This is a genomic window from Nonomuraea sp. NPDC003707, from assembly GCF_053587055.1.
On sequence record NZ_JBSFNK010000016.1, the window covers coordinates 61,211 to 176,553 of the forward strand.

Annotated in this window: 93 protein-coding genes and 3 pseudogenes (1 of these 96 cut by a window edge); 45 read left to right on the forward strand and 51 right to left on the reverse strand. The window is 71.6% G+C overall.

All coding sequences use genetic code 11. The features are described 5' to 3' along the window. Positions 1-285 precede the first annotated feature (285 nt). The 10 genes from ACWDRB_RS35375 to ACWDRB_RS35420 all read right to left on the reverse strand — a co-directional run bounded on the left by ACWDRB_RS35375 (position 286) and on the right by ACWDRB_RS35420 (position 15,286). A complete protein-coding gene (locus ACWDRB_RS35375) occupies positions 286-1,494 on the reverse strand; it encodes a GGDEF domain-containing protein (protein ID WP_449901118.1) in 1,209 nt (402 codons plus the stop codon). Positions 1,495-2,723: 1,229 nt separating this feature from the next. Further along, positions 2,724-3,521: a single-stranded DNA-binding protein gene (locus ACWDRB_RS35380; RefSeq protein ID WP_449901120.1), complete on the reverse strand. Its 798-nt coding sequence runs from the start codon at positions 3,519-3,521 to the stop codon at positions 2,724-2,726. An 891-nt stretch (positions 3,522-4,412) separates the two neighbouring features. Further along, entirely contained in the window at positions 4,413-6,035 is a 1,623-nt protein-coding gene (locus ACWDRB_RS35385; protein ID WP_350731613.1) for a YfjP family GTPase, read from the reverse strand. Further along, positions 6,032-8,323 (reverse strand): dynamin family protein, encoded by a 2,292-nt coding sequence (locus ACWDRB_RS35390; RefSeq protein WP_449901122.1) that lies wholly within the window; start codon positions 8,321-8,323, stop codon positions 6,032-6,034. Before ACWDRB_RS35390 ends, ACWDRB_RS35385 begins: the two co-directional genes overlap by 4 nt. Positions 8,324-8,598: 275 nt before the next feature. After that, the gene (gene cobA, locus ACWDRB_RS35395; RefSeq protein ID WP_350731616.1) at positions 8,599-9,831 is read right to left on the reverse strand and encodes a uroporphyrinogen-III C-methyltransferase; all 1,233 of its coding nucleotides are present in this window, start codon (positions 9,829-9,831) and stop codon (positions 8,599-8,601) included. Positions 9,832-9,912: 81 nt separating this feature from the next. Continuing rightward, the gene (gene speB / locus ACWDRB_RS35400) at positions 9,913-10,926 is read right to left on the reverse strand and encodes an agmatinase (RefSeq protein WP_397367403.1); all 1,014 of its coding nucleotides are present in this window, start codon (positions 10,924-10,926) and stop codon (positions 9,913-9,915) included. A gap of 24 nt (positions 10,927-10,950) precedes the next feature. Continuing rightward, positions 10,951-12,021 (reverse strand): nicotinate-nucleotide--dimethylbenzimidazole phosphoribosyltransferase, encoded by a 1,071-nt coding sequence (gene cobT, locus ACWDRB_RS35405; protein ID WP_350731620.1) that lies wholly within the window; start codon positions 12,019-12,021, stop codon positions 10,951-10,953. Positions 12,022-12,034: 13 nt separating this feature from the next. Then, on the reverse strand, positions 12,035-12,880 hold the full coding sequence (locus tag ACWDRB_RS35410; protein WP_449901127.1) for a sirohydrochlorin chelatase: 846 nt from the start codon (positions 12,878-12,880) through the stop codon (positions 12,035-12,037). A 70-nt stretch (positions 12,881-12,950) separates the two neighbouring features. Then, a complete protein-coding gene (gene cbiE / locus ACWDRB_RS35415) occupies positions 12,951-14,126 on the reverse strand; it encodes a precorrin-6y C5,15-methyltransferase (decarboxylating) subunit CbiE (RefSeq protein WP_350731892.1) in 1,176 nt (391 codons plus the stop codon). A gap of 80 nt (positions 14,127-14,206) precedes the next feature. Further along, positions 14,207-15,286: a GNAT family N-acetyltransferase gene (locus ACWDRB_RS35420; protein WP_397367400.1), complete on the reverse strand. Its 1,080-nt coding sequence runs from the start codon at positions 15,284-15,286 to the stop codon at positions 14,207-14,209. A 91-nt stretch (positions 15,287-15,377) separates the two neighbouring features. On the opposite strand from ACWDRB_RS35420, the gene ACWDRB_RS35425 reads away from it, so the two are divergent. Next, on the forward strand, positions 15,378-16,394 hold the full coding sequence (locus tag ACWDRB_RS35425; RefSeq protein WP_449901131.1) for a baeRF2 domain-containing protein: 1,017 nt from the start codon (positions 15,378-15,380) through the stop codon (positions 16,392-16,394). Here ACWDRB_RS35425 and ACWDRB_RS35430 read toward each other — a convergent pair. Genes ACWDRB_RS35430 through ACWDRB_RS35440 form a run of 3 tightly spaced genes read right to left on the reverse strand, consistent with a single transcriptional unit; the run spans position 16,384 to position 19,062 of the window. Then, complete coding sequence (locus tag ACWDRB_RS35430; RefSeq protein ID WP_449901134.1) at positions 16,384-16,956, reverse strand: LutC/YkgG family protein; 573 nt, start codon at positions 16,954-16,956, stop codon at positions 16,384-16,386. The two genes, ACWDRB_RS35425 and ACWDRB_RS35430, sit on opposite strands and share 11 nt — an antisense overlap. Continuing rightward, positions 16,943-18,334, reverse strand: a complete 1,392-nt coding sequence (locus ACWDRB_RS35435) for a lactate utilization protein B (protein ID WP_449901136.1) — start codon at positions 18,332-18,334, stop codon at positions 16,943-16,945. Before ACWDRB_RS35435 ends, ACWDRB_RS35430 begins: the two co-directional genes overlap by 14 nt. Beyond that, positions 18,331-19,062: a (Fe-S)-binding protein gene (locus ACWDRB_RS35440; protein ID WP_449901138.1), complete on the reverse strand. Its 732-nt coding sequence runs from the start codon at positions 19,060-19,062 to the stop codon at positions 18,331-18,333. Before ACWDRB_RS35440 ends, ACWDRB_RS35435 begins: the two co-directional genes overlap by 4 nt. 84 nt (positions 19,063-19,146) lie before the next feature. Here ACWDRB_RS35440 and ACWDRB_RS35445 point away from each other — a divergent pair, with 84 nt between their 5' ends. Next, entirely contained in the window at positions 19,147-19,848 is a 702-nt protein-coding gene (locus ACWDRB_RS35445; protein WP_397367395.1) for a FadR/GntR family transcriptional regulator, read from the forward strand. Here ACWDRB_RS35445 and ACWDRB_RS35450 read toward each other — a convergent pair. Continuing rightward, complete coding sequence (locus ACWDRB_RS35450; protein WP_449901142.1) at positions 19,842-21,248, reverse strand: sulfatase family protein; 1,407 nt, start codon at positions 21,246-21,248, stop codon at positions 19,842-19,844. The two genes, ACWDRB_RS35445 and ACWDRB_RS35450, sit on opposite strands and share 7 nt — an antisense overlap. A gap of 106 nt (positions 21,249-21,354) precedes the next feature. On the opposite strand from ACWDRB_RS35450, the gene ACWDRB_RS35455 reads away from it, so the two are divergent. After that, positions 21,355-22,356, forward strand: a complete 1,002-nt coding sequence (locus ACWDRB_RS35455; RefSeq protein WP_350731637.1) for an LLM class F420-dependent oxidoreductase — start codon at positions 21,355-21,357, stop codon at positions 22,354-22,356. 13 nt (positions 22,357-22,369) lie between these two features. On the opposite strand, the gene ACWDRB_RS35460 is transcribed toward ACWDRB_RS35455, so the two are convergent. Together ACWDRB_RS35460 and ACWDRB_RS35465 are read right to left on the reverse strand one after the other, a co-directional pair. After that, positions 22,370-23,095, reverse strand: a complete 726-nt coding sequence (locus ACWDRB_RS35460) for a DUF4328 domain-containing protein (protein ID WP_449901145.1) — start codon at positions 23,093-23,095, stop codon at positions 22,370-22,372. A 46-nt stretch (positions 23,096-23,141) separates the two neighbouring features. Continuing rightward, positions 23,142-23,789 carry a response regulator gene (locus tag ACWDRB_RS35465; RefSeq protein WP_192786983.1) on the reverse strand — a complete coding sequence of 216 codons (648 nt, stop codon included), beginning with the start codon at positions 23,787-23,789 and terminating at the stop codon, positions 23,142-23,144. Between the two features lie 92 nt (positions 23,790-23,881). Between ACWDRB_RS35465 and ACWDRB_RS35470 the strand changes: the two genes are divergently transcribed. Both ACWDRB_RS35470 and ACWDRB_RS35475 read left to right on the forward strand, forming a co-directional pair. Next, a complete protein-coding gene (locus tag ACWDRB_RS35470) occupies positions 23,882-24,562 on the forward strand; it encodes an ABC transporter ATP-binding protein (RefSeq protein WP_449901148.1) in 681 nt (226 codons plus the stop codon). Next, positions 24,559-26,505 (forward strand): FtsX-like permease family protein, encoded by a 1,947-nt coding sequence (locus tag ACWDRB_RS35475; RefSeq protein ID WP_449901151.1) that lies wholly within the window; start codon positions 24,559-24,561, stop codon positions 26,503-26,505. The genes ACWDRB_RS35470 and ACWDRB_RS35475 overlap by 4 nt, the downstream gene beginning before the upstream one ends. A gap of 47 nt (positions 26,506-26,552) precedes the next feature. Here ACWDRB_RS35475 and ACWDRB_RS35480 read toward each other — a convergent pair whose 3' ends face one another. The 3 genes from ACWDRB_RS35480 to ACWDRB_RS35490 form a co-directional block, all read right to left on the reverse strand. Beyond that, on the reverse strand, positions 26,553-30,212 hold the full coding sequence (locus ACWDRB_RS35480; protein ID WP_449901153.1) for a DNA polymerase III subunit alpha: 3,660 nt from the start codon (positions 30,210-30,212) through the stop codon (positions 26,553-26,555). Beyond that, a complete protein-coding gene (locus ACWDRB_RS35485; protein ID WP_185067348.1) occupies positions 30,212-30,478 on the reverse strand; it encodes a DUF6504 family protein in 267 nt (88 codons plus the stop codon). The genes ACWDRB_RS35480 and ACWDRB_RS35485 overlap by 1 nt, the downstream gene beginning before the upstream one ends. 79 nt (positions 30,479-30,557) lie before the next feature. Then, complete coding sequence (locus ACWDRB_RS35490; protein ID WP_449901155.1) at positions 30,558-31,304, reverse strand: GntR family transcriptional regulator; 747 nt, start codon at positions 31,302-31,304, stop codon at positions 30,558-30,560. A 110-nt stretch (positions 31,305-31,414) separates the two neighbouring features. On the opposite strand from ACWDRB_RS35490, the gene ACWDRB_RS35495 reads away from it, so the two are divergent. From ACWDRB_RS35495 to ACWDRB_RS35515, 5 genes are read left to right on the forward strand one after another with little or no spacing between them, the layout of a single operon-like run. Next, positions 31,415-32,569 (forward strand): ABC transporter substrate-binding protein, encoded by a 1,155-nt coding sequence (locus ACWDRB_RS35495; protein ID WP_449901157.1) that lies wholly within the window; start codon positions 31,415-31,417, stop codon positions 32,567-32,569. Continuing rightward, the gene (locus ACWDRB_RS35500; protein WP_350731649.1) at positions 32,566-33,390 is read left to right on the forward strand and encodes an ABC transporter permease; all 825 of its coding nucleotides are present in this window, start codon (positions 32,566-32,568) and stop codon (positions 33,388-33,390) included. Before ACWDRB_RS35495 ends, ACWDRB_RS35500 begins: the two co-directional genes overlap by 4 nt. Next, the gene (locus ACWDRB_RS35505) at positions 33,378-34,220 is read left to right on the forward strand and encodes an ABC transporter permease (RefSeq protein ID WP_449901160.1); all 843 of its coding nucleotides are present in this window, start codon (positions 33,378-33,380) and stop codon (positions 34,218-34,220) included. The genes ACWDRB_RS35500 and ACWDRB_RS35505 overlap by 13 nt, the downstream gene beginning before the upstream one ends. After that, positions 34,217-35,290: an ABC transporter ATP-binding protein gene (locus ACWDRB_RS35510; RefSeq protein ID WP_449901162.1), complete on the forward strand. Its 1,074-nt coding sequence runs from the start codon at positions 34,217-34,219 to the stop codon at positions 35,288-35,290. Before ACWDRB_RS35505 ends, ACWDRB_RS35510 begins: the two co-directional genes overlap by 4 nt. Continuing rightward, positions 35,280-35,987: an HAD family hydrolase gene (locus ACWDRB_RS35515; protein WP_449901165.1), complete on the forward strand. Its 708-nt coding sequence runs from the start codon at positions 35,280-35,282 to the stop codon at positions 35,985-35,987. The genes ACWDRB_RS35510 and ACWDRB_RS35515 overlap by 11 nt, the downstream gene beginning before the upstream one ends. Positions 35,988-36,458: 471 nt before the next feature. Here the strand turns inward: ACWDRB_RS35515 and ACWDRB_RS35520 are convergent, their stop codons facing one another. Then, the gene (locus tag ACWDRB_RS35520; protein WP_449901166.1) at positions 36,459-37,346 is read right to left on the reverse strand and encodes a Vgb family protein; all 888 of its coding nucleotides are present in this window, start codon (positions 37,344-37,346) and stop codon (positions 36,459-36,461) included. Positions 37,347-37,378: 32 nt separating this feature from the next. Further along, positions 37,379-39,283 carry an ATP-binding cassette domain-containing protein gene (locus ACWDRB_RS35525; RefSeq protein WP_449901170.1) on the reverse strand — a complete coding sequence of 635 codons (1,905 nt, stop codon included), beginning with the start codon at positions 39,281-39,283 and terminating at the stop codon, positions 37,379-37,381. A 136-nt stretch (positions 39,284-39,419) separates the two neighbouring features. Between ACWDRB_RS35525 and ACWDRB_RS35530 the strand changes: the two genes are divergently transcribed. Then, on the forward strand, positions 39,420-40,007 hold the full coding sequence (locus ACWDRB_RS35530) for a TetR/AcrR family transcriptional regulator (RefSeq protein WP_449901173.1): 588 nt from the start codon (positions 39,420-39,422) through the stop codon (positions 40,005-40,007). A gap of 143 nt (positions 40,008-40,150) precedes the next feature. Here the strand turns inward: ACWDRB_RS35530 and ACWDRB_RS35535 are convergent, their stop codons facing one another. After that, positions 40,151-41,776: a serine/threonine-protein kinase gene (locus tag ACWDRB_RS35535; RefSeq protein WP_449901177.1), complete on the reverse strand. Its 1,626-nt coding sequence runs from the start codon at positions 41,774-41,776 to the stop codon at positions 40,151-40,153. Positions 41,777-41,898: 122 nt separating this feature from the next. Between ACWDRB_RS35535 and ACWDRB_RS35540 the strand changes: the two genes are divergently transcribed. Continuing rightward, the gene (locus ACWDRB_RS35540; RefSeq protein ID WP_449901180.1) at positions 41,899-42,846 is read left to right on the forward strand and encodes a quinone oxidoreductase family protein; all 948 of its coding nucleotides are present in this window, start codon (positions 41,899-41,901) and stop codon (positions 42,844-42,846) included. A 4-nt stretch (positions 42,847-42,850) separates the two neighbouring features. Beyond that, entirely contained in the window at positions 42,851-43,465 is a 615-nt protein-coding gene (locus ACWDRB_RS35545) for a LysE family translocator (RefSeq protein WP_355373738.1), read from the forward strand. Here the strand turns inward: ACWDRB_RS35545 and ACWDRB_RS35550 are convergent. From ACWDRB_RS35550 to ACWDRB_RS35560, 3 genes are read right to left on the reverse strand one after another with little or no spacing between them, the layout of a single operon-like run. Further along, positions 43,455-44,498 carry a PucR family transcriptional regulator gene (locus tag ACWDRB_RS35550; protein ID WP_449901182.1) on the reverse strand — a complete coding sequence of 348 codons (1,044 nt, stop codon included), beginning with the start codon at positions 44,496-44,498 and terminating at the stop codon, positions 43,455-43,457. The genes ACWDRB_RS35545 and ACWDRB_RS35550 overlap by 11 nt on opposite strands. After that, the gene (locus tag ACWDRB_RS35555) at positions 44,498-45,289 is read right to left on the reverse strand and encodes an ABC transporter permease subunit (RefSeq protein ID WP_449901184.1); all 792 of its coding nucleotides are present in this window, start codon (positions 45,287-45,289) and stop codon (positions 44,498-44,500) included. The genes ACWDRB_RS35550 and ACWDRB_RS35555 overlap by 1 nt, the downstream gene beginning before the upstream one ends. Beyond that, positions 45,279-46,178 carry an ABC transporter ATP-binding protein gene (locus ACWDRB_RS35560; RefSeq protein ID WP_355200136.1) on the reverse strand — a complete coding sequence of 300 codons (900 nt, stop codon included), beginning with the start codon at positions 46,176-46,178 and terminating at the stop codon, positions 45,279-45,281. Before ACWDRB_RS35560 ends, ACWDRB_RS35555 begins: the two co-directional genes overlap by 11 nt. Positions 46,179-46,278: 100 nt before the next feature. On the opposite strand from ACWDRB_RS35560, the gene ACWDRB_RS35565 reads away from it, so the two are divergent. After that, positions 46,279-47,091, forward strand: coding sequence for a patatin-like phospholipase family protein (locus ACWDRB_RS35565; RefSeq protein WP_350731671.1), 813 nt, complete (start codon positions 46,279-46,281; stop codon positions 47,089-47,091). Between the two features lie 27 nt (positions 47,092-47,118). After that, positions 47,119-48,141, forward strand: a complete 1,023-nt coding sequence (locus ACWDRB_RS35570; RefSeq protein WP_449901187.1) for a 1-acyl-sn-glycerol-3-phosphate acyltransferase — start codon at positions 47,119-47,121, stop codon at positions 48,139-48,141. A gap of 22 nt (positions 48,142-48,163) precedes the next feature. On the opposite strand, the gene ACWDRB_RS35575 is transcribed toward ACWDRB_RS35570, so the two are convergent. Beyond that, positions 48,164-49,654 (reverse strand): cobyric acid synthase, encoded by a 1,491-nt coding sequence (locus tag ACWDRB_RS35575; RefSeq protein WP_449901189.1) that lies wholly within the window; start codon positions 49,652-49,654, stop codon positions 48,164-48,166. Positions 49,655-49,689: 35 nt separating this feature from the next. Between ACWDRB_RS35575 and ACWDRB_RS35580 the strand changes: the two genes are divergently transcribed. Further along, positions 49,690-50,499, forward strand: coding sequence for an MBL fold metallo-hydrolase (locus ACWDRB_RS35580; protein ID WP_449901191.1), 810 nt, complete (start codon positions 49,690-49,692; stop codon positions 50,497-50,499). Positions 50,500-50,507: 8 nt separating this feature from the next. On the opposite strand, the gene ACWDRB_RS35585 is transcribed toward ACWDRB_RS35580, so the two are convergent. The 3 genes and pseudogenes from ACWDRB_RS35585 to ACWDRB_RS35595 form a co-directional block, all read right to left on the reverse strand. Next, positions 50,508-50,744 (reverse strand): antitoxin, encoded by a 237-nt coding sequence (locus tag ACWDRB_RS35585; protein ID WP_350731678.1) that lies wholly within the window; start codon positions 50,742-50,744, stop codon positions 50,508-50,510. A 56-nt stretch (positions 50,745-50,800) separates the two neighbouring features. Continuing rightward, the gene (locus ACWDRB_RS35590) at positions 50,801-51,532 is read right to left on the reverse strand and encodes an ABC transporter permease (RefSeq protein ID WP_449901194.1); all 732 of its coding nucleotides are present in this window, start codon (positions 51,530-51,532) and stop codon (positions 50,801-50,803) included. A 56-nt stretch (positions 51,533-51,588) separates the two neighbouring features. Next, positions 51,589-52,233, reverse strand: a pseudogene (locus ACWDRB_RS35595) (ABC transporter ATP-binding protein); the annotation flags it as partial. Between the two features lie 87 nt (positions 52,234-52,320). On the opposite strand from ACWDRB_RS35595, the gene ACWDRB_RS35600 reads away from it, so the two are divergent. From ACWDRB_RS35600 to ACWDRB_RS35610, 3 genes are read left to right on the forward strand one after another with little or no spacing between them, the layout of a single operon-like run. Continuing rightward, positions 52,321-53,424: a sensor histidine kinase gene (locus ACWDRB_RS35600; protein ID WP_449901197.1), complete on the forward strand. Its 1,104-nt coding sequence runs from the start codon at positions 52,321-52,323 to the stop codon at positions 53,422-53,424. After that, positions 53,421-54,050 carry a response regulator gene (locus ACWDRB_RS35605; protein WP_449901199.1) on the forward strand — a complete coding sequence of 210 codons (630 nt, stop codon included), beginning with the start codon at positions 53,421-53,423 and terminating at the stop codon, positions 54,048-54,050. The genes ACWDRB_RS35600 and ACWDRB_RS35605 overlap by 4 nt, the downstream gene beginning before the upstream one ends. Positions 54,051-54,093: 43 nt before the next feature. Next, positions 54,094-55,218 (forward strand): acyltransferase family protein, encoded by a 1,125-nt coding sequence (locus ACWDRB_RS35610; RefSeq protein ID WP_449901201.1) that lies wholly within the window; start codon positions 54,094-54,096, stop codon positions 55,216-55,218. Between the two features lie 6 nt (positions 55,219-55,224). Here the strand turns inward: ACWDRB_RS35610 and ACWDRB_RS35615 are convergent, their stop codons facing one another. From ACWDRB_RS35615 to ACWDRB_RS35625, 3 genes are all read right to left on the reverse strand, one after another. Next, positions 55,225-56,028, reverse strand: coding sequence for an SAM-dependent methyltransferase (locus ACWDRB_RS35615; protein ID WP_449901203.1), 804 nt, complete (start codon positions 56,026-56,028; stop codon positions 55,225-55,227). A 119-nt stretch (positions 56,029-56,147) separates the two neighbouring features. Continuing rightward, positions 56,148-56,621, reverse strand: a complete 474-nt coding sequence (locus ACWDRB_RS35620) for a hypothetical protein (protein ID WP_350731685.1) — start codon at positions 56,619-56,621, stop codon at positions 56,148-56,150. A gap of 71 nt (positions 56,622-56,692) precedes the next feature. Beyond that, a complete protein-coding gene (locus ACWDRB_RS35625) occupies positions 56,693-57,574 on the reverse strand; it encodes an LLM class F420-dependent oxidoreductase (RefSeq protein WP_449901206.1) in 882 nt (293 codons plus the stop codon). 354 nt (positions 57,575-57,928) lie between these two features. Here ACWDRB_RS35625 and ACWDRB_RS35630 point away from each other — a divergent pair, with 354 nt between their 5' ends. The 7 genes from ACWDRB_RS35630 (at position 57,929) to ACWDRB_RS35660 (ending at position 66,900) form a co-directional block, all read left to right on the forward strand. Beyond that, positions 57,929-59,878: a S8 family peptidase gene (locus ACWDRB_RS35630; protein ID WP_449901209.1), complete on the forward strand. Its 1,950-nt coding sequence runs from the start codon at positions 57,929-57,931 to the stop codon at positions 59,876-59,878. Positions 59,879-60,124: 246 nt separating this feature from the next. Next, positions 60,125-61,405: an ABC transporter substrate-binding protein gene (locus ACWDRB_RS35635; protein ID WP_449901211.1), complete on the forward strand. Its 1,281-nt coding sequence runs from the start codon at positions 60,125-60,127 to the stop codon at positions 61,403-61,405. After that, entirely contained in the window at positions 61,402-62,358 is a 957-nt protein-coding gene (locus tag ACWDRB_RS35640) for a carbohydrate ABC transporter permease (protein WP_397367368.1), read from the forward strand. Before ACWDRB_RS35635 ends, ACWDRB_RS35640 begins: the two co-directional genes overlap by 4 nt. Next, positions 62,348-63,211, forward strand: a complete 864-nt coding sequence (locus tag ACWDRB_RS35645; protein ID WP_397367367.1) for an ABC transporter permease subunit — start codon at positions 62,348-62,350, stop codon at positions 63,209-63,211. Before ACWDRB_RS35640 ends, ACWDRB_RS35645 begins: the two co-directional genes overlap by 11 nt. Before the next feature lie 13 nt (positions 63,212-63,224). Next, positions 63,225-64,634: a Gfo/Idh/MocA family protein gene (locus tag ACWDRB_RS35650; RefSeq protein WP_449901213.1), complete on the forward strand. Its 1,410-nt coding sequence runs from the start codon at positions 63,225-63,227 to the stop codon at positions 64,632-64,634. A gap of 179 nt (positions 64,635-64,813) precedes the next feature. Next, the gene (locus tag ACWDRB_RS35655; protein WP_449901215.1) at positions 64,814-65,659 is read left to right on the forward strand and encodes a DUF6807 domain-containing protein; all 846 of its coding nucleotides are present in this window, start codon (positions 64,814-64,816) and stop codon (positions 65,657-65,659) included. Next, on the forward strand, positions 65,656-66,900 hold the full coding sequence (locus ACWDRB_RS35660) for an ROK family protein (RefSeq protein ID WP_449901217.1): 1,245 nt from the start codon (positions 65,656-65,658) through the stop codon (positions 66,898-66,900). Before ACWDRB_RS35655 ends, ACWDRB_RS35660 begins: the two co-directional genes overlap by 4 nt. A gap of 38 nt (positions 66,901-66,938) precedes the next feature. On the opposite strand, the gene ACWDRB_RS35665 is transcribed toward ACWDRB_RS35660, so the two are convergent. From ACWDRB_RS35665 to ACWDRB_RS35680, 4 genes are all read right to left on the reverse strand, one after another. Further along, on the reverse strand, positions 66,939-68,132 hold the full coding sequence (locus ACWDRB_RS35665; RefSeq protein ID WP_397367364.1) for an esterase-like activity of phytase family protein: 1,194 nt from the start codon (positions 68,130-68,132) through the stop codon (positions 66,939-66,941). 75 nt (positions 68,133-68,207) lie between these two features. After that, positions 68,208-68,555, reverse strand: a complete 348-nt coding sequence (locus ACWDRB_RS35670; RefSeq protein WP_449901219.1) for a DUF1330 domain-containing protein — start codon at positions 68,553-68,555, stop codon at positions 68,208-68,210. A gap of 104 nt (positions 68,556-68,659) precedes the next feature. Next, positions 68,660-69,808, reverse strand: a complete 1,149-nt coding sequence (locus ACWDRB_RS35675; protein WP_449901222.1) for a HupE/UreJ family protein — start codon at positions 69,806-69,808, stop codon at positions 68,660-68,662. A gap of 56 nt (positions 69,809-69,864) precedes the next feature. Further along, entirely contained in the window at positions 69,865-73,830 is a 3,966-nt protein-coding gene (locus tag ACWDRB_RS35680) for a metallophosphoesterase (protein ID WP_449901225.1), read from the reverse strand. A 239-nt stretch (positions 73,831-74,069) separates the two neighbouring features. On the opposite strand from ACWDRB_RS35680, the pseudogene ACWDRB_RS35685 reads away from it, so the two are divergent. After that, positions 74,070-74,921: pseudogene (locus tag ACWDRB_RS35685) on the forward strand (RNA polymerase sigma-70 factor); the annotation flags it as partial. Between the two features lie 18 nt (positions 74,922-74,939). On the opposite strand, the gene ACWDRB_RS35690 reads toward ACWDRB_RS35685, so the two are convergent. Together ACWDRB_RS35690 and ACWDRB_RS35695 are read right to left on the reverse strand one after the other, a co-directional pair. Further along, positions 74,940-76,178 carry a YbfB/YjiJ family MFS transporter gene (locus ACWDRB_RS35690; protein ID WP_449901227.1) on the reverse strand — a complete coding sequence of 413 codons (1,239 nt, stop codon included), beginning with the start codon at positions 76,176-76,178 and terminating at the stop codon, positions 74,940-74,942. A gap of 52 nt (positions 76,179-76,230) precedes the next feature. Then, a complete protein-coding gene (locus ACWDRB_RS35695) occupies positions 76,231-76,938 on the reverse strand; it encodes an SDR family NAD(P)-dependent oxidoreductase (RefSeq protein WP_449901229.1) in 708 nt (235 codons plus the stop codon). 187 nt (positions 76,939-77,125) lie between these two features. Between ACWDRB_RS35695 and ACWDRB_RS35700 the strand changes: the two genes are divergently transcribed. Next, a complete protein-coding gene (locus tag ACWDRB_RS35700; RefSeq protein WP_449901232.1) occupies positions 77,126-78,046 on the forward strand; it encodes a LysR family transcriptional regulator in 921 nt (306 codons plus the stop codon). An 89-nt stretch (positions 78,047-78,135) separates the two neighbouring features. Here the strand turns inward: ACWDRB_RS35700 and ACWDRB_RS35705 are convergent. After that, a pseudogene (locus ACWDRB_RS35705) lies at positions 78,136-78,540 on the reverse strand (DinB family protein); the annotation flags it as partial. A 28-nt stretch (positions 78,541-78,568) separates the two neighbouring features. Continuing rightward, entirely contained in the window at positions 78,569-79,435 is an 867-nt protein-coding gene (locus ACWDRB_RS35710; RefSeq protein WP_449901234.1) for a hypothetical protein, read from the reverse strand. 139 nt (positions 79,436-79,574) lie between these two features. Here ACWDRB_RS35710 and ACWDRB_RS35715 point away from each other — a divergent pair, with 139 nt between their 5' ends. The 5 genes from ACWDRB_RS35715 to ACWDRB_RS35735 all read left to right on the forward strand — a co-directional run bounded on the left by ACWDRB_RS35715 (position 79,575) and on the right by ACWDRB_RS35735 (position 86,133). Then, positions 79,575-80,942 carry a sensor histidine kinase gene (locus ACWDRB_RS35715; RefSeq protein WP_449901236.1) on the forward strand — a complete coding sequence of 456 codons (1,368 nt, stop codon included), beginning with the start codon at positions 79,575-79,577 and terminating at the stop codon, positions 80,940-80,942. 132 nt (positions 80,943-81,074) lie between these two features. Continuing rightward, the gene (locus ACWDRB_RS35720; protein WP_449901239.1) at positions 81,075-82,976 is read left to right on the forward strand and encodes a trypsin-like peptidase domain-containing protein; all 1,902 of its coding nucleotides are present in this window, start codon (positions 81,075-81,077) and stop codon (positions 82,974-82,976) included. Between the two features lie 85 nt (positions 82,977-83,061). Continuing rightward, positions 83,062-83,367, forward strand: coding sequence for a substrate-binding domain-containing protein (locus tag ACWDRB_RS35725; protein ID WP_449901442.1), 306 nt, complete (start codon positions 83,062-83,064; stop codon positions 83,365-83,367). 86 nt (positions 83,368-83,453) lie between these two features. Continuing rightward, entirely contained in the window at positions 83,454-84,620 is a 1,167-nt protein-coding gene (locus tag ACWDRB_RS35730; protein WP_449901241.1) for an acyl-CoA dehydrogenase family protein, read from the forward strand. Positions 84,621-84,687: 67 nt separating this feature from the next. After that, the gene (locus tag ACWDRB_RS35735; RefSeq protein WP_449901243.1) at positions 84,688-86,133 is read left to right on the forward strand and encodes an OmpA family protein; all 1,446 of its coding nucleotides are present in this window, start codon (positions 84,688-84,690) and stop codon (positions 86,131-86,133) included. A gap of 93 nt (positions 86,134-86,226) precedes the next feature. On the opposite strand, the gene ACWDRB_RS35740 is transcribed toward ACWDRB_RS35735, so the two are convergent. Then, positions 86,227-89,391, reverse strand: a complete 3,165-nt coding sequence (locus tag ACWDRB_RS35740) for an AfsR/SARP family transcriptional regulator (RefSeq protein ID WP_449901246.1) — start codon at positions 89,389-89,391, stop codon at positions 86,227-86,229. A gap of 75 nt (positions 89,392-89,466) precedes the next feature. Between ACWDRB_RS35740 and ACWDRB_RS35745 the strand changes: the two genes are divergently transcribed. Beyond that, the gene (locus ACWDRB_RS35745; protein ID WP_449901248.1) at positions 89,467-90,831 is read left to right on the forward strand and encodes an FAD-binding oxidoreductase; all 1,365 of its coding nucleotides are present in this window, start codon (positions 89,467-89,469) and stop codon (positions 90,829-90,831) included. A gap of 43 nt (positions 90,832-90,874) precedes the next feature. Here ACWDRB_RS35745 and ACWDRB_RS35750 read toward each other — a convergent pair whose 3' ends face one another. Beyond that, positions 90,875-91,435 (reverse strand): GNAT family N-acetyltransferase, encoded by a 561-nt coding sequence (locus ACWDRB_RS35750; RefSeq protein ID WP_449901251.1) that lies wholly within the window; start codon positions 91,433-91,435, stop codon positions 90,875-90,877. Between the two features lie 157 nt (positions 91,436-91,592). Between ACWDRB_RS35750 and ACWDRB_RS35755 the strand changes: the two genes are divergently transcribed. Both ACWDRB_RS35755 and ACWDRB_RS35760 read left to right on the forward strand, forming a co-directional pair. After that, positions 91,593-92,090: a hypothetical protein gene (locus tag ACWDRB_RS35755; RefSeq protein WP_449901255.1), complete on the forward strand. Its 498-nt coding sequence runs from the start codon at positions 91,593-91,595 to the stop codon at positions 92,088-92,090. Between the two features lie 152 nt (positions 92,091-92,242). Next, positions 92,243-96,967 carry a GH92 family glycosyl hydrolase gene (locus ACWDRB_RS35760; protein ID WP_449901258.1) on the forward strand — a complete coding sequence of 1,575 codons (4,725 nt, stop codon included), beginning with the start codon at positions 92,243-92,245 and terminating at the stop codon, positions 96,965-96,967. Here the strand turns inward: ACWDRB_RS35760 and ACWDRB_RS35765 are convergent. Together ACWDRB_RS35765 and ACWDRB_RS35770 are read right to left on the reverse strand one after the other, a co-directional pair. Further along, positions 96,964-98,067 carry a hypothetical protein gene (locus ACWDRB_RS35765; RefSeq protein ID WP_449901260.1) on the reverse strand — a complete coding sequence of 368 codons (1,104 nt, stop codon included), beginning with the start codon at positions 98,065-98,067 and terminating at the stop codon, positions 96,964-96,966. The genes ACWDRB_RS35760 and ACWDRB_RS35765 overlap by 4 nt on opposite strands. A 63-nt stretch (positions 98,068-98,130) precedes the next feature. Further along, positions 98,131-98,706: a TetR/AcrR family transcriptional regulator gene (locus ACWDRB_RS35770; protein WP_449901262.1), complete on the reverse strand. Its 576-nt coding sequence runs from the start codon at positions 98,704-98,706 to the stop codon at positions 98,131-98,133. Between the two features lie 97 nt (positions 98,707-98,803). Here ACWDRB_RS35770 and ACWDRB_RS35775 point away from each other — a divergent pair, with 97 nt between their 5' ends. Further along, entirely contained in the window at positions 98,804-99,910 is a 1,107-nt protein-coding gene (locus tag ACWDRB_RS35775) for an FAD-dependent monooxygenase (protein ID WP_449901264.1), read from the forward strand. A gap of 9 nt (positions 99,911-99,919) precedes the next feature. Here ACWDRB_RS35775 and ACWDRB_RS35780 read toward each other — a convergent pair whose 3' ends face one another. Beyond that, positions 99,920-100,378, reverse strand: coding sequence for a MarR family winged helix-turn-helix transcriptional regulator (locus tag ACWDRB_RS35780; RefSeq protein ID WP_449901266.1), 459 nt, complete (start codon positions 100,376-100,378; stop codon positions 99,920-99,922). 57 nt (positions 100,379-100,435) lie between these two features. Between ACWDRB_RS35780 and ACWDRB_RS35785 the strand changes: the two genes are divergently transcribed. Next, entirely contained in the window at positions 100,436-101,218 is a 783-nt protein-coding gene (locus ACWDRB_RS35785; protein ID WP_449901267.1) for an alpha/beta fold hydrolase, read from the forward strand. Positions 101,219-101,242: 24 nt separating this feature from the next. Here ACWDRB_RS35785 and ACWDRB_RS35790 read toward each other — a convergent pair whose 3' ends face one another. From ACWDRB_RS35790 to ACWDRB_RS35800, 3 genes are read right to left on the reverse strand one after another with little or no spacing between them, the layout of a single operon-like run. Then, positions 101,243-101,848, reverse strand: a complete 606-nt coding sequence (locus tag ACWDRB_RS35790; protein WP_449901444.1) for a response regulator transcription factor — start codon at positions 101,846-101,848, stop codon at positions 101,243-101,245. 60 nt (positions 101,849-101,908) lie between these two features. Beyond that, positions 101,909-103,387 (reverse strand): pyridoxal phosphate-dependent decarboxylase family protein, encoded by a 1,479-nt coding sequence (locus ACWDRB_RS35795; RefSeq protein WP_449901269.1) that lies wholly within the window; start codon positions 103,385-103,387, stop codon positions 101,909-101,911. A gap of 60 nt (positions 103,388-103,447) precedes the next feature. Continuing rightward, on the reverse strand, positions 103,448-105,379 hold the full coding sequence (locus ACWDRB_RS35800) for a sensor histidine kinase (RefSeq protein WP_449901271.1): 1,932 nt from the start codon (positions 105,377-105,379) through the stop codon (positions 103,448-103,450). A gap of 151 nt (positions 105,380-105,530) precedes the next feature. On the opposite strand from ACWDRB_RS35800, the gene ACWDRB_RS35805 reads away from it, so the two are divergent. Continuing rightward, entirely contained in the window at positions 105,531-106,223 is a 693-nt protein-coding gene (locus ACWDRB_RS35805) for a DUF1579 family protein (RefSeq protein WP_449901273.1), read from the forward strand. On the opposite strand, the gene ACWDRB_RS35810 is transcribed toward ACWDRB_RS35805, so the two are convergent. Next, positions 106,220-107,362: a hypothetical protein gene (locus ACWDRB_RS35810; protein ID WP_449901275.1), complete on the reverse strand. Its 1,143-nt coding sequence runs from the start codon at positions 107,360-107,362 to the stop codon at positions 106,220-106,222. The genes ACWDRB_RS35805 and ACWDRB_RS35810 overlap by 4 nt on opposite strands. 204 nt (positions 107,363-107,566) lie before the next feature. Here ACWDRB_RS35810 and ACWDRB_RS35815 point away from each other — a divergent pair, with 204 nt between their 5' ends. The 4 genes from ACWDRB_RS35815 to ACWDRB_RS35830 are packed head-to-tail and all read left to right on the forward strand — an operon-like array spanning position 107,567 to position 112,256. Next, positions 107,567-108,280: a helix-turn-helix transcriptional regulator gene (locus tag ACWDRB_RS35815; RefSeq protein WP_449901278.1), complete on the forward strand. Its 714-nt coding sequence runs from the start codon at positions 107,567-107,569 to the stop codon at positions 108,278-108,280. 42 nt (positions 108,281-108,322) lie between these two features. Next, the gene (locus ACWDRB_RS35820; protein WP_449901280.1) at positions 108,323-109,342 is read left to right on the forward strand and encodes an aminotransferase class V-fold PLP-dependent enzyme; all 1,020 of its coding nucleotides are present in this window, start codon (positions 108,323-108,325) and stop codon (positions 109,340-109,342) included. An 11-nt stretch (positions 109,343-109,353) separates the two neighbouring features. Then, positions 109,354-110,706, forward strand: coding sequence for a S10 family serine carboxypeptidase-like protein (locus tag ACWDRB_RS35825; RefSeq protein ID WP_449901283.1), 1,353 nt, complete (start codon positions 109,354-109,356; stop codon positions 110,704-110,706). After that, on the forward strand, positions 110,703-112,256 hold the full coding sequence (locus ACWDRB_RS35830; protein ID WP_449901285.1) for a hypothetical protein: 1,554 nt from the start codon (positions 110,703-110,705) through the stop codon (positions 112,254-112,256). The genes ACWDRB_RS35825 and ACWDRB_RS35830 overlap by 4 nt, the downstream gene beginning before the upstream one ends. Here ACWDRB_RS35830 and ACWDRB_RS35835 read toward each other — a convergent pair. Together ACWDRB_RS35835 and ACWDRB_RS35840 are read right to left on the reverse strand one after the other, a co-directional pair. Next, on the reverse strand, positions 112,235-112,984 hold the full coding sequence (locus ACWDRB_RS35835; RefSeq protein ID WP_449901287.1) for a tyrosine-protein phosphatase: 750 nt from the start codon (positions 112,982-112,984) through the stop codon (positions 112,235-112,237). The two genes, ACWDRB_RS35830 and ACWDRB_RS35835, sit on opposite strands and share 22 nt — an antisense overlap. Positions 112,985-112,993: 9 nt before the next feature. Further along, positions 112,994-113,854 carry a polysaccharide deacetylase family protein gene (locus ACWDRB_RS35840; protein ID WP_449901290.1) on the reverse strand — a complete coding sequence of 287 codons (861 nt, stop codon included), beginning with the start codon at positions 113,852-113,854 and terminating at the stop codon, positions 112,994-112,996. 90 nt (positions 113,855-113,944) lie between these two features. On the opposite strand from ACWDRB_RS35840, the gene ACWDRB_RS35845 reads away from it, so the two are divergent. Both ACWDRB_RS35845 and ACWDRB_RS35850 read left to right on the forward strand, forming a co-directional pair. Next, the gene (locus ACWDRB_RS35845; protein ID WP_449901292.1) at positions 113,945-115,018 is read left to right on the forward strand and encodes an AraC family transcriptional regulator ligand-binding domain-containing protein; all 1,074 of its coding nucleotides are present in this window, start codon (positions 113,945-113,947) and stop codon (positions 115,016-115,018) included. A 148-nt stretch (positions 115,019-115,166) separates the two neighbouring features. Next, on the forward strand, positions 115,167-115,343 hold the beginning of the coding sequence (locus ACWDRB_RS35850; RefSeq protein WP_449901294.1) for a hypothetical protein. It continues 873 nt past the right edge of the window; 177 of the gene's 1,050 nt are visible here — the first part of the coding sequence; its start codon is at positions 115,167-115,169; its stop codon lies beyond the right edge, outside the window.

Consider the following 115,343-nt stretch of genomic DNA (forward strand, 5'->3'; position numbering starts at 1 on the left):
GACCGCCGAACCAGCACCGCACGCCAGAACCAGCAGCCCACCCAGTGGGACGGACGGGACCGCCGAACCAGCACCGCACGCCAGAACCAGCAGCCCACCCAGTGGGACGGACGGGACCGCCGAACCAGCACCGCACGCCAGAACCAGCAGCCAACCCAGTGGGACGGACGGGACCGCCGAACCGGCATCCCAAGCGGAGCCGGCAGCCCACCCAGTGGGGCGGATGGGGCCGCCGAACCGGCATCCCAAGCGGAGCCGGCGGCCAACCCAGTGGGGCTCAGTAGGTCAGGAGTTGTGATCGTCGCTGGGGAGGGAACGTGGAGGAGGGGGTGATTGGACGACGGGAATGCAGACACGGTCCCGCCCCAGCTCCTTCGCCCGGTAAAGCGCCAGGTCAGCGGCCGCCAGCAGGTCGATCAGGTCGTCCCCGTGCACGCTCATCAACGCGACCCCCGTCGAAATGGTCACCCTGACGAGGGCGTCGTCGACGGGGATGGCCATGTGGCCGATGCGGGTGCGGAGGCGTTCGGCCACCTGGCGGGCCTCGTGGATGTCGGCGCCAGGCAGGAGGACCACGAACTCCTCGCCCCCGAACCGCCCCACAACGTCGTAGTCCCGCAGCTGGCTGCGCAACGTGGACGCCACCCCCACCAACACCTGATCGCCGACCAGATGTCCGTAGGCGTCGTTGACCCGTTTGAAGTGATCGATGTCGATGATCAGGAGCGCCAGGGTTTCGCCCGTCCGGCGGGCCCGGACGATTTCGGTGTCGGCCTCGCGCTGCCAGGCGGCGGCGTTCAGCAGGCCTGTCTTGGCGTCTGTACGGGCTGCGGCCTGGAGCTGGGCGTGGAGGAGGCTGCGCTGCAACAGCACCACCGGCGGCAGCGTCAGGATCAGCAGGGCCAGGTTGAGTCCGCAGCAGATCGAGACCGTCACGCCCAGGCAGAGCTCGACGATGTCCAGCAGCACGCTCTCCCTGTCCCACAGGACCTCCCGCCACGGCATGTCGGGGTCTGCGGTGTGGGCGGCGATGGCGATGAGAGCGATGTTGAGCAGGGAGAAGAGCACAGCCGCCCCGACCGCGCAGAGGATCGGCGGTCCGCTCCCGAGCGACAGCACCCACGGGTCCTCGATCACCCAGTGGAACGTGACGGACGCCGCGCACCCGGCCAGACCGATGGCGGCCGCGCTGAACACCCGTCGGTAGAGAACGGTCGCGCGCACGCGTACCTGGAGCAGAATCTGCAGGACGATCGGCGCGAAAATGGCGTAAAGCGGCGGCAGGAGCAGCGCAACCGGCAGCCACCACGCCGACAGCAGGTCTCGCGAGACGCCGGCGGGCATGCCCAGCCGCCGACTGGCCTCGATGCAGACCGCGCCGCACGCCATGAGAGCACTGAACGTGACCAGGTCCCACCATTGGAAGGCGGTGGTCACCGCGAACACCATGATCGCGGCAAGGTCGAGAGCGACGATCGCACACAAATAGATCACGAGCGGGCGACGTTGCCCGAGCAACGGCCAGCGGCCGGCCAAAGTTGACACACCGTCGCGAGAACCGATCGAGGCGTGACTGGTCGCCGCCATCTCGTCTCCTCCCTAACTAACGATGTGTAACACAATAATTGCGGAGTGTGCGATGTGCGATGGGAACGGATACGTTGGCACTGACTACACACACCTGCTCATGCCGCGAGTGGGTCGTGTTGGACAGCCGTGCCGGAAAGGAGCAGCCATGGTGCGGGGCGTGACCTGGACCTGACAGATGCTCTAGCCATCTGCCGCGGACAACACACCATCGGCCGCCCTCGGGGGTGCCAGTCAAACGGGCCACGGCCGGTGCCCCCTCCCCCCTCCTTCCCCTCCACCTCAGCTTCCCCCTATACCTCAAACCTCAGCTTCCCCCTCCACCTCAGCTTCCTCCTACACCTCAGCTTTCCCCTTCGCCTCCCTTCACCTTCCCCTTCGCCTCAGTTTTCCCTTTGACCACGCCCTTCCCTACACCTCAGGCTTCGCCTACTCCCTCTTCTCTCGCCTGACTCTCCAGTGCCCTTCCCCGTTGCATTTCTCGCTCCGATAACCGCGTCCCGGTTTTCTCCTGTCGCGGCCATGGCCTCGGCATATGCCAAGGCGCTGTCCTTCTCCGGTTACTGCCGTCGCAACTCACTCGCGAAGGCTTTCCCTCTGTCGCTGCAGCCGCCACTCCGCTCACTAGGAATCGCCCCCTAAGGCTTCTGTCGCAGCAGCTCCACTCGCGAGGACGCCTCCTGCCGCAGCTCCGCTCACGAAGACCTCGTCTTCTGCGGTTGCTGCCTCGTAGCTCGTCTCCGGATTCTCCAGTCGCGCCATCCCTTCGAGAAGCCCTCGCCTTCCGCTCCCCCTTTCTGAGGACCGGCTGCCTCGATGCTGTCCGTTCGAGGGGCCTTTTCCCTTCCGCCTTCCCTTCCGCGCCTGCGCTCGATGGCGCTGGTGCTGCGGCGTCTTGCGGTCCCGGCCGTGGCGTCCGCATGTGCAAAGGGAAGCGCCGCGTTGGCCGGTCAGCGTCCGCCCCTCAGGTGTGAAGGGCACCGGTGGGCGCCGCAAACCGTCGACCTCACCGCCGAGTCCGCCCCCCTGAGCGTGAGGGACACCGGTGGCACCGCAGACGGTCGGCTTCTCAGTTGGGTTCGCCCCTTTGGGCGTGTGGGGCACCGGTTGGCCGAGCGGTGCCCCTTCGTGTGCTCCTACGCCGCGGCTCGTTCCTCCATCACGGGCTCTTCGGCGTCGCCGTCTTCCTCGTCGACGCCCACCTTGCTCGTCGTCTCGTCGGTCTCGGGGCCCAGGAAGCGGACCGTGTGGTCTCCCGGGCTCGGGGTGCGCCTCTTGCCGCTCGCCTCCCCTACGGAGCGCATGATGTTGTCCTCACCCTCTGAGGAGTCTGCGGTGCTGGCGGCTTCTCCTGATCGCAGGGTGTCGGCCTCGGACTCCTGGGTGTGTGCCGCGTCGTCCGATCCCGAGGGGCTGGGGAAATCGCGGTCGGTGCTCAGGGCGTGGAAGGGGTTGGGTTCGAGCGTGGAGCCGGAGCGGGGGAGGTTTCGGAAGCTGCGGGTGCCCATGGCCCAGTCGCGCGTCTCCTCGTCCAGGCGGTCGCGCATCTCCCTGCTCATCGAGGTGATTCCGGAACGGTCCGGCTTGGCGAAGACGCCGGTGCCCCAGCGCAGGTCGTGCCCGACCGCGCTGGCCTCTATCTCGGGCACGAAGCGGCGGTCACCTTCCGGGCCGAACTCGCGGATGCGCAGCTTGCCGGAGACCACCACAGGGTGTCCCGCCCGGATGGAGGAGGCGACGTTGTCGCCCAAGGTACGCCAGCAACGGACCGTGAAACACACCCTGTCGCCGTCCACCCATTGCCCCGCCTTCTTGTCGAAGTAGCGGTGTGAGGAGAACACCTTCAGCGAGGTGACCTTGCTGCCGTCATCGAAGCTGTACTGCCTCGGCTCTGCTGCGACGTTGCCGGTGAGTGTGATGTAAATGTCGTTCATCCCGTGCCTCCCATGCGGCGGGCCGGCTGCCCGCGATCTGGGATCAGGGTGCCGGGGATGGGCTTGGGCACGAGCTCTGGAACGGGGTTCTGTGGATGAGCAGGGCCGTATGGGGTTGAGCCTGTGGATGAGAGGACTGTTGGCGGTGAGGCCTCTGTCGGGGCAATGGGGCTTTTGCGCGAGGGGAGGCTGTTGGTGGTTATCTGCCGTGGGGAAGCTGCTTACGGTGGAGGTGTCAGCCCGCCCGACCTACGGCGATGCTAAGGGCCTGTCGGCGTATCGAGCCGTTGCGTGCCGGCACAAATGACCGTGGGACGCGGGCCATCTGACCGAAGCTCGAAGGTGCCGGTTAACGGTGCTCAAAGGTGCCGGTTGGCGGTGCTCGCAGCTGCATCTGACCACAGCGAGCGGGCGCAAAAGGCCGTAGGACGGGCGCAGGCACGGCCAGCCATCGCAGGCGAGCGTCGAAGATCAGGGCTGTGGCTGGCGAGCGCATCCGGCTACAGCGCGTAAGCGCCGAGGGGCCATGACTCGCCGACGCATCTGGCCGCAGCACGCAAGCCCGAACGCGGCTGTGGGACGGGGCTTTAAACGGGCATAGCACGGGGACCCGAACGGCCGCCGCACGCGACCCAGAACAGCCGTAGGGCACGGGCCCGAATCGCCATAGGACTCGGGCCTCAACGGGCGTAGCACGCGGGCTCGAACGACCGTGGGACACGACCCCGAACGGCCGTGGGACGCGGTCTCGAACGGCCGTAACACGCGGCTCCGAATGGCCGTGGAGCGCGTCCGGATGGCCGTGGGACGTGGGTCCGGATGGTCATAGGACGGGAGCGGGGCGGGCCCTGGCCGGTGGAGGTGTGGAAGGTGTGTTGGGGCGGGGGAGGGTCAGGGGGACAGGTCGCGTAGGGCTGTGTAGAAGGCGTGGTGGCGGGTCAGTTCGCGTTCGACCGGCTCCACGACCATCGTGGTCGACACGGCGGCCACGCGGCGGCGCATCTCGCGCTCCAGACGCTCCCGCTCCCGCGAAGCCCCCAGTTCCACGAAGTTGCGGGAGGCGATGCCCGACAGTGCTCCCAGGCCCAGCACCGACGCCATCATCAGCCCCACCCACGGCAGCGTCGCGCTGTCGCCCAGCAGTTCCAGGGCCGGAGGAAGCTGTCCCGGCATCAGCAGGCCCGCGGCCAGCCAGGCCAGGCCGGCGACGAAGGCGACCACCAGGACGTACTGCCACACCTTGAGCGCGCGCCACCACCCGGGTACGCGGTCGAGCTGCGGCGCGATCTCCGTGAGGTCTTCGGTGAGGGCCTGCGGGAGCTGGCTGGAGCGGGAGCGGGCCGCCTGGTGGACCCCGGTGCGCCACACCGGGTGCATCCCACCGGACAACCCGTCGGCGAGGGCCTGTACGGCGTTGGCGACCTCGGCCGACTGCGCGCTCACCGAGCCGGTCGTGATGCCGCGGATCTCCTCCCCCAGGTCCTGCAGGCGCAGGCTCCTGAGCGGGTCCGAGCGGAACTTCGAGAACCACCGCGGGTACGGCCAGCCCACCCAGTGGCTCGACCGCTCGGCGTAGACGTTCTCCATGGCCTCGCCCACGGCCGGTACGCCCACCGCGTCGCACAGCGCGTCCGTGAGCCCCATCCGGCGGGCCTCGTCGACCGAGGACGGCGCCGACAGGGCCTCGCCCAGCGGCATGGCCTTGCTGAGGCGCTGTTCCAGCCGGTGCAGGTCGGCCTCCAGCTTCTGGATGGCGGCGCGCCTGCGGGCCACCGCGGTCGCGATGACGCTCCTGAGGCTCTCGATGCCGCGGCCCGTGACCGCGGAGGTGGGTACGACGCTGGGATGCTCGACGCCCTCGCGGCGCAGCAGGTCGTTGAGGTCGATGACCAGCTCGGCCAGCTCTTCCTTGGTGAGCCTGTCGGCCTGGTTGAGCGCGAACACGGTCACCGCGTCATGCCCGGCCAGCTCCGTCACGTAGCGGCGGTGCGTGGACGCGTCAGCGTACTTCTGCGGGTCGAGCACCCACACCACCAGGTCGGCCAGGCCGATGAGCCGGTCGGCCTCGGTGTCGGTGAGGGCCCTGATCGAGTCGTGGTCGGGCAGGTCGAGCAGGATCAGCCCGTGGAGCTGGCTGTCGCCCTTGTCGAGCGCGCTGGCCCGGGAGAATCGGTGCCGCCACTGGATCTGCAGCCAGTCGAGCAGCGGGCCCGCGCCCTCCAGCCCCCACACACAGGCGTGCGTACGGGCGGTGGTCGGCCGGCGCACGCCGGTGGGCGACAGCTCCAGCCCCGAGATGGCGTTGAACAGCGACGACTTGCCGCTGCCCGTGCCGCCGGCCAGCGCGACGACGGTGTGCTCGGAGGACAGCTTGAGCCGGTCTCCGGCCTGCGTCAGCAGCGTGTTGGCCTCGGTGAGCAGCTTCTTGTCCAGCCGCCCGGGGCCGTGCTCCACCACCTTGGTGAGCGCGGACAACCGCGGAGCCAGCCCGGGCCTGGTCGCCATGGTGGTCATCGGGCGACCTCGAGGTTGTACGTCGCCTGGTAGAGGCGAGTCGCCACGGACTCGTCCGGAATGCCCGCGGTGTCGAGGGCTTGCACGTAACGCATGGATTCCTCGTCGAACAGCATGCCGATCCTGGCCCGCAAATCGCTGAGCGCCTTGGCCCCGATGCCACGCAGGGACTCCGCGCCGAGCAGCGCGTTGACCAGCCGGTGCGGCACCCCTTCGCCGTTGGTCCCGCTGAACATCGCGACCGTGAAGATCAACGAGAGCGAGTCGGGATCGAACGACACCAGCTTCGACACCGACCGTTTGGCCACGCCGTCGGTGCGTACGAGCTCGCTCAGGTGCTCCTGCCACGACGCGATGGCGCGACCGGCGTGACGTACGAGATTGTCGGAGGGCCTGTCGAGGCCCTCACCGAGCTTGGCGCCCAGCTCGGAACGGTGCCGCCAGCGCGCGACCACCTCCTCGGTGGCGCGGTTGGCGGCGGCGACGATCACCGCCTCGAGCCCGGCCCGGATCGCCGCCTTGAACGCCAGCACCCGTTCCGGCGCGTGCTTGTCCGACCGGCCGCGTTTGCGCACCTGGAGCGAGCGCACGAGGTCGCCGGAGCCCGCGAAGTCCTGCCAGCGGGCCAGCACCTCGCCGTGCAGCAGCGAGCCGTTCTTCGACGCCTTGTCGACCTCGCCGAGCGCGCCCCGGAAGGCCGCCTCCACGTCGCTGCGCAGCTCCGTCCTGAACGCGACCTGCCCCTCCAGGTGCCTGGCCAGCGCGGGTACGCGGGTACGGAAGCTGTTGAGCACGCCGTTGAGCGTCTCGCGCACGGCCTGGGCCCTGCGCTCCTCGTCGACCGACAGCTCGGCCAGCCAGAGCCGCAGGTCGGTGACCTCGCTGTCGGGCAGCCGGCCGTCATTGACCTTCGCCTCGTTGATGACGAACCTGTCGATCTCGCCCAGGCCGTATTCGGTGAGCATCCGTACGAAATGCTTCAGAACCACCTCAGTCGACCGGGGCTGCACCCGCGACAGCACGATCGCGAGCCGGGCGCCGCGCTCCTTGGCCAGCTTCAGAAGGTTCCAGGCGGGGGCGTCGGCGTAGCGGGCCGCGGTGGTCACGAAGATCCACAGGTCGGCGGCGTCGAGCATGCGGTGGGCGACCTCGTGGTGCTCCTCGACGACCGAGTCGATGTCGGGGGTGTCGAGCAGCGCGACGCCCTGCGGGAGCTTCTCCGTGGCGACGACGACCATGCTCCGCGCCCCGGCTTCCGGGGCGGGCTTGTCGAGCCGCTGGAGGCTGGCGAGCAGCTCCCCCTCCGCGAACCACTTCCGGTCCTCCGGGTGACACACCAGCACGGGGGTGCCGGTGGTCGGGCGGCGTACGCCGGTGCGCGAGACGTTCTTCTCGGCCAGCGTGTTGACCAGGGTGGACTTGCCGGCGCCGGTGGAGCCCGCGACCACGATCAGGGCCGGGGCGGCGCTGGTCCTGACCCGGGGGAGCACGTAGCCCTCCAGCTGGGCCAGCAGCTCGGCCTGCGTCTGCCTGGCCTCGTCCGCGCCGGGCAGGTCGAGGCCGAAGCGCAGGTCCGCGACGCTCTCCCGGAGTGTGCCGAGGGCCGCCGTGAGCACCTTGGCGGCCTCGGCGGGCAGCGCCTCGCCGCGGCCCGACTTCTCCCCGGTCGCCGCGCCGCCTCCGGGCTTCTCGCCCTTCGCCGCCTCCTGGCTCCCCTGTGGCTCCTGGCCCTCCTGCGGCTCCGCGCCGTCACGGGGCTCGTCGCCGTCCTGCGGCTCTTCGTGATCACGAAGCTCATCGCCATCGCGGGGCTGCCGCTCGGCCTCCGGCTCGTCGCCATCCGCCGGCTCGGGCTGCGGTAGTTCGTCGCCATCAGCCCCGTCGGCCTGAGAATGCTCGTCGGCCTGAGAATGCTCGTCGTTCGCCGGCTCGGCCTGCGACTCCTCATCGGCCGCCTGCGCGCCCTGAGGCTCCCCGGAGGCCGACTCCACGTCCTGGGGGTGCCCGGAGGCCGTCTCCACGCCGTGAGGCTGCTCATCGCCCGGCTCGGCGTCCTGAGGCTCGTCGTCCTCCGTCGCCACGTCGTCCTGAGTCTGCTCGTCGAGTGCCGCCGGCCCGTCCAGCGACGACGCCTCGGGCTCCTCGGACGGGTCCTCCGTGGCGAAGGCATCGAAGGGCGGCTGCTCGCCGCGCGGCTCCTCCCCGTCAGACGGGGGTACGGGCGGCGCCTTGCGAGGCCCTGGACCGCCGAGCGCGGCGGGCTTCACGAAGAGGGAAGGCCTCTCCACGGAATCGCCGGCCTCCTCAGGCACGTCGTCGTCAGCCGTAACCGCCTCCGCGGGCTCCTCCGGCGCCGGTGGCCCCGTGGAAGCCGCGGCAGCCTCCCGCTCCCCTGGAGCCGATGGCTCGGGGGAAGCCGCGGGCTTCTTCCGCGCCTTCTTCGTGCCGAAGGCATCGAAGGCGTCGTCGCCCTGGACCTCTGTCAGGTCCTCGTCACCCACCGGGCGAAAGCTCAACGTCTGCTCTCCCGGTGACTCCTGCCGCCCATCATCCATGGCCGTGTTCACGGCAAGCGCTCCGCTCGAACCATCTCGACCTCCTGGCCGACCCTCACGACGTCGCCGACGATGACGATCGCCGGCGGCCGGATCCCAGCCGCGGACACGCGGTCGGCCACGGTGGAAAGGGAAGCGGTGACCGCCCGCTGGGTCGGAAGGGTACCGTCCTGTACCACCATTGCGGGAGTCTCCGGGGGACGTCCGTCTCGGATGAGCGCTTCTGCCACCTTCGCCAGCCGCTCGACGGCCATCATCAGCACCAGCGTGCCCTGGGAACGGGCCAGGGCGGGCCAGTCGACGGTGGACTTGGGGTCGTCGGGCGCGACGTGCACGGAGATCACGTGGAACTCCTGGCTGACGCCCCGATGCGTCACCGGCACCCCGGCCGAGCCGGGCACCGCCACGGCGCTGGTGATGCCCGGGACCACCAGCACGGGGATGCCGGACCGGGCGCAGGCGATCATCTCCTCGCCGCCGCGCCCGAACACGAACGGGTCGCCGCCCTTGAGCCGGACCACGAACTTGCCCTGTCTGGCTCGATCCACGAGCAGCTCGTTGATGGTCTCCTGGGAGAGCGAGCGGCCGTAGGGGACCTTGGCGGCGTCGATCAGCTCGACGTCGGGGGCCAGCTCGTCGAGCAGGGCCCGGGGCGCGAGCCGGTCGGCGACCACCACGTCGGCCTGCGCGAGGAGCTGCCGCCCGCGCACGGTGATGAGGCCGGGATCGCCGGGGCCGCCGCCGACGAGCGCCACGCCGACCGGTTTGGTGCGGTTGCGCCGGGCGTCTACCGTGCCGTCGCGCAGAGCTTCCACGACCGCGTCTCTGATGCCGGCGGCCCTGCGCGGGTCACCGCCCGCGGTGACGGCGACGTTGATCTCGTCGACGCGCCCGGTGGCGGGCGTCCAGGCGGCCGAGGCGTCCTTGTCGTCGGCCCGCACGCACCACACGCGTTTGGCCTCCGCCTCGGCGGCGATGGCCGTGTTGACGGATCTGTCGTCGGTGCAGGCCTGTACGAGCCAGGCACCGTCGCAGTCGCCGACCTCGTACGGCCGGTCGTGCCAGGTGACCCTGCCGGCGGCGATCAAGTCGTCGAGCGCCGGCGTCACACTCGGCGACACGATCGTGACCTCCGCACCGGCCTCTAGCAGCGCGGGAACCCGCCGCTGTGCGACGCGCCCGCCGCCCACGACGAGGACCCGGCGGCCGGAAAGCCGCAGGCCGAGGAGGTAGGGGCCCATGGGGGGAATCTCCCGTTCGCGATGGTTCTGTGTTAGGACGTAAACCTACCGGCTCCGGAAGCGTCATTTGCTGCGCACGGGTCAACGACCGTCGAGAAGGGGCTGCCGCGGGTCCCAGCGAGGCCCGCCCTGAGCGTCCTTCCGGCGTCTGGCCATCGCTGAAAGCGCTTCAAGGATAACCCGGTTTCCCAGGTAGGCGGTGATGTCCGCGTGGTCGTACGGCGGCGCCACCTCGACCACCTCCATTCCGGCCACGGGCAGTTCGTAACAGATGCGGCGAACGGCATCGAGCAACTGCCTGGCGGTCAGTCCCCCGGGCTCGGGCGTGCCGGTGCCGGGAGCGTGGCCGGGGTCGCAGACGTCGATGTCGACGGACAGGAAGATCTGGTCGCATTCGTCGAGCGCGATCGCGAACGACTCCGTCAGGCACTCTTCCAGCCCACGGGCCACGATCTCCGTCATCTCGTACGAACGCATGTTCTGAGCGGCCATCCAGCTCAGCGTCTCCGGCTCGGGCCAGTAGCCGCGCAGCCCGATCTGCAGGAACCTGTCGCCCCGGATGGCCTCAGACTCGATGAGCCGCCGCATCGGCTGGCCGTGCCCGTAGAGGTGGCCGAACGCGATGTTCCCGGTGTCGGCGTGCGCGTCGAAGTGGATCATCGACGTACGGCCGGGCGCGTACGCCCTCGCGGTGCCTCGGGCGTCCGGCAGCGCCACCGTGTGGTCGCCCCCGAGCACCAGCGGGATCGCCCCGGAGGCGGCCACGCGGTGCACCGCCTCCTCGATCGCGGCCAGCGAGCCCTCGACGTCGCCCGAGTAGCACTCGACGTCACCGGCGTCCAGCACCCGCAGGTCGCGCAGGGCGTCCACGCGCAGCGCCAGGCTGGGCCTGGAGCCGTCGTGCGGCAGGTAGCAGGCCTGGCGCAGCGCCATCGGGCCGAACCTGGCGCCGGGGCGGTTGCTGGTGCCCCCGTCGAAGGGGGCGCCGACGATCACCACGTCGGCGTCCTCGTAGGAGGCCGGATCGTTGACGTCGCACCGGTCCACGCCCAGGAACGTGATGTCAGGACCGTACATGGGGCCGTAACGGGACACCGCTCACCTCCAGGGCCTCCATCATCACACGGTCTTTTCGGTCACTCCCGCCGAATCGAACGTCGCCACGTCATGCATCACCCGTACGGCCGCGCAGACCACCGGATACGCCAGCAGGCCGCCCGTGCCCTCCCCCAGCCGCAGCTCCAGGTCCACCAGCGGGCGCAGCCCGAGGTGGGCGAGCGCGGCGGCGTGGCCGGGCTCGGCCGAGCGGTGGCCGGCGATGCAGTGGTCGAGCGCGGCCGGGTCCAGCGCGGCGGCCACGAGGGCGGCGGCGCCGGCGATCACGCCGTCGAGGATCACCGGCACGCGGGCTGCGGCGCCGCCCAGGATGAAGCCCACGATGGCCGCGTGCTCGAACCCGCCGACCGCCGCCAGGGCGCGCAGGGCGTCGCTGGGCGTGGCCAGGGCCCCCGACAGGCCGTTCGTGCGCAGGGCCTCGCGGACGATGCCCACCTTGCGGTCGAACGTCTCGTCGTCGATCCCCGTGCCCCTGCCGGTCACCTCGGCCGGGTCACGGCCGGCGAAGACGGCGATCAGGGCAGCGGAGGCGGTGGTGTTCGCGATGCCCATGTCGCCGGTGATCAGGCACCGGGCTCCCGACGCCACCAGGTCGCGGGCCACGCCGATCCCCGCCTCCAGCGCCCTGACCGCCTGGTCGACGCTCATCGCGGGGCCCTCGGACAGGTCGGCGGTGCCGTACGCGATCTTGTGGTTGACCAGGTTGGGCGCGTCGGGCAGGTCGGCGGCGACGCCCACGTCCACGACCGTCACGGACACGCCTGCCTGGGCGGCGAAGGCGTTGGCGACCGCGCCGCCGGACAGGAAGTTGGCCACCATCTGCACCGTGACCTCCTGCGGCCACGGGGTGACGCCACGCGCGTGCACGCCGTGGTCGGCGGCGAAGATGGCCAGCGCCGCGGGCTCGGGCATGGGCGGCGGGGTGGCACCCGCGGCGCCCGCGAGGCGTACCGCGATCTCCTCGAGCGCGCCCAGCGAGCCGCGGGGCTTGGTGAGGCGGTCCTGGTACGCGCGGGCCTCGGCGATGGCTCGAGGATCCGCGGGACGGATCGCGGCGAGCGTCTCAGCGAGCACGGCAAACCTCCACTTACGGGACGAGTTGGAGCGCTTCCTCATATCGATCGATCACGACGTCGGCCAGGGTCTCACAGTCGCCGATCACCTCGGCGCACCGGATGTCGAGATCGGGGTGTCCCGCGCCGTACGCCAGCGCCTGGGCCCACACGCGCTCCAGCATGCCGCCCGCGAACAGCAGGTACGGCACCACGATCACGCGCTTGGCCCCGAGACGGCGGCAGCGCTCGAGCCCGCCGGGCACCCCGGGCGGGGTGACCGACACGAACGCGGTCTCGACGGTCATGAAGTCGTAGGCGTACGTCTCCCAGAACAGCCGGGAGACCCGGTGGATCTCGGCGTTGGCGGTCGCGTCCGTCGAGCCCTCGCCGACCAGCACGACCGCCGTCTCGCCGGGCTCGATGTGCACGGGGTGGTCCTCGACGGGCAGGGAGTCGACCGCGCGGAGCCGGGGCCTGGCTCCGACGAGCTCCAGGGCGCGCGGCTTGGAGATCTCGGCGGCGGCCTCGTTCAGCCGCTCGGCCAGCAGCCCCAGCACGCGCGGGTCGGGGCCGAGGGGACGGCCGTAGTTGTACATGAGCGTCGGATGCCGCTTCTGCTCCAGCTCCATCGCGGCCGGGAACTCCTCGCTCATCCTGCTGAGGCTCATCGGCAGCGCCACGAGCCGGTGATGCCCCTTGGCGACGAGGGAGGCGACGGAGTCGCTCAGCCGCGGAGAGGCACGTTCCAGGTAGCCACCGGACACGTCGGCGCCCGTCTGGTCCAGCCGGCAACGCAGCCGGTGTACGAACCTGCCGAACTCCGCGGCGTAGGCGTCATCTTGTGAGCCCTGCCCGATCAGCAGGAGCGGCGGCTTCATTATGAGGGAATCTCCGGTGCGTTAGACAAAGACAGGCGAGGATAACCGATGCGCCCCGGTAGGGAACAGGTCACGCTGTGTGCGCGGGGGTCGCATGCACGACGAACACGGGGTCGGAGGCGGTCAGACGGTGGGAGCCGTCGGGGTCGAGCGTCAGTCTAGATGCCAGGATCTGGGTGCCCTCGCCACGGTAGCCGTGCTCGCGCAGCCGTTGGAGCACGGCCGTGACCTGCTCGACCTTCCTGAGCGAGCACACCAGCGTCCGCGGGCCGCGGGCGGCGCAGGCCACCACGACGTCGGGGCCGCCGCCGCCCACGTAGACGGCGTCGGGGTCGGGCAGCGGCTCCAGCGCCGGCGGCGCCTGGCCCCTGGTCAGAGCCACTTTGACGCCGTGCTTGAGCACGTTGGCGCGCAGCCGGGCGCAGGACTCCTCCGCGCGCTCCACGGCGACGACGGCGGCGCCCATCCGCGCGCACTCGACGGCGATCTCGCCCTCGCCCGCGCCCACGTCCCAGACCAGGTCGCCGAGCCGCGGGCCCAGCTTGGCCAGGATGAACGCCCGCACCTCCGGCGGCAGCGCCCCCTCGAACGGCAGCGCCCACTCGGCCGGGCCCGGCTGCGCGCCCGCCAGCCAGCCCGGCTCCTTGGGCTGGTGCAGCGGGTCGATGACGAGGACCACGTCGGGGTCCTTCCACGGCCTGGTGGTGGCCTCGCCCATGCGGCTGTGCGTGACCCGCTCGTCCGGACCGCCGAGGTCCTCGCAGACGATCAGCGCGCGGGGCGTGGTCGGCGCCAGCTCCCTGGCGATCTCGCCTGGGCCGACGCCGGGCGCGACCAGCAGCGCCACCTTGGGATGGGCCCGGCAGGCGTTCACGACCCGGTCGATCTGGCCCGGGCCGGACGGGGCCACGACCAGCGCGTCCTCCCAGTTGAGCCCGGCACGGGCGAAGGCGCGGGTGATCAGCGAGATCGCCGGCACCACCTCCGGTTTGAGGCCATGGGCCCGCAACGTGCGGACGACACCGAAGAATCCGGGATCGCCCTCGGCGACCACGACCGCGGGACCTTCTCCGTGTTCGAGGTGATCGTCCAGAACTTCGAGCAGCGCGCCGTCGGCCGCGGTCGGCGCGGAGAGCCTGAGCTGCCCGAGCACGGCGTCGGGGCCCACGACGAGCTTCGCCTCGCGGAGCTTGTCCACCGCCTTGGCCGAGAACTCGTGCCCGTCCCACCCGACCACCGTGATCATCACGCCTCACCGTCCTCACCTCAAGGGTGACGGCTGCGATCGGGTTTCACAAAGGGTACGAAGGTCAGTCCGGTGTGCCCTCAGGCCAGGTCGGACGGGATGAGGCTGTAGACGATCACGTCCTGGCCGCCCAGCGAGGACCTGGCGACGCCCTCGCGGACGAAGCCCGCCTTCTCCGCCACCCGCTGGGAGGCCGTGTTCGTCGCGAGGGCGCGCAGTTGCAGCCTTCTGAAGCCCTGCCGCTCGAACAGCCAGCGCGCGATCGCCACCACGGCCTCGCCCGCGTACCCGTTGCCGCGGGCCCACGGCGCGGTCATGTAGCCGATCTCGGCCGACCTGTGGGCCCAGTCGACGTCCCTCAGGTCCACGTTCACGGCGAACCGCTCGGTGTCCCGCTCCACGACCGTCCAGGTGATGCCCGCGCCCCTCATCCGTATTCGTTCGGCCGTGCCGACGGACGCCCGCGCGTGCTCCTGCGTGTAGTCGCGCGGATAACCCGTCATGGCCTGGGTGACCGGATCGGCGACGGTGGCCGCCAGGTCGGGCGCGTCCTCGGCGGCCGGCTGGCGCAGCAGCAGCCGCTGGGTACGCAGCTCCGTCCTGGGCAGGGCGTCGGCCTGCCGGCGGCGGTCGTAGGCCAGCAGGCCGAAGATGACCAGGTCGTGCGGCCCGTCCTCGTCCAGCACCGCGTCGCGCAGCAGACCCTCCCAGGTGAAGCCGGATTTCAGCGCCACGCGGAGCGAGGCGAGGTTGTCCAGCTTGGCGGTCAGGTCGACCCGGCGCAGCCCGACGGTCCCGAACGCCCAGTTCACCAGCCCGCGCACGGCCTCGGTGGCGAAGCCGCGGCCCCGGTAGAGGGGGTGGACGCCGTACCCGACCTCGGTCGTCCCCGCGGTCCACGAGGTCTTGAACAGGCTGATCGCGCCCACGATGACGCCCTCGGCGTCGACCATGGCCAGATGCAGGCCCTGCCCCGAGCGGCGCAGCTCGTGGACCCCGATCGACAGCCACCGGGGGATGCCGGAGGTCTTCTCGGGGGCTCCGGGCGGAAGGAACCGGGCGCCGGACCGCACGATGGAGCGGATCCTGGCGGAGTCCTTGAGGCTGAACGGCCGCAGTGTCAGCCGTTCCGTGGCGATGCTCACGTCAGCGTCGAACACGTCGGCAGGGTACACACTCGCGATGTTTGCCCCTGAAAGCGGGGGTAGGGGCGCAATTGAGAGGAGTGTGGAGAAGCGGAGGTGGTGAACGGTGCGGCTCGACTTCATCCGCCCGCTGTACGAGCGGCAGGGCCCGTACGCGTCCGTCTATCTGGGCACGTACACCGGGCAGGAACGTGAGGCCCACTGGCGCGGTGTACGGGACCCGCTCGAGAAGGACGGGGCCGACAAGGCCACCCTGGAGGCCCTGGACGAGGAGGTCCAGCGGCTCGTGGCCGGGGAGGCGATGTTCGCCGCCCACGGCGACCTGGTGCTGACCGACTCGCTCCCGAAACCGCCGGGGGAACTGGGCCGGTGGTCCCCGCTGCCGCACGTCACGCCCATGCTCATGTACCGCGGCGAGAACGTCCCGCACATCCGGGTCATCGTGGACCACGCGGGGGCCGAGCTGACGGTGTTCGGCGGCGGGTCGCCCCGCAGGGCCGTCGTGGAGGCGGAGGACTGGCCGCTGCAGAAGACCGCGCAGGGCGGCTGGTCGCAGAAGCGGTACGAGCGGTGGGTGGACGAGACCTGGGAGAAGAACGCCGTCGCCGTCGCGCACGAGATCGACGAGCAGGTACGCCGCATCGGCCCGGAGCTCATCCTGGTCGCCGGCGAGCCGAAGTCGCGCTCGTACCTGCTGCACCACCTCAACACCAGGTCCGCGGACCGGGTGATGATGGTCGAGCACGGCAGCCGCGCCGACCACGGGCAGTTCGAGGAGGACGTGGAGCGGGCGCTCGACCAGTGGCTCGACCGCAAGCGCGCCGAGCTGCTGGGGCGGCACCAGGAGACGTCCGGGCCCACCGGGGTGGCCCGCGTGGCGCACGCGCTGCGTGAGGGCCGCGTGCAGGCGATCCTCCTGCCCGGCGAGCTGCCGCGGGAGATCTGGATCGGCACGGGCGGCACCCAGCTGGCCACCGATCCGCAGGAGCTGCGGCGCTGGGGCGTCGGCGAGCCCGTCCAGGAACGCGCGGACTCCGCCCTGGCCAGGGCCGCCGCGATGACGGACGCGGAGCTGTGGTTCTGCGACGGCGTCTCCGACGTGGCGGCCGTGCTCAGGTACTGATGATCACCTCGAGGGTCCTGGGGCCGTGCACGCCCTCGACCCGGTTGAGCTCGATGTCGCTGGTGGCCGAGGGGCCGCTGATCCAGGTCAGCGGGCGTGCCGGGTCGAGCCTGGCGATCGCCTCGGGCACCCCGGCCACGATCTGGTCGGCCCGCACCACGCACAGGTGGTAGTCGGGGACCAGCGTCTGGGCGCGCGTGCCCTGGCCGGGGCCGTGGTCGAGCACGATCGTGCCGGTCTCGGCGATGGCCACGGCGCAGGACGTGATCACGCCGTCGGCCGTGTCGAGGTCGGCCCAGCCGCCTTCCCGGTCGAAGCCGTCAGGGATGATCATGCGGCGTCCCGCGACGGCTTCGTCGATCTTGGCGGGCACCTCGGCGGCGGGGAGCACGTGCACGATGGCCCGGTAGTCGTCCACCCGCTCGGCGAACAGCCCCACGATGTCCTCGACCTGCGCGTCCTCGACCTGCGGCGCCGTGCGGTAGTGGCGGGGGATCTCGACGTCCGCCGCCCCGGCCACGGCCTTGCCGATCCTGGCGAGGATCTCCTCACGCGCGCTCATTCCGCTCCCACCAGTCTCTGAAGGATTCTTCCGGAATTTCGGGGATGTCCCTGGTGTCCGTCCAGGCCGCCATCGGCCCCGGCAGACGCTTCGGTACGAGCCCGCGCAGGCGGGACGCCGCCCTTTGCGCCTTGGCCAGGCGTTCGTGGTCGTTCAGGATCCAGCCCGCGACCTTCATCCCGGCCCGCTCGGCCGCCGCGTGCGGGGCCTTGGCGCGCAGGTCGACCAGGACCTCGGGGATGTCGATGGCGACCGGGCAGACCTCGTAGCAGGCGCCGCACAGGCTGGAGGCGTACGGCAGGGAGGCGTCCAGATCCGACGACATGCCCCGCAGCTGCGGGGTGAGGATCGCGCCGATCGGGCCCGGGTAGACCGAGCCGTACGCGTGGCCGCCCGCGCGCTCGTACACCGGGCACACGTTCAGGCAGGCCGAGCAGCGGATGCAGCGCAGCGCCTGGCGGCCCACCTCGTCGGCGAGCACGTCCGTGCGGCCGTTGTCCAGCAGCACCAGGTGGAAGTCCTGGCCCTCGACGGCGCCCGTCCACATGCTCGTGTAGGGATTCATCCGCTCGCCTGTGGAGCTTCTCGGCAGGAGCTGGAGGAACACCTCCAGATCCCGCCAGGAGGGCAGGAGCTTCTCGATCCCGACGACGCTGATGAGCGTCTCCGGGAGCGTCAGGCACATCCGGCCGTTGCCCTCCGACTCCAGCACCACCAGCGTGCCGGTCTCGGCGATCATGAAGTTGGCGCCGGAGATCGCGACCTTGCTCTTGAGGAAGCGTTCGCGCAGGTGGAGCCGGGCCGCCTCGGCCAGCGCGGGTGGGTCGTCGGTCAGGTTCGGCGGGACCTTGGGCATCTTCTCCAGGAAGATCTCGCGGATCTCCGACCGGTTGCGGTGGATGGCCGGGACCAGGATGTGGCTGGGGAAGTCGTCGCCGAGCTGGACGATCAGCTCGGCCAGGTCCGTCTCGTACGCGGTGATGCCCTGCGCGGCCAGCGCCTGGTTGAGCTCGATCTCCTGGGTGGCCATCGACTTGACCTTGACCACCTCGGTCTCGCCGGTGGCCTTGACCAGGCTCGCGACGATGGCGTTGGCCTCGGCGGCGTCCCTGGCCCAGTGGACGGTGCCGCCCGCCCGGGTCACGGCCGCCTCGAGCTGGACCAGGTAGCGGTCGAGGTTGCGCAGGGCGTGGTCCTTGATCGCCTTGCCGGCCGCGCGGAGCTCCTGCCAGTCCGGGAGCTCGCCGACGACGTTCGCGCGCTTGCCGCGGATCGTGTGCGTGGCTTTGCGAAGGTTGTAGCGGAGCTGCGAGTCCTGTACGGCTTTGGCCGCATTTTTCGGGAAATTGCCGGGCATTCCGAGGAAAGTCGCGCTCACTGGTGCTCCTCCGTCGATGCGAGGATCTCGGCCAGGTGCATCGTCCTGACGCCGGTCTTCTGGCGGCTCAGCGTGCCGCCGATGTGCATCAGGCACGAGTTGTCCGCCGCGCAGAGCACCTCGGCGCCCGTGTCCAGGACGTTGCGGGTCTTGTCGGCGCCCATGGCCGCGGAGACGGCCGGGTTCTTGACCGCGAACGTGCCGCCGAAGCCGCAGCACTCCTCGGCTCCCGGCAGCGGGACCAGCTCCAGGCCGCGGACGTTCCGCAGCAGCCTGGTGGGCCGGTCGCCCAGGTGGAGGACACGGAGCGAGTGGCATGTCGGGTGATATGTCACCCGGTGCGGGAAATATGCGCCTACGTCGTCGACCTTCAGGACGTCCAGCAGGAACTCGGACAGCTCGTACACCTTCGGCGCCACCTCCGCGATGGCCGCCGCCCCCTTGCTGCCCGGCCTGGCCAGCTTCGGGTACTGCTCGCGCACCATGGCCGCGCACGACCCCGACGGCGCCACCACGGCGTCGTACCCGGCGAACACCTCGGTGAAGTGGCGGGCCAGCCGCACGCCCTCCTCGCGGTAGCCGGTGTTGACGTGCATCTGGCCGCAGCACGTCTGGGCGGCGGGGAAGTCCACGTCGCACCCGAGCCTGCGCAGGAGCGACACGACGGCCTTGCCGGTGCCGGGGAAGAGCGTGTCGTTCACGCACGTGATGAACAGGGCGACTCGCACGGCTCTCCTTCCAGGTATGGTCTGACCACAGTATGGTCAGACCATACCGAATCACATCCTTTCCGGCCACCATGAGGGGGTCCCTTGGACGACAGCGGCTGGCGTCCCGTCAAGCGAACGCGGACGTTCGAGGACGTTCTCGCACAGATCGAGCGGCGCATCGCCGAGGACGGCCTCACCGTGGGCGACCGGCTGCCCGCCGAGCGCCACCTGGCCGAGCAGCTCGGCGTCAGCCGCTCGTCGGTGCGCGAGGCCATGCGCGTGCTGGAGACCCTCGGCGTGGTGTCCTCGCAGGCGGGCCGGGGGCCGGACGCGGGGGCCGTGCTCACCTCACGTCCCGACACGGCGCTGACCGACCTGCTCAGGCTGCACCTCGGCCTGGCCAGCCTGGAGATGCGCGAGGTCATCGACACCCGGCACATGATCGAGCAGTGGGCCGCCGCCCACGCCGCCGCCGCGCGGGCCGACACCTCCGCGCTCGCCGCCGCCCTTTCCGGGATGGACCGGGCGAAGAGCGCCGAGGAGTTCGTGGAGCACGACACCGCCTTCCACTGCGCGATCGCGGACGCGTCGGGCAACCGGCTCATCGCCGCCATCATGCGCTCGCTACGCGACTCGATGCGGAGATACTCGGTCGAAGCGGTGCAGCGCCTGGGCGACACCTCGATCCTGCGCGCCGACCACGTACGCATCCTCGACGCCATCGACAGGGGCGACGCGGACGAGGCCACCCTGGCCGTCTCCGACCACCTCGCGCACGCCTACCCCTCACTGTTCGATCACTGACGGAGGTCGGCCTGCCGGCACGTGGCGCCCGAGCAGACCGCCATCGCGTCCAGCCGTTGCCGCAATCCTTCGAGCAGCGCGGGATCGGCGGTCGCGGCCAGGTTGCGCAGCTCGTACGGGTCCGCGCGCAGGTCGTAGAGCTGGCTCTCCCCCGTCGCATACCGCACGTACTTGTACTGATCCGTACGCAACGCACGATACGGGGGCACCGGCGTCTGCGCGGCCGACGACGGGTCCAGCGGCCTGGCGAACTCGACCAGCACGTTCCGCCGCCACACCGCCGGCGGCTTGCCCTTCAGCAGCGGCACCAGCGACCGCCCCTCCGCGAACGGCGGCACCGCGGCCCCGCCCAGTTCGGCGAACGTCGGCGCCAGGTCGACCGACGAGCTCAGCTGGCCGACCGTGGCGCCCGCCTTGATGCCGGGGCCGCGCACGACGAGCGGGACCTTGATGGCCTCCTCGAACGGAGTGGTCTTGCCCTGCTTGAGCCGATGCGTGCCCAGGTGGAAGCCGTTGTCCGACGTGAAGAAGATGTAGGTGTTGTCCAGCTGGCCGGTCCGCCGGAGCTCGTCCACCACGGCCCCGACGAGGTCGTCCACACCGAGCATGGACCGCATCCTGGCGCGGTAGCGCTCGTCCACCTGGTCGATGGTCGCCTGGTCGAGGCTGGGCCGCTCACGCAGCCACTCCGGCTCCGCGCTCACGTCCTCCTGGTTGAACGACGGCATACGCGGCGCGATCGCGCCCGGGAACGCGTTCGCGTGCCGGACGGCGGGGTTGGCCGGGTTATGCGGGCCGATCGGCGTCAGGTACAGGAAGAACGGCTCGCCCTTGGAGCCGGCGATGAACTCGCGGGCCTTGCCGGCCAGCACGTCCGACAGGTAGGCCTGCTCGGAGAAGCCGTAGTCGTTCAGGGAGCCGTTCTCGTTGAGCCGGTAGTCGTACTCCTCGTAGAGGCGCCGGGTCGGCACGTCCCACTCGTCCCAGCCGGGCGGCACGAACGTCTCCTCGGCCGACCCGCCCGGGTAGTGGTTGAGGTATTTGCCCATCAGTGCCGTGCGGTATCCGGCCTGCTTCATCCAGGTTCCTACCGTGGAACGTTCCAGATCACTGGTATGAAAGCGGTCGAACCCGCCCTCCGGCGGCGTGTTCGTCCACACACCATGACTGTGGACGTACTGGGAACGCAAGATCGACGATCTCGACGGGCAGCACCAGGAGTTCGTCACGAAGTACCGGTCGAACGAGGTGCCCTGTTGCACGAGTTGTCGGGTGATATTGGGAAAGTACGGCAACGTCCCGGATTCGAGGTCGTCGGCCATCACGAACACGATGTTCGGCCGGGACTCGACCTCGGCCATCGCGGGCCCTGCCGCCAGCAGTAGTAGCAGCAAGCACACGAGTCGACACAGAGCGTTGACCACAGGGTCTGAATACCCCGGAATATCCGCCATTGACACTCACGGCTGTCACAGCCGTAATAGAACTTAATTCCGGAGGTGTCATATGAAGCTCGGCCTGAACCTGGGCTACTGGCAGCGCAACGCCGACGACGCGACCGAATCCGTGCTGGCGGCCGAGCGGCTCGGCTACGACTCGGTGTGGACCGCCGAGGCGTACGGCAGCGACGTCTTCACACCCCTGGCCTGGTACGGAGCGCGTACGAGCCGCATCAAGCTGGGCACCTCGATCGCCCAGATCTCCGCCAGACCCCCCGTCACGACGGCCATGACCGCCATGACCCTCGACCACCTCACCGGCGGCCGGCTGCTGCTCGGCGTGGGCGCCTCGGGCCCGCAGGTCGTCGAGGGCTGGTACGGCCAGCCGTTCGCCAGGCCCCTGGCCAGGACGCGCGAGTACGTCGAGATCATGCGCAAGGTGTGGCGCCGCGAGGAGCCGGTCACCAGCGACGGCCCGCACTACCCGCTCCCCCTGGCGGACGGCCTGGGCAAACCCCTCAAGCTCATCACGCATCCGCTCCGCGCGGACATCCCCGTCTATCTCGGGGCCGAGGGCCCCAAGAACGTCGCCCTGGCCGCCGAGGTGGCCCAGGGCTGGCTGCCGCTGTTCGCGTTCCCCTCCAAGATCGAGGAGATGTACGGCGAGTCGCTCGCCGGCGCTCCCCCGGGCTTCGACGTGGCCGCGATGGTGATGGTGGTCATCTCGGACGACGTGCGGGCGGCGCTGGACGGCGTGAAGATGATGCTCACGCTGTACATCGGCGGCATGGGCGCCCGGCAGCGCAACTTCCACGCCGACATCATCGGCCGCATGGGGTACGCCGAGGCCGCCGAGCACATCCAGGCGCTCTACCTGGCGGGCCGCAAGGACGAGGCGTTCCGGGCGATCCCGGACGAACTGGCCGACGGCATCTCGCTCGTCGGGCCACCCGGACGGATCAAGGAACGCCTGGAGCTCTGGCACAAGAGCCCGGTCACGAGCCTCCTGGTCATGGGCCCGCGCGACGAGCCCTCGCTGAAGCTCATCCGCGACCTGGTGCTCGGCTGATCCCGCGCCCGGGCTAACCCGTACGGCCGATCGGAGTCGAACCCGGCGCCGGTTGGGGCTGCTGGGACGAGAACGCGTGAACCGTGCCGGGCTCGGCGGCACGGGGCACGCGGGCGGCCCGCTGGAGGCGCGTCAGCTCGCGTACGGTCCCCGCGCACAGCAGGGCGGCCAGCGCCGAGCAGGCCAGCTCCGGCAGGCCCACGCCCGTCAGGTCGCCGGCGGAGGAGTCGAGGGGAAGCCGGATCGTGACCAGCGCGAGCATGACCAGCCAGCTCAGCCACCACCCGGTCAGCAGCGCCAGCCACCTCACCCGGTGGCCCGCGGGCGGCCTGGTGCCACGCCACGCCTCGTCCACCAGCACGACGGGCGCCACCAGGTTGTAGCCGGGAATCAGCCAGGCGGCCGCCACGGGGCCGGAGACTGCCGAGCGGTCGTTGGCCTGCCTGGCACGTACCAACCACGTCACGTAAGCGGCCGCCGCCGCGATCGAGGTGCCCGCCACCAGCATCATCAGCACCGCGAACGCCGTCACCGCGCCCACCACGGCCTCGGCGTCGGCTCCCTGCGGACGGCCGCCGAACGCGGCGAGCTGGGCGGCGAGGTGGCGCCCGCGGGAGTGTTCGAAGATCACAAGGGCGCCGAGGGAGAGAACCTGGGCGGCAAGCGTCACATATACGGCAGAGGCGGCTCTCGTCGGTGTTGTCTGGTCATAGCGCACGTTGTTCTCCCCCCGGGCCATGCGCTGAGGTTCTGATTCACTTGTATCCCGGGAGCCCCGCTGTTAATCAGCTCACCACGCCGGATTCCCACGCCCAAGCTGCGATTTCGACTCGATTTCTGACACCGAGCTTGGCGAAGATGCTGCCCAGGTGCGTCTTGACCGTCGAGAGCGACACGAACAGCTCCGCGGCCACCTCCTGGTTGGTCCGGCCCCGGGCTATCAGGCGCACGACGTCCAGCTCCCGATCGGTCAGCGGGTCGTTCATGGGGGGCACGGTCCGCCTGGGCTGGGCCAGGTGCTGCAGCAGCCGTACCGTCACCGACGGCGACACCAGCGCGTCGCCCGCCGCGGCCGCCCTGACCGCCTCGATCAGCAGGGTGGGCCCGCTGTCCTTGAGCAGGAAGCCGGTCGCGCCGGAGCGGAGGGCTCCGTACACGTACTCGTCCAGGTCGAACGTGGTGACGATGACCACCCGCAGCGGGTTCTCCACGCCCGGCCCGGCCAGCGCCCGGGTCACCTCGATCCCGTCGAGCTTCGGCATCCGGATGTCGAGCAGGCACACGTCCGGCCTGAGCCGCCTGGCCTCCGACACCGCCTCCGCGCCGTCGGCCACGGCGGCGACGACCTCCATGTCCGGTTGAGCGTCCAAAATCATCTGGAAGCCGGTTCGTACCAGTTGTTGGTCGTCGGCGATGAGAACCCGAATAGTCACGGCCCCAACTCTAAGGATCGGCCGTTCGGCCGAGGCGGAAATGGTCGCACGGCCGATCCGCCGCACCCCCGCCCGCCGAGATTCTTGACGGCATGAACGACGTACTTGTTGGACGAACCCTGACCAAGAGGTTCGGGCAGACGGTCGCCCTGGGCGGCGTGGACATCACGGTACGGGCGAGCGAAGCCGTGGCGATCATGGGGCCGAGCGGTTCCGGCAAGTCGACGCTGCTGCACTGCCTGGCCGGGATCATGAAGCCGGACGCCGGGGAGGTGCACCTGCTCGGACAGCGCATCGACGCGATGGGCGAGCGGGAGCGCAGCGCGCTGCGCCGCACCCGCTTCGGCTTCGTCTTCCAGTTCGGCCAGCTCCTGCCCGAGCTGCCCGCCGAGGAGAACGTGGCCCTCCCGCTCATGCTGGGCGGGGTGCCGAGGGCCCAGGCGGTACGCCAGGCGCGCGAGTGGTTCGCGCCCCTCGGCCTGCACTCCCTGGAGGCCCGGCGGCCCGGTGAGCTGTCCGGCGGGCAGGCCCAGCGGGTGGCCATCGCCAGGGCGCTGGTCACCAAGCCGGCCGTGGTGTTCGCGGACGAGCCCACGGGGGCGCTCGACCAGCAGACCGGGCAGGACACGATGCGGCTGCTCGTCGAGGCGACCAGGCACAACGGCGCCTCCCTGATCGTCGTCACCCACGACCCGAACGTGGCCGGCTGGTGCGACCGCACGGTCGAGGTCCGCGACGGCCAGCTCCTCACGACGAGCGGGGCACGCGCGTGAACCTCGACCTGACCTGGCGGCTGCTCAAGGGCGGTGGCCGCAAGGGGATGCTGGGCACCTGGCTCACGCTGGGCGCCGTCGCCGTGTCCACGGCGCTGCTGCTGTTCGCCGTGGCCGCGAACTTCGCCTTCGAGGCCAGGAGCGACCGCGGCGCCTGGCGCAACCCGGTCCCCGCCAAGGAGAACGCGGTCGCCGTCGAGGCGGCCCGCTTCGACTTCGTCGGCGACCAGGCAATCACCGTCATCGACCTGGCCGCGCTCAAGGCCGGGGCGCCCGCGCCGCCCGGAATGCCGCGCTTCCCCGCGCCGGGCGAGGTGTGGCTGTCCCCGGCGCTGGCCGAGCTGGCCAAGACGCTGCCGGCCGATCAGCTCGCCAAGCGTTACCCCGATCCGAAGGGCGTACTGGGCGACGAGGCGCTGGTCCACCCCGGCGAGCTGGTCGCGGTCGTCGGCCACGAGCCGGACGCGCCGGCGATGACGGCCGCGCGCAGCGACGACTGGATCATCGGCAAGGGCCCGGCCCGGGTGGCCGACCTCGCGGGCACGCCGTCGGAGGACTCCGAGGCCTACCGCGCGCTCACGCTCGTCGCGAGCGTGCTCATGGTGGTGCCGCTGCTGGTGTTCGGCGGCGCGGCGGCCAGGCTCACGGTCGCCCGGCGCGACCAGCGGCTGGCCGCGCTGAGGCTGGTGGGCGCGACGCCGGGCCAGGTGATCCGGATGACCGTGGCCGAGGCCGTGATCGTCGCGCTGGCAGGCGCGCTGCTCGGCGCCGTCGGCTACGCGGTCGCCGCACCGCTGCTGGCCCGCATCCCGATCGGGGGCGGTGCGTGGTTCGTCTCCGACCTGTTCCCCTCCCCGCTGATCCTGGCCGCGATGCTGGTCGCGGTGCCGCTGCTGGTGGGCCTGTCCGCGGTCGCGGGGCTGCGGCGGGTCGTGGTGAGCCCGCTCGGGGTGGCCAAGCGCGAGACGCCGCCCGGCATGAAGTTCGTCCGGGTCGTCGCCCTGCTGGCCGTGCTGGCCGTGTTCCCGCTGCTGACCAGGGGTACCAGCATCGCGATCGTGGCGGTGGCGCTCGGGCTGGCGTTCCTGTGCATCAACCTGGCCGGCCCGTGGGTGGTCGGCGTCATCGGCCGCGTCACCGCCAAGAGCGCCCGGGCGCCCGCCCGGCTGCTGGCGGGCCGCCGGCTGGTCGACGATCCGCGCTCCGCCTGGCGTACGGTGAGCGGCGTCGCCCTGACCGGCTTCGTGGCGGGCTTCCTCGGGCTGCTCAGCCCGGGCGCGTTCGCCGGCGACCAGGAGCCCCCGCAGCTGCGGGTCTCCGCGCCCGCCGCCCAGGCGACGGCCGTCGCCGGCCAGGCCCGCGACCGGCTGCGGGCGGCCGGGATCACCGCGACGGTGAAGGTCACGGGGCGTTCCTCCGATCGGGTCGTGGCCGCCGCCCTGGGCAGCTCCGCCGACCCGGCCACGATCGACCGCGCCCGCACCGCGCTCGCCGGGCTCGTCCCCGGGCGCACCCCCACGACGGGGGACGACGACCGGCGGTTCGGCCTGCAGCTCCTGGCCGACGTCCGGGTGGGCACGATCGTGGTGCTGTCGGTGTCGTTCCTGGTCGCCATCGCCAGCTCGGGCATCACGGCGGCGTCGTCGGTGCTGGACCGGCGGCAGACGTACGGGCTGATGCGGCTGGCGGGGACGCCGCTGGAGGTCCTCGACCGGGCGCGGCGCGCGGAGACGCTCATCCCGCTGACGGTGATGGGCGGCGGGGCGATCCTGGTGGGGGCGTTCTGCGCGGTGCCGTTCATGATCGGTGCGATGAACGTGGTGGGCGTGGTCACGCTGGCGGGCTGCGTCGCCGTCGGCTTCGGCGGCGTGATCGCCGCGGGCGCCCTCAGCCGGCCCCTGCTCCGCTCGGTCACCACCGACCCGGCCCCCCGCCCGGACTGACCCATCCGCGCCGCCGTACCCCGGTGGCGCGGCCGGTGGGTGGGGGGTCAGGCCGCTGTGGGGCCGGAGCTGCCCGGGCTGGCGTGCCAGAGCTGCCGGGGCGGGTTGGCGACGGCCGGGCCGAGGTCGGAGTAGGGCGAGAGGCGGAAGCCGTTGGCGTACTCGATCTTGCGACCGCCGACCCCCGCGACCTGCTCCGGCGCCTGGGAGAGAAGGGCGCGGACCGCCTCGATGCCCTCCGCGCGCCAGAGCCGTTCGAGGTCCACGAGGTTCCAGCAGTCCACCGCGCGCATCGACACCGCCCGCGTCCCCGTGCGCCTGACCACCCCCCTGGCCAGCATGAGCCACGAGCCGAACACCGTGGCCGCGCACCGCCCCTGCACCGACTCGAAGAACGTCAGGTCGATCGGCCCCGTCGAGTCGTCGAGCGTGGTGAAGATGACCCGCTGCCCCGAGCGCACCGCCGGTGTCTGGGTCGCCACCTTGACCCCCGCGACCAGCACCTCCGCCCCGTTGCGCTGCTTCAGGAGATCTCTGGAACGTACCACTCCGAGCGCGTCGAGCAGCTCGTCGTGGAAGCTGATGACGTGGCGGCTGATGTCGATGCCCAGGATCTCCAGCTCGGCCTCGACCATCTCCGTCTCCGTCATCTCCGGCAGCTCCCCCGGCGGCAGGTGCTCGGTGAAGCCCAGCGGGAGCTGCACCGACGGCGGTTCCTCCACGCGGGCGGGTCGCGCGGTGTAACGCCGGGAGGCGCGCGGGCCCGACCGCACGCCGATCGACGAGGCCCGTTCGAGGGCCCCCACCTGGGCGATCAGGTCGCGCCGGGTCAGCACGCCCGGACGCCAGCGGGGCCCGCCCGGGTGCAGGTCGTGGAGCGCGTCCAGCCCGCCGACCTGGACGATCCGCTCGATGGTCGGACGCGAGGGCCGGGCGCGGTCCCAGAAGTCGGCCAGCGACGTGTACGGCTGCCCGGCGACCATGCGTTCGACCTCGGCCTCGCTCACCCCCTTGACCGCCGAGAACGGCACCCGCAACGCGTACCCCTTGCCGATCTCCCCGGCCTTGAACTCCCTGCGCACCGGGGAAGAAGCGCCCTCCAGCGCGGCGGGACGCACCCGAAGCCCCAGCCGCTCCACCCGCCAGTCCTTGCCCGACTTGTTGATGTCGAGCGGCAGGATCTTGACCCCGCACTGCCGGGCCTCGTCGATGATGACGCGCGGCGGGTACATGCCCGGCTCGTGCGTGAGCACCCCGGCGAAGAACGCCGCCGCGTGGTGCCGCTTGAGCCAGGCCGACTGGTACGTGGGCAGCGCGAACGCCGCCGCGTGCGCCTTGCAGAACCCGAAGGCCCCGAACGCGTCCAGCACCTGCCAGGCCCGCTCGACGGCCGTGTCGTCGAACCCGTTGGCCTTGGCCATGGGCACGAACGTCTTGCGCACCCGCTCCCGCCCCTCGGACGTGTCCAGCGTGCGCCGCAGCTTCTCGGCGAACGACAGGTCCCGCCCCGTCATCACCTCGATGATCCTGAGCACCTGCTCGTGGAACACCACGACGCCGTGCGTCTCCTTCAGCGACTCCCGCAGCCTCTCGTGCGGGTAGTACGGCCGCCGCCACCCGTGCCTGGCCTCCAGATAGGGGGTGACCATGTCGGAGTTGACCGGGCCCGGCCTGAACAGCGAGATGTCCACGATCAGGTCGTGGAGGGTGCGCGGCTCCAGCTTGGCGACCAGCTCGCGCTGCCCCGGCGACTCGATCTGGAAGCAGCCGAGGGTGCGGCTGGCGCAGATCATGTCGTAGGTGTCCTGGTCGTCGTGCGGCACGTACTGGATGCCGGTGTCCTCGCCGCGCTGGGTGTCCAGCGCGACCACGACGTCGTCCACCCGCTTGATCTCGCTCAGCGCGTACGCCATCGCGGACTGCATCCGCACGCCCAGCACGTCGAGCTTGAGCAGCCCGGCCTCCTCCACGTCGTCCTTGTCGAACTGCGACATCGGGAAGTCCAGCAGGCTGCGCTCCACCGGCGTCCTGTCGTGCAGGCCCGCGTTGCCGATCAGCACGCCGCACGGGTGCATCGCGATGTGCCTGGGCAGGCCGTCGAGCCGCTCCGCCAGCCGGAACACCCGGTCGAGCCCTGCCTCGCCGAGCCGGCTGTCGCGCAGCTCGGGCAGGTCGTGCAGGGACGCGGTGATCTGCTTGGCCCTGATGTGCGGGAACGCCTTGGCGATGGCGTCGATCTCATGCGGCGGCAGGCCCATCGCCCCGGCGACGTCGCGGATGGCGCTGCGCGCCCGGTAGGTCTCCATCATGGACACGCAGGCCACGCGGGCCTCGCCGTACCGCTCGAAGATGGCCTTGTAGCAGTCGAGGCGGCGGGCCGACTCCACGTCCACGTCGATGTCGGGCAGCCCGACGCGGCCCTCCGACAGGAAGCGCTCCATGAGCAGGGCGTGGTCGAGGGGGTTCACCTCGCCGATGCCGATGAGGTAGTTGACCAGGCTGCCCGCGCCCGAGCCGCGGATGGCGCAGCGGATGCCCATGCCACGGATCATGTCCGTGATGCCGGCCACGGCGATGAAATATCCGGACAGGCGCTTGCGCTCGATGATGGCCATCTCGTCCCGGAGGCGCCGCCTGGCGTCGCCCGAGCGGTCGAGGCCGCGCGAGATCAGCCCGTCCTCCACCCGGTGGCGCAGCAGCGGCACCGGGTCGCGGCCGATCTCGGGCAGGTGCAGGTTGGGCGGGTCGCTGCGCAGCGCGAGCAGCTCCTCCGGATCCATCGAGCACGCCTCGGCCAGCCGCCTGGTCGTGAACAGCAGCCGCGACACCCGTTCCTGGTCCGCCCCGCAGACCTTGTTGGCCACCTGCCGCATCTCCTTGGTGCCCTTGAGGTAGGCGTGGGAGGTGGTGCGGTCGAGGTGGCGGGGGTGCAGCGGGACGAGCTGGCGGGCCGCGTCGAGCACGTCGCCGACCTGGTGGTCGACCGGGTCGAGGTAGCGCACCGCGTTGGTCAGCACGGCCGGCACGCCCATGGACTCGGCCAGCCCGAGCATGCGCACGGCCGTGGTGGCGTCGCGGTAGCCGTACTGGTCGACCAGCTCGATCACCACGCCCGGCACCGCGGCCCGCCAGAGGCCCAGCAGCATCCTGGCGTGCTCGTCGCGCCGCTCGGCCACCGCGCGGCCCACGTCGGACCTGGGGCCGAGCAGCACCACGAGGCCGTCCTCGGCGCCGAACCCGTGGTCGCCGCCGTGTCCGTCATCGCGCCCGCCGGCCCACTCCCCGATCAGCTCTCGGGTCACCTTGGGCGTGCCGCGCTCGCCCGCGTAATGCGCGGACGTGACCAGGCGGCACAGGCGGGACCAGCCCTTGGCGCGGGCCAGCACCGTGACGCGGTCCTCCGCGTCCGGCCCGGTCCTGGGGGCAGGCGCGCGGCGGCGGCCTGGCAGGTCCAGTCCGGGCACCCCGAACCCCGGCAGCGGGGGCAGGGCGTCGAGCGCCAGGTTGACGCCGAAGACCGCGGAGATCCGGGCCTCCGCGCACGCGTGGGCGTGCTTGATCGCGCCGTAGAGCCCGTCGCGGTCGGTCAGCGCGAGGATGTCCATCCCGTGCTCGACCGCCCGGCTCACCAGCGCCCGCGGGAAGGCCGTGCCGAAGCGCATGGAGTACGCGGAGCACACGCTGAGGTGCGGGAACGGCGCCGCCATCAGTCCCACGCCCTCAGCAGCAGCCAGGCGTTGCCGGCGGTGTCGTAACGCAACTCGTACGAGCCCACCTCGCGCCCCGGGCTGGCCTCCACCCGCCAGAACTTGCGTTCACCGGGATCACCCTCGCTGGTCTTCCACCACTCGCGCGCGACCACCCAGTGGTCGAGGACCCGGCGGACGAGATAGAGCCGGTCTCGCCAGACGAACTGGGTCGGCTCCCCGTCCCTGGTCCACACCTCTATCGGATCGCCATAGAGTCTGCTCAAGACGCTTCTCCCCGCGGCTCTGGTCGTTATGCTGAGCCACCCGGGGGAAGGCGGGCGCTTATATGTCGAACATATGTTCTCAGCGCCCCGAACGCAAGTCGCCGGCCTGTCTCACGAGAGGGTTGGCGCCGATCGAGTTGCGGATGCTGAAGGTCACGCCGCCCGGCCGGTAGCGGTCGTCCGAGGACTCCACCGGGCGGCCCTCGTGCGTGGTCGTGACCCGGCGCTGGCGCAGGAGCGGGCTCCCCCGGCGCACCCCCAGCAGGCGGGCGTCCTCGGCGCCGGCGGACACCGCGTCGATGAGGTGCTCGCCGTAAGCGAACACGAGGCCGATCGAGTCGTACAGGGCCTCGGTGACGGACTCGCAGTCGGCCGGGATCCGCTCGACGGCGGCGGCCACCCACTCGGCGTACACGGTGCGTTCGAGCAGGACGGGCTCGTCCTCCAGCGAGCGCAGCCGCAGCACCTCCAGGACCTCGCCGGGGCCGAGCCTGGCGGACTCGGCGGCGCTCGCGGCACGGCGGCGCTGGGTGATCACCTGGCCGCCGAAGCGGTAGCCGTTCGCGCGCGCCCACTGCGCGAAGCTGTGCAGCTCGGCGAAGCTCTGGCTGCGCGCCCTGCCGAGCACGATGCGCCTGGCCCCCTGCCGGGAGCCGAGCAGGCCCTCGGCGGCGAGCACGGCCACCGCCTGGCGCACGGTGCCGCGGGCCGCGCGGTAGCGTTCGGCCAGCTCAGCCTCGCTCGGGAGCTGCGAACCGACCGGGAGCGCACCGGAGACGATCTCGTTCCGAAGATCATCGGCGATCAGTTCATAGCGCGCAACCATCAGCGACCCTTCCCATTCATGAAAGAGCAACATTCATGCGACTTACTGGTGCTCGCTTGTTTGTACAAGTTCCCTTAGGTTCCTTCCACATCCCCTGAAGTGGAGGCGTTGTGTTCACACCTCGCGCCCGTGCGGCCGGCGTTGCCGCAGCCCTTACCGTAGTCACCGCGGCGTGCGGCGCCGCGCCCGGCACCCAGCAGTCCACCGCGTCCTCCTCCTCCGCTCCGAACGCGGCCACCGCCACCTCGGCGGCGGACTTCGGCGGCCTCGACAAGCTCGTCGAGGCGGCCAAGAAGGAGGGAAATCTCCACGTCATCGCCCTTCCGCCCGACTGGGCGAACTACGGGGAGATCATCCAGAAGTTCCAGGCCAAGTACGGCATCAAGATCGAGAGCGAGACGCCCGACGCGGCCAGCGCCGACGAGATCAACGCGGTCAAGACGCGCAAGGGCCAGGACCGCGCCCCCGACGTGCTCGACCTCGGCCAGTCGTTCGCGATCAGCGGAGCCGGCGAGGGCCTGTTCGCTCCGTACAAGGTGCAGTCCTTCGACAAGATCCCCGAGGGGCAGAAGGAGGGCACCGGGCTCTGGGTCAACGACTACGGCGGCTACGTGTCCATCGGCTGCGACGCCAAGAAGATCACCGCGTGCCCGACGAGCTTCGCCGACCTGCTCAAGCCCGAGTACAAGGGCAAGGTCGCGATGAACGGCAACCCGACCAAGGCGGGCTCGGCCTTCGCCGGCGTGTACGCCGCCGCCCTCGCCAACGGCGGCTCGTTCGACGACATCCAGCCCGGCATCGACTTCTTCAAGAAGCTGAAGGACGCGGGCAACTACAACCCGGTGGAGACCACGCCCGCGACCATCGAGAAGGGCGAGACCCAGATCAGCATCGACTGGGACTACAACAACTCCGCCTACGCGCCCCAGATGGCCGCCAAGGGCCTCGACTGGAAGGTGAACATCCCCTCCGACGGCAAGTACTTCCAGATGTACGCCCAGGCCATCAACAAGGACGCCCCGCACCCGGCGGCGGCCAGGCTGTGGCAGGAGTACCTCTACAGCGCCGAAGGCCAGAACCTCTTCCTCAAGGGCTTCGCCCGCCCCGTCCTGCTGCCCTCGATGACCACCGACGGCACCGTGGACAAGGCCCTGGCGGAGAAGCTGCCGTCGGTGGAGGGCAACCCCACCTTCCCGACGAGCCAGCAGGTGGACGCGGCCAAGGCCAAGCTGGCCGGCGGCTGGGACGCCGCGATCTCGGGATGAACCGCTCCGGTTCGAAGGGCTGGCTGGGGGCGCTGCCGCTGCTGGCCTTCTTCGCGCTCGTCTTCGGTGTCCCCGCCATCGCGCTGGTGGCGGGGGCGTTCACGGCGCAGGGGCGGCCGAGCCTGGCGAACCTGTCGCAGAGCCTGCAGGGCGGCTACCTCGTCGCGATGCTCGGCAGCGTGAAGCTGTCCGCCGTGGTCGCCCTGCTGGGGGCCGTGCTGGGGACGTTCCTCGCGTACGCCGTCGTGACCTCACGCCTCACGTTCCTGCGCGAGGCCGTGCTGACGGCCTCCGGCGTGCTGGCCAACTTCGGCGGGGTGCCGCTGGCGTTCTTCTGGATCGCCACGCTCGGCAACTCCGGCGTGGTCAGCGGCCTGGTCGGGCTGCCGTCCGGCTCGCTCTACACGTTCTGGGGCCTGGTGGTGACCTACCTGTACTTCTCGATCCCGCTGATGGTGCTGGTCATGGCGCCGGCGCTGGACGGGCTGCGGCCGCAGTGGCGCGAGGCGGCGGCCAACAACGGGGCCACCGCCTGGCACTACTGGCGCTTCGTCGCGCTGCCGGTGCTGGCGCCGTCGATGCTGGGCGGGGTGGTGCTGCTCTTCGGGTCGGCCTTCTCCGCGTACGCCACCGCCAACGCCATGGTCGGGACCGTCGTCCCGCTCGTCACGCTGAAGATCGCCAGCGCGCTCACCGGCGACGTGCTGATCGGCTACGAGAACATCGCGTTGGCCCTCAGCCTCGACATGGTCGTGGTGGCCGGGCTCGTGATGGCGATCTACCTGCCGCTGCAGAAGAGGAGCTCCCGATGGCTGCACTGACCGGCCTGGAGCGCATCTCGGGTGGCTCCTCGCGCCCTCGCGTGTGGCGCGGCGCGGTGTTCCTGCTGGCGGCGGCCTACTTCCTGATCCCGCTCGGGGCCTCGCTCTGGTACACGATCTACACCCCGACCACGGGCGTGTCGTTCTCGGCCTACGGCGAGCTGCTGACGGCCGACGGGTTCGTGCGCTCGCTGCTGCTGTCGCTGTCCCTGGCCGTCGCCACGATCGTGCTGGTGCTGCTGCTGGCGTTGCCCGCGATGCTGGCCGTACGGCTCTTCGCGCCGCGGCTGCGCCCGCTGATGGAGGTGCTGTGCACGCTGCCCCTGGTGGTGCCGCCCATCACCTTCGTGGCCGGGATCGGCACGTCGCTGCGCACCGGGACGGACGTGCTGGCTCCGACGCCGTTCTGGGCCACGCTGATCGCGGTCCAGGACCCGGCGTTCCCCGTGGTGCTGGTGCTGGCGTACGTGGTGCTGGTGCTGCCGTTCGTGTACCGGTCGCTGGACGCGGGGCTGCGCGCGATGGACGTGCGGACGCTGGTGGAGGCGGCCCGCAACCTGGGCGCCTCGTGGCCGTACGTGCTGGTCCGGGTGGTCGTGCCGAACCTGCGCTCGGCGCTGGCCAGCGCGTCGTTCCTGACGCTGGCCCTCGTGCTGGGCGAGTACACCGTGGCCAGCCTGCTGGGGTACGGGCCGTTCGCGGTGTGGATCGTGACCGTCGCCGGCTCCAAGGGGCAGCTCTCGGTCGCGGTGTCCATCCTCAGCCTCCTGCTCATCTGGCTGCTGCTGCTCGCCGTGTCCTCGGCGTTCGGTAAGGAGAGAAACAAATGACCGCATCGGTGGAGTTCCGCGCGCTGCGGCGGATGTTCGGCAAGACGGTCGCGCTGGACGGCTTCGACCTCATCGTCGCGCCCGGCGAGTTCGTCGCGCTGCTGGGGCCCTCGGGCTGCGGGAAGACGACCGCGCTGCGGTGCGTGGCCGGGTTCGAGCGGCCGGACTCGGGCGCGGTGCTCGTGGACGGCCGGGACATCACGGACGTACCGGCCAACAAGCGGGACGCGGGCATGGTCTTCCAGTCCTACTCCCTCTTCCCCAACCTGAACGCCCGCGACAACGTGGCCTTCGGCCTGCGCGTCCGCAAGGTGCCCGTGGCCACCAGGCGGAAGAAGGCGGACGAACTACTCGAACTGGTCGGCCTCCCCTCGCACGCCGACCGCTACCCGCACCAGCTCTCCGGCGGCCAGCAGCAACGCGTCGCCCTGGCCCGCGCGCTCGCCCTGGAACCGCGCGTCCTGCTGCTGGACGAGCCGCTGTCGGCGCTGGACGCGAAAGTACGCGTGTCGCTGCGCGAGGAGATCCGCCGTCTCCAGCTCGACCTGGGCATCACCACCATCTTCGTGACCCATGATCAGGAGGAGGCCCTGTCGATCGCGGACCAGGTGGCGGTGCTGCGCGACGGGCGGCTCGAACAGGTCGGCTCGCCCGCCGAGATCTACGACCGCCCGGCCACCGCCTTCGTGGCGGAGTTCGTCGGCACCATGAACCACCTCGCCGGGCAGGTCTCCGGTGACCAGGTCACGGTGCTCGGCCAGCTCCTGCCGGTGGACGGCCAGGTGCCCGCTGATCCGTCGGTGGACGTCCTGATCCGTCCGGAGGCCGTCAAGGTCGTCCCGGTCGAGGACGGTCCCGCCCACGTGCTCGCCGCCTCCTTCCGCGGCGCCTCGGTCCGCCTCCGGGTGGCGGTGGAGGGCGGGGAGGTCCTGGCCGACGTCCCCGGCCACGAGGCGGCCCGCCTCGCGCCCGGAACGCGCGTCACCGTCCGCCTGGTGGACCGGCCCGTCCTGGTGGCGCCCCGCACGGTGACCGTCCCGGCCCCGGTCGTGGCGGCCGATGCGATCTGAGCACGCCGGCCCGGATGCCGTCCTGTTCGACATGGACGGCACCCTGGTCGACACCGAAGGGCTGTGGTGGCAGGCCACCGTCTCCATCGCAGCCTCCCTCGGCCGGCCGTTGGGGCCGGAGGACGTGCCGTACGTACTCGGCCGCACGGTCGAGGACGTGGCCGCCCACCTCCTCACCCCCGCTTCGAACACGCCACTCATGACCGAGGTGGCCAGACAACCCACAGACGCCTCACTCACGACCGAGGTGGCCAGACAACCCACAGACGCCTCACTCACGACCGAGGTGGCCAGGCAGCTCACGGACGCCTTCGCCGACCTCATCGGGCAGGGCGTGAAGGTCACGCCGGGGGCGTCGGAGCTCCTGGCCGAGCTGGCCGCCACCGCCATCCCGACGGCCCTGGTCAGCGCCTCTCCCCGGACCATCGTGGAGCTGGTGCTGCCATGGCTCGGGCACACGTTCGACCTGGTGATCGCGAACGAGGACACGGCCCGCGGCAAGCCGTACCCGGACCCGTACCTGGAGGCGGCCCGCCGGCTCGGCACGACCCCCTCCCGCTGCGTCGCCGTCGAGGACAGCCCCACGGGCGTCGCCGCCGCCACGGCCGCGGGGTGCCGCGTCCTGGTGACGTCCCCGGAGAAGGGCCTGCCGTCGCTCACCCACCTCATGACCAACACCCACCCACCAGAGGGCTGAGAGCTGGGCCTGGGGATGCCGATGAGGGGTGAGCGCTGAGGGCGGGCGCTGAGGGGCGGGTCGTGGGAGCCGAGGGCTTGGGGTGACGGGCTGGGTTGTGACGGGCCGGGTTGTGACGGGCCGGGTTGTGAGGCACTGAGTGGCGAGGTGCTGAATGGTGACGGGCTGGGTTGTGACGGACCCCGGCCAGTGACGGACCCCGGCCAGTGACGGGCCACGGGCGATGCCGGGCCACGGGCGGTGCCGGGCCCGGCGGGGACACCGAGCCGGGGCGCTGGGCGCGAACCCCAGGCACGGACCCTGGACGCAGACCCTGGACGCCGAGCCGGGGCGCTGGGTCGGGGCGCTGGGTCGGGGCGCTGGGTCGGGGCGCTGGGTCGGGGCGCTGGGTCGGGGTGAGGGGTCGGGGTGAGGGGTCGGGGTGAGGGGTGGCTGGTTGGTAGGTGAGGTTACTGAGGTGGTCGTGGTTCGTTAGTCGATGCTGAAGCGGGCCAAAGCGCCCGCCTCCAGGGCTACCCAGATCGCCCCATCCGGCCCGACCGTCAGCCCGTGCGGCTCGGCCTTTCGCGCGCCTTCGTCCCCCGCCTGCGGTCCGGTTGGGAGCGGGTACGAGTCGATGGTGCCGTCGGTGGTGATGCGGCCGAGGCGGTCGGCGGCCCACTCGGTGAACCAGAGGGCACCGTCGGGGCCGGTGACGATCGCGTGCGGCCGTGCGACCCGATCGGGCAAGGGGTACTCGGTGATCTTGCCGGCGGTGTCGATCCGCCCGACCTGACCAGCGCCGATCTCCACGAACCAGAGCGCGTCATCCGGCCCCAGCGTGATGCCCACCGGGGCGGCACCCTCCGTGGGGAGCGGGTGAACGGTCACCTCGCCTGCCAGCGAGATCCGCCCGATGGCGTTGCCCTGGTTGATCGTGAACCAGAGCGCGTCATCCGGCCCCACCGTGATGAAGGCGGGCATACCGCCCTCCACCGGCACCTCGAACTCCGTCCGCTCTCCGCCGGGCCCGATGCGCCCGATCCGGCCGGTCTGCATCTGGGTGAACCACATGGCCCCGTCGGGCCCGGCGACGAGCCCGTACGGCGAGTCCGCCTCATGGGAGGTCACCTGCCCGTCGGCGGCGATCCGGGAGACCCGGCCGCCCGTGCCCTCCGCGAACCACATCGCCCCGTCCGGCCCCGGGGTGATAACCATCGGCTGCCCGTCGGCCGGATCGAGCTGATGAATCACCGGCTTCTGGCCCGGCACCATCCTGCCGACACGCCCTTCGTGGACAAGCGTGAACCAGAGCGCCCCATCCGGCCCGGTCGCGATGCCGTACGGCGCACCCTCATCAATATCAATCCTGGTCAACATCTGCGGTCCTTCACTGGTCGATCCTGCGCTGCTCAACATATGCGTCCTCCTGCCAACGTGATCTCGGTCCCCCGGAAGCGCCGGATGAGGGCGCGGTCGTGCGACACCACGACGAGCCCGCCGCGGTAGTCGTCGAGTGCCTGCTCGATCTCCTCGGCCAGGACCGGCGACAGGTGGTTGGTCGGCTCGTCGAGCAGGAGGAGGTCGTACTCCTGCGCCAGCAGCCGGGCCAGCGCCAGTCTGCGCTGCTGCCCGACCGACAGCGTGCCCACCTTCTGGTCGAGGGCTTGGGGCTTGAAGAGGCCGGTGCTCAGCAGAGCCGCACGCCGCTCGTCCGCATAGCTGTGGTTGTGGCCGTAGGCGTCCAGGACGGTCAGGTCGGGGTCGAACGTCACCTCCTGCGGCAGGTGGCCGACCCTTACCCGGGCGTGCTCGGCCAGGGTCTGGAGCAGTGTCGACTTGCCCGCGCCGTTGGCCCCGCGGACCAGCAGCCGGTCACCGGCTTCGATGGTCAGGGAGGGGACGTGCAACCGATCGCCGACCCGGACATCGCGCAGCTCCACAAGCACGCGAGCTTGGGCCCGGTCGTGCCCGACCGCATACCCGTGCCCGACCGCATACCCGTGCCCAGCCGCATACCCGTGTCCGACGGCATGCTCGTCTCCGGCCGCATGCTCGTCTCCGGCACGCTGCTGCCGGAGGCCGAGCTCACGTCCCGTATCAGGGGCGCATCGCACGCCGGCCACGCGTCCCGTAGCGGGCTCATGGCTTGGAGCGGGTGCGTGTCCCGAAGCGGGCGCATGTCCCGGAGCCGGCGCATGGCTTGGGGTGGGCTCGTGGGTCTTATCAGGGGTGCGTTGTGTGCCGGGCTGGCGTTTCGGGGTGGGCTCCGGTGCTGCGTTGGGTGCAGGGCCTGGGGCGGGGGTGCTGGGACTCGTTTCGTCGATTTCCAGCGGGTCGGGGAAGGTCGGGGTGGTGGTGTTCAGGGGGTCGGGGAGGGCCGGGGTGGGGGTGAAGGTGCCGTGGAAGCGGAGGGGGGCGGGTGGCCGAGGGACCGGGTCGGCCTCCAGCCGGCGCAGGCGCTCGTGTGCGTTGCGGACCCGGCTGGCCACCGAGCTCTGCACCCGCCCGGCGTTGCGGTCGTAGGCCATCTTGTTGTTGTCGCGCATCAGCCGCCCCGTGGCCACCCGGTGGGCGGTCGTGGCCGCGTAGTCGCGCACCTGCCGCACCTCCTCGCACCACGCCGCGTACGACTGCTCCCAACGGGCCCTGGCGGCGGCCTTGGCGGCCAGGAAGCCGGTGTAGCCGCCGCCGAAGCGGGTGATCGCCCCGTGCTCGACCTCGAGCACGGCCGTGGCCACCCGGTCGAGGAAGACGCGGTCGTGGGAGACCACGACGACCGTGCCCCGGTGCTCGCGCAGCCGGGCTTCGAGCCAGGTCAGGGCCCACTCGTCGAGGTGGTTGGTCGGCTCGTCGAGCAGCAGGACCCTGGGGGCGGCGGCCAGGACGCAGGCCAGGCCGAGGCGGGCGCGCTCCCCGCCCGACAGGCTGGACAGCGGCCGGTCGCGGCCCACGTGGAACAGCCCCAGCCCGTGGAACGCCTTGTCGACCCGCGCGTCGGCCTCGTAGCCGCCGCGCAGCTCGTACGCCGTCAGCAGCTCCCCGTACTCCGCCATGACGTCATCGGTGAGCGCCGACTCCAGCTCGCGGATCCGGCGCTCCATGGCGCGCAGGCCGGCCAGCGCGGCGTCGACGGCCTGCTGGACCGTGTGGCCGGGCGGCAGGTCGAGCGTCTGCCGGAGGTAGCCGGTGTCGTCGGCCAGCGTCACCTCGCCGTCGTCGGGCCGCTCGACCCCGGCCAGCAGCCGCAGCAGCGTGGACTTGCCCGAGCCGTTCTCGCCGACGATGCCCACGCGCTCGCCGGGCTTCACGGACATGGACGCCTCAGCGAGGACGGCCCGCTCGCCGTATGACTTGGAAACCCCTCGAAGACTGATCAGGATGGAACTCCAATCGCAACCGTTGTAGCGTTAGTGTGCCATGCGGGAGAAGCTAATGCAACTGGAGTAGTTTTTGGAGTCGAACAAGCGGCCGGGCGGGCGAAGCGCCCGGGTTCGGGACGCCGTACGGGAGGCCACCCTCGCCGAGCTGGCCGAGCACGGATACCGGGGCCTGACGGTGGAGAACGTGGCCGAGCGGTCAGGAGTGCACAAGACGACCGTCTACCGGCGCTGGGGCAGCGTCGCGGGGCTGATCTCCGACGCCCTGGAGCTGGCCAGGGACGAGCCGTGGCCCATTCCCGACACGGGCTCGATCGAGGGCGATCTGAGGGGCATCGTCCAGCTGGTGCGCAGCGGCTTCGACGACCCGGAGCTGGGGCCGGTGTCGTTGGCGTTCGTGGCGGCGGCCGTACAGGATCCCGACGCGGCGCGGGCGCTGCACGAGTTCTTCATGGCCCGGCACGAGCAGTCGGCCGAGGTGGTGCGGCGGGCGGTCGCACGCGGTGAGCTGCCTGACGTCGTGGATGTCAGGGAAGTGATCAGGGTGGCCGTCGCGCCTGTTTACTACCGGCTGTTCGTGGCGCATGAGCCGGTCACCGAGCGGGACGCCGACCGTGCCGCCGACGCGGCGCTCGCCGCCGCCCGCGCCGGTGTTCTGTGAACTGCCACCCGCGACGGGGCTCTATGAACCGCCGCCCGTGCTGCCGCCCGCGCCGGTGTGCGGCACTCGCCGCCGGCCATGCCGGTGCTCTGTGAGCCGATCCCGCGCCGGCAAGAGCAGCCCGCGCCGGTGCCCCGGGAGGGTCAGGGGGTCTTCTGGCCGCGTAGTTCGAAGTCGTCGAACGTCGTCTTCAGCAGCGACGTCTCGTCCTTGGGCGTACGCGCGAACAACCCCACATACCCGTTCCCGAGCCCGTTCGGATCCTCCACCTGGTGCACCCGCTGATCGTTCACCCACATCGTCAGCCGCACCGCCGACCCGGTCTGCTCGCACGCCGCCACCACCCGGGCCTTGCCGGGCAGGCCGTCCACCTGCACCGGCTGGGCCAGCGTCCCGCCCGATCCGTCCACGATCCGCCGGATCCTGGCCTTCCCGGTCGTGTCGAGCGCGAACTCGTAGTACGTGTCGTCATCGTCCATGTTGTGGCAGTACACGCCGTACTCACCGCTCCCGACCGACTTCTTGACCTCGGCGGTGACGGCGACGACGACGGACGAGGGCAACATCGGCGTGGGCGTGGCCGACGGGTCGGGCGTGTTGGTCGGCGTGGCGATGAGGAAGGGTATGGGCGCCTTCGCCCACCGCTCCTCGGACCCCTTCTCCACGTCCAGCCCGTACGTCCCGTCCGTCCGGTAGCCGTAACTGGCCGTCTCGTCCGGGTCGTAGACGCCGTTCCAGCCGCCGGAGGTCTGCGTGAAGTCCTCACGGTAGAGAACGCTCATGTCGGGCGGCCCGCTGGGGCTGAACACCGCCCACGCGGCCACCGAGCCCGCCACGAGCACCGCCGCGGCCGCCGCCGCGACGCCCGCGATCAGCTTGGCGCGGTTGCCCTTGGACTTCTGCTGGACGGACGTGTACGGCGCCGTGGCCTGCTGCCAGGCCACCTGTACGGTATGCGCCGCCTGTTCGGGCCCGGCCGACCGCCCGACGAGCTGGTCGAGCAGCTGCTGCGCGGTGGGCCGCGCGGCCGGGTCCTTCCGCAGCGCGGCCCCGACCAGCTCGCGCAGGCCGGGCTCGACCTCGCTGAGATCCGGCTCGGTGTTGAGCACCTGGTAGACGATCGAGGGCAGCGTGTCGCCACCGAAGGGCGCCCTGCCGCTGGCGGCGAACGCGACCAGGCATCCCCACGAGAACACGTCGCAGGCCGGGGACACGGGTTCGCCCCGCAGCACCTCGGGAGCCATGTAGCGGGGCGTGCCCACCAGCTCGCCGGTGCCCGTGACGCCTCCGAGCGTGTCGAGCGCCCGCGCGATGCCGAAGTCGATCACCCGCGGGCCGACGGGCGACAGCAGCACGTTCGACGGCTTGAGGTCCCTGTGCACCACACCGGCGCCGTGGATGGCGGTCAGCGCGGTGGCCACGCCGACGGCCAGCGCGTCGAGGCTGGAGCCGCGCAGGGGGCCCGACTGGCGTACGGCGGCCTCGAGGTTCGGGCCGGGCACGTATTCGGTGACGACATAGAGCTGGTCGCCGTCGAGCGCGGCCTCGATCACCGCGGCCGTGCAGAACCTGCGCACCCTCTGGGCGGCGTCCGCCTCCCTGCGGAACCGCATGCGGAACTGCTCGTGCTGGGTCAGCTCCGAGTTGATCACTTTGACGGCGACCCGCTGCCCAGCCGGATCCTCGGCGAGATGGACCGTGCCCATGCCGCCCCGACCCAGCACGCTAAGCAACCTGTAGCGCCCGATGTGGGAGGTTTCACCGCTCACGGCGCGCTAGCTTACCGACACGCCGCACACCGCGCAGGGCCGAGCACGCCACGTATTCGCCACCTGGGGGAAAGCCGGACCCGGGTGGCATGCCCCCGCACGCACGGAGTTGACTAGGCGTCATGCATGCCATCATCGTCTCCGCCCCTGGCGGTCCTGAGGTTCTCGAATACGTCGAGCGGCCCGATCCCGTCCCCGGCGAGGGTGAGATCGTGGTCGACGTCGCGGCCAGCGGGGTCAACTTCATCGACATCTACCACCGCTCCGGCGCGTACCCGCTCGACCTGCCCACCCCCATCGGCTCCGAGGGCGCGGGCACGGTCTCGGCCGTCGGGCCCGGGGTGCGGGGACTGGCCGTGGGCGACACCGTGGCCTGGGCCAACGTCCTGGGCAGCTACGCCGAGAAGGCGGTGGTCCCGGCGAACCGGGCCGTGCCGGTGCCCGACGGCGTCCCGGCCGACGTGGCCGCGGCGGCGATGCTGCAGGGGTTGACCGCCCACTACCTCACCCACTCCACCCACGAGGTGCGTGAAGGCGACGAGGTGCTCGTCCACGCCGGAGCCGGCGGCATGGGGCAGCTGCTCATCCAGCTGGCCAAGCTCAAGGGCGCCAAGGTCCACACCACCGTCTCCACCAGCGAGAAGGAGAAGCTGGCCAGGGAGGCCGGCGCCGACGAGGTGCTACGGTACGACGACTTCGCCGAGGCGCTGCGGGACAGGATCGACGTGGTGTACGACGGCGTCGGCAAGGCCACGTTCGACGGCGGGCTCGAGGCGCTGCGGCCACGCGGCCTCATGGCCCTGTACGGCGCCGCCAGCGGCCCGGTGCCGCCGATCGACCCCCAGATCCTCAACCGCAAGGGCTCGCTCTTCCTGACCAGGCCCACGCTCGTCCACTACATAGCCGAGCGCGAGGAGCTGCTGCGGCGCGCCTCCGACCTGTTCGGCTGGATCAAGTCGGGACAGCTCGCCATCAACATCTCCCACCGCTACCCGCTGGCCGAGGCGCACCAGGCGCACGAGGACCTGGCGGCCCGCCGGACGACAGGAAAACTGCTCCTCATACCCTGACGCCATGGACATCGCAGGATCAATCTGGTCGTTCGCCGCCGTAGTGGCACTGCTCACGCTCACCCCCGGCCTCGACACGGCCCTGATCCTGCGTACGTCCTTGCTGGCGAGCAGGCGGGCGGCCTGGGGCGTGACGCTCGGCATCCAGCTCGGCACGCTCACATGGGGCGTGCTCACCGCGGCCGGGCTGTCGGCGCTGCTGGCCGCCTCGCGGCTCGGCTACGAGATCCTGCGCTGGGCCGGCGTGGCGTACCTGGTGTGGATGGGCCTGCGCATGCTCCTGGCCAAGGCCGCGCCCCACGACGAGCCGGAGCAGGCGGTGCGGTTCGGGGGCGGGTTCCGGCGCGGCCTGGTCACGAACCTGCTCAACCCCAAGGTCGGGGCGTTCTACGTGGCCATGCTGCCGCATTTCATCCCGGACGGGGCGCCGCACGCGGTCATGGGGTTGGTGCTGGCCGGCGTGCACGTGGCCGAGGGGCTGCTGTGGAGCGCGGCGCTGATCGGGTTCGCTTCGCTGGTGGGCGGCTTCCTGCGGACGCCCGCCGTACGCCGTTTCCTCGACCGCCTGACCGGCGTGGTCATCGTCGGCTTCGGCATCCGCCTCGCCGTCACCGACTGAGGCCGAAGCCGGGGCTCGTGGGCCAGCCCAGCAGACGGGCCCCGAGCACGGCGGTCTCCAGGGTGAAGCGCTGCGTCGGGTCGTCCGGCGAGAAGCCGGTCAGCCGGCGGATGCGCTCCAGCCGGTACGTGACCGCCCGCGGGCTGAGCCCCAGCCGCCGGGCCGCCGCCGTCTGGTTGCCGTGCGAGGCGAAGACGGCCTCCAGCGTCTCCAGCAGCGGCTCGTGCCCGCCCCGCGCCCCCAGCAGCGGGCTCAGCACGCTGGTCACGAGGTCCTCGATCGCGCCCCTGTCGCGCAGCAGCACGGGGAAGACGAGCAGGTCGGCGGCCTTGACCACGTCGGCCCTGAGCCCCAGCCCGTCGGCCAGCTCCAGGGCCTGCGCCGCCTCCCGGTAGGAGGCCACCACGCCGCCGGGGCCACGCTGCGGCCGTCCCACCGCGACCCGCCACCCGGCTGGGAAGCGGGCGCGTACGTGATGGGTGAACTCTCCCACCGCGGCCGGCAGCGTCGCCGGGGCCACGCACACCAGCAGCCCGTCGCGCACGGCCACGAGCACGTTGTGCGAGCCGAACCGGGCGATCAGGTCCCGTTCGATGCGGTCCTGGTCGCCGTCGCGCATGCCGCGGGCCACGGCCACCACGTACGACCCCGCCAGCCGCAGCCCGAAGTGCTCGGCCCGCTCCGCCAGCCGCTCGGCCCGCCCTTGGAGCAGGTCGTCCACGAACTCCCGCCAGGCCTGCTCCTCCTCGCGGATGGCGGCGAGCTGCGCCCTCTCGTACCCCTCCATCAGCGCGGAGACCGCCTTGCGCAGCGCGGGCAGCGCTTCCGGCAGCCCCTCGCCGGCGGCGAGCGCGCCGTCCACCAGCACCCGCAGCGGCACCCCCAGCGTGGCGGCGCGCTTGCCCGCCGCGCGGTAGGCGTCGAGCGCCTCGCGGGAGGGTAAGCGGCCGGTCGCGGCGTGCTCGGCCAGCACCCGCCGATGCCCGCCGAGCAGGTCGGCGAGCAGGTCGGCGGGCAGCTCGGAGATCGCCATCACACTCCTACGTCACGCCTGTCGAAGGAGAGCACCGCGGTGAGCGCGAGCACGGCCGTCGCCCCCGCCAGCACAAGGTAGTCCCCGACCGGCAGCCCCTCATAGAGCGGCCGGCCCTCGGCGTAGTAGTGGAACGGCGAGACCCACTTCAGCCAGGAGATGGCGTCGATGTTCCGGCCGATCGTGACCACGACGTAGCCGGCCACCACCCACACCCCGACCACGGCGGAGGCGATCGACCTGCGCCCGGCGGCCGCGCCGACCGCCAGCCCCATCGTCCCGAACAGCAGCCCGACCAGGAGCACCCCGAGGTGCGCGGCCAGGATCCGGTCGAACGGCACCCCCATCTCCACGACCTCGCTCATCGCCCACATGGCGAGCAGCGTCACGACGGCCAGCACGAGCATCGCGACCGCCAGCGCGGCGAACCTGTCCAGCACCAGCCGCCGCCGGTCCACCGGCAGCGTGACGACCAGCTCCAGCGTGCCCGACTCCTCCGGCTGCGCGATCGCCCGGTTGGCCAGGAGCATCGCGAACACGATGAACAGCATGGGGACGAAGAGCTGGTAGACGACCGTCTGCAGGTAGCCGGCGCCGGAGGCGAAGTCCCCGAGCCCGCCCATCAGGTCCTTGAGCGGCCCGGGGAACTTGGCCATGGCCATGGAGTCGTAGGTCTCGGGGTTCACCTTGACGTTGGCGTACGCGCCCAGATAGACGCCCATGAAAGCGCTGATGCCCAGGCACCACCAGATGAGCGACCGCCGGTTGTCGCGCAGGCTCTTAGCGATCATGGTGCCGCTCCTCGTCGCTGTAGTAGGTCAGGAAGATCTCCTCCAGGTCCGGTTCCGCGCTCACCATGTGCACCACAGTGAAGGCGGCCGCCGCCTTGATCAGCGCGTCCGGCCGGCCGTCGATCGTGCAGCGCACGCCGGCACCCTCCACGCGCAGGTCGCGCACACCGGGCAGGTTCTCGAACGCCGCTCGCGGCACGGGCGCGTCGAAGTGCAGTTCGACCCGGCGCACCGCCTTCTCGCGCAGCGCCGCCACGTCCTCCACGGCCACCAGGCGCCCGTCCCGTACGATTCCGACCCGGTCCGAGACGTTCTCGACCTCGGCGAGCACGTGCGAGGACATCAGCACGGTTCGCCCGGACTGGCGCACCTCCCTGACCATGGCCAGGAACTCGTGCTGCACCAGCGGATCCAACCCGCCCGTCGGCTCGTCCAGGATGAGGAACTCCGGCTCGTGCATGAACGCCTGGATCAGCCCGACCTTCTGCTTGTTGCCCTTGGAGAGCTTGCGCATCTGCACCGACAGGTCGGCCTCGAGGCGCTCGGCCAGGGCTTCGATGCGCGTGTCCGGCACGCCGCCGCGCATCCTGCCGAGGAAGCGCAGGTAGTCCCTGGCCCGTTCGCGGCCCTCCAGCGCCAGCTCGCCCGGCAGGTAGCCGATCCTGGAGCGGGTCGCGGCCTCGCGCGGGTCGGCGCCGAGGACGCGTACCGTGCCCCGGGTCGGCCTGATCACGTCGAGCAGCAACCGGAGCGTGGTCGTCTTGCCTGCGCCGTTCGGCCCGAGATACCCGAAGATCTCCCCCGGCTGGATCTCCAGCGTGAGATCTTCCAGGCCGCGGCGCCTGCCGTAATACTTGGTCAGCCCTTCGGCCTGCACCACTGCTGTCATGGCCGAATCGTCCCGCCACGCGGGACCTCCGTCACCGGACGGGTCCGGCAGCGTGCGGATGGCTTTGCTTCCGGGACGCGGCAACGAGAGGGTGGGTGGCGTGGAAACGGCGTTCGTGCTCGGTGGCGGGGGCGTGCTCGGCGCGCACGAGGTGGGCATGCTGCAGGCGCTCGACGAGGCGGGCATCAGCCCCGACCTCGTCGTGGGCACGTCCGTGGGTGCCCTGAACGGGGTGGTCATCGCCGCCGCCCCGTCCGAGGCGGTGGAGCGGCTGACCACTCTGTGGCGCTCCGACGTCGTACGTACGGCCTTCGCCGGCTCGTGGGTGGCCCGGTTGTCCACGCTGGCCAGGACCGGCACCCATCTGCACCCGATCGGGCCGTTGCGCGAGGTTCTGAGCGGGACCGTGGGGGTTTCGCGGATCGAGGAGCTGGAGGTCCCCTTCCAGTGCGTGGCGGCCTCGGTCGAGCGGGCGGCGGCTCACTGGTTCACCGGCGGGCCGCTGGTCGATGCCGTGCTGGCATCGTGCGCGGTGCCCGGGCTGCTGCCGCCCGTCGTGATCGGCGGCGAGCACTTCTACGACGGGGGGCTGGTGCACAGCATCCCCGTGGGGCGGGCCGTGCAGCTCGGCGCCAAGCGCGTCTACGTCCTGCACGTCGGGCGGATCGAACGGCCGCTCGCGCCGCCCAGGAGGTTCTGGGAGGTGGGCATGGTGGCGTTCGAGATCGCGCGCAGGCACCGGTTCGCCGAGGACATGGCCAGCCTGCCGCCCGGCGTGGAGGTGCACGTGTTGCCCGCCGGGATGACCGAGGCGCTCTCCCCGCTGCGCTACCGCGACATCTCGCAGATCTCCGCCTGCATCGAGCGGGCGTACAGCGCTTCTTCCCGCTATTTGCGGAACAGAGGAGGATGAGGGTTAGACCGTTGCAGGGAGGCGCCGTTGCTTCCACCGCGTATTCTCCGCCGGCTGGTGCTGGCTCCGCTGGTCATCGTGGTGACCGTGTTCATGGTGGTGACGCTGCCGTTCTGGCTCCTGGTCACGGCGGCGGCCTCGCTGCGCCTGCCGCCGCCGCGGCGCAGAGGGGCGAGGTTCGTCTGGTTCGCCACGGTGTGGCTGACACTGGAGTCGGGCGTGCTGATCACGTGCCTGTGGCTGTGGGTGGCGGGCGGGGCCCGGCGCCAGGAGCGGCATTACGCCCTGATCAGGTGGTTCCTGGCCAAGGTGCACGCGGCCGCCGTACGGATCTTCCGGCTGACGCTGGAGATCCAGGAGCCCGACCTGACGACCGAGGAGCAGTCCGCCAGGCTGACGCGACCGGTCATCGTGCTGTCGCGGCACGCGGGCCCCGGCGACTCCTTTTTGCTGATTTATTACCTTTTGGCGATCTATCGCCGGCGGCCGCGCATCGTCATGAAGGCCGCACTCCAGTACGACCCCTCGCTGGACGTCGTGATCAACCGGCTGCCGAACGCGTTCGTGCCTCGCAAGTCCGGACAGAAGCGGATCATCGAGGAGATCCACCGCCTCGCCGCCTCGATGGGCGACCAGGACGCTCTCGTGATCTTCCCCGAGGGCGGGAACTTCACCCCGCGCCGCCGCCGGCTCGCCATCCGGCGATTGGAGGAGAAGGGGCTGACCGAGGAGGCGGAGCGGGCGCGCGGCATGGACCACCTGCTCCCGCCCCGCCCGAACGGCGCCATCACGGCCATCGAGGCGTGCCCGTCGGCGGACGTCATCTTCGTCGCGCACACCGGGCTCGACGACCTCATCACGCTGGGGGACGTCTGGCGCAAGCTGCCCTTCAACGCTCAGATCACCGCGAAGTGGTGGCGGGTGCCCGCGGCCGAGATCCCGGCGGAGCGGGAGGACCGGATCCGGTGGCTGTACGACCATTGGGAGCAGATCGACGCCTGGATCGACGCCCAGCGCACAGCCCGGGCAAACGGAGCCCAGACAAAATGAGCCCAGACGCGATGAGCGCGGGCTAGCCGAGCGGCGGCGCGCCCGGGGGCAGGACCGGGACGTCCGGCGGGCCGTGCTCGATGAGGCGGAGCAGCGCGTCCGTGTCGAGGTGCCGTTCCACCAGGTCGCCGAGCGCGTCGAGCCGCTCCTCCCGGAGCGCGGCGAAGTCCGTGCCGGGAGCCGGCGCGAAGTCGCGTCCCGCCCGCGCGGCCACGTCGGCCAGGAAGGCCCGGCGGAAGCCGTCGTTCTCCAGGGCACCGTGCCAGGTGGTGCCCCAGACGTTGCCGGCCCGGCAGCCGTCGAGGAACGGCTCGCCTCCGTCGACCGAGGCCTGCCCGTGGTGGATCTCGTACGCGCGGACCGGCTGCCCGTACGCCGTGCCCTCCGGCCGCCCGAGCCGCTTCTCCTTCGCGAACTCGACGCGTACCGGCAGCCGCCCGAGCCCTTCGACCTTGCCCGCCCCCGACTCCACCTCGTCCACGATCTCCCGCCCGAGCATCTGGAACCCGCCGCAGATCCCCAGGACGGGCCCCGCGCGGTCGATGATCGCCGCGGCCAGCCCGCGCTCCCGCAGCCACGCCAGGTCGCTCACCGTGGCTCTGGAGCCCGGCAGCACCACCAGGTCGGCGTCGTCCAGCTCGACCGGATCGGTCACGAAACGCACCACGACCCCCGGCTCGGCGGCCAGGGCGTCCAGATCGGTGAAGTTCGAGATCCTCGGCAGCCGCACGACGGCCACCCGAAGGGTCTGCCTGCCGTACGGGGCGCCCACCGCGACCTTCCGGCTGTCCAGGGCCAACGAGTCCTCGACGTCCAGCCAGAGCCCGTCGAGCCAGGGCAGGACGCCGTACACCTCGCGCCCGGTCAGCCGCCTGAGCATGTCAAGGCCGGGCTCCAGGAGCTCCCGCGCGCCGCGGAACTTGTTCACGACAAATCCGGAAATATGCGATTGGTCGTCGGCGTCTAAGAGGCCCACCGTGCCGTAGAACGCGGCGAACACCCCTCCCCTGTCGATGTCGCCGACCACGATCACGGGCAGGTTCGCGGCCCTGGCCAGGCCCATGTTGGCGATGTCGCCGCGGCGCAGGTTGATCTCGGCGGGGCTGCCCGCGCCCTCGCACACGACCACGTCGTACTGACCCCTGAGCCTTTCGAGCGCCTCCAGCGCGGTGGCGCGCAGGAGGTCCTTGAGCGCGCCGTACTCCATCGCGTCCACGTCCGCCACCGGGTTGCCCATGAGGACGACCTGGCTGCGGCGGTCGCTGCCCGGTTTGAGGAGGATGGGGTTCATGTCCACCGTCGGCTCCAGGTAGGCGGCCTGCGCCTGCGTCGCCTGGGCCCGGCCGATCTCGGCGCCTTGAGCGGTGACGTACGAGTTGAGCGACATGTTCTGCGCCTTGAAGGGCGCGACGCGCACGCCCCTGCGGGCCAGCCACCGGCAGATCCCCGCCGTCAGCACGCTCTTGCCCGCGTCGGACGTGGTCCCCGCGACCAGCAACCCCCCTCTGACCATGCGATCACCGTACAGGCCCGCGTTAGGCTGGCCGCATGCCACCGGCCGACCTGCCCATTTGCCGCACCTGCGGCGTCCAGTACGCCGAGCCGCGCCCCGACTGCCCGATCTGCGAGGACGAGCGCCAGTACGTCGGCTGGGACGGCCAGCGGTGGACCACGCTGGCGGGCCTGGCGGCCGAGGGCCATCGCGGCCGGGTGGAGGAGGAGGGCCCGCGCGTGGTGGGCATCGGCACCGCCCCGCCCACGGCGATCGGGCAGCGCGCGCTCCTGCTGCGCACGCCGGAGGGCAACGTGCTCTGGGACATGGTCTCCTACCTCGACGACGACCTGATCGCCGAGGTCGAGGAGCTGGGTGGGGTGTCGGCCATCGCCATCAGCCACCCCCACTTCTACGGCTCCATGATCGAATGGTCCCGGGCCTTCGACGCCCCGGTGTTCATCCACGCCGCCGACAGGCGGTGGGTGGCCAGACCGGACGACTCGGTCATCTTCTGGGAAGGCGACACCCACCGGCTGTCGGAGGACCTCACCCTGATCAACGCGGGCGTGCACTTCGACGGCGGCCAGGTGCTGCACTGGTCGTCCGAGCGTGCCCTGTTCTCGGGTGACATCCTCCAGGTCGTCCAGGACCGGCGCTGGGTGAGCTTCATGTACAGCTACCCCAACTACATCCCGGAACGTCCGCACGTCGTGCGCCGCGCCCTGGACCTGCTGGAGCCGTACGCGTTCGAGAGGGTTTACGGGGGTTGGTGGAAGCGCGTCGTGCACGGGGACGGCGCGGAGGCCGTCCGCCGCTCAGCCGACCGCTACCTCTCCTTCGTCGAGGACGTCGAGGACAGGTAGCCGGCCGTTCAGCCCTCGCGCCTCTGGTCCCTGGTCTCCTCGTCCCGAACGGGCGGCTGCTTCTGACCACCGCCGCCGTAGCGCTCCTGCACCGCGTCCGCGCCCTTCGAGATCTGGTCGTCGTACTTGTGGCCGGTCCGCTCCTTCGCGTAGCGCTCGGCCCGGTCCAGCAACTGGTCGGCCTGCTTGGAATGCCCTCTGGCCAGGTTCTCCGCCTTCTTCAGCCATTCCCCGATGCGGCTCATACACGTTCCCCATTTCTTCGGACTACGGGCGCCCCCTACCCCCGCATCCTGCACATTCACCCCCGCCGCCAGGCGGCGAGCAGCGGAACCACCGCCCACCCGGCGAGCACCGTGAAAGCCGCCCAGGTCGGCATGATGGCCGGCAGCTGCTGGATCAGCTGGAGCGCCGGGTAGCCGGGCAGGAACCGGTTGACCCACTCCCCGCCGGGCAGCACGAGGCCGGCGAACGGCAGCACGAGGACGATCGTCACCAGCGCCGCGGTCGCCACGGCCCCGTTGCGCAGGATCACGCCGAGCGACAGCCCGAGCAACGTGGCCACCACGATCATGAGCGTGCCACCCGCGATCACCGTCCAGGCCCCGGCGGGCAGGAGCGACGGGCGGAACTCCGCGGCCAGGAACCGTCCGTAGAGATAGCCGGGAATCGCGATGAGCAGCGAGCCGGCGACCGCGGCCCCGCTCAGGACGACCGCCTTGGCCGCCAGCACCCGCCCTCTGGACGGCGTGGCGACGAGGGTCGCGTCGATCATGCCGGACGTGTACTCGCCGCTGATCGTCATCGCGCCCATCATCCCGAACGGCAGCTGGGCCAGGACCACCCCCACGTACACCGCCACCACGACCCCCATGGCGGCCTGGTCGCCCGTACGGCCGGGATCCCAGCGTGCGATGACCGTCGCGGCGCCGAGCACGGTCAGCGCGAGCGCCACCAGCACGCCGACGCCCAGCGCCCACCAGGTCGACCGCAGCGTGCGCAGCTTGATCCACTCGGCGGCGATCGCGCTCACGGCTCGTACCTCCCGATGACCTCCATGAACACGTCCTCCAGCGACGTGCCGGGCCGGACGAACTCGCCGATCTTCGCGTCGGCCAGCAGCCTGCCCCGGCCGATGACGATCAGGTGGTCGGCCGTCACCGCCATCTCGTTCATGAGATGGCTCGACACGAGGACGGTCCGGCCCTCGGCGGCGAGCGACTTGAGCAGGTCGCGCATCCAGCGGATGCCTTCCGGGTCGAGCCCGTTGACCGGCTCGTCGAGCAGGAGCACCTCGGGGTCGCCGAGCAGCGCCGCGGCCAGCCCGAGCCGCTGTTTCATGCCCAGCGAGAAGCCGCCGACGCGCCTGCGTCCCGCGTCGCCGAGCCCGACGAACTCCAGCAGCGGGCCGACGCGCTGCCGCGAGATCCCGTTGGAGCGCGCCAGCCACCACAGGTGCTGGTCCGCGCGGCGGCCGCCCTGCACCGCCGTGGCGTCCAGCAGCGCGCCGACCTGGGTGAGCGGCCTGTCGAGCGCGTGGTAGGGCAGGCCGTTCACCGTGGCGCGGCCGGCCGTCGGCCGGTCGAGGCCGAGGATCAGCCGCATGGTGGTGGTCTTGCCGGCGCCGTTCGGGCCGAGGAAGCCGGTGATCCTGCCGGGCGGCACCGTGAAGGAGAGGTCGTCCACGGCGAGGGTCTGTTTGAAACGTCTGGTGAGCCCGCTGACTTCGATCATGTCCTTCACGATCCGCCGGGACCTGCGCGCCGCGCATCGGTCTTGGGACCGATGCGCGCGGCCGGATCTCGCGGTTAGGTTCGTGGCGTGCGCGAACAGATCCGTCTCCCGCTGCTGAGCCGGGTGCCGGCCTGGATCTGGGTGACGATCGACGCCGGGGTCGCCCTCTTCTTCGCCGCCGCCTTCGTCGGCCTGGCCGCGTCGAGGAACCCGTCGGCGCCCGACGCGCTCGACTACGCGGCCGCCCTGGCCACCGCCCTGCCCGTCGCGGTCAGGCGGTTGTGGCCGCGGGCGGTGTTCGTGATCGTCCTGGTGGGCGGGCTCGGCATGCGCGAGTTCTTCATGCCGCACGCCGACCTGCTCTGCCTGCCTCTCGTGCTGTACACGCTGGCGACGCGGGGCAGGGCCGTCGTCGCGCTGCTCGTGGCGGCCGCGGTCGTGGCGCAGGGCGTGCTGGCTCCGCCGCTGACGGCCGTCATACGCGACCAGCTCGGGCTGGTGCTGGCGATCATGGTCGCCGCCTGGGCCGCCGGCACCGCCGTACGCCAGCGCAGGCGCTACACCGAACAGCTCGCCGCGCAGGCGGAGGAGTGGGCACGGGCGGAGGCCATGGCGGAGCGGCTGCGGATCGCCAGGGAGCTGCACGACGTCATCGGCCACGGGCTCGGCACGATCACCGTGCAGGCGGGCGTGGCGGGCCTCCTGGGCGGAGCGGAGGAGATGCGCGGCGCGCTGACCTCGATCGAGGAGACCAGCAGGTCGGCGCTGCGCGAGACCAGGCGGCTGCTCGGCGTGCTGCGCGAGGACGGCGAGGCCGAGCTCGCCCCCGCTCCCGGCCTGGCCGACCTCGGCGCGCTCGCCGAACGGACCAGGGCGGCGGGCCTGGAGGTGGAGCTGAGGATCGACGGCGAGGTGGATGGGGAGATGGAGCTGACGGTCTACCGGATCGTCCAGGAGGCGCTGACCAACGTGCTCAAACACGCCGGGGCCCGCCACGTCCGGGTCCGGGTCGAACGGCAGGGAGACGGGCTGGTCGTCGAGGTCGTCGACGACGGCACGCGCGGCCAGGAACGGCCGTACGGGCACGGCCTGACGGGGCTGCGCGAGCGCGTGCGCGTCTTCGGCGGCGAGTTCGAGGCAGGCGCGCGTCCCCTGCGCGGCTTCCGCGTCATGGCGAGGCTGCCGCTGTGATCAGAGTGCTGGTGGCCGACGACCAGCCGCTCATCAGGGCCGGCTTCCGACGGTTGATCGACAGCGCGCCGGGGTTCCACACGGTCGGCGAGGCCGCCACGGGCGCGCAGGCCGTGGCGGCGGCCGCCCGGGACCGTCCCGACCTCGTGCTCATGGACGTGCGCATGCCCGAGATGGACGGCATCGAGGCCACGCGCCGCATCTGCGCCGACCGCCCGCGAACGCGCGTGCTCATCGTGACCACCTTCGACCTGGACGAGTACGTCTACGGCGCCCTCCGGGCAGGCGCCGCGGGGTTCCTGCTCAAGGACACCCCGCCCGCCGACCTGCTCAGGAGCGTCGAGGTCATCGCGTCGGGCGAGTCCCTGCTGGCCCCGACCGCCACCCGGCGGTTGATCCGGCGGTACGTGAGCCCGGCGCCACCCGTCCGCGGCCTGGACGTCACCGAACGCGAGCGCGAGGTCCTCGTCCTGGTGGCCCGGGGCCTGTCCAACGCGGAGATCGCGCAGAGCCTGTACGTCAGCCTCAGCACGGTCAAGACGCACGTCAGCAGCCTGCTGACCAAGCTCGGTGCGCGCAGCCGCGTCCACCTGGTCATCGCCGCCTACGAGGCCCGGCTGGTCTGAGACGTGGACTCCCGGCGGTCTCGGATGGCCTAGACTCCGGCAGATGTTCAGGGCCCCCGCCCGGCTGGCCTGGCTGGACGCCCTGCGGGGGCCGGCCGCGCTGGCCGTCACCATGCACCACGCCGGCTGGACCTTCGTCCCGGACCTCTGGGTGGAGGTGGACCGGCGGATCGACCTCGGCAGCTGGGGCGTGTTCGTGTTCTTCCTGGTCAGCGGGTACATCATCCCCGCCTCCCTGGAGCGGCGCGGCGACGTGCGCGCCTTCTGGACCGGGCGGGCCTTCCGCCTCCTCCCCCTGCTGGTCAGCGCCTGCGGCCTGGTGCTGCTCCTGGCCCTGGCAGGCGTGCTCCCCCTCGACCCTCAGCTCGCCGAGCGTCCTCTCCCCGTGGTCGCGCTCGGCAATCTGACCATGTTGCAGGAGCTGCTCAACCTGCCGGCCGTCGTCAGCGTGACGTGGACGCTCTCGTACGAGATGGCGTTCTACCTGATCAGCGTCGCGCTGTTCCAGGTGCGGCAGGCCGGCAGGTCGGCGGAGATCGCCGTCGTCCTGGCGCTGGTGGCCGTGGGCCTGGGCCTGCTGGTGCCGCAGACGATGATCGGCGGCCGGGACGACGTGGCCGCCGTGCTGCTCCCCGTCGCGGTCGTGGCGGCCATCGCGGTGACCGCCCTCGGGCACGGCCGGGTACGTACGGCCGCCGCGGTCGCGGGCGGTCTCCTCGGGCTCGGGCTGGTGATCCTGGGCAGCCGGGCCGGCACCTGGCAGGGCGTGATCATTTTGGCGACGATGTTCGCGGGGACGGCGGTGTACCGGGCCGAGCAGGGAGCCGTCCACTGGCGTACGGCGGCCGTCGCGGTGGCGGTGGTGCTGGGTTGCGGGCTCTTCGCCAAGGACGAGCCCAGCTGGGCGCCCGCGATCGCGCTCGCGTACGGCGCCTTCGGGCTGGCGTTCGCGCTGCGCCGGCGGGCGTTCCCGCGCTGGCTGGCGCGGCTCGGCGTGATCAGCTTCTCCGTCTACCTGCTGCACCCGATCCTGCTGCACGTGATCCCGAACCCGGTGCTGTACTTCCTGGCCCTGATCCCGCTCAGCGCCATGACCTACCGGCTGATCGAGGCCCCGGCCCAGCGCCTCGGCAAACGCCTGGTCGCCGGCGGCGCGGAGCCTCGATGAGGCGGCTCACGGCTTGCGGCCGACTCCTCCGTACAGCCATCGCGTGGCGGCGGGAGCCGGGTCGGCCGGGTCGGGGTGCCAGGCGTCGATGGTGACCAGACCGGGATCCACCAGGTCGAACCCATCGAAGAAGCTCGCCACGTCGGCGTGCTCGCGGAAGTAGATCGGCGTCGGCGTGGCCGCGTACACCGTCTCGATCTGGGCGACCGCGTCCGCCGGGTGGCCGTCGACGGTGACGTGGGTGGCCGTCAGGTGGCTGCCGGACACCAGGGCGTGGCGGAGCCGGCCCATGACCGAGGCGCGCTCCTCCAGGGTGAGGAAGTGCACCATGGCGATCATCAGGACGCCGACCGGCTCGTTGAAGTCGATGAGCTTGACGGTCTCCGGGTGCCCGAGCACGTCGGCCGGGCGGCGCATGTCGGCGGCGGCCACGGTGGTGTTGTGGTCGGTCGCCAGGAGCGCGCGGCCGTGTTGCAGCACGACCGGGTCGTTGTCGACGTACACCACCCGGGCGTCCGGGATGATCTGCTGGGCGATCTCGTGGGTGTTGCCCACGGTGGGCAGGCCGGAGCCGATGTCGATGAACTGCCGGATCCCCTGCCGGGCCATGTGCCGCACCGCGCGGCGCAGGAACGCCCGGTTTTCCTGGGCCAGCTGACGGATCTCGGGCATCGCCTTCTCGACCCGCCGTACGGCGTCGCGGTCGACCTCGAAGTTGTCCTTGCCTCCGAGGTAGTAGTCGTACATACGGGCGACGCTTGGCCTGGTGACGTCGATCCCCATAGCTCCGCCACCGCCTTGCTCCGGCATGTCACGGCCTCCATTCGTGATCATTCCGTACACAAGCTATCGCAATCCGCGGAGGAGACTGTCAGGTTTTGGTGTCAAACGTGGCGTTCTGCTCCCATCGTCGAGCCGGCCGGGGCCGCCTACAGGAGGTCGTTGATCAGGTCCCGGAAGTCCTTGCGGTAGTCGAAGTTCTGCATGTCCTGCAGCCATACCGTGCGGATGAAGGGGATCTTGAGGTCCTTCCTGATCCTGCGCAGCCAGATCTCCCAGTCGTCGTCCTTGATGACGCCCAGCCGGTAGCCGGTGTGGGCGGCCTCGTAGCGGTTGAATATGGACCAGGCGAGGGCGATGTTCTGCACGGAAATTTCCGGATTTCGCCGGACGCTGTCCCCGATGAAATCGATGTCCGCGAATATCTCGCGAACGCGGTCATTATCGATGATCATGGTGTTGATCTCGTTGAGATAATCGATGAGCCGCTGATGGGTGCCGTACTCGAGATTGGCCGCCACCAGCCTGGTCTGCCTCGTCAGCGCCCTCGTCTGGAGCCCGACGAAGAGCAGCGTGACGAGGTTCATCGCCGCGGTCAGCAAGGCCACGCCCTGCGCATTCATGAGACGAGTATCCGGAAGACCACCATTCCATAATACGCGGACCAGATATTCATCGCATCGCGCAAAGTTATTCAGCCGGAATTGCTCCCGTTACGACCGAATGGCGTGATGGTGGATATCCGTGCGGCGAGTTCGGCCAGGTGGGTCAGCCACGAATCGGCGGCGGGGTCGGGCACGGCGACGATGACGTGGTCGATGCCCAGGGCGGCGAGTTCGGCGCAGCGCCGGACGCTCTGCTCGACGCTCTCGCCCTCGGGGATGCGCATGTGGAGGGTCTTCTCGATGTCCTCGTAGGGCCGGCCCAGGCGTTCGCAGTGGGCGCGCAGGACGCCGAGCTTGTGCCGGACGTCGGCGCCGTACAGGAAGTTGCAGGCGTCGGCGTACTGGGCGACGAGGCGGAGGGTCTTCTTCTCCCCGCTGCCGCCGATGAGGATGGGCGGGTCGGCCTGCGGCGCGTTGAGCGTACGTTCCAGGCTGTAATGCCGGCCCCGGTACGGCCCGTCCTGGTCGCTCCACATCTGCCTGGCGATCTGGAGGGTCTCCTCGAGCCGCTCGAACCGTTCGGCCAGCGGCGGGAAGGGCAGACCGAGACCGCGGGCCTCGGGCTCGTACCAGCCGGCGCCGATACCGAGGACGGCACGACCGCCGGAGAGCGCGTCCAGGGTGCTGACCTGCTTGATCAGCAGGCCGGGCGCGCGGTAGACGGCGCCGGTCACGAGCGCGCCCAGGCTCACCCGGCTGGTGAGGGCGGCGGCGTACGACAGCGCGCCGTACGCCTCCAGCATCGGGTCCTGCGCGGAGCCGAAGTTGGGGATCTGGAAGAAGTGGTCCATCACCCAGAGGCTGCGCAGCCCCGCCTGGTCGGCGCCGCGGGCGACGGCGGCGAACTTGTCGGCGATCGCGGCGTCGCCGCCGGACCAGAGGAAACGCGGGCAGGTCAGACCGAGGTCCATAGGGGCACTCCTTGATGGGGTGAAGGGGGAGACGCCCGCCGCGGGTCACGTGGTGAAGGCGGGCATGAAAAAACCCTCCCGCCCGGGCTGTGCCCGGGGCCGAGAGGGCTCCGATAAGAGCATTATCTCACGGATGCGGGACACGTCCGGCTTCCGACCCATGTGACCTGCGAAGATTTCCAGATAACGGAATCACCTCATTCCTACTTATCCTCCGCATAACCTCCTAGCCTGTTCCTCGCACTCAAAGGGGATCTTGTTCGACAACGGCAGCCGGCTGAGCACTCGATGCTGTCCCGCTCCCCTTACGCAGCCCCGTCCGGACGAGACGGGCCCGTTCCCCCCGGAGGATCAGTGAGACTACGGTCTCTGCTGGCGAGCGTTTCCATGCTCGCCACCACGATGACGGGCGCCCTGGCCGCCGCGTCGCCCGCGCAGGCGGCCGCGGACGATCCCGCCGTCGCGAAGAGCCTCACCGCCGAGGTGAAGAGCGGCCACAAGGTCCGCGCGATCATCGAGATCAACGGCGGCGAGAGCTTGGCGGCCGTGGCCGACAAGACGGAGAAGGCCTCGAAAGAGACCAAGGTCATCGACCGGACGAGCTCCAAGGAGTTCCTGGTCGCCTCCCTGGACCAGGCCACGCTCGACAAGCTCAAGACCGACGACCGGATCAAGTCCATCTACGAGGACGAGCTGAGCGCGCCCTCGCTCGACGTCAGCACCAAGCTGATCGGCTCCGACTGGGCCAACAAGACGGGCTGGACCGGCAAGGGCTCCACCGTCGCCATCGTCGACACCGGCATCGACCGCGACCACCCGTTCTTCGCCGGGCGGATCGTGAACGAGGCCTGCTTCTCCACCGTCGACAACGACCCCGCCATCCAGGCCGAGTCGCTGTGCCCGAACGGCCTGCCGGTCCAGACCGGCCCCGGCTCCGCCGACGCCAAGACCCCCAAGTGCCTGGTCCAGGGGGCGAACAAGTGCGCCCACGGCACCCACGTGGCCGGCATCGCGGCGGGCAAGAAGGCCGGGAACGCTCCATCCGACGGCGTCGCCCCCGAAGCGGGCATCCTGCCCGTCCAGGTCTTCACCCGCTTCAACGGCCCCATCTGCGGCGAGCTGGGCACCAGCGCCCCGTGCTTCCTCAGCTACACCTCCGACCAGAAGCTGGCCCTGCAGTACGTGGACAGCGTCCACGCCGCCTACAAGGTCGTGGCGGCCAACCTGAGCCTGGGCGGCGGCCCGAAGCAGACCAAGCCCTGCGACGACGACCCCGACTTCGGCGGCCTGCGGGACGAGATCGTCTGGCTGCAGCAGTTCGGCGTGGCCACGGTCGTCGCCTCCGGCAACAACGGCTTCACCGACGGCGTCTCCAGCCCGGCCTGCATCTCCCGGGCGGTCGCGGTCGGCGCCACCGATGACAACGACGCGGTGGCCTCGTTCGGCAACCGCGGCCCGCTGCTGGACTTCTTCGCGCCCGGCGTGGGCATCAACTCCTCGGTGCCCGGCAACGGGTTCGGCTCCATGAACGGCACCTCGATGGCGGCCCCGCACGTCGCCGGGGCGCTGGCCGTGATGCGCCAGGCGTACCCGAACCTGTCCATGGACCAGCTCCTCGACAAGCTGAAGGCCACCGGCAAGAACATCACCTACACCAGCGGCGGCACCTCGGTCACCACCAAGCGGATCGACGTCGCCAGGGCGATGCCGTGGACCCCGGACGCCACCCCGACCCCCACGCCGACCCCGACCGCGACGCCCACCGTGACGCCCACGGTGACGCCCACGGGGACTCCCACGGGGACGAAGTCGCCGAGCCCGACCGCGGCGCCGACCCCGTCGAACCGCCCGACCGACCCCGGCACGGACGCCGAGCCGGTGCCGGTGCCCACCCCCGACGACTGCACGCGGGGCAAGGGCACCAAGCCGCTGAGCGCCAAGGCGTGGGCCAAGGAGATGCTGCGCGGGAAGGGCTCGCTGAGCGACCAGACGCTGTCGTGCTACCTCGCGATCGCGCAGAACGGCAGCAAGGTCTTCCCCGAGCTGACCGACGCCACCACGCTGTCCACCGCGTACAAGGCCCTCGCCACCAAGAGCAAGGCCGCCAAGGCGCTGCTGGACCGTGAGCTGCTGGCCGCGTGGCTGAACTACGCGCACGGCGTCTACAACGGCTCGGCCAAGGTGTCCGGGAAGACGACGCTGAAGCAGGCGATCGCCGCCGCGGAGCGGCACCGCACCGGCCGGGCGAGCGCCGCCCAGCTGAAGAAGGCCGCCGTGTTCCTGTACGGACACGTCAACAAGTAACGGCCTGCGAGCAACGGGGCGGCGGGGTGAACCCGCCGCCCCGTTGTCGTTTCAGGACCGTGCAAACGGTTGCCTCTATTTGTTTCATGGGTTGACGTAACCCGAAATGCCGACGTAACGTGACCTTCCCCCTACCCCCCAGGACGTCTCGTCGCCGGCTCGCCGGCGCCCTCTCGAAGGGACCGCGCCCAGATGACCCCTCGATCCGCTCGAATGGCCCCGATGTCGTTAAGCCGAAGGAATCTGGTGAAGTTGGCCGGTCTGTCCGGCCTCGGTCTCGGCCTGACGGCGTGCGGCCGGGGCTTCGGCGGAGGCGGCGACGGATCCGGCGGCGGCGGCATCCAGCTGAACATGGTCTGGTGGGGCGACGCCTCCCGGGCGCAGAAGACGCAGGCCGCGCTGGAGGTGTTCAAGAAGAAGAATCCCGGCGTCACGGTGAAGACCGAGTATCAGGACAGCGGCCCGTACAAGGACAAGCTGGCCACGCGCTTCGCCGCCGGAAACCCGCCGGACCTGATGATGATGCGCATGGACAGCCTGCGCGAGTACGCCGACCGGGGCGCGCTGCTCGACCTCAACCAGCACGCCGGCGCGGTCGACCTGTCCGGGCTGAGCGAGAGCGTACGGGCGCTCGCGGCCGTCGGCGACAAGAACTTCGGCGTCGCCTCCGGCCTGAACAGCATCGGTTTCGTCGTCAACAAGACGCTGACCGAGAAGTACGGCGTGAAGATCCCGGACGGGAACACCTGGAGCTGGCAGGACCTGGCCACCTTCGCCCACGAGATCAGCAAGGCCAGCGGCAAGAAGGTGTACGGCACCGGCTTCGAGGCGTACACGCTGGCCAACCTCATCGTGTTCACCCGCCAGCGCGGCGAGGACTTCTACTCCGCCGACGGCAAGCTCGGCATCAGCGAGGCCACCCTCGTCGCCTGGTTCGAGATGTTCCAGTCCATGCGGGCCGACGGCGGGTTCCCGCCGGCCGGGTTCTTCGAGAACGTGGGAGGCGGCGCCGAGCAGTCGTACCTGGCCAAGGGCGCGATCGCGTCGCAGATCATCCCCACCAACAACTTCCTGGGCTACAACGCCGCCGCCGGAGGCAACCTCGTCCTGCTCCGCATGCCCGGCGAGACCACCGAGAAGCGGCGCGGCCAGTCGATCGACACCCCGGCCCTGTGGTCGGTCGCCGCGAAGTCCAAGCACCCGGCCGAGGCGCTGAAGCTGCTCAACTTCCTCATCAACGACCCGGACGCCTCCAGGGCCACCGGCACGACCCGTGGCGTGCCCGCCAACACCAAGGTGGCCACCGAGGTCAGGCCGAGCCTGGCGGCCGACGACCAGGTCGCCACCGACTACCTGATCGGGCTGCAGAAGGAGGAGCTGCCGCGCTCCTACACGTACCCGCCGGGGTCGAGCAGCATCGCCTCCAGCCTGCAGTCGATCGCCGCCGAAGTGGAGTTCAAGCGGCAGACGCCGCAGCAGGGCGCCGCGGCGTTCCTCGACGCGGGCAGGAAGGCGCTCGGCGGGTGAGCAGGTCGAAGGCCGCGCCGGTGCTGGACCGGCCCGTCACCGGAGCGGAGGCGTCCGCCGGGCCGCGGCGCGGGCGCCCCGCCAAGCCGCCCCAGGACCGGGCCGGGTACCTCTTCCTGCTGCCGTGGTTCATCGGGATGCTCTTCACGGTCATCCCGTTCTTCGCCTCGCTGTATCTGGCGTTCACCGACTACAACCTGCTCAACGCGCCGAAGTGGATCGGGCTGGACAACTTCGCGGAGATGCTCCGCGACCCCGTGCTGCACCAGTCGCTGAAGGTCACCTTCGTCTACACGTTCGTGTCGGTACCGCTGTCGCTGGCGGCGGCGCTGGGCGTGGCCATGCTGCTCAACCGCGGCGTCCGGGGCCTGTCCGTCTACCGGGCGGTTTTCTACCTGCCCTCCCTGCTCGGCGGGAGCGTCGCGATCGTCCTGCTGTGGCGTTACATCTTCGGCCTCGACGGCATCGTGAACGCGTTCCTCGGCTGGTTCGGCATCGACGGGCCGGGCTGGACGACCGACCCCGACTACGCCCTCACCACGCTCATCGTCCTGCACATCTGGACGTTCGGCTCCCCCATGGTGATCTTCCTGGCCGGGCTGCGGCAGATCCCGGGCATGTACTACGAGGCCGCCGCCATCGACGGGGCCTCGCGGTGGCGGCAGTTCCGCTCGATCACGCTGCCGCTGCTGAGCCCGATCATCTTCTTCAACCTGATCCAGTCCCTGATCTCGTCGTTCCAGACGTTCACCCAGGGATTCGTCATGAGCGGCGGCACCGGCGGGCCGGCCAACTCCACGCTCTTCTACAACCTGTACCTGTACCAGCAGGGCTTCTCGCAGTTCAACATGGGCTACGCCTCGGCCATGGCCTGGATGCTGCTGGTGATCATCGCCGCGTTCACCGCGGTCAACTTCCTGGCCGCGAAGTATTGGGTCTTCTATGACAACTGAGGAAAGTTTCGTCGAGCGCGTGGGCCGGACCCGCCGTTCCCGGTACGCCAAGCACGTGCTGCTCTGCGTGGTGGGCGCGGTCATGATGTACCCGCTGGCGTGGCTGATCTCCAGCTCGCTCAAACCGGACCGGCTGATCTTCACCGACCTGTCGCTGTGGCCCTCCGAGTGGAACCCGGCCAACTACCTGGACGGGTGGACCGCGCTGGAGCAGCCGTTCAGCGTCTACCTCGCCAACTCGTTCGTGATCGTCGTGCTGAGCATCGTCGGCAACCTGGTGTCCTGCTCGCTGGCGGCGTACGGCTTCGCCCGGCTGAAGTTCACCGGCCGCAAGCTGTTCTTCACGCTGATGCTCGGCACCATGATGCTGCCCGGCCACGTGCTCCTGGTGCCGCAGTACATCGTCTTCGCCAAGCTGGGCTGGCTCAACACCTACTACCCGCTGCTCGTGCCCAACTTCCTGGCCACCAACGCGTTCTACATCTTCCTGATGGTGCAGTTCATGCGCGCCCTGCCCAAGGAACTCGACGACGCCGCCCGCATCGACGGCTGCGGGCCGTTCCGCACCTTCTGGAAGGTGATCATGCCGCTGTGCATGCCGGCGTTCGCCACCACGGCGATCTTCACGTTCATCTCGGTGTGGAACGAGTTCTTCGGCCCGCTGATCTACCTGACCGACTCCGAGCTGTACACCGTGCCGCTGGCCCTGCGGCAGTTCATCGACTCCGAGGGGCAGTCGCAGTGGGGGCAGATGTTCGCCATGTCGTTCCTGTCGCTCGCGCCCGTGATCGGGTTCTTCATCGCAGGCCAGAAGTACCTGGTCAAGGGCATCGCCACCACCGGCCTGAAATAGGGGATCGAAACGCATGGCCCGACCTCGCCGCTACGCCTTCGTCGGCACCGGTTCACGTGCCCGCATGTACCTGGGGGCGCTGCTCGGCCCGTACGCCGACGTCGGTCACCCGGTGGCGTTCTGCGACACCAACGAGGTGCGCATGGCGTACTACGACCGTCTCGTCCGCGAGACCCGGCCCGACCTGCGGATGGCGCACTACGGCCCCGGCGACTTCGGCCGCCTGCTCGACCGGGAGCGGCCGGACGTCGTGGTCGTCACCTCGCCCGACGCCACCCACGCCGCCTACATCGGCCAGGCGCTGCGCGAGGGCGCGGACGTGGTGTCGGAGAAGCCGCTGACCGTGGACGTCGCCGGTCTGCGGCAGATCCGCGACGCGCTCGCCGCCGGCACCGCGGGCCTGATCCTCACCCACAACTACCGGTACTCGCCCCGGAACGCGCTGGTGCGCCGGCTCATCGCCGAGGGCGCCATCGGCGAGATCACCTCCCTGACGTTCGAGTGGTGCCTGGACACCGTGCACGGCGCCGACTACTTCCGCCGCTGGCACCGCGACAAGGCCGTCTCCGGCGGCCTGCTGGTGCACAAGGCGAGCCACCACTTCGACCTGGTCAACTGGTGGCTCGCCGACCTGCCGGAGACCGTGTACGCCCGCGGCGGCCTGCGGTTCTACGGCTCGGACAACGCCCGCAGGCGGGGGCTCGGGCCGCGCCCCGAGCGCAGCAGGGACGCCGCCGGGCCGGGCGACCCCTTCGCGCTCGACATCGCCGCCGACGACCGGCTGCGGCTGCTCTACCAGGACGGCGAGCATCTGGACGGCTACATCCGCGACCGCGACGTGTTCTCCGACGGCATCACGATCGAGGACAACCTCAATGTCGTCGTCGGCTACCGCCGCGGCGCGTCGATGTCGTACACGCTGCACGCGCACTGCCCCTGGGAGGGATATCGCGTGGCGATCAACGGCACCGGCGGGCGCATCGAGCTCGACGTCGTCGAGCGCACCCACGTCGAGCCCGTCGCCACCAGCGCGGCCATCGCCGCCGCCACCGCCGTGGACGCCCGCGCCGTGGACGGCGGCCAGGACGGCGAGCCGGAGCAGCCGCGCCGCCGGGGCGCGCGGCTCCTCCTGCAGCGGCACTGGGAGCCCGCCCGTCAGGTGCCGATCCCCGAGGGCGGCGGCGGGCCCAGTGGCGGGCCCAGTGGCGGGCATGGTGGCGGGCATGGTGGCGGCGACACGATGCTGCTCGACGAGGTGTTCCGCGGCGCCTCCGGCGACCCGCTGCGCCGGCAGGCCGGGTTCCTCGACGGCGCCGCGAGCGTCCTGACCGGGGTCGCGGGCAACGAGTCGTTACGCACCGGGAAGGCCGTCCGCCTCGACGACCTCGGGCTGCCGCTGACCTCCGCGTCCCGTCCCGCGTGACCCCACCGGGGCACGCCCTGCACACCCACCGATCTCGAAACTGGGGGAACCGGGAAGTGTCGTACGCTCAACCCTGGGGAAAGACCCTCGGCCTCGTCGAGGCCCAGAGAGGCGGCGATACGACCATGCACGCTCCCGGCGTACCCCCCGCGCGCACCGACCGGCCGCGCGGAGTCGCCGTGCTGAGGCTGCGCGGGCAGGACGTCGCCGAGTACGTCTGGGAGCCCGACCTGCCGCTGTCGGCGTCCCCGCGCCCCTACCTCCATCCCGTGCGCACGCTCGCCGGCGTCACCGTCACCGACGCGGCGCCCGACTCGCACCCCCACCAGTTCGGCATCAGCGTGGCCGCCCCCGACCTCGACGGGTGCAACTTCTGGGGCGGACGCACCTTCGTCGCCGGCCACGGCCCGGCCTGGCTGGACAACCACGGCACCCAGCGCCACCAGCGCTGGCTGCGCCGCACGAACACCGAGCTGCACCACACCCTCGAATGGACCGACCCGCGCCAGGCGACGCTGCTGCGGGAGCAGCGCTCGATCACCTGCCGGCCGGTGGACGAGACCGCCTGGTCCCTGAGCGTGCACACCCGGCTCACCAACGCCACCGACCGGCCGCTGCCGTGGCGCACCCCGGCGGCGCTGGGCCGGGTCGGCGCCGGCTACGGCGGCGTCTTCTGGCGCGGCCCCGCCTTCGACGGCGCCGCGCAGGTGCTCAGCCCGGACGGCGCCGACGTCCAGCGCGTCCACGGGCAGGCCGCCGACTGGGTCGCCGTCACCGGCCGCGACCGCGACGGCCGCCCATGGACGACGCTCTTCACCCACGCCGACGAGGCCGGCGCGCGGGACAGGTGGTTCGTCCGCGCCCGCGACTACCTCGGGGTCTGCTCGTCTCCGGCCTGGGACGAGCCGCTCGTGCTGGCGCCCGGCGAGAGCATCGACCGGCACGTCGTCACCGTGGTGATCGACGGTGCCGTCACCGCCGCCACGGCCGCCGAGCTCGCCGGCACCGCCCGGTCGGCCGCATGACCGCGCGCGTCCGGCCGAGCAGGCCCCGCCAGTCCGAAGAACCCGTACGGCAGGAAAACCTGCGCACCCTCAACCTCGAGCTGGTCTTCCGCCACATCCTCGCCGCCGACGGCCCCATCTCCCGCACCGAGCTCGCCTCGGTCACCGGGCTGACCCGCCCCACCATCACCCGCATCGCCGAGGAGCTCCTGGCCGGCAAGCTCATCACCGAGGCCGGCCTGTCGCACAACGGACGCGCGGGTCGGCCCCGCGTCGGCCTGACGCTGTCCGAGAAGGGGCCGGCCGGGCTCGGGCTCGACATCCGCGCGGACGGCCTGGCGGCCTGCGTGGTCGACCTCACCGGCACCGTCCGCCATCTGGCCTTCACCCCCGCGACGTACTCCGGCTGGAGCGCTCCCGACGTGCTCGCGCAGCTGGCCCACATGGCCCGGGCCGCCATCGACGCCACTTCCGCCGAAGACCTGACCGTCCTGACCGCCACGCTCGCCGTCCCCGGCCCCGTGCAGGCGGGCATCGTGCAGTCCGCGCCCGAGCTCGGCTGGCGCGACGTCGACGCCCAGGCGTTGCTGCGCGACGCCCTCCATCCCCTCGACCTGCCGATCACTGTGGACAACGAGGCCAACCTGGCGGCCCTCGGCGAGCTCTACGCCAGCGACAACACCCTCGACAGCTTCGTGTACGTCTCCGGCGGGCTCGGCATCGGCGCCGGCATCGTCCTGGACGGGCAGCTCATGCGCGGCGCCCGGGGCTGGAGCGGCGAGCTCGGGCACGTGACGGTCTATCCCGACGGCAACGCCTGCCCGTGCGGCTCGCGCGGCTGCCTGCAGACGTACGCCAGCCTGTCCGCCGTCCTCGGCGACGAGCCCGCGCCGGTCGGCACCACCCCCGACGCCGCCGCCACCGGCCGCGCCGAGGCGGGCCACCCCGCCACCATCGCCGCCCTCGACGCGGCCGGCACCGCGCTGGGCATCGCGCTGGCCGACATGCTCAACATCCTCGACATCGACACCGTGCTGCTGGGCGGCAGCTTCTCCCTGCTGGCGTCCTGGCTCACCGCGAACGCCAGAGCCGAGATCGACCGGCGCGTCCTGACCGCCGCCTGGGCGCCCATCACGCTCCGGCCCGCCCTGCTGGGCCCGGACGCCGCCGTCATCGGCGCCGCGCTGACCTCGATCGACCAGATCCGCCGGCATCCGACCACCTGGCTCGCCCGCCGGCCGGACCACATGACCTCGGCCTGAGGGTCTTCCCGGCGGGCCGCCGGGAAGACCCCCGCCCGTCAGCGGGCGTGCAGGCGCCAGGGCAGGCGGACGGTGATGAACTCGTCGTTGTCCGGCTGGCCCGGCGTGCGTCCCGACGAGAACGGGAAGTTGTTGTCGTTGAGGATCCCGAGCGTGCGGTCGTCCAGGATGACGACGTCCTCGATGGTCTGGAACGGGAAGCGGAACGTCTCGCCGAACCCGCCGAGCCCCTTGGGGTTGGCCAGGTCCAGCAGGTCGGCGGCCAGGGTCTTGTCCATGGCGCCGTCGTGGTCGCGGTCGCGGCTGTCGGCCAGGTAGACGCGCTTGAGCGCCGCCGCGTCACCCTGGTTGTTGTCCCGCTCGATGATCAGGAAGCGGTGCTGGTCCACCGCGATGGCGTCGCCGATCGCGTTGGCGGGGCTGTCCAGCCGGTACGTCCACCGCTTGCCGGTGTAGGCGCGCTTGCGCACGTCGAACTCGTTCATCCGCAGCGTGCCCGCCGGGTCACCGTTGACCGTGCCCTCCAGCAGCGGATACAGCCACCGCCCGTCCGCGGAGCGGGCCATGCCCTCGAAGCCCTTGCTGCCGGCCAGGTTGGGGGTTGCGCCGTTCAGCGTGGGGTTCTCGGGCGCCTTGACGCCCGGCAGCTCGATCGGCGCCTCCAGCAGCGTGCCCCGCGCGGAGAAGTGCAGCAGGAACGGGCCGAACTCGTCGCCGATCCAGTACGTGCCGTCATCGGCCCGCACGATCGACTCCACGTCGAAGTCCGCGCCGGTGAGCTTGCGGTCGGCCCTGGTCAGCGGCCAGGACACCCGGCCTTGCGGGTCGGACAGGTTGAACCCGCCGAGCACGTTCACGGTGCCCGCGCGGAAGTCCGGCTTGATGCGGTGGACGCGCAGGAGGAAGTCGGCGCTGTTGGCCTTGTTCCCGTACCCGTTGTCGGACAGCACGTCGAACGTGCCGTCGCCGCGCCGGACGATGCCGCTGAACCCCTGGACCGGCTGGCCGGAGAAGGGCGGGGTCACCCCGTTGATCGGAGCCGTACCGATTTGGGAGCCGGACGGCTCGCTGCCGGGCACGAAGGTCTGCGCGGGGAGCGAGGCGAACCCGGTCAGCGTGGCCCGGGCCGCGCCGTCCGGCGTGGCGGCAGCGGTGGCGTAGGACGCGGGGCCGGTCGCGGCGATGCCCACGGCCAGCGCGGCGGCGCCTACCGCCAGGGAGATGCGTTTCATGCCCGGCACGGTAGAGGGTGCAAATGACGCGTTTCCTAACAAAACGTGCATGCCGCGTTCACCTTTGGCGGGACCTCAGCGGTTCGCCGCGGCCCGCATCGCGGCCGCCATCGCCGCCGAGTCGTGCTCCGGCTCCGCGCCGTCCACCAGCACCAGGTCACCGGGGATGTGGTCGGCACGCAGGTGCAGGATCTCCTGGTAGGCAGGCGAGTCGTACCACTCGCGGGCCTCCTCGATCGACGGGAACTCGATGATCACCAGCCCGCCGGGCCACTCTCCCTCACGCACCTCCACCGGCGCCCCGTGCACCACGAACCTGCCGCCGAACGGATCCAGGGTGGCCTGGATGCGCTCCATGTACTGGAACACCTCCTCGTGCGGCTCCGCAACAGGACGCAGGTGGGCGAGGGCGTACGCGCTCATGGCTTGCTCCTTCGTCAGCGGGCCGCCGCCCCGGCGGCCTCATGGGAACCATCCTGCCGGGGCACACGTAAGGGCGTCGATTACCTCATAGGTAGGCGGAACCGTCAGAGCGGCAGCGGGATGCGGTCGAAGAACCAGTACAGGCTGACCGCCACGATGGGGACCGAGATCGCGGCCACCGCCCAGCGGGCCGCGGACGTGCGGCGCAGCAGCACCAGCAGGGGGAAGAGCACGGCGATGAGCACGAGCTGCGTCACCTCGATGCCGAGGTTGAAGCTCAGGAGCGACAGGAGCAGCCCCCAGGACCCGCTCTCCTTGATGTCGAGCGCGCCCGCAAAGCCCAGCCCGTGGATCAGGCCGAAGGCGAAGACGATCGGCAGCCGCCACTTGCCCAGCTTGTCCTCGTCGCGGCCCAGGAGGTTGGCGACCGCCACGACGATGATCGACACCGCGATGACCGGCTCGACGATCGCTCCCGGAACGTCCACGACCCCCATCGCCGCCAGCAGGAACGTGATGCTGTGGGCGACGGTGAAGGCGGAGGCCGTGACGACGACGTCGCGCAGGCGGCGGGCCCCGATGACCAGGGCCAGCAGGAAGAAGATGTGGTCGAGGCCGAACAGCAGGTGCTCGGCGCCGAGCACGAAGAACTCCCCTATCTGGCTCGACGCCTGGTGCTCGCCGACCTTCACCGTCGGCGCCGTGGCCTCCAGGACGGCCGAACCCGTCTCGCCGTCGAGCTCGTAGCGGACCATCGTCTTCGTGCTGTGGACGAAGCTCTCGGCGTCGGGGAACAGCGCGCTGGAGATCTCGTGCGTCCCCCCGCTCTCGCCCTGGCAGGCGAAGGTGTAGGTGAGCACGGCGAAGGCCGCCTTGCCGCGCATCCGGATGTCCGCGTCGCCGACCTGGGCAGGCGTGCAGGGCTTGCCGGCGTACGCCACGGCGAAGCGGCGCGTGACATAGTCGGTCACGGCATCGCGGTTGATCTTGAGCTGGCGGAGCTGCTCGGTCCGCTCCTTCGCGTCGTAGGCCTCGGCGTAGAGCCAGGCCGACTTCATGAGGAGGTCGTACTCGAGGTCGAGCACGGCCTTGACGTTCAGGCCCGAGCCGGTCACCTCGGCGTGGGCGGTCGTGGTCGCGTCATGCGCCGCCGCCGGGGCGGGACGCGCCAGGTCGGCCAGCACGCCGCCGAGGACCAGGGCGAGGACGACGGCGGGCAACCAGCGCATGCGGCGCATGTCTCGTCTCTCCATGGGGTCAGGGATGAGGGCCGCCCCCGGACCGGGGTCCGGGGGCGGCGGGGATTGGGTTAGCGGTTGAACCAGTGGTACATGGGCGAGTCCGGTCCCCACGTGCCGGGGCGGCCGTGCTCGTCCTTGGTGACGAAGACGCTCGGCTCGGAGGCGGTCACGCCGCCGCCGGTGGAGCGCGCGGTGACGAACCAGGCGTAGGCCGTGTCGTCCTTGAGTCGCTTCCAGGTCACCGAGGCGACCTGGCCCGAGGTGACCGTGCTCTTACCGATGACCCGCGTGGGCTTGTAGATCGCCAGCGAGTCGGTCTGGAAGGTCGTCGTACGGGAGGTGAGGTCGACCGGCAGCACCATGTTGTCCTCGAGCCCGTTGTAGCGGCGCAGCGGGTCGTACTCGTTGGCGCCGAACTCGTTGAGCAGCGGGGAGTAGGTGTCCACGCTCAGCTCCGCCCGCTTGACGTTGAACTGCAGCATGCGGAAGAAGCTCGCGCCGAACTGGAGCTGGTCCTGCGGGTTGTAGCCGCCGATCGCGGTCAGCCCGAGCCGGTCGGCCGAGACCGTGTAGAACTGGTAGTCCGCCAGGAGCTCGACGACGCCGTTGCCGACCTGGCCCACCTTCGGCTTCACGTTGGTGCCCACGCCGTGCTCGTGACCGGCGAGGATGAGGAAGACGTTGGCGTTCTTCTCGACCACCGTCTTGTACAGCATCGAGCCGTCGGGAGCCGAGAAGCCGGCGCCACGGCCGTCCGGGTTGGTGCTCGGCACGAGATAGTCGTGCGAGAGCAGGATGCCGTTGCGGTTGGGGAACTTCTTGAAGACGGAGTCGGCCCACTCGGCCTCCTCCCTCGTCACGCCGTACGACAGGCCGACCACGACGAAGTCGAGCCCGCCCGCGGAGAACAGGTCGTAGTGGTTCTGGTTGTCGCCTTCCTTCCACGGCCCGCCGTACTTGGCGTGCTGCCAGCCCTGCGACGCGCCCTGGTACCGGGCGGGGCCGTAGTACTTGTTGTAGATCGCCTCCGGCCCGTTCTCGGTGCCGGACTGGTTGTCGTGGTTGCCGGCGATCACGCCGTTCGGGATGCCCGCGTCATCCAGCACCTTCTGCTGCTTGGAGGACACCTCCATCTCGCCGACGACCTGCTGCTGCGTGGCCTCGTCGGCGGGCTTGCGGATGTTGTTCTCGATGATGTCGCCGGTGTGCGCGACGTACGAGATCTTGCGCTGGTCCTTGTTGTCCTTGATCCAGTTGACGACGCCGGCGTAGGCGGACTCCCACACCGCGCGCTCCTCGGCGGTCTCCTGCTCCACCGCGCCCTCGGAGATGTACTGCGTGTCGGTGTAGTGGACGATCGAGAAGTCGTAGGAGGAGGGGTCGGCGAAGCCGTTCGGGTCGCCGGGGTCGATGTCGTCGGCGAACGGGTCCTCACCCGTCACCATGACGTGGACCTGCTGCCTGTCGATGTAGTCGTCGTCGACGACGGCCGTGAGCACGGTCTTGCCCTCGGCGGCGCCGCGGGCGCTCGTCAGCAGTTCCCACGCCTTGGACTTGGTGTTCCACGCCCGCAGCCCCGCCAGGCGCTCGGGGTCGATGGCGCCCTCCCAGCGCAGGACCGGGGAGTCCACGTGACCCTGCACCTCGACGTCGTACCGCTGGTAGACGAGGTCCTGCCCGGAGGGCGCGTCCAGCGTCTTGCCGTCGGCGGGCTCGAGCCCGTCGGTCTTGACGCGCTTCTCGCCCGGCACCCGCAGGGTCGTCGGGAGAGTCTGGGCCGTGCCCTGGTAGGCCTGATCCGGGGTGAGGATCTTCGCCTCGTTGAACGTGGCCGTCACCTGGCCGCCGTCGGGCTCGGCCACCTTCGCCGAGAGCGTGACGGGGTCCGACACGTCGGTGGCCCCCCGCGCCGGGCTCAACTCGGCCGGCGCGTCCGGGATGCCCGCGGACTCGAACACGACCTCGCGGGTCGTGGTGTTGCCGAGCCCGTCGGCGCCGGTCACGGCCAGAGTGTGCTTGCCGGCGCGCAGCCCCGGGCCCACCTGGGCGCCCAGCTCGATCGGCTGGCCGTCGAGCTTGACGTCCGGCCCGGACACGACGCCGGAGGCGTCCTCCAGTTTGACGTCCAGCACGACCGAGGCGATGATCTTCTCACCCTCGGCCGGGACGCTCTTGGCGACCTTCGGCGCCGAGTTGTCGGTGATCAGGGTGCGGGTGGCGACCTCGCCGGTGGCCGACTCGGCGGCGAGCTTGTGCTTGCCGTCCTTGATGGCGGTGGTGTCGAGGTCCGCGCGCAGGCCGCGGGCCGGGGCGTCCACCAGGAACTCGAGGTCGATCTCGGTGAGCGGGCTCACGTTGTCGCCGCAGTTGCCGTCGCCCATGCTGTACGAGGCCTTCAGCAGCTGCCCGGTCGCCGTGCCCTGCGCCGGGGTGAGCGCGATGTTCGAGATCGCGAAGTCGTCGCGGTTGCTGCCGCACGAGGTCGGGAAGGTGCCGGCCACGAAGTCGATCGTGTTCCAGCCGGGCAACAGGAACTCGTTCGGGATCGTGAAGTCGACGCGCTTGCTCACGAAGTCGCCGTCGAGCACGATCTTCTGGCCGTTGACGAGCAGGAAGTTCTGGTAGCGCGCCTCGATCGAGTTGCTGCCCACGTTGAAGCTGAAGGTCGCCTGGCCCGAGCCGAGCGTCTCGATGACCGGCACCGCCGGAGCGTCGATCTTGTAGCGCAGTTCGGCCTCGCGCAGGAGGGTCTGGCTGCTGCCGCAGGTGCCGTCGCCCATCTCGTACGACGGCTTGAGGTCCTGGCCGGTCACGGTGGCGCCGTCGAGGGTGAGCTCGAGGTTCGTGATCGTGAAGTCGTCGCGGTTGTTGCCGCAGGTCTCCTTGGCGTCGCCGGTGACGACCTTGATCGTGTTGTCGCCGGGCACCAGGAACTTGGCCGGCACCGCGATGGTCACGCGCCGGCTCGCCCAGGTGCCGCCCAGGTCGATGCGCTTGCCGTTGACGAGGAGGAAGTCGTCGTACTTGTCCTCGATCCCGTCCGCGCCCACGTCGAAGCTGAGCATCGCGGCGCCGTTGCCCAGGGTGGGCTTCGTGACGGGCTTCTCGCCGTCCACGGTGAGGGACTTGACGCCGCCCGCGCTGTTCGCCGGGACGTTCGCGAAGACCGGCTTGGTGCCCGCCACGAGCGTGCCGTCCGTCGGCAGCAGGCGCGGCGCCCCGGCCGGAGCGTTGTTCACGGTCACGGTGTTCTTGACGGTCACGCCGGCCGCGGTCGTGGCGGTGATGGTGTGCTCGCCGTTGGACAGCGTCGCGGTGTCCAGGTCCGCGGCAAGGCCCGTGGTGCCCTGCGGGTCGCCCTGGACGAAGAACTTGAGCGTGGCGCGCTTGAGCAGCGTGGTGTTCGTGCCGCAGCTGCCGTCGCCGAAGGAGAGCGTGTACGGGTTGTCCTCGCCGTCCGCGACCTCGCCGAGGAGTTCGAGGCCCACGTCGGACAGGACGAAGTCGTCGTAGTTCGTGCCGCACGAGGACGGGATCGCGCCGACGACGATCTCGACGGTGTTCTCTCCCTTGACGAGGCGCTCGTTCGGGATGTCGATGCTCGCGCGCTCGTTGACGAAGTTGCCGATTTCGCTGCGGTACTCGCCGTTGACGAGCACGTAGCTGTGGTACTGCGCCTCCGTCGAGTTCGAGCCCACGTCGAAGCGGAGCTTGGAGACGCCCACCGTACGGGTGGCGTTGAGCGCGGTGTCGTCGACCGCGAGCTTCGTGACGCTGTCACCGGACGCGGTCGGGACCGCCGCGACCTTGGCCGTCCCCTCCAGGTACGAGCCGCCGGCGGGGGTGAGCGTCGGAGGGCTCGGGACGGCGGTGGTCGTCGGCGTGGGGCTGGGCCGGCCCTTGTCCTGTTCCGCCGCCCCCGGGTCGGCGTACGCGGCCGTGACGAAGCTGCTCACCAGCAGCGTCGCGATCGAGGCGGCCAGGGCGAAACGCGCCCGGCCCCCTAAACCGCCCAGTGACTTTCGTGCTGCCATTGGCAGTCCCTTCTTATGTGCATAAGGAGCCCATAAAGCGGCATGCTCCCGGGCGGACACATTGGAGCGCAAGAGTGAACGTTGTGCATAGAGGGGCTGAAGGGACGATAAACGGTTGCGTGATTCTGGTCATCCGTCACAAATAGGTCTCAATGGGCGCGTACCGGAACATTGGGATGTCACACGACAGCCCTCTCAGGGGCTCTAAGAGCTGCAGTCACACGCATAGGGGGTCCGTGATGTCCGATGTCACCCAGGTGTTCGCCGCCCATCGCGAACTGCTGTTCTCCATCGTCTACAACATGCTGGGCAGCGTCACCGACGCCGAGGACGTGCTGCAGGAGACCTGGCTGGCGTGGTCGTCCAAGGATCCGGACGAGATCGGCCATCCGCGCGCCTACCTCGTACGCGTCGCGGTGAACCAGGCGCTCGCCCACCAGAGCGCGCTGCGCCGGCGCCGCGAGACCTACGTCGGGCCCTGGCTGCCCGAACCCCTCGTCACCTCCCCCGACGCCGCCGACCACGCCGTACGGACCGACACGCTCTCGCTCGCGCTGCTGGTGGTGCTGGAGACGCTCACCCCGCTGGAGCGGGCGGTGTTCATCCTGCACGAGGTCTTCGCCTACGCCCACACCGAGATCGCCGCCATGATCGGCCGCAACCCAGCGGCGGTGCGGCAGCTCGCCCACCGCGCCCGCGAGCACGTCCAGGCCCGCCGCCCCCGTACCCAGGTCGCCCCGGGCCTCCAGCGGCAGGTGACCGAGCGGTTCGTGGCCGCGGCCTTCGGCGGCGACCTGGAAGGGCTGATGGAGCTCCTGGCGCCGGACGTGACGCTGTGGGCCGACGGCGGCGGCAAGTCGAACGCCGGCGGCCCGCGCCCCATCCGCGGCCGCGACAACGTCTCCCGCGTGCTCGTCTCCCGCGCCGCCCAGCCCCTCGACGGGCTGGACATCCAGTACCGCCAGGTCAACGGCGATCCCTGCGCGGTGCTGTTCGTGGAGAACGCCCCGTACGCCGTCATGGTCGTGGACATGACGCCCGACGGCTCCCAGATCCAGGACGTCTACACCGTCAGCAACCCCGACAAGCTCGCCCACGTCCCCCGGCCCTCACGGGCTTCCCTGGTGACGGACGGCGAGGACGCGGCGGGGCAGCGGGCCGAGGTGATGGGGGAAGCGGTGGCGCAGCACGCCGGTCGCGGCGGCGGCCAGCACGACGAGGGCGGCGCCGACGAGCAGCGCCGGGTGGTAGCCCCGGTGCAGGAGCGGCGTCACGACCAGCGGGCCGAGGATCTGTCCGATGCTGTAGCCGGTGGTGAGGATGGCGACGGCGCGCGGGATCCGCAGGTGGGAGCCGATGGCCAGGGTGAGGGTGGCGACGCCGAGGAACGTGGCGCCGAACAGGACGGCCGAGACCAGGGCGGGGACGATCCCGCCGGCCAGGGCGGGCAGCGCGATGCCGACGGCCTGCACGACGAGCGCGGCGAGGACCAGCGCCGGGCGGGACCAGATGTGGCTGAGCCATGCCCACAGGGCCGTTGAGGGCAGCGCGGCGAGCCCGACCAGGATCCAGGCGCCGCTGCCGGCCCAGCCAGGCGCGCTCTGGTCGATCGCGGCGACCAGGAACGTGCCGGCGATGATGTAACCGGTCCCTTCGAGGGTGTAGCCGGCCAGCAGCGCTCCGAACCAGCGCAGCCCGGATCCGGCTCGGGGACCGGACGGGGCGGGCGGCGGCGCCTCCGGGGATGCCGGGTCGGTGCGCAGGCCCCAGGCCGGGATCGCGAGCACGGCGGTCAGCGCGGCCGCCGTCCACCAGGCCTGCTGCCAGGTGCCGGCGGTACGCAGGACCAGCACGGCGACGCCCGACAGGGCGATCCCCGCGCCGATGCCGCCGAAGGCCCAGCCGACGAGGTGGTGCGCGTGACCGCGGAGTCCGGTGAGCATGGCGTCGGCGGCGATGACGAAGATCAGCGCGCTCGCGATCCCGGCGACCAGCCGGAGCGACGACCAGAGCGCGCCGGCGTGCGTGACCGGCATCAGGGCCAGCGTGACGATCAGGATCGCCAGGGACGGGCGCAGCGCCCGCCGGGAGGCGAAGATCCGAGGGGCGACGATCGCGGCAATCGCGCCGAGGAGGTACCCGACGTAGTTGGCGGTGGCCAGCTCCGCCCCCAGCCGCGGCGACAGCCCGGCCTGCGCGTGCATCATCGGCAGGATCGGGGTGTAGGCGAACCGGCCGACACCCATGCCCGCCGCGAGCGCCGCCGCGCCCTGCCCGACGATCCGCCAGGGCCGATCCGCCCGGGTCTCCTCGCCGCCGTCCGTGCCGTGCTCTCGTACGGAGGTCAAACTTCGCCTTTCGTTCGGCCGGCGGGAGCGGACGCACCCGGTGGCGGGGGACTCAGTGGCCGGCGTTCTGGCCGCCGTCGACGTGCAGGATCTCGCCGGTGACGAACGGGGCCGTCTCGAGATAGACGATCGCGTCGACGATGTCGCTTATCTCGCCCATCCGGCCGACGGGGTGCAGGCCGGCGAGGAGGTCGTAGGTCTCGGCCGGGTGCATCGGCGTACGGATGACGCCGGGCGCGACCGCGTTGACCCGGATGCCCCGGGAGGCGTACTCGATGGCCAGCGACCTGGTGACCGAGTTGAGGCCGCCCTTGGTCAGCGCCGCCAGCGCGGACGGCACGCGGGTGTCCGCCTGGTCGGCCAGGCTGGTCGTGATGTTGACCACGTGCCCGCCGCCCTGGGCGAGCATGACGTCGATGGCCCGCTGGGAGATCTCGAAGAACCCGCGCAGGTTGACCCTCGTCACCAGCTCGTAGTCCTCGTCGGTGTAGTCGGTGAACGGCTTGGACACGAAGACACCGGCGTTGTTGATCAGCGTGTCGACCCGGCCGTACGCCTCCAGCGCCTGTTCGATGACGCGCCGGCCGACGGACGGGGCGGCGATGTCACCGGCGATGGTCCGCACCAGGGGGTCGTCGGAGGGCTCGATCGATCGGGAGTTCGCGACGACCGCGTAGCCGAGCTTGCGGTAGGCGGCCACCAGCCCCGAGCCGATACCCTGGGACGCGCCGGTGATCACCGCGACTTTGTGCGTGCTCATGGGTTTCTCTTCTCATATGGATCGAGGCCATACGTCCCGGGTCTCGATCAGCGCGGCCGGCCGGCGAACGGGGCGGACCGGCACCGCGCGGTCATGGTTCAAGCTTGCGTCAGTCGGGCGCGATCCCGCCACGACCGGTTCACTCTCTGTTGTGAGGCTGTGCCTCCCAGCGCACTACCCTGGGCGGATGGAGCTACGCCAGCTGCGATATTTCGTCGCGGTGGCCGAGGAGCTGCACTTCGGCCGTGCCGCGGTCCGGCTGCGCATCGCCGGCCCGTCGCTCTCCCAGCAGATCAAGGCCCTGGAGCGGGACCTGGGCGTACGCCTGTTCGACCGGGACCGCCGTTCGGTGGCGCTCACCCCCTCGGGGCAGGCGCTGCTCCCCCAGGTCAGGGCGCTGCTCGACCAGGCCGACGAGCTGCGCCGCTCCGCGGCCGGCATGGCCGCCACCGAGCCGGTCCGGCTCGGCTACGTCAGCTGGCGCCCGCCCGACCTGACCGCCCGCGTGTCCGGCGTCGCCCAGCTGCACGTCGACGCGTGGGTCATGCCGTCACACACCCAGGCGGGACGGGTCGCCGACGGCAGCATCGACCTGGCCATCTGCTGGGTACGGGCCGACGACCTGGCGGCCCACGCCCTGGAGGCCCGGCTGATCGGCGCCGACCGGCTCTTCGCGATCTCCACGGGCACCGGCACGTCCGCGGTCCCGGCCAAGGACACGTCGGTGCTGGTGGACTCCGACACCGCCACCTGGGACTCCTGGAACCGCTATGCCGAGGAGTTCGCCCGCGACACCGGTGCCCGCGTCGTGCGCATCGACGACGGCGGCATCACGGGGCCGGCCTTCTTCGACCACGTACGGCGGCTCCGCCGCCCCGTCGTCAACTCGCCGAAGGGCCAGACCGCGCCGGTGCCGCCGGACCTCGTCCAGCGCCCGGTGGTCGATCCGGCGCCGTACTGGACCTGGGCCCTGGTGTGCCGGCGCGACGAGACCCGCAAGGCCGTACGGGCCGCCGTCGAGGCGCTGACCCGGGACGTCGGCGGGCTCGGCCTGGACGCCGACACGGCCTGGCTACCGGCCGACGACCCGTTCCGCACCACCGGATGACACGGCACCGGTCGGCGTGACGCCGGTCGGCCTGGTGATCGTGGTCGGCGTGGTGATCGTGGTCGGCGTGGTGATCGTGGTCGGCGTGGTCAGCGGGCTTCGAGGGTCGCGAGGTCGCGCAGCGTGTAGCGGCGGTGCTCGCACTCCTCCTCCATCACCACCCGCAGACAACCGCCGACCGTGCGCGGCTCCTCCGGGTAGCCGGGCGCGGGTGCGCGGGTGCAGGCCCGTTCGAGCCCGGCGTCGGTGAGGCCGTCGAGGATCCCGCGCACCAGCGTCACCCGCCCGGCGCGCACCTGCGCCACCTCCGCGTACGACGGGCGGGCGTCGAGTCCGACGCCGAGCGCCGCCGCGTCCTCGGCCGGGTAGCCGGAGTGGGTGAGGCCGAGCCGGTGGAACGGGTCCGGCGCGTCGAGGATCGCCCGGCCCGCCCAGGCGTCGGTGGCGAAGACGAGGTGGCGCAGCGTCTCGACGAGGGACCATTCGTCGTCGACCCGTTCGTGGCGCGCCGCTGTGCCCCTGCTACCCGCGGCCGTACAGCGGCGTAACCCCGCGCACGACGGGCAGTCCCGTGCCCGAGTCGAGCACGAGGCGGTCGCCGAGCGGACGCGTCAGCGTGACGGTGGTCGTGTCCATGTGGAGCACCAAGTCGCAGATCCCGCCAGAGCCCTCCTCGTCCACGTCCACCACCACGAGCCTGCCGGTCTCGTACGCCCGCGCCCCGTGAACGCGGTCACAGGAGCCGTAGCCGTACTCCAGGAGCAGGTCGTGCGGCTTGCCCGCGATGAGGTCGAACCCTTTCACCTCTTCGTACTCCCCCTCCGCGGCCTGCGGCCGGGGGGTGATGGCCGAGGGGGCGACCGCCACGTACACGAACTTCGACTCGACCCCCTTGACGGTGAACTGCCACGCGGGCACCCGGATCGTGCCGCGGCTGGTCTCCAGCGTCGTCTCGCCCAGCTCGGCCCCCGTCACCCGGAGCGGGCGGCAGCCCTTGGCCGGGCACTCCTCCTCGATGAAGTCGGCGGGCTTGCTGAGCTCCGCGTACGCGTCGGCCGCCGTGACGAGCGGCACCTCCGAGACCGAGCCGTCCGGCCACCGCACGGGCGCTTCGGCCAAGGGGGCCGCGGGTAACTCGGCCGCGAGCTTCCACACGCCGTTGTGCGCGCTCAGGGCGGCCCAGGCGGGAGGATCGGTCCAGCCGCCTCGATCCTGGAGCCCTCCGAGCAGGACGAAACCCGACCGCCAGGCGCGGTCGCCGGCCGAGCCGTCCCAGCGCGCCACCACCTCCCGGGCACGTGCCTCGAACCGGCCCGGTGAGACCCGATTGGACCAGTTGCAGGAGGCCAGGAGCAGCATCAGGCACAGGCCCGCGATCGTCCTACGCACGACTTCGTGATCACCCCCGGACGCCTAACGTAGCCGCCCACACACCGGCTAAGTGCCCCTCTTATCGGATTTGCGGGGGAATCTCCCTGAATTAGGGGCGAACGCACTCCATGTGGTCTTCTGACTACCGGGGTGTGGAGTGATCAGACGGCTGGGCCGGTCGCTGCGGATGCGGTTGGCGCTGCTCGCCAGCTTGGCCATGTTGCTGCTGAACGTCGTCGTCAGCGCGTTCGTGCTGTACGCCATCCGGAACGAGGCCGCCGACATCCGGGCGTACGACGTGGCCAGCCGGGCCCTGCGCGTGCTGCTCATGGTCAAGCGGAACGAGTTGCCCCCGACGGTGAACACCGACGGGCTCGACGGCATCCAGGTGATCGACTCGGCGGGCCGCGTGGTCTCCTCGACGCCGAACCTGGCCCGCCTGCCCCGGGTCACCACGGCGATCCCCCATCGCAACACGGCCAACGACGTCGCCGAGTTCTGCGACCTGCCCGCGTTTCCCGGACGGTGCGAGCTGGTGGTCTCCATGCACGCGTACCAGCCGGACGGCGCGTGGGTCATCTACGCCTTCGCCCCCGCCGTGCCCTGGTACGTCAGTCTGAAAGTGATCCTCTTCGAGATCTGCGTGGCGGCCCTGCTGCTGCTCCTGACCTGGTTCGGAGTGTCGCGCGTGGTGGCCCGGACGCTCGCACCCGTGCACAACATCACGAAGAGGCTGGCCGAGATCACCGCGGGCGGAGGCGGGATGCGGCTCCCCGTACCGGAGAACGTGGACGACGAGATCAGGACGCTCGCCTGGACCGGCAACCAGATGCTGGAGCGGCTGGAAGCCGCGATGAAGAAGCAGCAGGAGGCGGTGGAGCAGCAGCGCAGGTTCGCCGGGGACGCCTCGCACGACCTGCGCAGCCCGATCACGGCGATGCGCACCCAGGTCGAGGACGCGCTGCTCAATCCCGAGGACGCCGACTGGCGGGCGACGGGCGAGGCGCTGCTGACCAGCCTGGACCGGCTCCAGGCCATCGTCACCGACCTGCTCACGCTGACCAAGCTGGACGCGGGCGCGCCGAGCTCCCGGGAGCCGGTGGACCTGGGCGAGCTGGTCGCCGCCGAGACCGGCAGGCCGCGCACGAAGAACGTCGTCACCACGCTGCAGCCGGGCGCGGCCGTCACGGGCGACCGGCTGCAGCTGGCCCGCCTCCTGACGAACCTGCTGGACAACGCCGAGCGGCACGCCGAGTCCCAGATCCTCGTCACCGTACGGCGGCAGGGCCGGCAGGCCGTGCTGGAGGTGCTCGACGACGGCGCCGGCATCGAGCCCGGGAAGCGCGAGACGGTCTTCCAGCGCTTCACCCGCCTGGACGCCGCGCGCAACCGCGACGCCGGCGGGACCGGGCTCGGCCTGCCCATCGCCCGCGAGATCGCGCAGGCCCACGGTGGCACGCTCACGATCGAGGACTCCGAGCGCGGCGCCCGCTTCATCCTGCGCATCCCGACCCGAGAGGACTGAGCATCCGGTCCGCGAGGACGGCGCAAACCGGCCTGCGAGGACTGCGCCCCACCCCCAAGTCGGCTCCAAGCCACGCACAAGAGCCGGACCTCACCATTTCCGGATGTGAGCGGAAATTTCAGGACAAGATTGATGAAGATCGCCGCAGGTGCGGCGGTCGCCATGGCGGTCGCGCTGCCCGCGTTACCGGCGGCGGCCGACACGCCCGATGAGCGGCCCGACGTGCCCGTCGGCACCTGGCTGGCCGCGCGTACCCAGCCTGCGGTCCAGCTGACGAGCTTCACCTACACCGGCACGGTCGCCGTGCCGACCAGCACGATCAACCAGGCCGCGTTCAACCGGCTCGTGGAGCAGGCCACCGCCACCGTGGCGTCCGGCAAGATCTCCTCGGACGAGCGCAGCATCGCCAAGTGGCTGTTCCAGCAGATCGCGGCCGACGTGGACACCTACCTCGCCTCGACCACCCCGGAGCGTACGGTCGAAGCCGAGGTCGGCGGCCTGTGCACCGGCTGGTGGGTCACCCCCGACGGGTACATGGTCACCGGGGCGCACTGCGTCCAGGTCGGCGAGACCGAGCTGAGCCAGCTGTTCGCGCGGCAGGCGCTGGCGAAGTTCAACCAGCAGGACGCCAAGGAGATCATCAGCGGGCTGCGGGGCCTGGAGGCCGACGAGGAGATCGTCAAGCTCGCGCAGCAGATCTACGTCACCTTCAACACCAACCACATGCAGCTCCGCAACCTGAAGCAGAGCCTGTCGGTGGTCCAGAGCCTGCCCGGCGGCGGCGTGGACAAGACGGCCAAGCCGGTCCCGGCCGAGCTGGTGTCGGTGGGCGAGAGCTACCCGGGCAAGGACTTCGCGCTGCTCAAGGTCAACGGCCAGCAGAACCTGCCGACCGTGCCGCTCGGCGACGACTCCGACGTGCGTACCGGTGACACGCTCTACATCAGCGGGTTCCCCGGTCTGGTCACCAATACGCCGTTCTTCAGCCTGGAGTCCAAGCTGGAGCCGGCGCTGACCGAGGGCCCGTACAACGCCAAGCGCACCACCCAGACCGGCGTGCCGTACATCCAGACCCAGGCGCCCTCCTACCACGGCAACTCCGGCGGCCCGGTGTTCAGCAAGGACGGCAAGGTCATCGGCATGCTGATCGCCGGCACGGTGAGCGAGAACGGCGAGGCGTCCGAGAGCGAGAGCTTCGTCCTGCCGGTGGGCATCATCAAGGAGAAGCTCGGCGAGAAGAACATCAAGCCCGCCCAGACCACCACGACGACCCGCTACAACGAGGCGCTCAACGACTTCTTCCGGCACTACTACTCGGACTCGCTGCCGAAGTTCCGCGAGGTCCAGGCGCTGTTCCCGAACCACCCGTACGTGGCCAAGTACATCAGCGACGCGCAGCAGGCGATCTCCGCGGGCAAGGACGAGTCGCCCAAGCCGATCCTGCTGTGGGTGCTGATCGGGGCCGGCGTGCTGGTCGCCGCGGTGATCGTCGCGGTCCTGGCCAAGGTTCTCCGCGGCCGCGGGCGCCGGCGTCGCCACTCCGAGCCGTCCTTCGTCCAGCCCCTGCCCGGCGCGGTGCAGCCTCCGTCGTGGCGGCAGCTCCCCGCGGGCCAGGTGCCGCCCCCGGCGCAGGAGGCGTACGGGCAGGGTGCATATGGGCAGGGTGCATACGGGCAGGGTGCATACGGGCAGGGTGCATACGGGCAGGGTGCATACGGGCAAGCGGCGTACGGGCAAGCGGCGTACGGGCAGGGCGCCGACGGGTACGGCCCCGTCGCGTACAACGCCGGCGGCTACGGCGCCGCACCGCACGGGTCGGCCCCGGACCACCCCAACCCCCAGTACGGCTCGGCCCCGGACCACGGCAACTCCCCGTACGGGTCGGCTCCAGACCACGGCAACCCCCACTACGGACCGGGCCCGTACGGGTACCCCGCGCCCCCGCACGGCCAGGCCCAGCCGCACTCGGGTGAGCAGACCCGCGCCGTCCGCTACGGCCAGTTCACGCCGCCGCCGAACGACCGGCCCTCCTAGTCCTGGATTCGCCTTGCCCGCCCTTTCATACTGGAGGCGACGCCCGGAGACATGACTACCGACGGGCGGAGCCGCACTGCTCGACCTGCGGCTCCCGCCGACGGCCATCTTCGCCGCCAGCGACGGGAGCGCCCTCGGCGCCATGCAGGCCGCCAGGGTTCGGGGCCTGCGCGTCCCGGAGGACCTCAGCGTGGTCGGCTTCGACGACACCGAGGTCGCGGTCATGACCTCGCCGCAGCTGACCACCGTACGCCAGCCGCTGCGCGAGATGGGCGGCATCGCCCTGCGCACGGCCCTGCGCCTGGCCGCCGGCGAGAAGATCGAGTCCCGCCACATCGAGCTCGCCACCGAGCTGATCGTCCGCGGATCGAGCCGGGCGGCCGGCCTATGAGGTTGCGCGGCGGCTCTGGACAATGCACCGCATACGTGATCTGACGGAGTAAGAGCGCCGACGATCGCGAACAGGAGCACCTGGACATGAGCGACACGCCGCGACTGCACACCGCGGGCAATACCCTGCTGGAGCGAGCCCGCACGCTGCGCCCGCTGATCGAGCGCGACGCGGACCGGGCCGAGGAGCAGGGCAGACTCTCCACCTCCGTCGTGGACGCCCTACACGAGGCAGGACTTTTCGGGATATGGGTGCCAGTGCCGCTCGGCGGCGCCGAGTTGTCGCCCAGCGAGCTGATGGCCGTCCTCGGAGAGCTCTCCTACGCCGACCCCTCGACGGGCTGGGTGGTCATGGCCACCTGCCTGGAGAACGGCACGGCCGGCGCCTACCTGGGCGACGAGGCCGTCGAACACATCTTCAAGGGCCCCCGGATGCCGCTCTTCGCGGGCCAGGGCACCCGGCCGGGCATCGCCGTCCCCGAGGACGGGGGCTTCCGCCTCAGCGGGCAGTGGAGCTTCGCCTCCGCCATGCTGCACTCCCAGTACGTCCACAGCCTGGGCGCCATCGAGGGCACCGACGAGGTCCGGATCTTCATCACGCCGATCGAGGACGTCAAGCCGCTCGGCAACTGGGACGTCCTGGGCCTGCGCGCGACCGGCAGCATCGACTACTCCATGGACGACGTCTTCGTACCGGAGTCGCAGTCGCACGTCTTCGACACGAACGAGCCCCTGCGCGGCGGCGCCATCTACCGGCTCGGCCTGGTCGACCAGGCGCTGATCTGCCACTCCGCCTGGGCGCTCGGCGTCGGCCGCCGGCTGCTGGACGAGCTGAGCCGCTACGCCGTGGCACGGGCCGGGCGCACCGGGCAGATCGCCGGCAGCGACGCCTTCCACACCGACTTCGCCCGTGCCGAGGCGAAGTTCCGCGCCGCGGCGGCCCTGGTGCGCGAGACGTGGGACGACGTGGAACGCACCCTCGACTCGGGCCGGACGCTCGACGTACGGCAGGAGACGATGGTGCGGCTCGCGCTCAACCACATCACGTCGACGATCACCGAGGTCTCCCACTTCGTCTACGCGTCGGGCGGCACCTCGGCGCTGCGTGACGGGCTGATCCAGCGGCTGTTCAGGGACGTCCACGCCGGCGCCGCGCACATCACCTCGGGCCCGCAGCTGCTCCGGGAGTGCGGCCGCGAACTGGCCGGCCTGGCCGCGGGCGAGTCCTGGGCACTGTTCGGCCTGGAGCCATAAGAGCGCCGTCCCGCGGTGAGACTCCGGTGAAATGTCCGTGGAACGCCGTGCTCCCAGGCTGGTCCGCATGCCAATGACTGACATGACCAGGAGCGCGGCCTGCGGGGCGGCGCTCGTGCTCGCCCTTTCCGCCTGCGGTGCGCTGGGGCGGCCGGCTCCGCCCGCGGCCTCGGTGAAGGCTCCCGACGCCCCGGCGCAGGACCGGCCCGAGGACCCGCCGGAGGAGACACCCTCTCCGGAGGACTCTCCCGCGCGGCCGGAGTCGCCCTCGGAAGGCGTGGTCGCCGGTCCCACCTCGTCCGCCCTGCCGGTCGAGGGCCGGAACCTGCGCCTGGTCAGGTCCGGCGAGAACGAGCTGGCGCTGCAGTTCGAGCTCTTCAACGGCACGGACGACGAGATCTCGCTCGGCACGCTCGGCCTCGACAGCCGCGAGCAGCTGATCACGCTGGTGGACCTGCCCCGTGGCACCGCCTACGGCCTGATCGGCAGCTCGGGCCCGGACGGGCGGATCAGCGCGGACGTCGACATCGAACCGGGCCGGTCGGCCCCGGTGACGGCGGTCTTCGCGGCGCCGCCCAAGGAGGCCACCGAGATGCTCGTCGTGCTCAACGGCCTGCTCCCGGTGACCGTGCCGATCACGGACGCCGAACCGGCCGACGACCCCGCCCTGCGCGGCCCGCACAACAAGCTCCAGGTCGGTCCGCTGGTGTGCAAGACGACGGGCGGCACGCGTGAGGCGTTCCGGCTGCCCAGCGACGTGCTGTTCGAGTTCGGCAGCTCCAAGCTGTCACCGTCGGCCAAGTCCGCCATCGAGGCGCTGCGCGGCCGGGTCTCCGCCTCGTCCGGATCGGTGACCGTGGACGGGCACACCGACGCGATCGGGGGCACCTCCGACAACCAGACGCTGTCGCAGGAACGCGCCGCGGCCGTCAGCCAGGTGCTGCGTCCTTCTCTCGGCGACGGCTTCGCGTACCGGACGAAGGGGCACGGCGAGGGCGAGCCCGTGGCGCCCAACACCAAGCCCGACGGCAGCGACGACCCGGACGGGCGGGCGCAGAACCGGCGAGTCGAGGTGCAGATCGACAGCGACACCACTGTGCGGGCCCCGGAGACGGGAAGCGACCTGACCGACGCGGGGCTCCAGGTTCGGGTGGAGAGCGTACAGCGGCTGTCGGGCTACCTCCTGGCGAGCGTCAAGGTCACCAACCCCGGGTCGGAGGCCGCGTCCCTGGAGTACGAGAACCACTTCACGCCCAAGGAGCTCACCTCGGGCCAGCTGTCGATCGCGGCTCAGAACGGCCGGCAGGAGCTGTGCGGCTTCGCCGAGCCCACGTACTTCGACTTCGTCGGCACGATGAGCGCCTCCTTCGCGCCGGGCAAGCTCGACACGGTGCCCGCGGGTGCCGAGGTGACGCTGTGGGGGCTCTTCCCGGCGCCGAGCACGAACGTTACGTCGGTGAAGGTTCAGGTCGGCGGCTACGACCAGGCACTCCCGGCTGAAGTGGCGAGCTGACTCCGCACGCTTACTGGCCGAGGTCGCGAGCTGGCCCCGCACGCGTCCCGAACCGAGGTCGCGGCGAGCTGGGTCCGGTGTTGCGCGGGCTGGTCATGGGATGGCGAGCGCGGCTCTGACCTCCTCCAGGCGGGCGGCGTAGCGGGGCCAGCCGAAGCCCGAGGCGGTGTAGGCGGCGGCCGTCGCCTCCGCCAGCTCCCCGGCCCGCCGCCGGTCCCGGCCCGCGAGCGCCAGCGCCGCCGACACGGCCCGGGCCGCGAGCCAGGGCGTGCTGTGCTCGGCCGACTCGGCGTAGACCTCGTCCAGCAGCGCCGCCGCCTCGCCGAGCTCCTCGCGGCGGATGAGCACGTCGGCCAGGTCGATGTGCGCCATGCTCGCCCCGGAGCCGTCGGTGACCGCGTAGCCGACGGCCGTACGCATATGGGCTTCCGCCCGGCCCAGCTCCCCCTCGGCCATGGCGACGGCGCCCCTGATCAGCTCGTTGAGCGGGAGGATCTGGCGGTCGTCCAGCCGCGCGGCGTAGTGGTCGGACTCGGTGGCGCACGCCAGCGCCTCCTTGAGGCGGCCCATGCCCAGCAGCGCCTGCGCCTGGTTGCTGAGACCGCGCGCCAGCCCGTGCTCGTCGCCGGTCTCCAGGTCGAAGGCGTTGGCGGTGACGTAGCGCTGGAGCGCCTGCTCGGCATCGCCCGAGTAGAGGTGGAGCGTGCCGAGCGCGTCGGCGAAGGCGGACACCCGCTGCGTGTGGGAGACGCTCTCGGCCAGCTCCAGGCCCTGGAGCAGCGGCGGGAGCGCCTCGCGCAGGCGGCCGCGTTCGATCTCCACGATGCCGCGGTAGTAGAGGACGTTCATGGTCACCATGTCGTCCGACGCGATCTCGGCCAGCTCGGCGGCCCTGGTCAGCAGCTCGGCCGCGGCGTCGAACTTGCCGACCATGGTGGAGACGAAGGCGTGGTCGCTCAGCGCGGTCGCCTGCTCGGTCGGCGTGCTGCCCGGCGCGTCGGCCAGGGCCGAGAAATGCCGCTCGGCCTCGCCGTACCAGCCGCGGATCAGCCACGGCGTGTGCAGTTCGAGCGCCAGCCGCAGGCCGTCGGCCGCCCGCTCGGTGCCGGGGGCGCGCTCCAGCGCGTCGAGCAGATTGGGCCACTCCGCGAACACGGCCGACACCTCCTCCGCCGCGAGGAAGTCGGTCGGCGCGCCGAGCCGGCGGACGAACGCCACGCACCAGCCCAGATGGGCGGCCAGCGCGCCCTCCGTCTCCCCTGCGGCGAGCAGCTTCGCCCGCGCGTAGTCGCGTACGGTCTCCAGCAGCCCGAACCGCCGCCCGCCCCCGGACGTCTCCACGGTGACCAGGCTCCGGTCCGCCAGCTCGGCCAGCGCGGGCGCGACGTCCCCGACGGTCACACCCTCTCCAACGGCGTCACCCGTGCCGGGACCGCCCGTGCCGAGGTCACCCGTGCCGGGACCGCTCGTACCGGGACCGCCTGGGCCGGCGTCGTCCGGCACGGCCGGCACGACGTGTTCGGCGGCCTCCAGGTCGAAGCCGCCGCTGAACACCGACACCCGCCGCAGCACCAGCCGTTCCCGCTCGGCCAGCAGGTCGTGGCTCCAGTCGAGGGCGGCGCGCAGGCTCGTGTGCCGGCCGCCCGCGGTGCGTCCGCCGCCCACCAGCAGGCGCAGCCGGTCCTCCACCCGTGCGGCCAGTTGCGTCACGGTGAGCGTGCGGGTCAGACCGGCGGCCAGCTCGATCCCCAGCGGCAGCCGGTCCACGGCGGCGCAGATCGCCGCGACGGCGGCGGGTTCGGCGCCGACCTGGTCGGGGGCGCATCGCTGGGTGAACAGCGTCGCCGCCGCGTGCGCGGGCAGCGGTCCGACCCGGTTGAGCTCCTCCCCCGCCGCCAGCAGCGGGAGCTGCGAGGTGACCAGCACGGCCAGCCCGTCGGTACGGCCCAGCAGCCCCATGACCAGCTCGGCCACCTGGTCCACGAGATGCTCGGCGTTGTCGAGCACCAGCAGCCCGCCGTCCAGGCGCGCGGCCAGCTCCGGCAGGGGATCGTCGGACTCCGACTCCAGCCCCACGGCCGCCGTCACCGCCGCGCGCACCGCCCCTTCCCGGTGTAACGGCGCCAGCTCCACCAGGGTCACCGCCCTGGGCTCCGCGGCCGGGGCCTGGGCCACGGCCTTGGCCGCCTCGACGGCGAGCCGCGACTTGCCGCTGCCCGGCCCGCCCGTGAGCGTGACGAGCCCCGGCCGCGCGAGCCGTCTCACCAGCGCCGCCAGCTCGCCGTCCCGGCCGACGAAGCTCGTCGCGGGGCCCGGCAGGCGTGCGCGGGAGCGAGCCTGATCCGGGGCGGGCGACTCCACAGGGGGCGGCCCCGGCGACCCGGCCGAGAGCAGGGACGGCTCCGCGACGGAGAGCGGGGACGGCTCCTGCCCGGGTGCGATCACGCCTTGCGCCGGGGCGGTGTTCATGAGCTGCAGGGACGGATCCTGGCGGAGGATCCGCAGCTCCAGCGCCGCCGTCTCCGGGACCGGGTCGACGCCGAGCGCGTCGGCCAGTCTGCAGCGGAGCCTGGCCAGCCGGTCGAGCGCGTCGGCCTGCCTGCCGGTGCGATAGAGGGCCAGCGCGAGCAGGCAGGACACCCGCTCGTGCAGCGGATGCTCGTCCGCCAGCCGCTCCAGCTCCGCGCTCACCTCGGCCGCCGCGCCGAGGGCGAGGTCGGCGGTGAGCCGCTGCACCATCAGGTCCAGCCGCCACGCCTCCAGCCGCTCCCCCTCCAGCTCGGCATAGGGGATCGCCCGCAGATCCGCCAGCGCGCTGCCGCGCCAGAGCCCGAGCGCCTGCGCCGCCGAGCCCCGGGCGCCCGCGTGGTCGCCGAACCTGGCCGCCGCGTGCGCACGTTCGGCGGCGGCCCGGGCCTTGACCAGGTCGGCGGCGTGGGCGTCGAGCGCGTAGCCGCCAGGCGTCCTGACCAGGGGTGAGGCCTGCCGCGACCGGCCCGCGCCCTGCCCGGGGCCGGCGGGGAGGGCGGCGCGCAGGCGGGAGACGAGGACCCGCAGACGCTCGGTGGGACGGGCCAGCTCCGCCTCCCCCCACAGGTCGGCGGCCAGCCGCGCGTCGGGAACCGGAGACCCGCCCGCGAGCGCGAGCCGGGTCAGCAGCGCGCGCTCAAGGAGGCGATCCACCACGATCGTCGCGTCTCCGGCACGGACGGTGACCGGTCCGAGCACGAGGACGTCCAGGCCGGGGAGGGAGGGCATGGGGGAATTATCTCAGCGAATTCCGTGAGACGTCCGTGAAACGGGGGTGCAAGGTCATCCGCTCAGGCTGGCCTCATGACACACGACATCACGGACCTGCGAGCCACCGTACAAGGAGAGGTCCTCACCCCGCGGGACGCCGGCTACGAGGACGCCCGGGCCCTGCACAACAGCATGATCAGCCGCAGGCCGGCCGCGATCGTACGGGTCAGCGGCACCGCCGACGTCGTCAGCACGCTGTCCTACGCACGCGAGCACGCCCTGGAGGTCAGCGTGCGCGGCGGCGGGCACGGGGTGGCCGGGCACGCGCTCGGCGGCGACCTCGTGATCGACCTGTCGGCGCTGCGCGGCGTCACCGTGGACGCGGCCGCCCGGACGGCCGTCGTTCAGGCGGGCGCGATCTGGGGCGAGGTCGACCAGGCCACGCAGGCGCACGGCCTGGCCGTGCCCGGCGGCCGGATCAGCCACACCGGCGTCGCCGGGCTCACCCTCGGGGGCGGCGAGGGCTGGCTGTCCGCGAAGTACGGGCTGAGCTGCGACAACCTGATCGCCGTCGAGCTCGTCACGGCCGACGGCCGGGTGGTCGTCGCCGACGACGAGAGCGAGCCCGAGCTGATGTGGGCGCTGCGCGGCGGGGGCGGCAACTTCGGCGTGGTCACGTCGTTCACCTTCCGGCTGCACCCGCTGGGCCCGCTGGTGCTCGGCGGCATGCTCGGTTACCGGGTGTCCGACGCGCCCGCCGTACTGGAGGCCCTGGACCGGCTGCACTCGGCCGGGCACGACGACTTCGCCCCCGCGGCGGTCTTCCTGACGGCGCCACCGGCGCCGTTCGTGCCCGGGCACGTGGTGGGGCGGCCGATCCTCGCGATCGCACCGGTCTGGCTCGGCGACCCGGAGGCGGGGGCCGAGGTGATCCGGCCGCTGTTCGAGGCGGCGACGCCGCTGTTCGACGCGGTCCAGCCGATGCCGTACCTGGCGCTGCAGTCGATGCTGGACGACGGCTCGCAGCCGGGGCGGCGCAACAGGTGGTCGGCGGAGTTCGTGCCCGGCCTGGAGCCGAGCCTGATCTCCGACCTGCAGGACGCCGCGATCGCCGCGCCGAGCCCGCTGTCGCAGCTGATCGTCTCGCCGTTGCCGGAGGCGGTCAGGACGGCGCCGGACTCCGCCTTCCCCAGCCGCCACGGCGGGCGCTGGCTGGTGCACCCCGTCGGCGTCTGGGTGGATCCCGGCGACGACCCCGCCAACCTCGCCTGGGTGGAGGAGGTGACCTCGGCGATCAGGAAGCACGGGGTCACCGGCTCCTACCTGAATCTGGAGCAGGCCGACGACGACCGGGTGCGCTGGGCGATGGGCGTGCGCAGGTATCGCCGGCTGCAGCAGGTGAAGGCGGCCTGGGACCCCGGCGACGTGTTCCGCCACTGCGCCCACGTCAGTCCATGAGGAGCCCGGCACCCGCCCGGACGGCGGGCGGGTGCCGGTCACGCTAGGACGGCTGCCCGGCCGCGCGCCACTCCGGCGCGAGCACCGACCAGACCTCCATGTCGTGCCGCTTGCCCCGGTACGGGTAGCTCTCCCGCAGCACGCCGTCCTTGGTCATCCCCAGCCGCCGGGCCACGGCGATGCTGGCCGCGTTCTCCGACGCGACCACCCACTCGATGCGGTGGATGCCCCGTTCCTCGACGGCCCAATCGATGATCACCCGTGCGGCCCTGGACACCAGGCCCTTGCCCGCCGCCGACGGCTCCAGCCAGCAGCCCACCTCCGCGACGCCCGTCAGGACGTCCATCGTGCGGAAGAGCACCCCGCCGACCAGCGTGCCGTCCAACCAGATGCCGTAGATCCGCCCGGTGTCGGTGGCGGCCTTCTCCGCGTATCTCTGGAGCAGGGACCGGCTCGACTCCAGGTCCGTGGCCCTGTCCGCGAACGAGATGAACTGCCCGACGAACTCCCTCGCCCGGTCCATGTGGGCCAGGAACTCCTCGGCCGACCACGGCTCCAGCGGCCGCAGCTCCGCGCCGTCCTCGCCCAGGGATATTGCGAACATCGTTCCCCCAACGATCGAAACCCAGGCCATATCGCCAGCAGATCCTCTCACGCGGCGCGGCCGGGCAGGTTGGCGATCTTCCCGAACAGCCCAAAACTGTGCATCGTCCCGCACGCCGACCGGCCGGGCCCGGCGGGCGCCCGACGACACTGCTGCCATGGACACGCATGACACCGAGGACGGCCAGGAGCGGACCGAGTTCGCGGGGGCCGTGTACGGCTCGCTGCTGGCGGCCTCGGTCGTGGCCGGCAGCGCGGTGGACGGCACGCCGGTGTCCGCGGGCGACCTCGTGGTCGTGTTGATCTGCACGGGCGTGGTGTTCTGGCTCGCCCACGTCTACGCCTGGGTGGTGTCCAGCAGAACCCAGTCCCTGACCTGGGAGCGGCTGCGCACGGCCGGCCGGCACGACTGGCCGGTGGCGCAGGCCTCGTTCCCCCCCGCCATCGGCGCCGCCTTCGCCTCGTCGCTGGGCCTGTCCGACAAGGCGTCGACCTGGGTGGCGCTGGTCGTCGCCGTGGCGAGCCAGACGGCCTGGGCCGTCGCGGCGGCCGTCACGGCCCGGGCCTCCGCGCGGGTGGTGGCCCTCTCCGGGGCCGCCAACCTCGCGATGGGGCTGGCCATCATCGCGCTCAAGACCCTGGTCGGCTCCCACTGAGGTCTTGACACAGCGCCGCCGATTTGAAAACTTCCTTAACAGATCGGGGTTGACAACGTTGTCATCACTCCTCCTGGGAGACCGCTGTGAGCACCCTCTGGCCTTCCCCGTCCCGTCGTAAACGATCTCTTATGATGGCGGTCTTATGCGCCGTGACCACCCTCGCCCTCGCCGCACCCGCCGCCGCGCTGACCGGCCCGGCCGGACCTGAGCCCGTGCCCAATCCCGGCCCTTCGGGCACTCCGCCCCCCAACCCCTCCTACAGCCCGCCCCCCGGCCCGCAGGCCGCCGAGCCGGCTCCGCCCGCGACGGAGACGCAGCGGGCGGCGCGGGACGGGCAGGCCCTGGCCCGGGCCGAGGGCGCGGCCTTCGCCTCCTCCTTCGAGCCCGGCGACCCGCAGCCGACGTGGGCCGACACGACAGAGACCGACGCCCGCGGCGTCAAGAAGGCCGCGAACGTCATCGGCACCCTGCCCGGACGCATCGAGGGCAGCATCTCGGACCAGATCGCCCGGTTCAGCGCCAGCGGCGAGAACGCCTCCGGCGGCGAGGGGAAGGAGAACCTGGCCGACGATGACGCGAACACCAAGTGGCTGGTGTTCGCCGGCACCGGCTGGGCGCAGTACGGCCTGGCCGCCCCGGTCGCGGTCGTGCACTACGGGCTGACCTCCGCCAACGACGCGCCCGAACGCGACCCGCGCGACTGGCAGCTGCAGGGCTCCCAGGACGGGCAGAGCTGGACCACCCTGGACACCCGGACCGGCGAGACGTTCACGGCGCGCTTCCAGCGCAAGGAGTACCGCTTCGCCAACCCGACCGCCTACGCCCACTACCGGCTGAACGTCACCCGGATCGGCGGCGGCTCGACCCTGCAGCTGGCCGAGTGGGAGCTGTCGGACGGCCGGACCGGCCCCACACCGCCCAGCGACATGCGCAGCCAGATCGGCGCGGGGCCGAACGGCGGGTTCGTGTCCAAGCCGCGCGCCGGCTTCTCCGGCCTGCGGGCGTTCCAGTACGCGGGCAGCACCACCGCCGAGACCGGCGGCCACTCCACCAACAAGGTGTTCGAGGTGGACATCCCGGTCACGGCCACGACGGAGCTGTCCTACGTGGTCTTCCCCGAGTTCACCGCGGCCGACCTGCGCTACCCCAGCACGTACGTCTCGGTGGACCTGGCCTTCCGCGACGGCACGTACCTCAGCGACCTCAAGGCCGTCGACCAGCACGGCGTCCGGCTGGCGCCGCGCGCGCAGGGCGAGTCCAAGACCCTGTACGCCGACCAGTGGAACTACAAGCGCGCCCAGATCGGCGAGGTCGCCAAGGGCAAGCGGATCAGCCGCATCCTGGTGGCCTACGACAGCCCGGCAGGGCCCGCCGGGTTCCGCGGGTGGGTGGACGACATCAGGATCGTCTCGGAGCGGAAGCGGCAGCCGTACGAGGGCCGCCCGGCACGCGACGATCGCAGCCCTGCCCAGTACGTGATGACCACCCGGGGGACGCACTCCACCGGCGGCTTCTCGCGGGGGAACAACTTCCCGGCCACCGCGGTGCCGCACGGGTTCAACTTCTGGACCCCGATGACCAACGCCGGCTCGACGAGCTGGCTGTACGAGTACCACCGGGCCGGCAACGCCGCCAACCTGCCCGAGATCCAGGCGTTCAGCGCCAGTCACGAGCCCAGCCCGTGGATGGGTGACCGGCAGACGTTCCAGTTCATGCCCTCGGCGGCCGAGGGGGTGCCCAACCCGTCCCGTACCGCCCGCGCGCTGGCCTTCCGCCACGAGCGGGAGGTCGCGCAGCCGCACCTGTACGCGGTCACGTTCGACAACGGGCTCAAGACCGAGATCGCCCCGGCCGACCACGCGGCGCTGGCCCGCTTCACCTTCCCCGGCACCGAGGCCAAGCTGATCTTCGACAACGTGAACAACAGCGGCGGCCTGACCCTGGACCCGGCCGGCGGTGTGGTGACCGGCTACTCCGACGTGCGCAGCGACCTGTCCACCGGGGCCACGCGGATGTTCTACTACGCCGTCTTCGACCGCCCGGTCACCGGCGGCGGCAAGCTGACCGGCCAGGGCCGCGACAACGTGCTCGGCTACCTGTCCTTCGACGCGGGCACGACGAGGACGGTCACCATGCGCATCGCGTCCTCGCTGATCAGCATCGACCAGGCCAGGCACAACCTGGAGCTGGAGATCGCCGCCTCGGACACGCTGGAGACGGTCAGCGAGCGCGCCCGCCGGGCGTGGGACGCCAAGCTGGGTGTCATCGAGGTCGAAGGGGCCGGCCGGGACCAGCTGGTCACGCTGTACTCCAACCTGTACCGGCTGTTCCTCTATCCCAACTCCGGCTTCGAGAACACCGGCACCGCTGCCGCGCCCGTCCACAAGCACGCCGTGCAGTCGGCGACCAGCACCCCGCCCAGCACACCCACCCAGACCGGGGCGCAGGTGGCGGACGGGAAGGTGTACGTCAACAACGGCTTCTGGGACACCTACCGCACCACCTGGCCCGCGTACGCGCTGCTGACGCCGAAGGCGGCCGGGGAGATGATCGACGGGTTCGTGCGGCAGTACCTGGACGGCGGCTGGATCTCCCGGTGGTCCTCGCCCGGGTACGCCGATCTGATGGTCGGCACCAGCTCCGACGTCGCCTTCGCCGACGCGTACCTGAAGGGGGTGACCGGCTTCGACGCCGTGGCCGCATACCAGGCCGCGGTCAAGAACGCCACCGTCGCCCCGCCCGCCCGGCAGGTGGGCCGCAAGGGCCTGAACACCTCCGTCTTCCTCGGGTACACGAGCGTCCAGTCGACCGGCGAGGCGATGTCGTGGGCGATGGACGGGTACATCAACGACTTCGGGATCGCGAACATGGCCAAGGCGCTGGCCGAGCGGTCCACGGGGGCGGAGCGTGCCCGCTACCTGGAGGAGTACGAATATTTCCGGAACAGGGCGCGTAACTACGTCCACCTGTTCGACCCGGCGGTGCGCTTCTTTCAGGGCAGGAACGCCGACGGCTCCTTCCGGCTCAAGCCGAGCGCCTACGACCCGCGTACGTGGGGCTTCGACTACACCGAGACCGACGGCTGGAACATGGCCTTCCACGTCCCGCAGGACGGCCGCGGCCTGGCCAACCTGTACGGCGGCGCCGACAAGCTGGCCGCCAAGCTGGACGCGTTCTTCGCCACCCAGGAGACGGCGGCGTTCCCCGGCTCGTACCGGGGGATCATCCACGAGATGCGCGAGGCCCGGGACATCCGGATGGGCCAGTACGGGCACAGCAACCAACCCTCGCACCACATCGCCTACATGTACGACTACGCGGGACAACCGTGGAAGACCCAGGCCAAGGTGCGCGAGGCGCTCTCGCGGCTCTACCTGGGCAGCGAGATCGGCCAGGGCTACCCCGGCGACGAGGACAACGGGGAGATGTCGGCCTGGCAGGTCTTCGGGGCGCTGGGGTTCTACCCGCTGCAGATGGGCAGCCCCTACTACGCGATCGGCTCGCCGCTGTTCAAGAAGGCGACGGTGCACCTGGAGGGCGGCAGGAAGCTGGTGATCAAGGCGCCGGGCAACAGCCCGCGCAACGTCTACGTGCAGGGGCTGACGGTCAACGGCAGGGCGTACGACAAGACGTACCTTCCGCACGAGCTGATCGCCAAGGGCGGCGAGCTGGTGTTCGAGATGGGGCCGAAGCCGTCGCGCTGGGGCACGGGCAGGAACGCCGCCCCGCCCTCGATCACCGACGACGACCGGATCCCCGCCCCGCTGCACGACCTCACGGGGCCGGGACGCGGCACGGCGTCGGCGGCCGGCGGCGCGGACGTGAGCGCGCTGTTCGACGACGACTCGGCCACCCGGGCGACGCTGCCCGAATGGGTGCGATACACCTTCGACGGCGACCGGGAGGCGCGTTACTACACGCTCACCTCCGGCGCCGGACAGCCTTCCGAGGATCCGTCCGGATGGGTCCTGGAGGGCTCCGACGGCACGTCGTGGAAGGTGCTCGACGAGCGGGCCGGCGAGAGCTTCCCGTGGCGGCTGCAGACCCGTCCGTTCAAGATCGCGCATCCTGGCGCGTACGCCCACTACCGGATCAGGTTCACCGGCGGCACGTCGCTCGCGGAGATCGAGCTGCTCGCTCCCGCGCCGCCCGCCACGTCACCGCTGGTCATCGAGGCCGCCGGGGTCTTCGCCGCTCCTGGGGAGACCGTGACAGTCCCGGTGACCGTGTCCGACCACGCCGACCGGCCCGCCGCCGGACGGCTGACCGCGACCGGCCCCGAGGGCTGGACCGTCCAGCCCTCGGGAGGGGTCGCCTTCGGTCCCGTCGCGCCGGGCGCGTCCCAGACCGTGACGTTCCAGGTGACGGTGCCGGCGACGGCGGGTCCCGGCAGCCACCCGATCCGGCTCGCCGCGACCTCCGACCAGGGGCCGGCCTCCGAACAGGTGGCGGTCACGGTGATCGGCGACACCGTGGAGTTCACGCCCGGCACGGCGGCCGAGGAGCCGTGGCTGCTGGAGGCCGACGGGTCCCAGCTCGACGGAGAGGTGTTCGACGGGCGCGCCCGTTTCACCGACGGCGACGGCCACGCCACCTACCGGTTCGAGCTGCCGGCCCAGGTGAGCGGGGGTTCGGTGACGCTGGACATCGGCAACCAGTTCCTGGTGCAGGTCTCGGCCGACAACCGGAGCTGGCGGACCGTGCTGCGGGAGAGCGCCGACGTGCGCGACCTGTCCAACCGCTCGGCGCGCACGCTCGACCTCGACGAGCTGCGGGGCGAGGCCCGTACGTTCTACCTGCGCATCGGGGACAGCCGGCCGGAGAACGGCTGGGGGTCCTGGCTGGCCAGGGTGCGGCTGGACCTGCGGCGCTAGGAGTTGCGGAAGATCACGTCTCCCTGAGGAGGTTTCCAGGCGAAGCCCGCGGCCAGCGCCGAGCCCGTACGCGGCACGGCGACGAGGTCCGTCCATGCAAATCCGGTCGCCGGCGGGGTGACGCTCTGCCGGGTCAGCACGCCGCCGGCGTACCGGAGCGCGTCGATGGACAGGGTGGTGTAGGCGTAGGGGTCCTGGCCGTCCGGGGTCGCGGTGATCGACTGCCGGGTCGTCGCCGCGTAGACGCCGCCCGAGCCGTCGCCGGACAGGGTGGTGACGCGGTCGCCGGGCAGCCGGAGCTGCTCCCACGTCCCGCCGCGCCGGTGCAGCAGGACGGCCCCCGGCTGCGTCCAGTCGCCCTGCTGGAACCCGGCGGCGATCCAGACGTCCCCGTTCGCGGCGGCGAGCACCGCGTCGTAGCGGACCCGTACCGGTCCGTACGCGGGCACGGCCGCCGCGGGCACCGCGACGGCGGGCAGCGCCACCGGGTGCCACGCCTTGCCGTCCCAGCGCATGACGGCGGAGGGACCCCAGCCCCAGATCTCTCCGGGCGTGCGGACGCTGATCTCCCTCAGGGACGCCGGTGCGGGCAGGCTCGTCCAGCGGCCGCCGTGATAGCGCTTGAAGAACACCCCCCGTGTACGGCCGTCGCGGCCCACGACCCAGGCGTGCTCGCCGTCCGGGACGTCCAGATCGGTGATCGTGGTCCGGCCCGACCCCATGAGCCGCCAGCGCCTGCCGTCCCAGCGCGACAGCACCGAGCTGGCGCCGGTGTTCCCCGCGATCCACACGTCGGCCGGGGAGGACGCCTCGATCAGGGAGATCTCACGCAGGGGCCCGCCCGGGCCGGCGAACTCCGTCCACTCCCTGCCGTTCCAGTGCCTGATCAGGGGCGCGGTGACGGGCGAGCCGGTCCGCGGATCGAGCTGCTTGGTCTCGCGCCGGCCCGCGGCCCAGGCGTCCGCCGGCCCGGTGGCGGCGAGATCCGCGATGTGCGTACGGGCTCCGCCGCGGAAGCTGACCTGCCAGCCGACGGCAGCCTCGACCGGCGTGACCATGGTGAGCGCCGCCAGCACGACGGCCACCGGGATGCGGTACACAGAGGCATGATGGCGCCTGCCCGGGATCCGGCCGGCTGCGCCGAGCTGAACGATTGACGAACTTCACCCCATCCGGGCGGTCAGCCCGCGCAGGCCCGCCAGGACCTCCGCCCCCGTCGGAGCCTGGTCCGGGTCGTTGAGCCACTGCATCATCACGCCCAGCAGCAGCGCGAGGTGCACCGAGCCGACGGTGCGCACCTCGCGCTCGGCGAGGTCCGCCTCGTCGCCGTCCACCAGGTGCGCGGCCATGCCGCGGCGGCCCTCGCGCTGACCGGCCACGAGCTCGTCGCGCAGCTCCGGCGAGTGCTCGGCCTGCACCATGGCCTCCAGATTGGCCAGCCACAGCGTGCGGTGCTCGCCGATCGACGCGATGAGCCGCTCCCAGAGCGCCTCGAAGCGCTCGCCGGGCGCGGCCGCCTCGTCCACGGCGGCCATCGCGGCGCCGATCTGCTCGCCCCACTCCCGCATGGCCTCCACCAGCGCCGCGTTGAGCAGCGCCTCGCGCGAGCCGAAGTGGTAGCCGATCGCGGCCATGCTGACGCCGGCCGCCGCCGAGATGTCGCGGACGGTCGTGCGCGCCCACCCCTTCTCCTCCAGACAGCGCCGCGCCCCGGCCAGCAGGTCCTCACGGTTTCCCATGGCGGACAGCCTAGCACGAGCGCATGAGACGTTCGTCTTGCGCATTTGCCCAAACTCTGCGTACGGTTGCCCCACACCAACCGAGAAGGGAAATCCCATGCGGATCCTGATCTCCGGCGGCAGCGTCGCCGGTCCCGCCCTGGCCTACTGGCTGCACCGGCACGGCCACGCGCCCACGATCGTGGAGCGGGCCCCGGTCGTCCGCGGCGGCGGCGCCGCCATCGACTTCCGCGGCAGCGCGCTGGAGGTGCTGGAGCGGATGGGCCTGCTGGAGGAGATGCGCCGACACGAGACGGGGATGACCGGGATGACGCTGGTCGACGACGCCGGCGCACCTCTGGCCGAGCTGCCCGCCACCGCCATCTCCGGTGACCTGGAGGTGCTCAAGTCCGATGTGACGGCCATCCTGTACGAGGCCACCCGCGACACCACCGACTACCTCTTCGACGACACGATCACGAGGCTCGACCAGGACGGCTCCGGCGTCCACGTGACCTTCGAGCGCGCCGGATCCCGTACGTTCGACCTGGTGATCGGCGCGGATGGGATGCACTCGACCGTGCGCCGGCTCGCCTTCGGCCCCGAGTCCCGCTACGTCCGCCACCTGGGCATCTACGGCGCGCTGTTCACCACGCCCAACCTGTTCGGCCTCGACCGCACGGGCCTGATGCACAACACCAGCGGGCGCAGTGCGCTGGCCTTCGCCGCCCGCGGCAACAGCGAGCTCCGCGTCGGCCTGTCGTTCGGGGCCGACCACCTGGACTACGACCGGCGCGACCGCCGGCAGCAGGAGAAGCTGGTGGCCGAGCACTTCGCCGGCGCGGGCTGGGAGGTGCCCCGGCTGCTGGAGGCCATGAGCGAGGCCGAGGAGTTCTTCTTCGACTCCTCCGGCCAGGTCGTGATGGACTCGTGGTCGGCCGGCCGGGTGGCGCTGGTGGGCGACGCCGCGTACTGCGCGGCGCCCACCTCCGGCCGCGGCACCTCGCAGGCGTTGATCGGTGCGTACGTGCTGGCCGGCGAGCTGGCGGAGGCCCCGGACCACGCCACCGCCTTCGCCGCGTACGAGAGCCGGCTGCGCGACTACGTCGAGCGCAACCAGCTGCACGGCCGGGCCGCGGCCCGCTGGTTCCTCCAGCCGCCCACCGAGCCCCCGGTGGAGGTGGCCGAGGACGTCGTGCCGCTCAAGGACTACCCCGTGGGATGAAGGTCCCGCTCAGTCCATGTCGATGTCGTCGAGATGCCCGAGCAGGCGCGAGAGGACACGGAGGCAGGCGGTGACCTCGGCGTCGGTGAGGTCGCCGCCGATCCGGCGCAGCTCGGCGCGCTCGCGGTCGATCACGGCGGTGATGACGGCCCGCCCCTGCTCGGTCAGCCGGATGAGCGACGACCTCTTGTGCGCCGGGTTGGCCACGAACTCGACCAGCCCCCGCCCGGCCGCATCGTTGATCATCCGCTGGACGAACTGGCGGCTCAACGCCTGCGCCCGCCCCATCTGGGGGACGGTCATGGGCCCGTGCTCGCGCAGCAGGTTGAGCACGGCCCGCACCCCCACCGACAGCCCTTCGACGGGCGCGTCCTGCTCCACCTTGCGCTGGGCGCGCCGGTACAGCGGCCCCACCAGGTCGAACACCTCGGTGAGCCGGTCGCCCGGGCTGCGGTTCGTGTCACTCACCCCACCATGATGACACCTAGGTTGTCATCTTCATCCGAAAATGACACCTTGGTTGTCATGAAGGATCTGTTCTGGCTCGACACCGGCACCGGGCGCCCCCTCGTCCTGCTGCACGGCGGCTTCGTCGACCACGGCATGTGGGACGACCAGATTCCCCGCCTCGCCTCGCGCTACCGCGTCATCGCGCCCGACGCCCGCGGCCACGGCCGCTCCGCCAACGCCACCGAGCCGTACCGGCTCACCGACGACCTCGCCGCACTGCTGCGCCACCTGGACACGGGGCCGGCGGTCCTGGCGGGCGTGTCCATGGGAGCGAGCATCGCGGTCGACACCGCGCTGGAGCATCCGGACCTGGTCGCCGCCGTGGTCGTCAGCGGCGCCGGCACCGGCGAGCCGTACTTCACCGACCCCTGGACCACCCGGGCCCTGGCCACCTGGCACGCGGCGATGGCCGCCGGCGATCTGGAGGGCTCCGTCGAGGGGTTCATGCTGTTCGCCGCGGGCCCGCACCGCGCTCTCGACGACCTCGGCCCCGGCGTCGCCGGCCGCCTGCGCCGGATGGCCAGGGCCACCATGTCCAAGCACACCGCCGGCGAGCCCGACCTGCTCGTCCCGGTCCGCGACACCTGGGAGCGCGTCGCCGGGATCGGTGTTCCCGTGCTGGCCGTCAACGGCGCCCTCGACTCGCCCGACCACATCGGCATGGCCGAACGCCTCGCCCGCACCGTGGCCGACGGGCGGGCGATCTCGATCGACGGTGCCGCCCACTACCCCAACATGGAGCGCCCGGACCTCTTCAACGGCATCCTCGAGGACTTCACGTCCGCTGCGGCATCGTGAGATGCCGTTCGGCGCGGGCCGCGGTCAGAGCCAGCCGGCCTCGGAGGCGATGCGGATGGCGTCGATCCGGTTGCGGGCGCCCAGTTTGGCGACCGCCGAGGTCAGGTAGTTGCGGACCGTGCCGTAGGTGAGGAAGAGCCGCTCGGCGATCTCCAGGGGCTGGGCGCCGGTCGCCGACATCCGCAGCACCTCCGTCTCGCGCTGGGTGAGCGGGCTCTCCGGCGCCCGCAACGCGGTCATGGCCAGGGCCGGGTCCACCACCTCGCCTCCGGCGGCGACCGTCCGGATGGCGGCGACGAGGTCGCCGGGCCTGATGTCCTTGGGGACGAACCCGGCGACCCTCGCATCGAGCGCACGGCGCAGCTCGCCCGGCTTGCTCAACGCGGTCAGGATGAGCACCCGGCAGCCGGGCAGCCGGTCGTTCAGCTCGGCGGCGGCCGTGATGCCGTCCATCCCCGGCAGGTCGATGTCGATCACCGCGACGTCCGGCCGGTGACGCTCCGCCGCCGCCACGATCTCCGCCCCGCTGGACACCTGGGCCACCACGTCGATGCCGTCGTGGAGGTGGAGCAGCTCCACGAGCGCCTCGCGCAGGAGGAGCATGTCCTCCGCGAGGAGAACGCGGACCACGCTCATGTGCGCAATCCGGCTCGCCGCGTCGTCACGATCACTCAGCTTAGAGGCCCCGTTTCACAGTGTCTCCTCCTCGGCCTCGCCCGCGGCGGCGACCAGGTGGACGAGCCGCTCCACCTCGGCAGCGGTCGTGTGCGGGTTGAGCAGGGTGAGCTTGAGCCGCACGCGGCCCGGCCCCGCTCCCGGGAGCTCGGTACGGCCGACGACGGCGCGTCCCTCGTGGAGCAGGCGGCGGCGCAGCCCGGCGTTCACCCGGTCCGCCAGGGCGGAGTCCGCCGGGAGATACCGGAAGAGGAACGCCGTCAGCACCGGGTCGGCGTGCAGTTCCAGCCGGGGATGGACGCGGACGGCCGCCGCTCCCGCCCGCGCCAGATCGTGGCAGGCGTCCACGAGGCGGCCCAGTCCGTCCCTGCCGAAGGTCGCCAGCGTGACGGCGATCTTGAAGCCGTCGGGGCGGCGGGTGGTGCGCAGCGAATGCCCGAGCAGGCTGGTGTAGCCGGCCTCCTCGTCGTCGGCCGGGTTGAGATAGGCCGCGCGCCGCTCCAGCGACTCGTACGTCTCGGCCCGCCGTACCAGGAAGACGCCCGCGGCGACGGGCTGCCAGCCCAGCTTGTGCCAGTCCAGGGACACCGAGTCAGCCCGCTCGATGCCCGCCAGCAGCGGAGCCAGCCGGTCGGACAGCAGGGCGCCACCGCCGTAGGCGGCGTCCACGTGCAGCCAGGCCCCGTGCTCGGCGGCCAGCTCCGCGCAGGTTCCCAGCGGGTCGATCGCGCCCGTGTCGGTGGTGCCGGCCGTGGCGACCACGGCCATCGGCAGCTCGCCCCGCCGCACGCACTCCCGCAGCGCGGCGGCCAGCTCCTCCGGCCGCATCCGCAGCTCGCCGTCCACCGGGATGGTCACGACCGCGTCCTCGCCCAGGCCCAGCAGGGCCGCGGCGCGCCGTGTCGAGAAGTGGGCGGCGGCGGAGGCGAAGATCCGCGCCCGCGGCGCGTTCGCCGGCAGGCCGCTCCGCTCGATCCGGTGGCCGGTCGCGTGACCCAGCACCCGGTCCCTGGCCAGCATCAGGCCCATGAAGTTGGACTCGGTGCCGCCGGAGGTGAGCACACCCGCGGCCGAGTCCGGGTAGCCCACCAATCCGGCCAGCTCACCCAGCAGGAGGGTCTCCAGGGCGGTGGTCGCGGGGGCCTGGTCCCAGGAGTCCTGCGACGGGTTGAGCGCGGAGATCGCCAGGTCGGCGGCCACGGCGACGGCGAGCGGCGGGGAGTGCAGGTGCGCGGCGCAGGCCGGGTCGGCCGGGTCGGCGCTGCCGGCGGCCACCAGCTCGGTGAACCGGCGCAGGGCGTCACCGCCCGGCCCGGCGAAGCCCTGGGCGACTCCCGCGAAGAGCTCGCCGGGCGTACCGGCGGGGATCGGCCCGCCGCGCCGTGCCGCGCCTTCCGAGAGGGCGGTCAGCACCGTGCGCAGCAGAGGTTCCAGGGCGGCGGCGCCGGAGACGCCGCCGGACAGGTCGGGCACGACGGTCGGATGCGAAGACATGCGGGCTCCGGACGGGATGGACAAATGGACCGCGGTCGTACGGTTTCTCCTCCTCGAACGCTACTGGGGCGGGCGGCTCGCCTCCTGGGCGGCCTGGGTGGTGTCGGCCGGATCCGTGCGGAACTCGGCGAGCACCTCGAACCTGCCACCGGGGCGGTGCCCCGCCGTCAGCCGCCCGCCGGTCCGCGCCGCGATGCTGTCGAGCCCGGTCCCCCGCTTCCCCGGGCGTTCGGTGGCGCCGTCGTTGACCAGCCGCAGCCGTACGGACCCCGCCGCCTCCGACACGGTGATCTCGCAGGTGCGGGCCCGGCTGTGGCGCAGGACGTTGGTGACACCCTCACGGAGCACGGCGGCCAGCGCGGTGTCGGCCTCCGCCGCCAGCGGGCCCGTCCCGACGCTCGTCACCACCTCGATGCCGGCGCTCGCCAGCACCTCACGGGCCGCGTCGACCTCGGTACGGAGCCGCAGCTCGACCCGGTCCCCGGCGATGGAGCCGAGCTCCGCCACCGCTCGTTCGACCAGCGACCCGAGCGCGGCGATCTCGGACCTGGCCCGGGAGGGGTCGGTGTCCAGCAGGCGTTCGGCCACCTCGCCCTTCAACGCGACCGCCGACAGGCTGAAGCCCAGCACGTCGTGCAGGTCGCCGGCGACCCGCGCCCGTTCGCGGCGGACCGCCGCCTCGGCGAGCTCGTGCCGCATCCGTTCGAGCACGGTGAGGAGCCCGCTCAGCCGTCCGAGGCAGTACACCAGCCACATGATCATGATGTGGCCGCCGAACTGGGAGAGCGCCGCGGCGACGTCGTCGACGAACAGGGCGCCGCTGTCCACGGAGAGGAGGAGCCAGGTGAGGTGCCCGGCCAGGACGAGCCCGGTCATCGCCCAGGAGAGCGGCGGCCGTACGTTGAGCAGCAGCCTGCCCGTGAAGACGCTCAGCAAGCGGTCCCAGGCCTCGGGGAAGACGGCCAGCGGCAGCAGGATCAGCAGGCTCTGCGCGATCAGCGCCGCCCGCGACGGCGGGAGCACCTGGAGGATGACGACGGCGGCCAGCAGGGCCGCCGCGAGGGCGAAGGCCGGCCAGTCGTAGGGGTGGGAGGGCGCCATGACCCTCAGGACGAGCACGCACTGGATGAGCAGGACCGCGAGCAGCACGTGCCGGGCCAGGCGCGGCGACTCGATCGGAGGCTGGGCCTCCTGGGGAGCGGCGGCACGGTAGGCGCCGGCCGTGGCCCGCACCTCCGCCAGCGTGCGCCGCGCGAGCTCGACCCCTTCCCGGAGGTCGCGCCGGGCGAGTTCGGCATCTCCCCCGGGGTCGCGCCGGGCGGGTTCGACGCCTTCCCGGAGGTCGCTTCGAGCGTCCCCGGGCTCCTCCTGGGCCGCCTTCCGCATCCGGAACGCGATCGCCCGCAGCTTTCCGCCGAGGACGCCGCGTAACTCTCCGTCCAGCCGCAGGCGCTCCTTGGCCAGGGCCACCCGGGCCAGCTCCTCCCGGGTGCCGTGCACCTGCTCGACGGCCCGGACGAGCGCGGACAGGCCGAACACGATGAGACCGTCGTCCGCCGTGATGATCATGTACCCGAGGAGGGCCTGGATCTCCTCCCCGGGATAGGCGTCGTACCCGAGCACGAGGACGGACGCGCCGGCCGCGGCCACGACGAGGACGAACAGCGGCCAGGCGGCCCGCCGGGGAAGAGCGCACAGGACGGCGGCGGCCACGGTCCACGGCACCCAGTCCCAGGACTCGCCGACGACCGGGAACGGCAGGAAGTAGAGCAGCACCACGGCCGCGAGGAGCGCGTACCGGCCGGCCGGGCTCCAGCGCCGCACCGCCAGCGCGACCAGCGGCGGGTACGACGCCATCGGGAGCAGCACCCCGAGCGGGCCGGCGCCGCTGTCCAGCCCGGCGAGCGCGCGGATGGCGAACAGGATGCCGAACGAGGCCCACAGCATGGCTCGGGCCAGCCGGAGCGGAAGATCGTCCGCGGTCCGCGCCACCCGGCCCCTCCTCGTGAACCGTGCAAAATGCATACCCGGCCGAGTACAGCGACACTATCAGCGGCTATGCCCCCGATGTCACGATCCCTCTGCGCCGAGATCACTCCGGCGGCCGGGCTCGTCCGAGCCCTCCGAGCACTGTGGAGACATCATGCTGAACCGACTGGCACCGGCCGTGGTCTCGGCCGTGGCCATACTGGGCCTGGCCGGCGCGCCGAGCGCGCCCGCCGCGACACCGATCACCGCGCGGACCGCCGCCCAGCTCCAGAGCGCGCCCGCCGCGGCACCGATCACCGCGCGGACCGCCGTCCAGGTGCGGAGCGCGCCCGCCGACGTCCTCGCGCCCGGCCCCTTCCACCGGCAGCTCGACCCGCTGGTCGGCACGTGGAAGGCCGTCAAGACCAACTACCTCCTCGGCGGCGGCAAGCCGATCGTCTCCCGCGACATCACCGTCACGACGCGGTGGATCGCCAAGACCGGCGGCCGCTTCCTGGAGGAGCGGACCGAGGGGACCCTGGGCGGCAACCCCTACTACCGCCTGGGCGTCCTCGGCTTCTCCACCATCGACCGGCGCTACGAGTGGACGACCTTCGACAGCGTCACCCCCACCGCGATGACCTACCGCGGGCCCGCGCTCACCAAGCGCACCAACAAGCTGTCGCTGCCCGGCACGTTCACCGACCCCGGCGTGCTCGGCCCCGAATACGTCGGGAAGACCATCCCGATGCGGACCGTGATCACCATCAGGTCGAACGACAAGCACACCTTCGACCTGTACTTCACGCCTCCCGGCCAGTCCGAACGGCTGGTGGACCACGTCGTCTACACCCGCAAGGCCGGCTAGGAGGATCCCAGCGCCACGGGCCAGATCACCAGAAGGTACGACTCGCCGGGGCGGTTGGACAGCCGTTCCCCCCGCCGGGCGCGGCCGTGGACCTGCAGGCCGTAGCGACCCGCGCCCTGGAACGTCAGGTTGGGCGGGCGCTCGCCGTCGGTGTGCATCCCCTCGATCTGCATGATCCCCGTCGTCGTGGCGAACTCGATCTCCTCCACCTGCTCCCACCGGCTCACCGGCAGGCGGGGCGCCGCGGGATCCCACCGCACGTGCACGCCCACCCGCCCCTGGCGCTTGAGCGTGCGGATGACCAGCAGGTCGGGCACGGCCGCCACCAGGCCGCCGGGCAGCTCAGGCTCGGCGGCCGGCTCCCGGTAGGGGTTGCCGATGCGTAAGCCGTGCTCCGAGGCGAGAGCCGTCCCGCGCACGGGGGTGGGCGGCGGAACGGGCCTGGCACGAGCGACGCGCCCCGGCACGGGCGACGGCACCCGAGCGCGGGCGACGACTCCCGGCACCTGCTCCACCCGCCCACCACGCCCCGGCTCCCGCTCCACCCGGGCGACGTTCCCCCACTCACCCTCCGCCCGTGCGACGCGCCCCGGCTCCTGCGCCGGGAGGCCGAGGTGCCGGGCCCGCTCCCGGAGATCGCGGGACCTGGCGGGCAGCCCCAGCTCCTCGGCGACCCCCACCCCGAGCCGGCGCCGGGCCTCGGGCCCGACGTCGATGGGCCACACGGTCACCAGGTAGAACTCGAACGGCACCCGCGCCACGCCGTCGTAGTCGATGTCGCGCCCCCGGGCGTGCACCCGCATGCCGTAGCGGCCGGGGCCGTGCGGAGTGAGCACGGGAAGCTCCTCGGGCAGGTCGCCCAGGAGGCCCGCCAGCCGCATCCCGCCCTCGAAGCTGATGAGCTCCACCTCCTCCACCTCGTCCCACCCCTCGGCGGCATCGGCGGGCGGGGCGTCGGCGAGCCGCACGGTGACGTCCACGACGCCGGTGTGGATGCCGGTGCGGATCACCGCCGCGCCCGGCACCGAGGCGGTCAGGCCGTTGGGCACGCCGTCCACGACGGGCACGTCCCCCTCTTCTTCCCGCACCTGGATCTGGTGGTAGCTCACGTGCACATCGGCCCGGGCTGTCGTGCTCATGCGTCACCCCTTCGACGGTCGGCTGTGCCGACACTGCCAGGCGGGTCCGACAGAATCCGGGAAGGCATCAAGATTACGACTTGTTGCAGTGCTCTACAATGATGAGAAGTTTCCGTAAGGTAACGCCTCCTTGAAGCGCCACACGCGGCAGCGCTCCTTCGACATGCTGTTGATCTTCTGACAGCCACGAGACAGGTGCCGGTCATGACATCCACATCCGAGGACGACGAGCTGACGTTCACCACGGGAGAGCGGGCGCACGCCGCGCTGGTGGTCGAGATCCTGGGGCCGGTCGTCCCGATGCTCGCCCGGGCCATGGGCCCCAAGACCGAGGTCGTCCTGCACAACCTGACCACGATGCCCAACACGATCGCCGCCATCGGCGGCACGCTGACCGGCAGGGACATCGGCGGTCCGGCCACCGACCTGGGGCTGCGCACGTTCAAGGCGGGCTGGACCGAGCACCTGATCGGCTACCGGTCCGAGACGGCCGACGGGCTGGTGATGCGCTCGTCGAGCGTCTTCTTCCACGCCCCCTCCGGCCGGTCGGTGGCGTGCCTGTGCCTCAACACCGACATCGGCGACCTGCAGCGGGCCGAGGAGATCCTGCGGGCGCTGACCTCGACCGACCCGGGTGCGGGCCCGCTGCTGAGCGGGCCGCCCGGAGGGCCGGCCGAGACGTTCCCGCAGACGCTGGAGAGCCTGGGCGACGGCATCCTGGCCGACGCCGTCGGCGGCGTGGGGGTGCCGGTCGAGCTGATGAAGAAGTCCCACAAGCTCGCGGTGGTCGAGGACCTCAACAAGCGCGGCTTCTTCACCCTGCGCGGCGCCGTGGACCTGGCAGCGCAGCGGCTCCAGGTCAGCCGCTTCACGATCTACAACTACCTCAACGAACTCCAGGCCGAACCTCTTGACTAGATATTGAATTCCTCTACTGTGTGTTGAACATTGGAGGTGGGCATGGAGTCGGGAGGGTATTTCGACACGGCGTCCATCGGGCTGGTGCCCGAGGCCGTCCGTGCGGCGGTCGGCGCCTGCTACGACGCGATGGGGCGCGGCACCCGGGGCTCGCGCGAGTGGCGGCCGGTCGTCGAACGAGCTCACCGGCGCTACGCGGCCGAGCTGGGCGTAGCCGAGGACGAGGTCGCCTTCATGGCCAGCACCGGCGAGGCGGTCAACGCGATCGCGCACGCGGTGCCGTGGCGGCCGGGTGACGAGGTGCTGGTGCTGCGCGACGAGTTCCCGACCGTGGTCTACCCATGGCGAGGGCTCGGCGACGCCGTACGCGTGATGGAGGTGGACGCGCTGCCCGGCGACGACCGGCTCAGCGCGCTGCTGGCCGCCATCGGCCCGCGCACCCGGGTGGTGGCCGTCTCCCACGTCAGCTCCTTCACCGGCACGCTGGTGGACCTGGACGTGCTGGGCGCGGCGTGCGCGCGGGCGGGCGCGACGCTGGTGGTGGACGGCGCGCAGGCCGCGGGGGCGATCCCCGTCGGGCTCGACCACGTGGACTTCTACGTGGCCACCGGCTACAAGTGGCTGCTGGCCGGGTTCGGCGTGGCGGTGGTCGCCGCCCGGCGCGCCGCGCTGGACTCGCTGCGGCCCACGCTGCTCGGGCACGGCAATCCCCCGCCGACGCCGCGCCTGACGTACGGGCATCTGAACCTGCCCGGTGTCTACGCGCTGGAGGCCGCCGCGGCCTTCCGCGAGACGGTCGGGCACGAGGAGATCCACGCCCGCGTGACCCGGCTGGCGCGCCGCCTCCACGAGGAGGCGGCGGCGCTGGGCCTCGTCCCCGTCGCCCACCCCGAGCGCATGGGCGGGATCGTCAGCGTCGCCGGGCACGCCGACGCCGTCGACCGGCTCGCCGCGCGGGGGCTGGCGGTGGCCCACCGCGGCGGCCACCTGCGCATGTCCCCGCACTTCTACGCCTCGGACGCCGACGTCGACCGGCTGCTCGCCGAGCTGAAAACCCTCTGACGGGAGAGCACATGCCGAAGAGCTACACAACCCGCTGGGAGTCGTCGGTGCTCGCCGGAGCCGACGGCGTCCCCGACGCGCTCATCTCCGGTACGAGCTACGTCGTCCCCGGCTCGGGGCGTCGGCCCGTGGTGTTCCTGTTCAACGGCGGTCCCGGCGCTTCGTCGTCGCCGCTGCACATGTCGGCGTTCGGCCCCCAGCGCTTCGAGACGGTCCCGGCGGAGACCGGGCGGCGGCGGATCATCGTGCCCAATCCCCTGTCGATCATCGACGTCGCCGACCTGGTCTTCGTCGATCCCGTCGGCACCGGGTTCAGCCGGGTGCTGCGGGAGGGCGGCGCGGCGCCGTACATGACCGTGCACGGCGACGTGGCGGCGATGCGGCACTTCATCCGCGGCTGGCTGGCCCGCCACGACCGCCGGGACTGCCCCGTCTACCTCGTCGGCGAGAGCTACGGCGGCCACCGGCTGGCCACGCTCTGCGCGGAGGTCGGCGACATCGACGTGGCGGGGCTCGTCTTCGTCTCGCCGCTGCTGGACGCGACGGCGTCCACCCCCGCGCCCGGCAACGACCTGCCGCACGTGCTCGAACTGCCCACCATGGCGGTCGCCGCCTGGGCGCACGGCCGCGCGTCGGCCGGCGCGCCGGACGCCGCGACGGTGTTCGACCGGGCCCAGGAGTTCGCGCAGTCGCGTTTCCTGACGGCGCTGCACCTCGGCTCGGCGCTCCCCCAGGACGAACGCGCCGCCGTCGCCGAGCGGGTCGCCGAGCTCATCGGGCTGCCCGTCGGGCAGGTGCTGGCCGCGGACCTGCGCGTCGGCAGCGAGGACTTCCTGCGTACGCTGCTCGCCGACCGGGACGAGCTGGTCGGCCGGCTCGACACGAGGGTGACCGGCCCGATGCCGCCCCCGCCCGAGGACGACCGGCCGCTCGCGGCCGACGACCCGGCGTTCGGCATCGGCAGGTCCAACGTCATCCTCTCCGAGGAGCTGGCCGACTATCTCAGGCGCGAGGCCGGGGCGACCGACGAGGGCACCTACGTCTCGCTCTCCCTGGAGCTCAACTTCGCCTTCGACTGGCGCGGCGAGCACCCCAAGGCCGACTTCTACCGCAACCCCACCAAGCACGTCGCGCAGCTCCTGCGCGAGCGCCCCGGCATCCGCGTGCTCGTGACAGGCGGCTATTTCGACCTGGCCACGCCCCTGGCCGCGAGCACGCACGCGATCCGGCACGCCGGGGTGCCGGCGTCGAACGTCCACGTGCTGCCACTCGTGGCGGGGCACTCCCTCGGCGACGGCGAGTCGCTGGAAACCGCCGTCTCCGCCGTACGCGCGCTCCTCGCCCCTCAAGGACAGGCCCGATGACCCTCCCCACGCTCTCCCTCACCCTGTCGCCGCACCCCGAAGGCATCGACGTCGAATACGTCCTGCAGTCGCCGTCCGTCCCGGCGGGCCAGGCGGTCTGCCGCCTGCCGGGTGTCGTCGTCGGCATCCCCGGCGTCACCCTGCGCACCGCCGACCTGCGCGTCACCGACGACCTCGGCGAGCTGCCGATCGACGAGGAGGCCGAGCCGCCCACGTCGAGCTGGGCGTATCGCCGGTGGTGCGCCACGCGTGACAGCGTCGGCGACGTCAAGGTGGCCTACTTCGCACCGGTACGCGCCGTGGACGCCACCACCAGGAACGGCCCGCTGTTCGACCTGCGCGCCGAGGCGGGTGGGGTGCACGGGGCGGGCATCTCGTTCCTGGCGCTGCCCGATACCACCCACGACTACGCCATCACCCTGCGCTGGGCCGGCCAGGGCGTCTCCAGTTTCGGCGAGGGCGACGTCGAGCTGACGGGCACCGCCGAGAAGCTGGCGTTCAGCTACTACTTCGCCGGACCAATAACGAAATATCCGGACTCGGGGCCGTTCGCGATGTACTGGCTGAGCGAGCCCGCCTTCGACACCGTCGCCGTGGCCACCCAGATCGAGCGTATCTACCGGGCGATGTGCGACTTCTTCCGCGAACCCGAGCCCGGGCACCGGGTCTTCGTCCGCAAGCACCCCTACCGGGGCAACGGCGGCACCGCGCTGCACCGCTCGTTCATGTTCGGCTGGAGCGAGGCCGAGTCACCGGCCGCAGAAGACCTCACCTCGCTGCTCGCGCACGAGACCGCGCACAACTGGCCGCACCTCGACGGCGAGCACGGCGACGTCAGCTGGTACACCGAGGGCACCGCCGAGTACTACTCGATCGTGCTGCCCCACCGCGCCGGGCTCATCGATGACGACGCGTTCCTTCGCCTGATCAACGACCGCGCCCGGAGCTACTACACCAATCCCCTCCAGACGCTGAGCAACCGGGCGGCCGCCGAGCTGTTCTGGAAGGACCAGCGGGCGCAGCGGGTCCCGTACGGGCGCGGCCTGTTCTACTTCCTCGGCCTCGACGCCAAGCTCCGCGCGGCCGGCCGGCGCCCCCTCGACGAGCTCGTGCTCACCGTGCTCGACCGGAAGCGGGCCGGGGAGAAGGTCGGCGTGCCCGAGTGGATCGACCTGGTGGTCGCCGAGCTGGGCGAGCAGGCCAGGCGGGACTTCGCGGCGCTGGAGGCGGGCGAGTGGATGGTCCCCGCCTCCGACGCCCTCGGGCCCCGCTTCCGGCGCGTGGACCTCCGCGACCGCGTCGCGGAGGCCGGGTTCGACATCGGCAGCATGGAGACCGGCGTCGTCGCGGGGCTGGTGGCCGGATCGGCCGCCGACCGGGCGGGCTTGCGCGACGGCGACCGCATCCTGGCCGGCCCCAGCGGCTCCGACCTGGCCAAGGGCTCGCCCGCCGAGGTCACGTTCACGCTCGAGCGCGGCTCGCGACGGTTGGAGGTGTCGTACGAGCCGCGCGGCGCCGAGGTCGCCTCCTACCGCTGGGTGCCGGCGTAGCCGTCGTGGAGGTACCGGCCGCGGAGCTCTGAGATCAGCTCCTCGTCCACGCCGAGACGGTCGGTGACATAACGCCGAACGGAGCCGTGAGCCGCCGCCAGGTCGGCCAGGAAGAGCCGCATGATCTCGGCGGGGGCTCTGCCGTACCCGGGCCACTTCAGCTCGCGGCCCGGGTGGGCCGCCCGCCAGTCGGCGATCAGCCGGTCGGTGGCCAGCTCGGTCAGCGCGAAATCCCGCACGATGTCGTCTTCCGGCACCTCCAGCAGGGCCAGCACCAGCGCGGCCACCAGCCCGGTCCTGTCCTTGCCTGAGGCGCAGTGGAACACCAGCGGCTCGTCCGCCGAGGCGATGACCTCCAGGGCCTGCCGCAGCTCCGCGACCCCGTCGAGGGCAACCTCGGCGTAGCGGTCGGCCAGGAAGCGCCACGGGTCGGCGTCCGGGTCGATCTCCGCCTGGTCGTAGGGCCGGTGCTCGATGCTGAGGTTGTGATAGGCGACCCCGTCGTGGTGCGGCACCCGCCCCTTGGCCTCGATCTCCCAGGGGTAGCGCAGGTCGATCACCGTACGGACGCCCAAGCCCAGGAAGCGGTCCCAGTCCTCGCCGTCCAGCTTGGCCAGCGAATCGGATCTGAACAGCCGCCCCCACCGCACCACGCTCCCGTCGGCGGCCCGGTAGCCGCCGAGATCCCGGAAGTTGTGCAGCCGCTCGAACGCGATATGTCTTCTCACGCGGTCACTCTACGACCGCCCCAGGCCCGCGTAGTGCTCGGCGATCTCGTCGCTGGTCGTCAGCCATACGCCGTCGTGGCCGGCGACGTACTCCAGCGCCTGGTCCAGGTACTTCGCCCGGAACGCCTGGCCGATGACGAACGGGTGCAGCGCCAGCGCCATGACCCGCCCGCTCTCGGCGGACTCCGCGTAGAGCTGGTCGAACTGGTCCTTGACCAGCTGCACGAAGTCGCCGCCGCTCCTGCCGTGCATCGTGAAGATGCCCAGGTCGTTGAGTTCGAGCGAGTACGGCACGCTCAGCATCCCCGGGACGTTCAGCCGGTACGGCTGATCGTCGTTCGTCCAGTCGAGCACATAACTCAGGCCGAGCTCGGCGAGCAGGGACGGCGTCCGGAACGTCTCGGTGAGCGCGGGGCCCAGCCAGCCGCGCGGCCGCCGCCCGGTGGCCTTCTCGATGGTCTCGACCACCTCGGTCAGGTAGGCGCGCTCGTCGCCGACGTCGACCTGGAGCGTGGAGTTGTTCTTGCCGTGGGCAAGCCACGCCCAGTCGCGGGCGTTGCCCGCCTCGACGATCTGGGGGTACCGCTCGCACACGTCGGCGTTGAGCAGCACGCTCGCCCGGATCCCGTGCCGGTCGAGGACCTCCATCACGCGCCAGATCGCCACCCGCGGCCCGTAGTCGCGCCAGCCGTAGTTCAGCGGGTCCGGCACGAGTGCCGCGGTCGCCTCGTTGATGCTGGTGGAGGGGCGGTCGACGGTGAAGTGCTCCACGTTCAGGCCGACGTAGAAGGCGACGCGGGCACCGCCCGGCCAGCGGATCGGCTCGCGCCCGACGATCGGGCTGTAGTCGAACAGCGTGTTCTCCATCATGTTCCTCCCGCAAGGGCCCCCTGAAGGGGCTGTCTGCCCATGAAGGTAGAAATTGCGGGAGTCCGTCAGGAGGGCCGAAGGCGTCATCGGGTGGGCCGAAGGCGCCACTTCCGCTGGGAGTTCATGGTGAGCAGCACGACGGGGGACGACACCGCGAAGGGCACCGTCTCGCCCCATCTGACCCGCCTGCTGGTCAGGGCGGGCATCGCGGCGGGGCTGGACCGGTCGAGCCTCGCCGGCGTGCCCGGCCTCTCCGTCCTGGACGAGGACGGGATCCGCATCCCCACCGCCACCATCCTGCGGGTCTGGGAGCTGACCTCCGGCCCGGCGTGGCAGACGGGCGGCAGCAACCGGGTCATGGAGCTGTGGCGGCCGGGCGGCCTGGGCGTGTGGGACTACCTGTTCGCCGTCTCCGGCACCCTCGGCGACGCGTTCCAGGTGGCCTCCCGCCGCCTCACGGCCATCGCCGACCCCGCCGACCGGCTCGTCGTCACCCGCGACGACGACGGCGGGGTGGCGGTCAGCTGGCAGGGGCCCTACCGCGACCACCCGGACTACCCGATGATCGCGGAGTTCGCGACGTACATGATGCTCGTCATGGCGAGCTCGGGCGCCGGACGGCGGATCACGCCCGTACGCGTCCACCTGCCGCACCGCTCGCCCGCCGCGCCCAGGCAGCTGATGGAGCTCTTCGGCACCAGGCGCGTCGAGTTCGAGACCGGCGAACCGTCGATCACGTTCGCCCGGGCCGACATGGAGGCCCCGCTGCCGCGTGCCGACCCCGCGCTCGCCGCGATCCTGGACGACCACGCGCGGCTGTCCGTCGTGACCGCCCGGCCGGTGCTGGGCTGGCTCGACCGCTTCCACTCCGTGCTCGAGTCCGCGGTCGCCGGCGGCCCGCCGGGCCTCGACCAGGTGGCCGCGCGACTGGCCATGAGCCCCCGGACCCTTCAGCGCCGCCTGCGCGACGAGGGCACCAGCTGGCGGGAGGAGCTGGAGAGGCTGCGCCGGCGGCGGGTGGACCGCCTGCTGCGGGAGACCACGCTCAGCGTGGAGTCCATCGCCGCGCGGGTCGGCTTCACCGACTCGCGGGCGCTGCGGCGGGCCATCCACCGCTGGTACGGCCACGGCCCCGCCGTCATCCGGGCCGGCGGCCCCACGTAGCCCAACTCCGCGCGGACGGCCGGAGATGACCGGCGTCCCTGATCAACGGCTCGGGCCAATGGACAACGTCACCGTCTGGCTGGTCATCGACGGGCCCCGTAGTCAGGGATCGCTGGCAGACGTCCAGCAGCGCGAGAGGAGAGCAAACGTGAGATCACCTTCGAGGCTGCGCCGTGCGGCGGTCGTCCTGGCCGTGAGCGGCGCGGTCGTCACGAGCGGGATGACCGCCGGCGCGGCCCGCGCCGACATCGACCCGTTCGGAGGGTTCGACCCCGGCTCCGGATTCCTGCCGTCGGACGACTCGGGCGGCTTCAACATTCCCGGC

Coding starts and splice junctions, on each gene's coding strand:
- ACWDRB_RS35380 (WP_449901120.1), bottom strand. CDS start 3,521: ATGAACGACATTTACATCACACTCACCGGCAACGTCGCAGCAGAGCCG.
- ACWDRB_RS35385 (WP_350731613.1), bottom strand. CDS start 6,035: ATGACCACCATGGCGACCAGGCCCGGGCTGGCTCCGCGGTTGTCCGCG.
- cobA (WP_350731616.1), bottom strand. CDS start 9,831: ATGGGCCCCTACCTCCTCGGCCTGCGGCTTTCCGGCCGCCGGGTCCTC.
- ACWDRB_RS35410 (WP_449901127.1), bottom strand. CDS start 12,880: ATGAAGCCGCCGCTCCTGCTGATCGGGCAGGGCTCACAAGATGACGCC.
- cbiE (WP_350731892.1), bottom strand. CDS start 14,126: ATGATCACGGTGGTCGGGTGGGACGGGCACGAGTTCTCGGCCAAGGCG.
- ACWDRB_RS35430 (WP_449901134.1), bottom strand. CDS start 16,956: ATGAGCGCGCGTGAGGAGATCCTCGCCAGGATCGGCAAGGCCGTGGCC.
- ACWDRB_RS35455 (WP_350731637.1), top strand. CDS start 21,355: ATGAAGCTCGGCCTGAACCTGGGCTACTGGCAGCGCAACGCCGACGAC.
- ACWDRB_RS35460 (WP_449901145.1), bottom strand. CDS start 23,095: ATGGCCCGGGGGGAGAACAACGTGCGCTATGACCAGACAACACCGACG.
- ACWDRB_RS35470 (WP_449901148.1), top strand. CDS start 23,882: ATGAACGACGTACTTGTTGGACGAACCCTGACCAAGAGGTTCGGGCAG.
- ACWDRB_RS35480 (WP_449901153.1), bottom strand. CDS start 30,212: ATGGCGGCGCCGTTCCCGCACCTCAGCGTGTGCTCCGCGTACTCCATG.
- ACWDRB_RS35490 (WP_449901155.1), bottom strand. CDS start 31,304: ATGGTTGCGCGCTATGAACTGATCGCCGATGATCTTCGGAACGAGATC.
- ACWDRB_RS35500 (WP_350731649.1), top strand. CDS start 32,566: ATGAACCGCTCCGGTTCGAAGGGCTGGCTGGGGGCGCTGCCGCTGCTG.
- ACWDRB_RS35505 (WP_449901160.1), top strand. CDS start 33,378: ATGGCTGCACTGACCGGCCTGGAGCGCATCTCGGGTGGCTCCTCGCGC.
- ACWDRB_RS35510 (WP_449901162.1), top strand. CDS start 34,217: ATGACCGCATCGGTGGAGTTCCGCGCGCTGCGGCGGATGTTCGGCAAG.
- ACWDRB_RS35515 (WP_449901165.1), top strand. CDS start 35,280: ATGCGATCTGAGCACGCCGGCCCGGATGCCGTCCTGTTCGACATGGAC.
- ACWDRB_RS35520 (WP_449901166.1), bottom strand. CDS start 37,346: ATGTTGACCAGGATTGATATTGATGAGGGTGCGCCGTACGGCATCGCG.
- ACWDRB_RS35525 (WP_449901170.1), bottom strand. CDS start 39,283: ATGTCCGTGAAGCCCGGCGAGCGCGTGGGCATCGTCGGCGAGAACGGC.
- ACWDRB_RS35540 (WP_449901180.1), top strand. CDS start 41,899: ATGCATGCCATCATCGTCTCCGCCCCTGGCGGTCCTGAGGTTCTCGAA.
- ACWDRB_RS35545 (WP_355373738.1), top strand. CDS start 42,851: ATGGACATCGCAGGATCAATCTGGTCGTTCGCCGCCGTAGTGGCACTG.
- ACWDRB_RS35550 (WP_449901182.1), bottom strand. CDS start 44,498: ATGGCGATCTCCGAGCTGCCCGCCGACCTGCTCGCCGACCTGCTCGGC.
- ACWDRB_RS35555 (WP_449901184.1), bottom strand. CDS start 45,289: ATGATCGCTAAGAGCCTGCGCGACAACCGGCGGTCGCTCATCTGGTGG.
- ACWDRB_RS35560 (WP_355200136.1), bottom strand. CDS start 46,178: ATGACAGCAGTGGTGCAGGCCGAAGGGCTGACCAAGTATTACGGCAGG.
- ACWDRB_RS35575 (WP_449901189.1), bottom strand. CDS start 49,654: ATGGTCAGAGGGGGGTTGCTGGTCGCGGGGACCACGTCCGACGCGGGC.
- ACWDRB_RS35580 (WP_449901191.1), top strand. CDS start 49,690: ATGCCACCGGCCGACCTGCCCATTTGCCGCACCTGCGGCGTCCAGTAC.
- ACWDRB_RS35585 (WP_350731678.1), bottom strand. CDS start 50,744: ATGAGCCGCATCGGGGAATGGCTGAAGAAGGCGGAGAACCTGGCCAGA.
- ACWDRB_RS35610 (WP_449901201.1), top strand. CDS start 54,094: ATGTTCAGGGCCCCCGCCCGGCTGGCCTGGCTGGACGCCCTGCGGGGG.
- ACWDRB_RS35615 (WP_449901203.1), bottom strand. CDS start 56,028: ATGCCGGAGCAAGGCGGTGGCGGAGCTATGGGGATCGACGTCACCAGG.
- ACWDRB_RS35620 (WP_350731685.1), bottom strand. CDS start 56,621: ATGAATGCGCAGGGCGTGGCCTTGCTGACCGCGGCGATGAACCTCGTC.
- ACWDRB_RS35625 (WP_449901206.1), bottom strand. CDS start 57,574: ATGGACCTCGGTCTGACCTGCCCGCGTTTCCTCTGGTCCGGCGGCGAC.
- ACWDRB_RS35645 (WP_397367367.1), top strand. CDS start 62,348: ATGACAACTGAGGAAAGTTTCGTCGAGCGCGTGGGCCGGACCCGCCGT.
- ACWDRB_RS35650 (WP_449901213.1), top strand. CDS start 63,225: ATGGCCCGACCTCGCCGCTACGCCTTCGTCGGCACCGGTTCACGTGCC.
- ACWDRB_RS35660 (WP_449901217.1), top strand. CDS start 65,656: ATGACCGCGCGCGTCCGGCCGAGCAGGCCCCGCCAGTCCGAAGAACCC.
- ACWDRB_RS35665 (WP_397367364.1), bottom strand. CDS start 68,132: ATGAAACGCATCTCCCTGGCGGTAGGCGCCGCCGCGCTGGCCGTGGGC.
- ACWDRB_RS35670 (WP_449901219.1), bottom strand. CDS start 68,555: ATGAGCGCGTACGCCCTCGCCCACCTGCGTCCTGTTGCGGAGCCGCAC.
- ACWDRB_RS35675 (WP_449901222.1), bottom strand. CDS start 69,808: ATGGAGAGACGAGACATGCGCCGCATGCGCTGGTTGCCCGCCGTCGTC.
- ACWDRB_RS35680 (WP_449901225.1), bottom strand. CDS start 73,830: ATGGCAGCACGAAAGTCACTGGGCGGTTTAGGGGGCCGGGCGCGTTTC.
- ACWDRB_RS35695 (WP_449901229.1), bottom strand. CDS start 76,938: ATGAGCACGCACAAAGTCGCGGTGATCACCGGCGCGTCCCAGGGTATC.
- ACWDRB_RS35700 (WP_449901232.1), top strand. CDS start 77,126: ATGGAGCTACGCCAGCTGCGATATTTCGTCGCGGTGGCCGAGGAGCTG.
- ACWDRB_RS35720 (WP_449901239.1), top strand. CDS start 81,075: ATGAAGATCGCCGCAGGTGCGGCGGTCGCCATGGCGGTCGCGCTGCCC.
- ACWDRB_RS35730 (WP_449901241.1), top strand. CDS start 83,454: ATGAGCGACACGCCGCGACTGCACACCGCGGGCAATACCCTGCTGGAG.
- ACWDRB_RS35735 (WP_449901243.1), top strand. CDS start 84,688: ATGCCAATGACTGACATGACCAGGAGCGCGGCCTGCGGGGCGGCGCTC.
- ACWDRB_RS35740 (WP_449901246.1), bottom strand. CDS start 89,391: ATGCCCTCCCTCCCCGGCCTGGACGTCCTCGTGCTCGGACCGGTCACC.
- ACWDRB_RS35745 (WP_449901248.1), top strand. CDS start 89,467: ATGACACACGACATCACGGACCTGCGAGCCACCGTACAAGGAGAGGTC.
- ACWDRB_RS35750 (WP_449901251.1), bottom strand. CDS start 91,435: ATGTTCGCAATATCCCTGGGCGAGGACGGCGCGGAGCTGCGGCCGCTG.
- ACWDRB_RS35755 (WP_449901255.1), top strand. CDS start 91,593: ATGGACACGCATGACACCGAGGACGGCCAGGAGCGGACCGAGTTCGCG.
- ACWDRB_RS35770 (WP_449901262.1), bottom strand. CDS start 98,706: ATGGGAAACCGTGAGGACCTGCTGGCCGGGGCGCGGCGCTGTCTGGAG.
- ACWDRB_RS35775 (WP_449901264.1), top strand. CDS start 98,804: ATGCGGATCCTGATCTCCGGCGGCAGCGTCGCCGGTCCCGCCCTGGCC.
- ACWDRB_RS35785 (WP_449901267.1), top strand. CDS start 100,436: ATGAAGGATCTGTTCTGGCTCGACACCGGCACCGGGCGCCCCCTCGTC.
- ACWDRB_RS35795 (WP_449901269.1), bottom strand. CDS start 103,387: ATGTCTTCGCATCCGACCGTCGTGCCCGACCTGTCCGGCGGCGTCTCC.
- ACWDRB_RS35805 (WP_449901273.1), top strand. CDS start 105,531: ATGCTGAACCGACTGGCACCGGCCGTGGTCTCGGCCGTGGCCATACTG.
- ACWDRB_RS35810 (WP_449901275.1), bottom strand. CDS start 107,362: ATGAGCACGACAGCCCGGGCCGATGTGCACGTGAGCTACCACCAGATC.
- ACWDRB_RS35815 (WP_449901278.1), top strand. CDS start 107,567: ATGACATCCACATCCGAGGACGACGAGCTGACGTTCACCACGGGAGAG.
- ACWDRB_RS35820 (WP_449901280.1), top strand. CDS start 108,323: ATGGAGTCGGGAGGGTATTTCGACACGGCGTCCATCGGGCTGGTGCCC.
- ACWDRB_RS35825 (WP_449901283.1), top strand. CDS start 109,354: ATGCCGAAGAGCTACACAACCCGCTGGGAGTCGTCGGTGCTCGCCGGA.
- ACWDRB_RS35830 (WP_449901285.1), top strand. CDS start 110,703: ATGACCCTCCCCACGCTCTCCCTCACCCTGTCGCCGCACCCCGAAGGC.
- ACWDRB_RS35840 (WP_449901290.1), bottom strand. CDS start 113,854: ATGATGGAGAACACGCTGTTCGACTACAGCCCGATCGTCGGGCGCGAG.